Source organism: Pseudomonas sp. NPDC090755 (assembly GCF_044769005.1).
Lineage (GTDB): Bacteria > Pseudomonadota > Gammaproteobacteria > Pseudomonadales > Pseudomonadaceae > Aquipseudomonas.
Genome location: NZ_JBIVXC010000013.1, coordinates 1 through 113104, shown reverse-complemented (window position 1 = coordinate 113104; position 113104 = coordinate 1). Strand labels below are relative to the sequence as shown.

At 62.7% G+C, this 113104-nt stretch carries 101 protein-coding genes and 2 pseudogenes (1 of these 103 cut by a window edge); 39 read left to right on the top strand and 64 right to left on the bottom strand.

The features are described from left to right. Positions 1 to 556, bottom strand: the 5' portion of a protein-coding gene (locus tag ACIQUS_RS19045) for a PadR family transcriptional regulator (protein WP_403049734.1). Its footprint begins 14 nt before the window's first position; only the first 556 of its 570 coding nucleotides appear in the window; its start codon is at positions 554 to 556; the stop codon falls past the left edge of the window. Positions 557 to 780: 224 nt separating this feature from the next. Here ACIQUS_RS19045 and ACIQUS_RS19040 point away from each other — a divergent pair, with 224 nt between their 5' ends. Continuing rightward, on the top strand, positions 781 to 1275 hold the full coding sequence (locus tag ACIQUS_RS19040) for a C40 family peptidase (RefSeq protein ID WP_403049731.1): 495 nt from the start codon (positions 781 to 783) through the stop codon (positions 1273 to 1275). On the opposite strand, the gene ACIQUS_RS19035 is transcribed toward ACIQUS_RS19040, so the two are convergent. Continuing rightward, positions 1272 to 4406, bottom strand: coding sequence for a transglycosylase domain-containing protein (locus ACIQUS_RS19035; protein WP_403049728.1), 3135 nt, complete (start codon positions 4404 to 4406; stop codon positions 1272 to 1274). The genes ACIQUS_RS19040 and ACIQUS_RS19035 overlap by 4 nt on opposite strands. Before the next feature lie 439 nt (positions 4407 to 4845). On the opposite strand from ACIQUS_RS19035, the gene ACIQUS_RS19030 reads away from it, so the two are divergent. Further along, the gene (locus ACIQUS_RS19030) at positions 4846 to 6267 is read left to right on the top strand and encodes an amino acid permease (RefSeq protein ID WP_403049725.1); all 1422 of its coding nucleotides are present in this window, start codon (positions 4846 to 4848) and stop codon (positions 6265 to 6267) included. Between the two features lie 272 nt (positions 6268 to 6539). Next, positions 6540 to 6893: a hypothetical protein gene (locus tag ACIQUS_RS19025; protein WP_403049722.1), complete on the top strand. Its 354-nt coding sequence runs from the start codon at positions 6540 to 6542 to the stop codon at positions 6891 to 6893. A 66-nt stretch (positions 6894 to 6959) separates the two neighbouring features. On the opposite strand, the gene ACIQUS_RS19020 is transcribed toward ACIQUS_RS19025, so the two are convergent. The 4 genes from ACIQUS_RS19020 to ACIQUS_RS19005 form a co-directional block, all read right to left on the bottom strand. After that, complete coding sequence (locus tag ACIQUS_RS19020) at positions 6960 to 7136, bottom strand: hypothetical protein (RefSeq protein ID WP_403049719.1); 177 nt, start codon at positions 7134 to 7136, stop codon at positions 6960 to 6962. A 346-nt stretch (positions 7137 to 7482) separates the two neighbouring features. Further along, positions 7483 to 8610 (bottom strand): OpgC domain-containing protein, encoded by a 1128-nt coding sequence (locus ACIQUS_RS19015; RefSeq protein WP_403049716.1) that lies wholly within the window; start codon positions 8608 to 8610, stop codon positions 7483 to 7485. A gap of 148 nt (positions 8611 to 8758) precedes the next feature. Then, positions 8759 to 10378, bottom strand: coding sequence for an FMN-binding glutamate synthase family protein (locus ACIQUS_RS19010; protein ID WP_403049713.1), 1620 nt, complete (start codon positions 10376 to 10378; stop codon positions 8759 to 8761). A 144-nt stretch (positions 10379 to 10522) separates the two neighbouring features. Further along, positions 10523 to 14815, bottom strand: a complete 4293-nt coding sequence (locus tag ACIQUS_RS19005) for a DEAD/DEAH box helicase (protein ID WP_403049710.1) — start codon at positions 14813 to 14815, stop codon at positions 10523 to 10525. A gap of 197 nt (positions 14816 to 15012) precedes the next feature. Between ACIQUS_RS19005 and ACIQUS_RS19000 the strand changes: the two genes are divergently transcribed. Then, positions 15013 to 15414, top strand: coding sequence for an NUDIX domain-containing protein (locus ACIQUS_RS19000; RefSeq protein WP_403049708.1), 402 nt, complete (start codon positions 15013 to 15015; stop codon positions 15412 to 15414). Between the two features lie 34 nt (positions 15415 to 15448). After that, positions 15449 to 16087 (top strand): LysE family translocator, encoded by a 639-nt coding sequence (locus tag ACIQUS_RS18995; RefSeq protein WP_403049705.1) that lies wholly within the window; start codon positions 15449 to 15451, stop codon positions 16085 to 16087. 3 nt (positions 16088 to 16090) lie between these two features. Here ACIQUS_RS18995 and metR read toward each other — a convergent pair whose 3' ends face one another. Beyond that, positions 16091 to 17008, bottom strand: a complete 918-nt coding sequence (metR, locus tag ACIQUS_RS18990; protein WP_285864880.1) for a transcriptional regulator MetR — start codon at positions 17006 to 17008, stop codon at positions 16091 to 16093. A gap of 108 nt (positions 17009 to 17116) precedes the next feature. Between metR and metE the strand changes: the two genes are divergently transcribed. After that, positions 17117 to 19426: a 5-methyltetrahydropteroyltriglutamate--homocysteine S-methyltransferase gene (metE, locus tag ACIQUS_RS18985; RefSeq protein WP_403049702.1), complete on the top strand. Its 2310-nt coding sequence runs from the start codon at positions 17117 to 17119 to the stop codon at positions 19424 to 19426. 142 nt (positions 19427 to 19568) lie between these two features. Then, positions 19569 to 20561: an alpha/beta fold hydrolase gene (locus tag ACIQUS_RS18980; protein ID WP_403049699.1), complete on the top strand. Its 993-nt coding sequence runs from the start codon at positions 19569 to 19571 to the stop codon at positions 20559 to 20561. Positions 20562 to 21026: 465 nt separating this feature from the next. On the opposite strand, the gene ACIQUS_RS18975 is transcribed toward ACIQUS_RS18980, so the two are convergent. From ACIQUS_RS18975 to ACIQUS_RS18925, 11 genes are all read right to left on the bottom strand, one after another. After that, positions 21027 to 21353, bottom strand: a complete 327-nt coding sequence (locus tag ACIQUS_RS18975) for a GlpM family protein (RefSeq protein ID WP_403049852.1) — start codon at positions 21351 to 21353, stop codon at positions 21027 to 21029. Positions 21354 to 21386: 33 nt separating this feature from the next. Then, complete coding sequence (locus ACIQUS_RS18970; RefSeq protein WP_403049696.1) at positions 21387 to 22712, bottom strand: sigma-54-dependent transcriptional regulator; 1326 nt, start codon at positions 22710 to 22712, stop codon at positions 21387 to 21389. Continuing rightward, positions 22709 to 24616 carry an ATP-binding protein gene (locus tag ACIQUS_RS18965; protein ID WP_403049693.1) on the bottom strand — a complete coding sequence of 636 codons (1908 nt, stop codon included), beginning with the start codon at positions 24614 to 24616 and terminating at the stop codon, positions 22709 to 22711. Before ACIQUS_RS18965 ends, ACIQUS_RS18970 begins: the two co-directional genes overlap by 4 nt. Positions 24617 to 24726: 110 nt before the next feature. Beyond that, positions 24727 to 25461, bottom strand: a complete 735-nt coding sequence (locus ACIQUS_RS18960; protein WP_403049690.1) for an amino acid ABC transporter ATP-binding protein — start codon at positions 25459 to 25461, stop codon at positions 24727 to 24729. Then, positions 25458 to 26126, bottom strand: a complete 669-nt coding sequence (locus ACIQUS_RS18955; protein ID WP_403049849.1) for an amino acid ABC transporter permease — start codon at positions 26124 to 26126, stop codon at positions 25458 to 25460. Before ACIQUS_RS18955 ends, ACIQUS_RS18960 begins: the two co-directional genes overlap by 4 nt. Next, positions 26123 to 26869: an amino acid ABC transporter permease gene (locus ACIQUS_RS18950; protein ID WP_403049687.1), complete on the bottom strand. Its 747-nt coding sequence runs from the start codon at positions 26867 to 26869 to the stop codon at positions 26123 to 26125. Before ACIQUS_RS18950 ends, ACIQUS_RS18955 begins: the two co-directional genes overlap by 4 nt. Before the next feature lie 99 nt (positions 26870 to 26968). Then, positions 26969 to 27901 (bottom strand): glutamate/aspartate ABC transporter substrate-binding protein, encoded by a 933-nt coding sequence (locus ACIQUS_RS18945; RefSeq protein WP_403049684.1) that lies wholly within the window; start codon positions 27899 to 27901, stop codon positions 26969 to 26971. A 438-nt stretch (positions 27902 to 28339) separates the two neighbouring features. Next, positions 28340 to 29887, bottom strand: coding sequence for a glycerol-3-phosphate dehydrogenase (glpD, locus tag ACIQUS_RS18940; RefSeq protein ID WP_403049681.1), 1548 nt, complete (start codon positions 29885 to 29887; stop codon positions 28340 to 28342). A 174-nt stretch (positions 29888 to 30061) separates the two neighbouring features. Beyond that, complete coding sequence (locus tag ACIQUS_RS18935) at positions 30062 to 30817, bottom strand: DeoR/GlpR family transcriptional regulator (RefSeq protein ID WP_285864855.1); 756 nt, start codon at positions 30815 to 30817, stop codon at positions 30062 to 30064. Positions 30818 to 30943: 126 nt separating this feature from the next. Beyond that, positions 30944 to 32443: a glycerol kinase GlpK gene (glpK, locus tag ACIQUS_RS18930; RefSeq protein ID WP_403049677.1), complete on the bottom strand. Its 1500-nt coding sequence runs from the start codon at positions 32441 to 32443 to the stop codon at positions 30944 to 30946. Between the two features lie 66 nt (positions 32444 to 32509). Then, positions 32510 to 33361: an MIP/aquaporin family protein gene (locus ACIQUS_RS18925; RefSeq protein ID WP_403049674.1), complete on the bottom strand. Its 852-nt coding sequence runs from the start codon at positions 33359 to 33361 to the stop codon at positions 32510 to 32512. 327 nt (positions 33362 to 33688) lie between these two features. Here ACIQUS_RS18925 and ybaK point away from each other — a divergent pair, with 327 nt between their 5' ends. Beyond that, positions 33689 to 34159, top strand: coding sequence for a Cys-tRNA(Pro) deacylase (gene ybaK / locus ACIQUS_RS18920; protein ID WP_403049671.1), 471 nt, complete (start codon positions 33689 to 33691; stop codon positions 34157 to 34159). A gap of 158 nt (positions 34160 to 34317) precedes the next feature. On the opposite strand, the gene ACIQUS_RS18915 is transcribed toward ybaK, so the two are convergent. After that, the gene (locus tag ACIQUS_RS18915) at positions 34318 to 35427 is read right to left on the bottom strand and encodes an ABC transporter ATP-binding protein (RefSeq protein WP_403049668.1); all 1110 of its coding nucleotides are present in this window, start codon (positions 35425 to 35427) and stop codon (positions 34318 to 34320) included. Continuing rightward, a complete protein-coding gene (argF, locus tag ACIQUS_RS18910; protein WP_403049665.1) occupies positions 35424 to 36344 on the bottom strand; it encodes an ornithine carbamoyltransferase in 921 nt (306 codons plus the stop codon). Before argF ends, ACIQUS_RS18915 begins: the two co-directional genes overlap by 4 nt. 363 nt (positions 36345 to 36707) lie before the next feature. On the opposite strand from argF, the gene ACIQUS_RS18905 reads away from it, so the two are divergent. After that, positions 36708 to 38816 carry a molybdopterin oxidoreductase family protein gene (locus tag ACIQUS_RS18905; RefSeq protein ID WP_403049662.1) on the top strand — a complete coding sequence of 703 codons (2109 nt, stop codon included), beginning with the start codon at positions 36708 to 36710 and terminating at the stop codon, positions 38814 to 38816. 92 nt (positions 38817 to 38908) lie between these two features. Further along, complete coding sequence (grxD, locus tag ACIQUS_RS18900) at positions 38909 to 39244, top strand: Grx4 family monothiol glutaredoxin (protein ID WP_403049659.1); 336 nt, start codon at positions 38909 to 38911, stop codon at positions 39242 to 39244. A gap of 206 nt (positions 39245 to 39450) precedes the next feature. On the opposite strand, the gene bfr is transcribed toward grxD, so the two are convergent. Together bfr and ACIQUS_RS18890 are read right to left on the bottom strand one after the other, a co-directional pair. Next, on the bottom strand, positions 39451 to 39921 hold the full coding sequence (gene bfr, locus ACIQUS_RS18895) for a bacterioferritin (protein WP_045185735.1): 471 nt from the start codon (positions 39919 to 39921) through the stop codon (positions 39451 to 39453). A gap of 199 nt (positions 39922 to 40120) precedes the next feature. Beyond that, entirely contained in the window at positions 40121 to 40339 is a 219-nt protein-coding gene (locus ACIQUS_RS18890) for a bacterioferritin-associated ferredoxin (protein WP_285864882.1), read from the bottom strand. Between the two features lie 235 nt (positions 40340 to 40574). Between ACIQUS_RS18890 and ACIQUS_RS18885 the strand changes: the two genes are divergently transcribed. Beyond that, on the top strand, positions 40575 to 41177 hold the full coding sequence (locus ACIQUS_RS18885) for a peroxiredoxin (RefSeq protein ID WP_285864865.1): 603 nt from the start codon (positions 40575 to 40577) through the stop codon (positions 41175 to 41177). 54 nt (positions 41178 to 41231) lie between these two features. Here the strand turns inward: ACIQUS_RS18885 and rnt are convergent, their stop codons facing one another. Next, a complete protein-coding gene (gene rnt, locus ACIQUS_RS18880; protein WP_285864866.1) occupies positions 41232 to 41900 on the bottom strand; it encodes a ribonuclease T in 669 nt (222 codons plus the stop codon). Then, the gene (gene pyrC, locus ACIQUS_RS18875) at positions 41897 to 42943 is read right to left on the bottom strand and encodes a dihydroorotase (RefSeq protein WP_403049654.1); all 1047 of its coding nucleotides are present in this window, start codon (positions 42941 to 42943) and stop codon (positions 41897 to 41899) included. The genes rnt and pyrC overlap by 4 nt, the downstream gene beginning before the upstream one ends. Positions 42944 to 43071: 128 nt before the next feature. Here pyrC and ACIQUS_RS18870 point away from each other — a divergent pair, with 128 nt between their 5' ends. Both ACIQUS_RS18870 and ACIQUS_RS18865 read left to right on the top strand, forming a co-directional pair. Beyond that, entirely contained in the window at positions 43072 to 44028 is a 957-nt protein-coding gene (locus ACIQUS_RS18870; RefSeq protein WP_403049651.1) for an OmpA family protein, read from the top strand. A gap of 129 nt (positions 44029 to 44157) precedes the next feature. Next, positions 44158 to 45375 (top strand): argininosuccinate synthase, encoded by a 1218-nt coding sequence (locus ACIQUS_RS18865; RefSeq protein WP_191830869.1) that lies wholly within the window; start codon positions 44158 to 44160, stop codon positions 45373 to 45375. A 43-nt stretch (positions 45376 to 45418) separates the two neighbouring features. Here ACIQUS_RS18865 and ACIQUS_RS18860 read toward each other — a convergent pair whose 3' ends face one another. Then, positions 45419 to 45940 (bottom strand): hypothetical protein, encoded by a 522-nt coding sequence (locus tag ACIQUS_RS18860; protein ID WP_403049846.1) that lies wholly within the window; start codon positions 45938 to 45940, stop codon positions 45419 to 45421. A gap of 421 nt (positions 45941 to 46361) precedes the next feature. Here ACIQUS_RS18860 and ACIQUS_RS18855 point away from each other — a divergent pair, with 421 nt between their 5' ends. After that, positions 46362 to 46988, top strand: a complete 627-nt coding sequence (locus ACIQUS_RS18855) for a response regulator (RefSeq protein WP_403049647.1) — start codon at positions 46362 to 46364, stop codon at positions 46986 to 46988. 98 nt (positions 46989 to 47086) lie between these two features. On the opposite strand, the gene ACIQUS_RS18850 is transcribed toward ACIQUS_RS18855, so the two are convergent. The 8 genes and pseudogenes from ACIQUS_RS18850 to metG form a co-directional block, all read right to left on the bottom strand. After that, positions 47087 to 47266, bottom strand: coding sequence for a PA3496 family putative envelope integrity protein (locus ACIQUS_RS18850; protein WP_403049644.1), 180 nt, complete (start codon positions 47264 to 47266; stop codon positions 47087 to 47089). 105 nt (positions 47267 to 47371) lie between these two features. Beyond that, positions 47372 to 48010, bottom strand: coding sequence for an endonuclease III (gene nth / locus ACIQUS_RS18845; RefSeq protein ID WP_403049641.1), 639 nt, complete (start codon positions 48008 to 48010; stop codon positions 47372 to 47374). Between the two features lie 4 nt (positions 48011 to 48014). Then, positions 48015 to 48539 carry an Rnf-Nqr domain containing protein gene (locus tag ACIQUS_RS18840; protein ID WP_403049638.1) on the bottom strand — a complete coding sequence of 175 codons (525 nt, stop codon included), beginning with the start codon at positions 48537 to 48539 and terminating at the stop codon, positions 48015 to 48017. Continuing rightward, positions 48532 to 49149 carry an RnfABCDGE type electron transport complex subunit G gene (locus ACIQUS_RS18835; RefSeq protein WP_403049636.1) on the bottom strand — a complete coding sequence of 206 codons (618 nt, stop codon included), beginning with the start codon at positions 49147 to 49149 and terminating at the stop codon, positions 48532 to 48534. Before ACIQUS_RS18835 ends, ACIQUS_RS18840 begins: the two co-directional genes overlap by 8 nt. Beyond that, complete coding sequence (locus ACIQUS_RS18830; RefSeq protein WP_403049633.1) at positions 49146 to 50132, bottom strand: RnfABCDGE type electron transport complex subunit D; 987 nt, start codon at positions 50130 to 50132, stop codon at positions 49146 to 49148. Before ACIQUS_RS18830 ends, ACIQUS_RS18835 begins: the two co-directional genes overlap by 4 nt. A 1-nt stretch (position 50133) precedes the next feature. Further along, a pseudogene (gene rsxB, locus ACIQUS_RS18825) lies at positions 50134 to 50973 on the bottom strand (electron transport complex subunit RsxB); the annotation flags it as partial. Then, complete coding sequence (locus ACIQUS_RS18820) at positions 50970 to 51551, bottom strand: Rnf-Nqr domain containing protein (protein ID WP_403049630.1); 582 nt, start codon at positions 51549 to 51551, stop codon at positions 50970 to 50972. The pseudogene rsxB and the gene ACIQUS_RS18820, both read right to left, overlap by 4 nt. A gap of 90 nt (positions 51552 to 51641) precedes the next feature. Beyond that, entirely contained in the window at positions 51642 to 53693 is a 2052-nt protein-coding gene (gene metG, locus ACIQUS_RS18815; protein WP_403049627.1) for a methionine--tRNA ligase, read from the bottom strand. A gap of 153 nt (positions 53694 to 53846) precedes the next feature. Here metG and apbC point away from each other — a divergent pair, with 153 nt between their 5' ends. Further along, positions 53847 to 54941 (top strand): iron-sulfur cluster carrier protein ApbC, encoded by a 1095-nt coding sequence (apbC, locus tag ACIQUS_RS18810; RefSeq protein WP_403049624.1) that lies wholly within the window; start codon positions 53847 to 53849, stop codon positions 54939 to 54941. 136 nt (positions 54942 to 55077) lie between these two features. On the opposite strand, the gene ACIQUS_RS18805 is transcribed toward apbC, so the two are convergent. Then, positions 55078 to 55287, bottom strand: coding sequence for a cold-shock protein (locus ACIQUS_RS18805; protein WP_028943495.1), 210 nt, complete (start codon positions 55285 to 55287; stop codon positions 55078 to 55080). A 348-nt stretch (positions 55288 to 55635) separates the two neighbouring features. Here ACIQUS_RS18805 and dcd point away from each other — a divergent pair, with 348 nt between their 5' ends. Together dcd and ACIQUS_RS18795 are read left to right on the top strand one after the other, a co-directional pair. Next, entirely contained in the window at positions 55636 to 56202 is a 567-nt protein-coding gene (gene dcd / locus ACIQUS_RS18800; RefSeq protein WP_028943496.1) for a dCTP deaminase, read from the top strand. A gap of 98 nt (positions 56203 to 56300) precedes the next feature. Continuing rightward, positions 56301 to 56534 (top strand): hypothetical protein, encoded by a 234-nt coding sequence (locus ACIQUS_RS18795; protein ID WP_403049619.1) that lies wholly within the window; start codon positions 56301 to 56303, stop codon positions 56532 to 56534. Between the two features lie 3 nt (positions 56535 to 56537). On the opposite strand, the gene ACIQUS_RS18790 is transcribed toward ACIQUS_RS18795, so the two are convergent. The 11 genes from ACIQUS_RS18790 to ACIQUS_RS18740 all read right to left on the bottom strand — a co-directional run bounded on the left by ACIQUS_RS18790 (position 56538) and on the right by ACIQUS_RS18740 (position 67359). Next, the gene (locus tag ACIQUS_RS18790; protein WP_403049616.1) at positions 56538 to 57302 is read right to left on the bottom strand and encodes an ABC transporter ATP-binding protein; all 765 of its coding nucleotides are present in this window, start codon (positions 57300 to 57302) and stop codon (positions 56538 to 56540) included. A 9-nt stretch (positions 57303 to 57311) separates the two neighbouring features. Further along, positions 57312 to 58427: a succinylglutamate desuccinylase/aspartoacylase family protein gene (locus ACIQUS_RS18785; protein ID WP_403049613.1), complete on the bottom strand. Its 1116-nt coding sequence runs from the start codon at positions 58425 to 58427 to the stop codon at positions 57312 to 57314. A 7-nt stretch (positions 58428 to 58434) separates the two neighbouring features. Beyond that, positions 58435 to 59145, bottom strand: a complete 711-nt coding sequence (locus ACIQUS_RS18780; protein ID WP_403049610.1) for an ABC transporter permease — start codon at positions 59143 to 59145, stop codon at positions 58435 to 58437. After that, positions 59142 to 59870, bottom strand: coding sequence for an ABC transporter permease (locus ACIQUS_RS18775; protein WP_403049607.1), 729 nt, complete (start codon positions 59868 to 59870; stop codon positions 59142 to 59144). Before ACIQUS_RS18775 ends, ACIQUS_RS18780 begins: the two co-directional genes overlap by 4 nt. Positions 59871 to 59995: 125 nt before the next feature. Beyond that, positions 59996 to 60778 (bottom strand): transporter substrate-binding domain-containing protein, encoded by a 783-nt coding sequence (locus tag ACIQUS_RS18770; RefSeq protein WP_403049604.1) that lies wholly within the window; start codon positions 60776 to 60778, stop codon positions 59996 to 59998. A gap of 147 nt (positions 60779 to 60925) precedes the next feature. After that, positions 60926 to 62953: a c-type cytochrome gene (locus ACIQUS_RS18765; RefSeq protein WP_403049601.1), complete on the bottom strand. Its 2028-nt coding sequence runs from the start codon at positions 62951 to 62953 to the stop codon at positions 60926 to 60928. Between the two features lie 187 nt (positions 62954 to 63140). After that, complete coding sequence (locus ACIQUS_RS18760; RefSeq protein ID WP_403049598.1) at positions 63141 to 65582, bottom strand: penicillin acylase family protein; 2442 nt, start codon at positions 65580 to 65582, stop codon at positions 63141 to 63143. Between the two features lie 116 nt (positions 65583 to 65698). Next, entirely contained in the window at positions 65699 to 65902 is a 204-nt protein-coding gene (locus ACIQUS_RS18755; protein WP_285864892.1) for an SEC-C metal-binding domain-containing protein, read from the bottom strand. A gap of 6 nt (positions 65903 to 65908) precedes the next feature. After that, complete coding sequence (locus ACIQUS_RS18750) at positions 65909 to 66379, bottom strand: LEA type 2 family protein (RefSeq protein WP_403049593.1); 471 nt, start codon at positions 66377 to 66379, stop codon at positions 65909 to 65911. A 4-nt stretch (positions 66380 to 66383) separates the two neighbouring features. After that, positions 66384 to 66860 carry a YchJ family protein gene (locus ACIQUS_RS18745; RefSeq protein ID WP_403049590.1) on the bottom strand — a complete coding sequence of 159 codons (477 nt, stop codon included), beginning with the start codon at positions 66858 to 66860 and terminating at the stop codon, positions 66384 to 66386. Between the two features lie 4 nt (positions 66861 to 66864). Continuing rightward, positions 66865 to 67359 carry a DUF6231 family protein gene (locus ACIQUS_RS18740; protein ID WP_403049587.1) on the bottom strand — a complete coding sequence of 165 codons (495 nt, stop codon included), beginning with the start codon at positions 67357 to 67359 and terminating at the stop codon, positions 66865 to 66867. A 160-nt stretch (positions 67360 to 67519) separates the two neighbouring features. Here ACIQUS_RS18740 and ACIQUS_RS18735 point away from each other — a divergent pair, with 160 nt between their 5' ends. From ACIQUS_RS18735 to ACIQUS_RS18720, 4 genes are all read left to right on the top strand, one after another. Beyond that, on the top strand, positions 67520 to 68212 hold the full coding sequence (locus tag ACIQUS_RS18735) for an OmpA family protein (RefSeq protein WP_403049584.1): 693 nt from the start codon (positions 67520 to 67522) through the stop codon (positions 68210 to 68212). 87 nt (positions 68213 to 68299) lie between these two features. Next, positions 68300 to 69013: an OmpA family protein gene (locus ACIQUS_RS18730; protein WP_403049581.1), complete on the top strand. Its 714-nt coding sequence runs from the start codon at positions 68300 to 68302 to the stop codon at positions 69011 to 69013. A gap of 97 nt (positions 69014 to 69110) precedes the next feature. Then, entirely contained in the window at positions 69111 to 69386 is a 276-nt protein-coding gene (locus tag ACIQUS_RS18725; RefSeq protein ID WP_403049578.1) for a DUF1145 domain-containing protein, read from the top strand. Further along, positions 69379 to 70137: a collagen-like protein gene (locus ACIQUS_RS18720; protein WP_403049575.1), complete on the top strand. Its 759-nt coding sequence runs from the start codon at positions 69379 to 69381 to the stop codon at positions 70135 to 70137. The genes ACIQUS_RS18725 and ACIQUS_RS18720 overlap by 8 nt, the downstream gene beginning before the upstream one ends. Positions 70138 to 70432: 295 nt before the next feature. Here the strand turns inward: ACIQUS_RS18720 and ACIQUS_RS18715 are convergent. Continuing rightward, a pseudogene (locus tag ACIQUS_RS18715) lies at positions 70433 to 70896 on the bottom strand (CopD family protein). A 97-nt stretch (positions 70897 to 70993) separates the two neighbouring features. On the opposite strand from ACIQUS_RS18715, the gene dinG reads away from it, so the two are divergent. From dinG to pdxH, 5 genes are all read left to right on the top strand, one after another. After that, positions 70994 to 73138: an ATP-dependent DNA helicase DinG gene (gene dinG / locus ACIQUS_RS18710; protein WP_403049572.1), complete on the top strand. Its 2145-nt coding sequence runs from the start codon at positions 70994 to 70996 to the stop codon at positions 73136 to 73138. A gap of 81 nt (positions 73139 to 73219) precedes the next feature. Then, entirely contained in the window at positions 73220 to 75463 is a 2244-nt protein-coding gene (locus ACIQUS_RS18705; RefSeq protein WP_403049569.1) for a beta-agarase, read from the top strand. 138 nt (positions 75464 to 75601) lie between these two features. Further along, complete coding sequence (locus ACIQUS_RS18700; protein WP_403049566.1) at positions 75602 to 76747, top strand: serine hydrolase domain-containing protein; 1146 nt, start codon at positions 75602 to 75604, stop codon at positions 76745 to 76747. A gap of 97 nt (positions 76748 to 76844) precedes the next feature. Continuing rightward, positions 76845 to 77819, top strand: coding sequence for an OmpA family protein (locus ACIQUS_RS18695; protein WP_403049563.1), 975 nt, complete (start codon positions 76845 to 76847; stop codon positions 77817 to 77819). Between the two features lie 18 nt (positions 77820 to 77837). After that, a complete protein-coding gene (gene pdxH, locus ACIQUS_RS18690) occupies positions 77838 to 78485 on the top strand; it encodes a pyridoxamine 5'-phosphate oxidase (protein ID WP_403049560.1) in 648 nt (215 codons plus the stop codon). On the opposite strand, the gene ACIQUS_RS18685 is transcribed toward pdxH, so the two are convergent. After that, the gene (locus tag ACIQUS_RS18685; RefSeq protein ID WP_403049557.1) at positions 78482 to 78718 is read right to left on the bottom strand and encodes a hypothetical protein; all 237 of its coding nucleotides are present in this window, start codon (positions 78716 to 78718) and stop codon (positions 78482 to 78484) included. The genes pdxH and ACIQUS_RS18685 overlap by 4 nt on opposite strands. A gap of 147 nt (positions 78719 to 78865) precedes the next feature. On the opposite strand from ACIQUS_RS18685, the gene ACIQUS_RS18680 reads away from it, so the two are divergent. After that, on the top strand, positions 78866 to 79330 hold the full coding sequence (locus ACIQUS_RS18680) for a glycine zipper 2TM domain-containing protein (RefSeq protein ID WP_403049554.1): 465 nt from the start codon (positions 78866 to 78868) through the stop codon (positions 79328 to 79330). Between the two features lie 73 nt (positions 79331 to 79403). Here ACIQUS_RS18680 and nhaA read toward each other — a convergent pair whose 3' ends face one another. The 4 genes from nhaA to ACIQUS_RS18660 form a co-directional block, all read right to left on the bottom strand. Continuing rightward, a complete protein-coding gene (nhaA, locus tag ACIQUS_RS18675) occupies positions 79404 to 80582 on the bottom strand; it encodes a Na+/H+ antiporter NhaA (RefSeq protein WP_403049551.1) in 1179 nt (392 codons plus the stop codon). Positions 80583 to 81091: 509 nt separating this feature from the next. Beyond that, the gene (locus ACIQUS_RS18670) at positions 81092 to 82717 is read right to left on the bottom strand and encodes an NAD(P)/FAD-dependent oxidoreductase (protein ID WP_403049548.1); all 1626 of its coding nucleotides are present in this window, start codon (positions 82715 to 82717) and stop codon (positions 81092 to 81094) included. A gap of 106 nt (positions 82718 to 82823) precedes the next feature. After that, the gene (locus ACIQUS_RS18665; protein WP_403049544.1) at positions 82824 to 83495 is read right to left on the bottom strand and encodes a COG3650 family protein; all 672 of its coding nucleotides are present in this window, start codon (positions 83493 to 83495) and stop codon (positions 82824 to 82826) included. A gap of 70 nt (positions 83496 to 83565) precedes the next feature. Next, on the bottom strand, positions 83566 to 84165 hold the full coding sequence (locus tag ACIQUS_RS18660) for a short chain dehydrogenase (protein WP_403049541.1): 600 nt from the start codon (positions 84163 to 84165) through the stop codon (positions 83566 to 83568). A gap of 108 nt (positions 84166 to 84273) precedes the next feature. Between ACIQUS_RS18660 and ACIQUS_RS18655 the strand changes: the two genes are divergently transcribed. Beyond that, positions 84274 to 85182 (top strand): LysR family transcriptional regulator, encoded by a 909-nt coding sequence (locus tag ACIQUS_RS18655; protein ID WP_403049538.1) that lies wholly within the window; start codon positions 84274 to 84276, stop codon positions 85180 to 85182. A gap of 3 nt (positions 85183 to 85185) precedes the next feature. Here ACIQUS_RS18655 and ACIQUS_RS18650 read toward each other — a convergent pair whose 3' ends face one another. The 6 genes from ACIQUS_RS18650 to ACIQUS_RS18625 all read right to left on the bottom strand — a co-directional run bounded on the left by ACIQUS_RS18650 (position 85186) and on the right by ACIQUS_RS18625 (position 90557). Then, a complete protein-coding gene (locus ACIQUS_RS18650) occupies positions 85186 to 85416 on the bottom strand; it encodes a hypothetical protein (protein ID WP_403049535.1) in 231 nt (76 codons plus the stop codon). A gap of 144 nt (positions 85417 to 85560) precedes the next feature. Next, a complete protein-coding gene (locus ACIQUS_RS18645) occupies positions 85561 to 86262 on the bottom strand; it encodes an ABC transporter ATP-binding protein (protein ID WP_403049532.1) in 702 nt (233 codons plus the stop codon). Next, positions 86263 to 87030 carry a high-affinity branched-chain amino acid ABC transporter ATP-binding protein LivG gene (gene livG, locus ACIQUS_RS18640; RefSeq protein WP_403049529.1) on the bottom strand — a complete coding sequence of 256 codons (768 nt, stop codon included), beginning with the start codon at positions 87028 to 87030 and terminating at the stop codon, positions 86263 to 86265. Beyond that, entirely contained in the window at positions 87027 to 88283 is a 1257-nt protein-coding gene (locus tag ACIQUS_RS18635; protein WP_403049526.1) for a high-affinity branched-chain amino acid ABC transporter permease LivM, read from the bottom strand. The genes livG and ACIQUS_RS18635 overlap by 4 nt, the downstream gene beginning before the upstream one ends. After that, a complete protein-coding gene (livH, locus tag ACIQUS_RS18630) occupies positions 88280 to 89203 on the bottom strand; it encodes a high-affinity branched-chain amino acid ABC transporter permease LivH (RefSeq protein ID WP_285864917.1) in 924 nt (307 codons plus the stop codon). The genes ACIQUS_RS18635 and livH overlap by 4 nt, the downstream gene beginning before the upstream one ends. 226 nt (positions 89204 to 89429) lie before the next feature. Continuing rightward, positions 89430 to 90557 (bottom strand): branched-chain amino acid ABC transporter substrate-binding protein, encoded by a 1128-nt coding sequence (locus tag ACIQUS_RS18625; protein WP_403049523.1) that lies wholly within the window; start codon positions 90555 to 90557, stop codon positions 89430 to 89432. Between the two features lie 363 nt (positions 90558 to 90920). Here ACIQUS_RS18625 and ACIQUS_RS18620 point away from each other — a divergent pair, with 363 nt between their 5' ends. Next, positions 90921 to 91226 carry a DUF2288 domain-containing protein gene (locus ACIQUS_RS18620; protein WP_403049520.1) on the top strand — a complete coding sequence of 102 codons (306 nt, stop codon included), beginning with the start codon at positions 90921 to 90923 and terminating at the stop codon, positions 91224 to 91226. 209 nt (positions 91227 to 91435) lie between these two features. Here the strand turns inward: ACIQUS_RS18620 and ACIQUS_RS18615 are convergent, their stop codons facing one another. Next, on the bottom strand, positions 91436 to 93619 hold the full coding sequence (locus ACIQUS_RS18615) for a hypothetical protein (RefSeq protein WP_403049517.1): 2184 nt from the start codon (positions 93617 to 93619) through the stop codon (positions 91436 to 91438). A 200-nt stretch (positions 93620 to 93819) separates the two neighbouring features. Here ACIQUS_RS18615 and ACIQUS_RS18610 point away from each other — a divergent pair, with 200 nt between their 5' ends. Continuing rightward, the gene (locus ACIQUS_RS18610) at positions 93820 to 94707 is read left to right on the top strand and encodes an NAD(P)-dependent oxidoreductase (protein WP_403049514.1); all 888 of its coding nucleotides are present in this window, start codon (positions 93820 to 93822) and stop codon (positions 94705 to 94707) included. Here the strand turns inward: ACIQUS_RS18610 and ACIQUS_RS18605 are convergent. Together ACIQUS_RS18605 and rapA are read right to left on the bottom strand one after the other, a co-directional pair. Then, positions 94607 to 96880: a putative bifunctional diguanylate cyclase/phosphodiesterase gene (locus tag ACIQUS_RS18605; protein ID WP_403049511.1), complete on the bottom strand. Its 2274-nt coding sequence runs from the start codon at positions 96878 to 96880 to the stop codon at positions 94607 to 94609. The two genes, ACIQUS_RS18610 and ACIQUS_RS18605, sit on opposite strands and share 101 nt — an antisense overlap. 303 nt (positions 96881 to 97183) lie before the next feature. Next, positions 97184 to 100030, bottom strand: coding sequence for an RNA polymerase-associated protein RapA (rapA, locus tag ACIQUS_RS18600; RefSeq protein WP_403049508.1), 2847 nt, complete (start codon positions 100028 to 100030; stop codon positions 97184 to 97186). Positions 100031 to 100212: 182 nt separating this feature from the next. Here rapA and ACIQUS_RS18595 point away from each other — a divergent pair, with 182 nt between their 5' ends. The 6 genes from ACIQUS_RS18595 (at position 100213) to ACIQUS_RS18570 (ending at position 104275) form a co-directional block, all read left to right on the top strand. Then, entirely contained in the window at positions 100213 to 100542 is a 330-nt protein-coding gene (locus ACIQUS_RS18595) for an aspartate-semialdehyde dehydrogenase (RefSeq protein WP_403049505.1), read from the top strand. Between the two features lie 77 nt (positions 100543 to 100619). Further along, complete coding sequence (locus ACIQUS_RS18590) at positions 100620 to 100781, top strand: hypothetical protein (protein ID WP_403049502.1); 162 nt, start codon at positions 100620 to 100622, stop codon at positions 100779 to 100781. Positions 100782 to 100916: 135 nt separating this feature from the next. Then, on the top strand, positions 100917 to 101033 hold the full coding sequence (gene ccoM / locus ACIQUS_RS18585; protein WP_285864926.1) for a cytochrome c oxidase subunit CcoM: 117 nt from the start codon (positions 100917 to 100919) through the stop codon (positions 101031 to 101033). A gap of 179 nt (positions 101034 to 101212) precedes the next feature. After that, positions 101213 to 103201 carry an FUSC family protein gene (locus tag ACIQUS_RS18580; RefSeq protein WP_403049498.1) on the top strand — a complete coding sequence of 663 codons (1989 nt, stop codon included), beginning with the start codon at positions 101213 to 101215 and terminating at the stop codon, positions 103199 to 103201. Then, positions 103188 to 103394: a DUF1656 domain-containing protein gene (locus tag ACIQUS_RS18575; protein WP_403049495.1), complete on the top strand. Its 207-nt coding sequence runs from the start codon at positions 103188 to 103190 to the stop codon at positions 103392 to 103394. The genes ACIQUS_RS18580 and ACIQUS_RS18575 overlap by 14 nt, the downstream gene beginning before the upstream one ends. Positions 103395 to 103405: 11 nt before the next feature. Continuing rightward, positions 103406 to 104275: an efflux RND transporter periplasmic adaptor subunit gene (locus tag ACIQUS_RS18570; protein ID WP_403049492.1), complete on the top strand. Its 870-nt coding sequence runs from the start codon at positions 103406 to 103408 to the stop codon at positions 104273 to 104275. Here the strand turns inward: ACIQUS_RS18570 and ACIQUS_RS18565 are convergent, their stop codons facing one another. Beyond that, positions 104276 to 105034, bottom strand: a complete 759-nt coding sequence (locus ACIQUS_RS18565) for an SDR family NAD(P)-dependent oxidoreductase (protein WP_403049489.1) — start codon at positions 105032 to 105034, stop codon at positions 104276 to 104278. 117 nt (positions 105035 to 105151) lie between these two features. Between ACIQUS_RS18565 and ACIQUS_RS18560 the strand changes: the two genes are divergently transcribed. After that, positions 105152 to 106057 carry a LysR family transcriptional regulator gene (locus ACIQUS_RS18560; RefSeq protein WP_403049486.1) on the top strand — a complete coding sequence of 302 codons (906 nt, stop codon included), beginning with the start codon at positions 105152 to 105154 and terminating at the stop codon, positions 106055 to 106057. A 118-nt stretch (positions 106058 to 106175) separates the two neighbouring features. Continuing rightward, a complete protein-coding gene (locus ACIQUS_RS18555; protein WP_403049483.1) occupies positions 106176 to 106499 on the top strand; it encodes a DUF2025 family protein in 324 nt (107 codons plus the stop codon). A gap of 201 nt (positions 106500 to 106700) precedes the next feature. On the opposite strand, the gene ACIQUS_RS18550 is transcribed toward ACIQUS_RS18555, so the two are convergent. Together ACIQUS_RS18550 and ACIQUS_RS18545 are read right to left on the bottom strand one after the other, a co-directional pair. Continuing rightward, positions 106701 to 109283, bottom strand: coding sequence for an EAL domain-containing protein (locus ACIQUS_RS18550; protein ID WP_403049480.1), 2583 nt, complete (start codon positions 109281 to 109283; stop codon positions 106701 to 106703). A gap of 56 nt (positions 109284 to 109339) precedes the next feature. Beyond that, positions 109340 to 110416 (bottom strand): diguanylate cyclase, encoded by a 1077-nt coding sequence (locus ACIQUS_RS18545; protein ID WP_403049477.1) that lies wholly within the window; start codon positions 110414 to 110416, stop codon positions 109340 to 109342. A gap of 126 nt (positions 110417 to 110542) precedes the next feature. On the opposite strand from ACIQUS_RS18545, the gene ACIQUS_RS18540 reads away from it, so the two are divergent. Beyond that, positions 110543 to 111643, top strand: a complete 1101-nt coding sequence (locus ACIQUS_RS18540; RefSeq protein WP_403049474.1) for an MBL fold metallo-hydrolase — start codon at positions 110543 to 110545, stop codon at positions 111641 to 111643. A 3-nt stretch (positions 111644 to 111646) separates the two neighbouring features. On the opposite strand, the gene ACIQUS_RS18535 is transcribed toward ACIQUS_RS18540, so the two are convergent. Beyond that, positions 111647 to 112537, bottom strand: coding sequence for a formate/nitrite transporter family protein (locus ACIQUS_RS18535; protein ID WP_403049471.1), 891 nt, complete (start codon positions 112535 to 112537; stop codon positions 111647 to 111649). Positions 112538 to 113104 lie beyond the last annotated feature (567 nt).

Sequence of the window (113104 nt, the reverse complement as noted above, 5' to 3'; positions counted from 1 at the left end):
CCGTAGGGGCCGCAGCCGGTCCTGCAACGATGGCCTTGGCGGTGGTGTTGAGCAGGTTGCGCACCCGCTCGATTTCTTCCGGGGTCCAGCGGCCGCTGTGCATCTGCAGGGCATGACGCAGGTTGTGCACCGCTTCGTGGATTTCCTGCGGACGGTCGTGCCCGCGCAGGGAGCGTTTGCTGACCTCGATGCGCATGCGCACGCCATCCAGGGCAATGGCCTGTTCACTCAGGGTCTCAAGCCCTGCCGGGGTGACGCTGTAGCGCTTCTTGCTGCCGTGGGCCTGGCCGATGATCAGTTCGCTTTCTTCAAGGAAGGTCAGGGTCGGGTAGATGACGCCGGGGCTTGGGCTGTAGCTGCCATCGAACAGGGTTTCGATCTGGCGGATCAGGTCGTAGCCGTGGCAGGGCTGCTCGGCGAGCATCGACAACAGCAGCAGTTTCAGGTCGCCGGGGGCGAACACTCGTGGGCCGCGGTCACCGCGTTCGCGGTTGTGGCGACGCTCGAAGCCGTCGTGGCGATCGCCGTGGTCACGGTGGGGGTGGTGTTCACGCATGGGGAATCTCCGTTTGCGTAAGATGTATCTTTAGATATTACTCAAGATATATCGTAAGGCAAGCGTGAGAATAGGAATATTTCTCATGAAGTGCGTGGGAATTGATGAGCTTGTGTAGGAATTCTTAAGGATTTTCCTACAAACACCTCGGATTGCCTTGATCCACACACCCGAAAAACGCTCCTAAGATTTGCCACGTTTTTTTCATCTGTGAGTATTTCACCGTGGCACGTTCCATTTTTCTCATCGGGCTGCTCTGGGGCCTGTCATTTTTTGCCCAGGCCACACTCCCGGTTACCAAGAGCGCTCGCGAGCACAGCGTGCGACAAGAGCTGGAAGCCAACCTCGATCGCTTGGTCGAGCGCGCTCACCAATTGATCGGCGTGCCTTACCGTTGGGGGGGCATGTCGGTGAAGGGCGGCTTCGATTGCAGTGGCCTGCTGGTCTACCTGTTCCGTAACGAGGCCGATATCAAGATCCCACGCACCACGTCGGCGATGCTCAAGTCCGGTGCCCGCACTATCAAGCAGAGTCAGCTCAAGCGCGGTGATGCGGTATTTTTCAATCGCAATGGGCAGGGCCGGATCGGCCATGTCGGCCTGTACATCGGCGAAGGGCGTTTTATCCACGCTCCCCGTACCGGCAAGCACATCCGTATTGATTCACTGAAGAACAGCTACTGGAGCAAAAGCTATACGACTGCCAAGCGCTTCCACTAGCGCTGCACCACCTGCGGCGATTTGCACAGGGTGTGGCTGCCCGGCTGCAGGTAGGGCATCAGGATCGGCGCCATGCCCTTGAGCACCTGCACCGGCAAGGCCGAGGTGAACTTGAAGGATTCGGCGGCCTGGCCCGGCACGAAGGCGGTGAGGGTGCCGAAGTGGTTGTCGCCGAGGAAAAACACGAACGTGGCGGTACGGTTGATCGCCTTCGAACCGATCAGGCGCCCGCCGGCGCCGAAGCTTTCGATACGGTTGTCGCCGGTGCCGGTCTTGCCGCCCATCACCATCGGGGTGCCGTCGTTGAATTTGAAGCTGCCCGACACCCGCCGCGCGGTACCGGCATCGACCACTTGCGACAGCGCGCCACGCAGGGCCCGGGCGACCTCCACCGAGAGCACCCGCTGACCCAGGTCCGGATCGCCGGTCAGGCGTGTCTCGTACGGGGTGTCTGCGGCAAAGTGCAGGGTGTCGATGCGCAGGGTCGGCAGCTTGATGCCATCGTTCTGAATGATCCCGACCAGCTCGGCGAGGGCCGCCGGCCGGTCGCCGGAGCTGCCGATGGCGGTGGCCAGGGACGGTACCAGGTGATCGAAGGGGTAGCCGACGCGCTTCCAGCGCTGGTGGATGTCGAGAAACGCCTCGATCTCCACCAGGGTGCGGATGCGGCTGTCGCGGGCGCCCTTGTGCTTGCTCTTGAACAGCCAGCTGTAGACCTCCTGGCGCTCGAACTGGCTGGCCTGGGCGGCGTCCTGGAAGCTGGCGCTGGGATGCTTGAGCAGATAGCCCAGCAGCCACAGGTCCAGCGGGTGGACCTTGGCGACGAAGCCCTGGTCGGGCAGGTCGAATTTGCCGGGTCCATAGGCATAGTACATGTCGTCCAGGCGCCCGTCGGTCACCGTGTCCTGCTTGGTGGGCTTGCGCTTGGTTTCCTCCAGGTTCTTTTTCAGGTGGGCGCGGACGAACGCGTTGAAGGTGGCCTGGTCGGCTTCGGGGAACAGGTAGCGGTGGACGGCCGCCAGACGGATCGGGGTCACCCGCAGGCTGTCCATGAAGGTGTCCAGGCGTTGTTGCGAGGTCTTGTTGCGGTACTTTTTCCAGAACCTGCGCAAGTAATCGGTGCCTTCCTTGTCGGCGAAGCGGGCCAGGTACTCCTGGCGGCGCGGCTCGCTATCGTCCCTGAGCAGCTTGGCGCTGTTGCCCGGGGCCTGGTAGGTGCTGTAGCGCACCAGGTCGCGCATCAGGCGGATGAACGGCAGGTTGATCGATTCGCGCAGCGCGTCCTTGAGGGTCGGGATGCGGTTGTTGTCCTCTTTGCGGAAGTTGGCGAACACGTGCATGCCACCGCCGGTGAAGAAGGCTTCGCCGGGGCCGGCCGAGTACTTGCGGTTGAGCGCCGCATCCAGCATGGCGGTGATGTTGCGGTCCTTGTTCTGGATCAGGTAGTCGATGGCCCAGCGGGTGATGAAGTCCAGTTCCGCGACCTCGACTTTCTTGAGGTCCGCAGCCGGGGTATCGGCGTACTTGTCGTGCAGTTCGGCGATGATTTCCAGGTAGGTGGTCAATACCCGCAGCTTGGCGGTGGAGCCCAGTTCCAGCTTGCTGCCTTCGTTGATGTCGAACGGCTGGTCGGTGCTGTCGGTCTGCACCCGTACCCGCGAGCCATTGGCGGTGCGTTCGAGCAGGGTGAAGCTGTAGCGCACCTGGGTGGTGGTGGTGGGTGTCAGCAGGCGCTCGCCGAACAGGCCGATCTTCGCGGCAAATTCCGGGTTGGCAAGGTCCTTGAGGTACTGGCTGACCTGCCCTTGCAGGTCGGACTGCAGGGTGCTGGTGGCTGACAGGTCGAGGCGGTCGAGGTCGTACAGCGGCCGGGCCAGGGCCAGTGACAGGCGGCTGCGGGCGACGCTGATGCCCTTGTTGGTGACGATCGGCACGATGGTGGGCTGGGCGACCCAGTCGCGGAAGGTGGCCTTGCTGGCCAGTGCGGCATCGGCCGTCGGGCGATCGACGATGTTGGCGGCGGCCAGGATGCGGATGTGGCTGTCGGTCAGCTCGGCCAGCTCGTTGCGCCCCCTGGACAGGAAGTGCGACGGCCGGCGCTGGGCGATCATCAACGACAGCACCTGGCGCAGGGCCAGGCCGCGTGCAGCCATGCTCTCGGGGTCGGTGGCGGTCGAAGTCAGGGCCTGGTTGACCTGGGCGAAGTCGGCGCCGTACCAGACCCGCAGGCCCTCGGCCATGCCATGCACCTCACCGTGGCCGGGCACTGCCGACAGCGGCACACTGTTGAGGTAGTCGCGCACGATGCGCTGGCGTGCCTCGAGGGTTTGCGGCCCGCCCTGGTAGGCGCGCACGCTGGCGGAAATCATCTGGCGGATTTTCTCGCTGCCCGAGACGGTCAGGCCGTCGGGGGAGTGGCGGTATTTCTCCAACTGGGTGGCCAGGGTGCTGCCACCGGCCGACTGGCCGGGCAATGCCAGGTACTTGGCCACCTGGCTGTAGGCGGCCTTGGCGAATCGCGGCCAGTCCACGGCGGGGTTGGCATAGGGGTCGTTGGGGTCGAGCAGGTCGCGGTTCTCGATGAACAGCAGGCTGTTGACGATGACCGGCGGGATGGCATCGAAGTCCGGGTACAGGTATTGCGGGTAGTGGTACTGGTAGAGCACATCGCCCTTGCAATCGGTGATCGACAGACCGGTCTGGATCTTCTCCTTATAGGGCACGAACAGGCCATGTTCGGTGTAGTCCATCAACGCCGGCGAAAAACGCACCTGGTCGCTGATCACATAGTCGCGCTTGAGCAGGCGCGGCAGGAACTCCCCCAGAGCGCTGTAGCCCAGGCGTTGGTCGAAGGGACCGTCGCCAGGGTAGATGATTGCATCGCTGGGGCCCGGTTGCAGGGAATAGGTCAAGGTCGAGGCGAGCTGACTGAGCTCACGTGACTGCAGGCGCGATGTCTGCAATTCCTTGGCGACAGCAAGACCCAGCGCGATCAGGGCGAGCAGTAGCACCAGCCACACGAGCCGCCACCACAGATGACGTTGGCGGGGGCTTTTTGGCGTAGGCGATTCTTCGAAAGATTCAGGGGGAGCTTCCTTGCTGGTTGGTTCCGATTGCCACAATGCGCCCATATTCTTCAGCCCGGCTACGTATTTTCGTCTTGCTTGCCTGAAGCTTAGACCGTGCCCGGGGACGGTGAAAAATTTGTGCTGATTGTCAGGCACTTCCTGAAAAAGGCGTAGGACATGCGTCTTTGGTTGAGCTTGTAATGCCCTGTTTTGGTGCTATGTTAGCCGCCCTGTTGACTGCAGTGGAGAAAACACGGGGAATGCCCCTCCGTGAATAGGTTTTTTGCCGAGACTTCTCGCCAAATATCCTGCTCTTTATAGTGAAATGCCCTACAGAGGCCTTCCTATACTGCTCGGCCCTTTCGCTCTGCCTGCGCCCCGGCGCGCCGGCAGGCGGGCCCGCTCACAAGGCGGTGCCCGGCAAGGCAGCGTATTCGCCTATCGGCGGTGCCTGGCCTGCACGAACGGTTTATATCCAATAACAAAATGAGGTTGTATTTCTATGCCAGTCGGCAACCATCCTTCTCACGGTGAGACCGTCCAGGGCGGCCCACTCAAGCGAGAACTCGGCGAGCGACACATTCGCCTGATGGCGCTGGGCGCCTGTATCGGAGTCGGCCTGTTCCTCGGCTCGGCCAAGGCCATCGAAATGGCCGGTCCGGCCATCATGCTGTCCTACATCATTGGCGGCCTGGCGATCCTGGTGATCATGCGTGCCCTCGGTGAAATGGCGGTGCATAACCCCGTTGCAGGCTCTTTCAGCCGTTACGCCCAGGATTACCTCGGCCCGCTGGCGGGCTTCCTCACCGGCTGGAACTACTGGTTCCTGTGGCTGGTTACCTGCGTTGCGGAAATCACCGCGGTGGCCATCTACATGGGCATCTGGTTCCCTGACGTACCGCGCTGGATCTGGGCCCTGGCGGCCCTGGGCAGCATGGGCGCGATCAACCTGATCGCGGTCAAGGCCTTTGGTGAGTTCGAATTCTGGTTCGCCCTGATCAAGATCGTCACCATCATTGCCATGGTCCTGGGTGGTATCGGCATCATCGCCTTCGGTTTCGGCAACGACGGTGTGGCGATGGGCATTTCCAACCTGTGGAGCAACGGCGGCTTCATGCCCAACGGCGTGACCGGCGTGCTGATGTCGCTGCAGATGGTGATGTTCGCCTACCTGGGCGTAGAAATGATCGGCTTGACCGCCGGTGAAGCGCGCAACCCGCAAAAAACCATTCCTCAGGCCATCGGATCGGTGTTCTGGCGCATCCTGCTGTTCTATGTGGGTGCGCTGTTCGTGATCCTGTCGATCTACCCATGGAACGAAATCGGCAGCCAGGGCAGCCCGTTCGTGATGACTTTCGAGCGTCTGGGCATCAAGACCGCCGCCGGCATCATCAACTTCGTGGTGATCACCGCTGCGCTGTCGTCCTGCAACGGCGGCATCTTCAGCACCGGGCGCATGCTCTACAGCCTGGCGCAGAACGGCCAGGCCCCGGCCACCTTCGCCCGTACCTCGAGCAACGGCGTGCCACGCAATGCACTGCTGCTGTCCATCGCGGCCCTGCTGCTGGGCGTGCTGGCCAACTACCTGGTGCCGGAGAAAGTCTTCGTCTGGGTGACCGCCATCGCCACCTTCGGTGCGATCTGGACCTGGGTGATGATCCTGCTGGCCCAGCTCAAGTTCCGTGCCGGCCTGTCCACCGCCGAGCGCCAGGCGCTCAAGTACCGCATGTGGCTGTGGCCGCTGAGCTCCTACCTGGCGCTGGCGTTCCTGATCCTGGTGGTCGGTCTGATGGCCTACTTCGAGGAAACCCGCGTGGCCCTGTACATCGGCCCTGCGTTCCTGGTCATGCTGACGGTGCTGTACTTCGTGTTCAAACTGTCGCCAAAGCCTGACAACGTGCAGCTGGCGCGTTCCGCGTCCTGATGTAGAGACATCGCAGGCAAACCTGCTCCCGTAGGAGCGGGCTTGCCCCGCGATGAAGCCCGACCGGGCCATTCTTCTGACGAGTGCTGCGCACTCGATCGCGGGGCAAGCCCGCTCCTACCAGTCAGGTCAGACTGGCGAGCATGGCGACCGCTGTTTCGTCATTCCGCGCATCATGAAATAGTTCAAGAAACTATCATTTTTGTCAGTTTCACTCCCTGTGCCCTGGACGCATGCTACCTACTCCGTACCTTGTAAGGGAGTACCGTCACATGCAAAAAACTATCATCGCAATGTTGCTCGGCGTACTGAGTGCAACATCGGTCCAGGCCCAGACTTGTCCTGCTGTATCCAGTATCAGCCAGACTCCGAAGGACGTTGGCTTCTTGTACAAGGCTCCTGGAGGCTGGGAGGGCGAAAGCCCTAATGCAGACGAAGGCGACGTGAAGACCTTTAACTTTGCCAATGCCTTGATCAAGCCAAATGCTGTGGTGTGTGGGTATAACGGCGATAATAAATCAGTCGTCGAGTTGACCCTGGAAAAAGCCGTAACCGCCGCTGAAGACTTCCATTGGCAAGACGGTACTTGTGAAGGCTCCGATCCAGCCAAATGTGCATTCAACTGACCGGCATCGGTGTTACGCAGCACGTAATGCCTCTGTACATTACGTGTTGCGGTGCAAAGTATGCTGTCAAAGCGGGTTCAATTCCCGGTTCTCCAGAGCATCGAGCAAGGCCTCGACCAGCCCCCTGGCCATCTCCACCGAATGCAGGGTAGACCAGAGAAAACCCTTGGCCGATTCGTCGACACCGTCGAACGATTTGTACGCCTTGTCGTAGGCACAACGCAGGTACAGCGAGGTATGCACCAGCGCGTTATGGGGAGCGATGCCAGCAAAGTTGTGGGTGGGGCGGCGCAGTCGCCGAAGGGTTTGCCGAGGAGATGCTCCGTCCGTTTCCACACCTAAGGTGGCAGCTGTACGCGGGGTGGAAAACCGAGGCATACAGGAAACTCGGCAGCCAATGGCCTCCCGCACACAGCCGCCATAACGGCAAATCCTGAATGACTTTCGGGTTTCCTCACCCGATCGCTGAACAGACGCGGTAGGGTATTTCCTAGGATCAAAATTGACCAGCCAACAGGTCCCTGTAGGAGCGGGCTTGCCCCGCGATGCGATGCGCCAGACAGACCGTTATCGCGGGGCAAGCCCGCTCCTACGGGGTGACCTGTACCGGCATTGGCTTGTTCAAGCGCTTGTTCAGGTCCAGCCAGACAGCCAGCAACACCATCAACCCCACCCCGGCCAACGCCGTCAGCAACTGCATCGACCAGTGCTCATCGGCCAGGGCATTGGCCATGTCCGCCAGTGGCGCGAGAAGCACGCCAAAACAGAACACTTCCAGCGAATAGCGCCCCATCCGGCAGCTTTGTTGTGCCAGCCAGCCCTCTACCCAGGCGCCGCGCGGCAACAGCTTGGCCGTGCAATAGGCGAGGGCAAGAAAATGCAGCAACCGCGCCGGTGAGAGGTTGGTCTTGCTGATCGGGTACAACCACTCGGCCAATTGCCGGGGCATCAGCGCATCGTGCACTGCCGGCCAGCGCCAGGACAGGGCGATGGCGGCACATACCAGCAAGTAGACGCCAGCGCCGATGAACAGTGGCTGGCGCCAGGCCGGACGCGTCCTGGCGCTCTGCTCGCGCTGTGAGTGGATCGCCGCCGCGCCACCGAGGATGAACAGCAGTTGCCAGGCCAGCGGGTTGAAGAACCACACCCCGCCTTCCTGGGCGGCCAGGTTCCACTGGAACATCGGCGCCAGCAGGTACAGCGCCACCGACAGGCCGACCACGTACTCGACCTTGCGCAACATCGCCGGCAACACCAGCGGCAGGCCGAGCAGCAGCAGGATGTACAGCGGCAACGGGTCCATCAGGTTGGGCTTGAAGCGCAGCAGCAGTTCGTCCACCAGCGCCTGTTGCGGGTTGCTGAGGAAGTAGTAGAGGCCCATCTCCTGGATCATGTCGCGGGTTTCGACATGATTGTTGGCGACGAAAACGATGCCCATCAACAGCACCAGCAGGAAGATGTGCACCACGTACAACACCCAGGCCCGGCGCAGGATGCGCACACTGGCCACCAGCCAGCCGTCGCGCAGGGCGATCTTGCCGTACGCGAGCACGGCAGCATAACCGGCCAGGAACACGAAGATCTCCGCCGCGTCGCTGAAACCGATGTTGCGCACGGTGAGGTTGGCCAGCGGGTTGCCGGGGATGTGGTCCCAGAAGATGAAGATCAGCGCCAGTCCGCGAAAGAAGTCGATGCGATGGTCGCGACCGTTGTTCATGATCAAAGCCTTGGCGAGGGTGTTTCAGTAGAGGATAGGTGCCCGCAGGCAAGGGTTGCGCGCCGATGGACCAGGCCGATCGGCGGCGGGGAGGGTTACAAGTTTTGTCAGCGAATGCAAAGTCAGGGTATTACCGAATGTCTCTACCTCAGGCCGCCACATCCGTGTTGGGCTCGAAGCTGTCCGCCCGGGCCATCTGCCACATCCGCGAATAGAACTCGCCGCTGATATTGCCGCTGAGCAGTTCGCCGGGCTTGAGGAACACATGCATCTGCGAGAACAGTTTGATCTCCGTGGCCGAGACCCGGCGCACCAGGTGTTTGGCCTCCAGCTGCGAGGGATGGTCGAGACCGGCGGCGGCGAGCATCTCGGCCAGGGCCTTGAGGGTGCTGTGGTGGAAGTTGAATACCCGCTGGGCCTTGTCCGGCACCACCAGGGCGCGCTGGCGCAGGGCGTCCTGGGTGGCGACGCCGGTCGGGCATTTGTTGGTGTGACAGCTCTGCGACTGGATGCAGCCAATGGCAAACATGAAGCCGCGCGCGGCGTTGGCCCAGTCGGCACCGATGGCCAGCACGCTGGCGATGTCGAAGGCACTGACGATCTTGCCGCTGGCGCCCAGTTTGATCTTGTCGCGCAGGTTCAAGCCCACCAGGGTGTTGTGGACGAACAACAGGCCTTCGCGCAGGGGCACGCCGATATGGTCGGTGAACTCCACCGGGGCGGCGCCGGTGCCGCCTTCCTTGCCGTCGATGACGATGAAGTCCGGCAGGATCCCGGTTTCCAGCATGGCCTTGGCGATGCCCATGAACTCCCAGGGATGACCCAGGCAGAATTTGAAGCCCACCGGCTTGCCGCCGGACAGTTCACGCAACCGGGCAATGAACTGCATCATTTCGATCGGCGTGGAGAAGGCGCTGTGGCGCGAGGGTGAAATGCAGTCTTCACCCATGTTCACCCCACGGGTTTCGGCGATTTCGCGGGTGACCTTGTGCTTGGGCAGGATGCCGCCATGGCCCGGCTTGGCGCCCTGGCTCATCTTGATTTCGATCATCCGCACCTGTGGATCGCGGGCCTGTTCGGCAAAGCGATCGGGGTCGAAGCGACCGTCGGCGGTGCGGCAGCCGAAGTATCCGCTGCCCAGCTCCCAGGTCAGGTCGCCGCCATGCTCGCGGTGGTAGGGGCTGATGCTGCCTTCGCCGGTGTCATGGGCAAAGTTGCCCAGTTTGGCGCCCTGGTTGAGGGCGCGGATGGCGTTGGCGCTGAGCGAGCCGAAGCTCATGGCCGAGATGTTGAACACCGACGCCGAATAGGGCTGGCTGCACTGCGGCCCGCCGACGGTGACGCGAAACGACGCCGGGTCGCTCAGGGGCGCCGGGCGCATGGAGTGGCCGATGAATTCGAAGCCCGACTGGTAGACATCGATCAGGGTGCCGAACGGCTTGTCGGAGGCTTCGTTCTTGGCCCGGGCATAGACCAGCGAGCGCTGTGCCCGGGAGAAGGGCAAGGCGTCGCTGTCGGCTTCGAGCAGGTATTGGCGGATTTCCGGGCGGATGCCTTCGACCAGGTAGCGGATGTTGCCCAGGATCGGGTAGTTGCGCCGCACGGCGTGGCGGCTTTGCAGCAGGTCGAACACGCCGATCAGGCTGAGGATGGCGGTGGTCAGGGTGAACGGCCACAGCCATTCATGGTGAAGAAAAGGCAGGCTCACCAGGGTGAACAGCACACAGGCGGCAAAAAAGGCGTAGCGGCTGAGAAGTGACAGGCTCATGCGGGCTCCTTGCGATGGCGCGGTCAGGCTCAGGGCCTGGGCAATCCTTGACCTTAGCCCGGTTGGGCGCGCTTGCGCCAGTGCAGGGAGATGAAGCTTTGCGCCCGGTCAGCTGAAGAATGATTCATTCGTAATGCTGAGGGTTCACGAAAGCCCCGGCTCGCGGATCAGCCGGTCACGCACTTCACCCTGTTGCTGCGGTTCGACCTGGGGTTCGTAGTGCACCTTGCCGGCCACCAGGCTCGCGACCGGCACGCCATCGCGGTAGAGCAGGCGATTGCCGCTCAGGGCCGGCACCTTGGTGCCTGGCAGCAAGGTGCCGACCAGGTTCAACGGGTCGCTGGCGCTGAGGGTGACCAGGCCGCCGTCCGGCGCTCGCCGGCGTACTTCACGCAGCAACGCCACGGCTTCGGGCAAGGCAAACTGTTCGCCGGCCAGGCCGCTGATGAAGCGCCCGCCACGAATTTCGCCACGGGCTTCCAGGCGATGGTAGCAGCGCAGCAGTTCACGCCAGCCGGGCAGCCAGTCGGCCTCACGCTCCAGCAGCCGCCAGCAGATCACGCCATAGCGGCGCAGCAAGGTGCGGGCGATGTGCTCCAGGTGCTCATCGCGGTTGTCGACGACGCTGGCCTTGCGCAGCAGGGCCCAGCGCCCGGCGTCCTCCATGCCGCCGAACAGCGGCCCACGTCCACGGCGATGGCTGCGGCCCTGGCGCTTGCTGGCCGGGGTGATCAAGGCGCGCAGGCCGGCGAAGCTGTCGGCACTGACCAGACCGGCGGCCACCAGCTCCTGCAGGGCCGTTTCCAGTTCGCTGGGCAGCAGGTGGGCGTCTTGCACCAGCTCGTCGAAGAACAAGGCGCCGTGTTCGCCCAGGGCCGTGTGCACGCGCTGCGCCCGGGGGCTCAGTTGTTCACTGTCCAGGGCCGGGCCGAAGGCGCGCCACAGGTTCAGGCGCGAACGCGGCAACAGCACCAGCGGCGTGCTGCGCAGGGTGCTGCTGGCCGAGACGGGGGCCAGGCGCGCCCAGACGTGCTTGCCGGCACGGCAGCTCTCATCCAGCCAGCGCGGGCTGTAGTCCTTGATCCGGCTGGGCAGCAGATCGCTTTCCCAGGCGCTGGCTGCCGCCGGATAGCCCTCGAACTTCTCCAGCACTTCGCTGACCGCTGCCGGCCCTTGCAGGCGTGTGGCGGGCGAAAGGTGCTGCCAGTCGAACAGGAAACGCATGAAGTCCTGCAGGCTGACCGGCTCGATCTCCCGGCGCAGGCGCTTGACCGTGTAGCGGTGGATGCGTGCCAGCAGGTGCCGTTCGCACCATTGCAGCACCTGCTGGCCCGGGCTGAAGTAGCCGCGCATCACGTAGCCTTCCGTCTCCAGGCGAACCAGGGCCTGCTCCACGGCATTGACCGGCAAGCACAAGGGCGCGGCGATCTGCGCCAGGGTCAGGGGACCGAAGCCACTCAGGCGCGCCCGCAGTACTTCGACCAGCGCAGTGTCACTTTCCACGGCTTGGTCGAACCCCGGTAGCGCTGGAACATCCGGGGTCAGGTCAGCCTGCGGATACACCGCACGCAGCAGCATCAGGCGCTCGCGGGCCAGCCACAGGCTGGGCTGCGCATCAAGGTGCAGGCAAACCGCCCGCCCGGCCGTGGCCAGTTGTGCCAGCCAGGCTTGCCAGTCGGGATGGGCCTGCACTTCTTCCCGGCTGATACAGGCCAGGCTCATCAGTGCCTCATGCATCTCGTCACAGCGGCTGGGTGCAGGCCAGGCTTCGGTACGCACTGCACTGATGGCCTCGGGATCCAGGGCGCCCAGGTCATCGCTGCTCTGCACCTCGCTCCAGCGCCGGTTGAGCACGGCCTGGGTGCGGCGTTCTTCCAGCGGCGCATCGTCGAGAAAGGTGTAGGGCCGTGCATTGAGTATGGCCGCAGCCAAGGGGGAAGGGGCTGGCAGGTCGCGGCTGATCAGGCTGACCTGGCCTTGCTCGATACGTCGCAGCAAGGCCAGCCAGCCGTCGCAGTCCATGGCCTGGTGCAGGCAGTCGTCGAGGGTTTGCTCCACCAGTGGATGGTCGGGAATCTGCCGCTCGCCGACGAGGTTTTCCAGGCAGGCGATCTGGTCGGGGAACACCGCGGCGATCAGGTCTTCGCTTTTCATGCGCTGGATCTGTGGCGCCACCTTGCGCCCGCCGACATAGCGCGGCAAGGCCAGCGCGGTGCCGGCATTCCAGCGCCAGCGCACGCCGAACAGGGGGGCATCGAGCAGGGCCTGGACCAGGATCGATTCGGCCGTGTTGCTGTGCAGGTAGCGCCACACCTCGTCCAGCGCAAAGCTGTGGCTGGCCGACAGCGACAGGACGATGGCATCTTCGCTGGCCGCCGCCTGCAACTCGAAATTGAAGGTGCGGCAGAAGCGCTTGCGCAGGGCCAGGCCCCAGGCGCGGTTGATGCGGCTGCCGAAGGGGGCGTGGATGATCAGCTGGGTGCCGCCGGAGGCGTCGAAGAAGCGCTCCATGATCAGGGTCGACTGCGAGGGCAGGGCGCCGAGCACCTGGCGGGTACGGCTCAGGTAGTCGAGCAACTGTTCGGCGCTGTCCGGGTCCAGGCCGATCTCTTCTTGCAGCCAGTCGAGCGTTGGCTGCAACGCGCCTGCCGATTCAGCCAGGCGCCGGTCGATCTCGCCTTGCAGGCGGGCCACGCCGAAGGACAGTTCATCGCTGCGCCCCGGGGCCTCGCCCAGCCAGAACGGAATGCTCGGCGGCAGGCCCCGGGCGTCCTCGACCCGGACCTTGCCGCTTTCCACCCGCAGGATGCGGTAGGAGGTGTTGCCCAGCTGGAAGATATCGCCGGCGATGCTCTCCACGGCGAAGTCTTCGTTGACGCTGCCAATGTTCAGGCCCTGGGGTTCGAGCAGCACGGCGTAGTCGGCGTTGTCGGGGATGGTACCGCCGCTGGTCAGTGCGGTCAGCTGGCTGCCACGCCGTCCGCGCAGGCTGGCGTTGACCGCATCGCGGTGCAAGTAGGCGCTGCGCACACCCTGGCGGCCGTTGAAGCCTTCGGCGAGCATGCGCAGCAGGGCCTGGTAGTGCGCCTGGTCGAGGTCGGCGTAGGGCATGGCCTGGCGCAGGCACTCGAACAATGCCTGCTCCTGCCAGGGCTGGCAGCTGACTTCGGCGACGATCTGCTGGGCCAGCACATCCAGGGGCGCTTTGGGCACGTGCAGCAGGTCCAGCTCGCCACGGCGCACGCAGTCGAGCAGGGCTGCACATTCGATCAGGTCATCCCGCGACAGGGGAAACAGGCGACCCTTGGGCGTGCCCTCGACCTGGTGGCCGGCACGGCCGACCCGCTGCAGGAAGGCGGCGATGGAGCCGGGTGTGCCGATCTGGCAGACCAGCTCGACCTCGCCGATGTCGATGCCCAGCTCCAGCGAGGCGGTGGCCACCAGTACCTGCAGCTCACCGCGCTTGAGGCGCTGCTCGGCATCCAGGCGATGCTCCTTGGCCAGGCTGCCATGGTGCGCGGCGACCGCCTGCTGGCCCAGGCGCTCGCTCAGGTGGCGGGTCAGGCGCTCGGCCAGGCGCCGGGTGTTGACGAACACCAGGGTGGTGCGGTGCTCGCGGGCCAGCGCCGCCAGGCGGTCGTAGAGCAGATCCCAGACATCCGTGGCCATTACCGCACCCAGCGGCACCGGCGGTACCTCCAGGGCCAGGTCGCGGGTGCGGGCGTGGCCGATATCGACAATGGCGCAGGTGCGTCCGCTGCCCATCAGGAAGTCCGCCACACGCTCCACCGGGCGCTGGGTCGCCGACAGGCCGATGCGCCGCAGCGGGCGGCCACACAGGGCCTGCAAGCGCTCCAGGCTCAGCGCCAGGTGGCTGCCGCGCTTGTTGCCGGCCAGGGCATGGATCTCGTCGACGATCACCGTGTGCACGCTGGCCAGGCCTTGGCGCCCGGATGCCGAGCCCAGCAGCACATACAGCGACTCCGGCGTGGTCACCAGGATATGCGGCGCCTTGCGGCGCATGGCCGTGCGTTGCTGTTGCGTGGTGTCGCCGCTGCGCACTGCGGTACGGATGTCCAGCGCCTCGGCGCCTTGCTCGATCAGGGCCTCATTGATACCGGCCAACGGTGCCTGCAGGTTGATCTGAATGTCGTTGGACAGCGCCTTGAGGGGCGAGACATAGACCACCTGGGTCTGGTCCGGCAGCTCGCCGCCGGCCAGGCCCTGCTCGAACAGCTCATCGAGAATCGCCAGAAAGGCGGTGAGGGTCTTGCCTGAACCGGTCGGCGCGGCCACCAACAGCGACTGGCCACGGCGAATCAACGGCCAGGCCCGGGCCTGGGCGGCGGTCACGGTGGCAAAGCGGCGCTGGAACCAGGCGCGTACGGCGGGGTGGAAGGCGTCCAGTGCCGGGTGGTTCAGGGCGGGCAGGTTCATGGGCTGTTTATGCGACCAACGGCGCGGGGTTGCAAGGGGCGTTCGTCAGGCCGTGGTGGCCTTGTCGCAGGCTTCGCCAGCTCCCACAGGGATGGGGGCAGGTTGCACCATTGTGGGAGCTGGCGGAGCCTGCGATGCGATTGAACGGACTTCGACAACATGTGATCCTTGCCCGCTTTCCCTGTCACGAGCCTCCCATGAGCAAAACCATCCGCATCGCCGCCGCCCTGCTGATCGACCCGCAGGGCCGCACCCTGCTGGTGCGCAAGCGCGGCACCAAGGCCTTCATGCAGCCTGGCGGCAAGATCGAGGCCGATGAACAACCGGTCAGCGCCCTGGCCCGTGAACTGTTCGAAGAGCTGGGCCTGGTGATCGATCCGCAGGACGCACGGCACTTGGGCCAGTTCAGCGCCCCGGCCGCCAACGAGCCGGGTTTCGAAGTCCAGGCCGAGCTGTTCCAGGTGCACACGGTGATGCCGGTCGAGCCCGCCGCGGAAATCGAAGAAGCGGTCTGGGTCTCGGCACGCAAGCCGCTGAACCTGGAGTTGGCGCCCTTGACCCGGGACTTGATTCTGCCCCTGTTTCGGACGTTAACTTAAGCCCCTATCCGATCGCTCTCGCAAAGGAATGCTGATGATCCCTGTTCATGAATGGCTGTTGTTTATCGGTGCAGCGCTGCTGATGGTCCTGACCCCGGGGCCGAACATGATCTACCTGATCTCCCGATCGATCTGCCAGGGACGCCTGGCAGGCATCACCTCGTTATTGGGGGTAGTGGGGGGATTTCTGGTGCACATGACCGCCGCCGCCGTCGGTCTGACCGCGCTGTTCATGGCCGTGCCCCTGGCCTACGACCTGCTCAAGTGGGCGGGCGCCGCCTATCTGTTGTGGCTGGCCTGGCAAGCGGTCAAACCCGGCGCACGCTCGCCGTTCGAACCCCGTGAACTGGCCCCGGATTCACCGTCCCGGCTGGTGCTGATGGGGTTTCTGACCAGCCTGTTGAACCCCAAGGTCGCGGTGTTCTACCTGTCGGTGCTGCCGCAGTTCATCTCCCCGGAAAACGGCTCGGTGCTGATGCAGAGCCTGGCCCTGGGCCTGACCCAGATCGCCGTGAGTTTCTCCGTCAACCTGCTGATCGCCCTGTTCGCCGCAGGCATCGCCGGCTGGTTCGTGCGCTACCCACTGTGGATGGTGCTGCAGCGCTATGTGATGGGCTTCGTGCTCGCCGGCCTGGCAGTGCGCCTGGTCCAGGAGCAACGCCGGGTCATCTGAGGTTCAACGTACTGCGCTGACGCCGTCGAGGGTGGAGAAGGACGTATCCTTGGCGGTCAGCAGGAAGTCGCGCATGTAAGGCGCATCGAGCATATCGGTGCGCACCGCCGCATACAGGGTGGCGAACAGACCTTTCTCGCCCAGCCGCTTGCCCTTCACATAGCCGCGCGAGCTGTATTCGTGCAGGGCCCAGTGGGGCATGCCGCAGACACCGCGGCCGCTGGCCACCAGTTGCATCATCATCACCGTCAGCTCCGCCGTGCGCACTTGCGCAGGCTCGACGTCGGCCGGCTCCAGGAAGCGGGTGAAGATGTCCAGGCGATCGCGTTCCACCGGGTAGGTGATCAAGGTTTCGCTGGCCAGGTCGTCGGGCACGATGTAGGGCTTGCTGGCCAGGGGGTGCTGGTTGGCCACCGCCAGCATGGCTTCGTAGGTGAACAGCGGCACATAGGTCAGGCCGGGCAGTTCCAGCGGGTCGGAGGTGACCACCAGGTCCAGGTCGCCACGGGCCAGTGCCGGCAGCGGGGCGAAGGCAAAGCCCGAGGCCAGGTCCAGTTCGACCTCAGGCCAGGCGTCGCGGAACTGGTCGATGGTCGGCATCAGCCACTGGAAGCAGCTGTGGCATTCGATCGCCATGTGCAGGCGCCCGGCCGTGCCGCCGGCAAGACGGGCAATATCGCGCTCGGCCGTACGCAGCAGGGGAAGGGTAGCGTCAGCCAGTTGCAGCAGACGCAGGCCGGCGCTGGTGAAGCGGATCGGCTTGGTCTTGCGCATGAACAACTGCATCCCCAGGCGCTCTTCCAGCTCCTTGAACTGATGGGACAACGCCGACTGGGTCAGGTGCAGGCGCTCGGCGGCCTCCACCAGGCTGTCGGCTTCGCGCAGGGCATGCAGGGTTTTGAGGTGGCGGATTTCCAGCACTGTGGACTCCATGAGAAATTCTAAAGACGAACACGAATTTATTGAGTTTGTCTCAAGTTGCCCTGGCTGTCGACAATAGTGTCATCTTTTACAAGGAGCACAATTGTCATGGCACTGGCCCACAACCTCGGTTTCCCGCGCATCGGCGCCGACCGCGAACTGAAGAAAGCCCTGGAGGCCTACTGGAAAGGCGACCTCGATCAGGCCGGTCTGCAGGCCGTGGGTCGTGAACTGCGAGCCCGCCATTGGCAACTGCAAAAAGACGCCGGTATCGACCTGCTGCCGGTGGGTGACTTTGCCTGGTACGACCAGGTCTTGACCCACTCGCTGACCTTCGGCGCAATCCCTGAGCGCTTTGCCAAGGCCCTGGATGCCAACGGCCTGCCGACCCTCGACACCCTGTTCGCCATGGCCCGCGGCGCCACCACCTGTTGTGGGGCAGAGCACGGCCAGGCGCAGTACGCACAGGAGCTGACCAAGTGGTTCGATACCAACTACCACTACCTGGTCCCTGAATTTTCCGCCGACCAGCGCTTCCTGCTCAGCTGGGAGCAACTGTTCGAGGAAGTCGCCGAAGCCCGGGCCCTCGGCCACGCGGTCAAGCCGGTGCTGATCGGCCCGCTGACCTACCTGTGGCTGGGCAAGACCAAGGGCGGCGAGTTCGACAAGCTCGACCTGCTGGAGCGTTTGCTGCCGGTCTACGGTGAAATCCTCAGTCGCCTTTCCCGCCAGGGCGTGGAGTGGGTGCAGATCGACGAGCCGATCCTCGCCCTGGACCTGCCGCAGGACTGGAAGAACGCCTTCGAGCGCGCCTACCACATCCTCCAGTATTCGCCCTTGAAGAAGTTGGTGGCGACCTACTTCGGTGGCCTGGAAGACAACCTCGGCCTGGCCGTGGGCCTGCCGGTGGATGGTCTGCACATCGACCTGGTGCGTGCGCCCGAGCAGTTGCCGACGGTGCTCGATCGCCTGCCGACCTACAAGGTGCTGTCCCTGGGCGTGGTCAACGGCCGTAACGTCTGGCGCTGCGACCTAGACCACGCGCTGGAGCAGCTGCAACAGGCCCGCCAGCGTTTCGGGGCCAACCTGTGGGTGGCCGGTTCCTGCTCGCTGCTGCATAGCCCCGTGGACCTGGCGCGCGAAGACAAGCTCGATGCCGAGCTGAAAAGCTGGCTGGCCTTCGCCGTGCAGAAATGCGAAGAGATCGCCGTGCTGGGCAAGGCCGTTGATTCCCCGCACCTGCCCGTGGTGCAAAACGCCCTGGCCGCAAGCCGCGCCGTGCAGCGCAGCCGCAGTGAGTCGCCGCGTATCCACAAGCCCGAGGTGCAGGCCCGCCTGGCCGCAGTGACCGCCGCCGACCGCCAGCGCCATTCGGCCTTTGCCCAGCGCATCGAGGCGCAGCGCCAGCGCCTGCAACTGCCTGCGTTCCCGACCACCACCATCGGCTCGTTCCCGCAGACCTCGGCCATCCGCCTGGCGCGCCAGGCCTACAAGCAAGGCAAGCTGTCGGCCAATGACTATACCGATGCCATGCACAGCGAGATCCGCCACGCCGTTCAGGTGCAGGAGCGCCTGGGCCTGGATGTGCTGGTGCATGGCGAAGCCGAGCGCAATGACATGGTCGAGTACTTCGCCGAGCAACTGGACGGCTACCTGTTCACCCGTTTCGGCTGGGTGCAGAGCTACGGCTCGCGTTGCGTGAAGCCTGCGATCATCTACGGCGACCTGAGCCGTCCGCACCCCATGACCGTGGCCTGGATCGAATACGCCCAGCGCCAGACCCGCAAGGTCATCAAAGGCATGCTCACGGGCCCGGTGACCATGCTCATGTGGTCCTTCCCGCGCGAGGATGTGTCGCGCCAGACCCAGGCCGAGCAACTGGCGCTGGCCATTCGCGACGAAGTGCAGGACCTGGAAGCGGCCGGGATCAAGATCGTGCAGATCGACGAAGCGGCCTTCCGCGAAGGCCTGCCGCTGCGCCGGGCGCAGTGGCAGTGTTACCTGGACTGGGCCGTGCAGGCCTTCCGCCTGTGCGCCAGCGGCGTGCGCGATGAAACCCAGATCCATACCCACATGTGCTACAGCGAGTTCAACGACGTGATCCAGGCCATCGCTGCCATGGACGCCGATGTGATCACCATCGAAACCTCACGCTCGGACATGGAGCTGCTGGAGGCCTTCGAAGCCTTCGACTACCCCAACGACATCGGCCCGGGTGTCTACGACATCCACTCGCCGCGGGTGCCGGATACCGCCGAGATGGTCAAGCTGATGAGCAAGGCGATCAAGCGCATTCCGGCCGAGCGCCTGTGGGTCAACCCCGACTGCGGCCTGAAGACCCGCGCCTGGCCCGAGACCGAGGCGGCCCTGGTGAACATGGTGGCGGCGGCGCGGCAGTTGCGCAGCAAGCTGGCCTGAAGCCAACGGCGCGGTGATTGAAACGCACCGCGTCGACCGTTCGGCCAGTGTCATCAAACGGTCACGGTTTTGTGGCAGCGCGCCCGCATGAAAGTCATCAGACTGCCGTTCCAATGGGGATTTGCATTCTGGTGTTTCGCTCATGCGGGCTTTTCTGTTTTTCCTGGCGCTGGTCAGTGCCATGCCTTCCTTTGCAGCTTCACGCTGCAACGTCAATGTGCCTACCGAACGGGTCGAACTGGCGCAGGTCAGCCTGGCGTACCAGAGTATCGGCCGGCGCTCCGATCCTGCACTGCTGTTGGTGATGGGCCTGGGCGGGCAGTTGATCCACTGGCCCGATGAGGTGGTGGTCGCCCTGTGCCAGCAGGGCTTTCGGGTGATCCGTTACGACAACCGTGATGTCGGCCTGTCGGCCTGGAACCAGGCACCGGCCGGTGCCAGCCTGGGCTTCGAGCTTTTGCGCTACAAGCTGGGCTTGCAGGTGGCAGCACCCTATACCCTGACGGACATGGCTGAAGATGGCCTGGGCCTGATGGATGCCCTGCAGGTTCAACGCTTTCATGTGCTGGGCGTGAGCATGGGCGGGATGATTGCCCAGCACCTGGCGGCGCTGGCACCGCAGCGGGTCGAGAGCCTGACCTTGATCATGTCCAGCTCTGGCGCGCAGGGCCTGCCGATGCCGAGCGCGGCACTGCTGCAGCTGTTGGCCAGGCGCGAGGCGCCAAACCGCGAAGCGGCCCTCGAACAACAGGCCGATCTGCTGGCGGCGTTGGGTAGCCCGCAGGTCAAGGACGATCGTCAGGAACTGCTTGAGCAGGCCGCGATTGCCTATGACCGCGCGTTCAATCCGCAAGGGGTGGAGCGCCAGATCTTGGCCATCCTGGCCGAACCGAGCCGGGTCGAGCTGCTCGACAAGCTGCGCCTGCCGACCCTGGTGGTGCATGGCACCGCCGACCCGTTGTTGCCGGTGATGCACGGGGTGCACCTGGCCGCGCACCTGCAGGACAGCCAGTTGAAGTTGATCCCGGGCCTGGCCCATCGCTTCCAGGAACAGTTCAAGGGGGCGTTGCTGGGCGCGGTGCTGCCGTACCTGGAAACGCAACGGCTGGCCGATACCCACCTGGCGGTGTACTGACTTGCGCATGTAGCCGCTGCCGAGGAACGAGGCTGCGATCGACTGCGCAGCAGTCGTAATGCGGTCACCTCGTTGGACCTGGAGGAGAGGGTTGCCAGGATTACGGCCGTTTCACGGCCGATCGCAGCCTGGCGGCAGCGGCTACAGTGGTGTCGATGTAGCCGCTGCCGAGGCACGAGGTGCGATCGACTGCGCAGCAGTCGTAATGCGGTCACCTCGTTGGACCTGGAGGAGAGGGTTGCCAGGATTACGGCCGTTTCACGACCGATCGCAGCCTGGCGGCAGCGGCTACAGTGGTGTCGATGTAGCCGCTGCCGAGGCACGAGGCTGCGATCGACTGCGCAGCAGTCGTAATGCGGCCACCTGGTTGGACCTGGAGGAGAGGGTTGCCAGGATTACGGCCGTTTCACGGCCGATCGCAGCCTGGCGGCAGCGGCTACAGGAGGCAGCTGCAACCGAGCAACCTTAGTGCAACCTCACCCACACACTGACCAGCACCGTCGCCGCCATCAGCCAGGCCACTGCCGCCAGGGCCAATGACAGCTCCAGGCGCAGGCGGTCCACCAGCACATACAGCGCCGCCAGGTAGACGAAGTAGGGGATGATCGACCACATGCCGAACAGGATGGTGGTCTTCAAATCGTCCAGCGAGCGACCCTTGCCGACGATGTAGTGGGCAATCAGGGCAAAGGTCGGGAACAACGGCACCAGGCCGGCAATGTAATAGTTGCGGGTCTTGGCCAGGGCGGCGAGGATCACCACCACGGCGGCGCCCAGGCAGGCTTTGAGTATCAGGTCCACGTACTTTTCCGTTGTCTCGGCGGGTTATCCCAGGCCGTACTTCTTCACTTTGTCGAACAGGGTAGTCTTGGCCATGCCCAGCTCCTGGCTGGCCTGGCTCAAGTTGCCGCCGGTGCGTTGCAGGGCATCGCTGAGCAGGTTGCGCTCGAAGGCTTCCACCGCCTCGGCAAAGCCCAGGCCCTGGTTGGCGTTGGCGCCGGTCTTCTTGAAGGCGGGCAGGCCCAGGGCGTAGCGCTCGGCGACGTTGCGCAGCTCGCGCACGTTGCCCGGCCAGTCGTGGGCCATCAGCCGCGACAGGGTCTGGCTGTCCAGCTGCGGGGTTTCGCGGTCGAAGCGCAGTGCCGACAACTGCAGGAAGTGTTCGAACAGTTGCAGGATGTCCTCGCGGCGTTCGCGCAACGGCGGCAGCTCCAGGGTCACCACATTGAGTCGGTAGTACAGGTCGCTGCGGAACTGGCCGCTCTGGCCCAGGGCGTCGAGGTCGGACTTGGTCGCGGCAATCACCCGGCAGTCGACCGGAATGCTCTGGTTCGAGCCCAGGCGCTCCAGGGTGCGCTCCTGCAGGACCCGCAGCAGTTTGATCTGCAGGTTGATCGGCATGCTCTCGACTTCATCGAGGAACAGCGTGCCACCGTTGGCGTGTTCGATCTTGCCGATGCGGCGTTTACCCGCACCGGTAAAGGCATTGGCTTCGTGGCCGAAAATCTCGCTTTCGAACAGGTTCTCCGGCAGGCCGCCACAGTTCAAGGCCACGAACGGCTGGCCCTGGCGGCGACTGAAGTCGTGCAGGCAGCGGGCGACCAGTTCCTTGCCGGTGCCGGTCTCGCCTTCGATCAGGACGTTGGCCGAGGTATCGGCAACGTTGGCGATCAGTTCGCGCAGGTTCTGCATGGCGGGCGAACGGCCGATGATCCGGCCCTCCAGAGTGCTTTGCCCGGCCAGCTGGCGGCGCAGGGCGAACACTTCCCGCGCCAGGCCGCGTTGCTCCAGGGCGCGGCGCACCACTTCGACCAGGCGCTCCGGGGCGAAGGGTTTTTCCATGAAGTCGTAGGCGCCGTTGCGCATGGCGCCCACGGCCATGTCGATATCGCCATGGCCGGTGATCAGCACCACCGGCAGGCTGCTGTCGCGGGCCTTGAGGCGGCTGAGCAGCTCCAGGCCATCGATGCCGGGCAGGCGGATGTCGCTGACCACGATGCCGGCGAAATCATCACCGACGCGTTGCAAGGCTTCCTCGGCGCTGCCGACACCTTCGCAAGCGATGTCTTCCAGGGCCAGGGCCTGCTGGCAACCGAGCAGCACATGCGGGTCGTCTTCGACGATCAGGACAGTAAGGGGTGCTTGGTTCATAGGGACTCGGCAGATTCGGTGGGGGCATTGACCAGGGGCAGGGCGAGGACGAACGCGGTACCGCCACTGGCGGGGTGTTCGACACTCAGGCTGCCCTTGGCGGCGGCGGCGAGGCTGGCGGACAGGGTCAGGCCCAGGCCCAGGCCGTGCTCTCCCGGTTTGGTGGTGAAAAAGGGTTCGAACAGGTGCTTGCGCGCTTCGTCGTCGATACCGTGGCCGTTGTCGCGCACCCGCAGGCGGTACTTGTCGCCCTGCAGCTCGCCTTCGAGCCACAACTGCGGCGCGGGTTGCGCGGCCATGGCGTCCAGGGCGTTGCCGATCAGGTTGACCAGGATCTGTTCCAGGCGGGTCTGGTCGATGGCCAGTTGTTGATCGTCGTAGTTGCTGTGCAGTTTCAGGTGGCAGCCGGCGATCCGGTTGCCCAGCACCTGCAGGCTGGCCTCTATGGCCTTGGTCAGCGACGCCTGGCCGCTGTCGTCACCGCGCCGGGCAAAGGAGCGCAGGCTGGCGGTGATCCGGCCCATGCGGTCGATCAGGTCGTTCATGGTGCTCAGGTTGGTGCTGGCGGTCTCCAGGGCCCCGCGCTCGAGGAAGCGCACGGTGTTGCCCGACAGGGTACGCAGGGCCGCCAGTGGCTGGTTCAGTTCGTGGGCGATGCTGGTCGACATCTGGCCGATGGCTGCCAGCTTGCCGGCCTGCACCAGCTCGTCCTGGGCGTGGCGCAAGGTCTGCTCGGCGTGCCGGCGTTCGCGGATCTGGCCCTTGAGGCGGTCGTTGCTGGCGCGCAGGTCCGCGGTGCGCTCGGCGATCTTGCGCTCAAGCTGGCTGTTGGCTTCTTCCAGGGCCTCACGGGCGGCCAGGCGGGTGGCGATCACCTTGCGCCGCTCGTTCCAGGCGATCAGCAAGATGGCCAGCAAGGCGAAGGCGATGGCGACCAGCACGCCCTGGACCACCGACTCGCGGCGCAGGTCCTGCAGGGGCGTGAGCAGGGTGAAGTGCCAGGGGGTGTCGCTCAGGCGCCGGGTCTGGGCCAGGTAGGCGACTTCGTGGCGACCATCGCCCAGCTCGGCATTGGCCGGAAAGCTCAGTTTCTCGACGCTGTCGGCGAGTTTTTCCCGTGACAGCGGCTGCAATTCGTTCAGCGGCCACCAGTAGTACTGCAGGCTGCGGGCCAGGCGCTCCTTGATTTCCGGGGTCAGCGGGCGCACCGACTTGAGGCGCCGGGCCGGGTCGCTGGAGAGGATGATGATGCCGTTCTCGTCACTGACGAAGGCTTCCAGGCGCGCCCGTTGCCAGCGTTCTTCCATGGCCTCCAGGCGGACCTTGATCACCGCCACGCCGATGATCTTGCCGTGTTCTTCCAGGCCGTGGGCCAGGTAGTAGCCCGGCTCGCCGGTGGTGCTGCCGATGCCGTAGAAACGGCCCGGTTGCCCACGCACGGCGTCCTGGAAATAGGCACGGAAGGACAGGTCTTCACCGAGGAAACTGTCGGCATCGCGCCAGTTGCTGGTGGCCTGGACCCGGCCGGTGGTGTCGAGGACGAAGATGGCCCGGCTGCGGCTGCGCCGGTTCAGGCCTTCGAGGTATTCATTGACCGTCTGGCGGTTTTCGCCGTTGGCGTCGGTCAGCAGGTGGGAGACGCTGTCTTCCAGTTCCAGCAGGCTGGGCAGGTAGGTGTACTTGCTGATTTCACTTTCGACCGCGCGCGCATGCAGCTCGAGCTGGCGCTCGCCGTTCTCGCTCAAGCTGCGGATGCCGTTGTGTTCGCTGATCATGAAACCGGCCACTCCCAGGCCGATCATCAGCAGGACGATCAGAGGAGGTAGCAACAACTGGCGGATCAGACGGGGTTTCACGGCTAGGGCAGGCTTGGCTGGGCGAAAAAGCGAAGGGTCGCATTTCATCACAGTAACCTTGTAACGAACAGCACCGCCTGCCCGGCGTACGCCGGGCAAGCAGTGACAATTAACAGCACTGCCGGTCCGGTGTACGCCGAAGCAACAGTGTTGTGTCCTCAGTGTTGCAGGATCTTGCTGAGGAAGTGCTGGGTACGCTCGTGGCGCGCGCTCGGGTCACCGAAGAAGTCTTCCTTCTGGCAATCCTCGATGATCCGGCCCTGGTCCATGAAGATCACCCGGTTGGCCACCTTGCGGGCAAAGCCCATCTCGTGGGTCACGCACATCATGGTCATGCCTTCATGGGCCAGTTCGACCATGACGTCCAGAACCTCGTTGACCATTTCCGGGTCCAGGGCCGAGGTCGGTTCGTCGAACAGCATGACGATCGGGTCCATCGACAGGGCGCGGGCGATGGCCACACGCTGCTGCTGGCCACCGGAGAGTTGCCCCGGGTGCTTCTTGGCATGGGCGCTGAGGCCGACGCGGTCGAGCAGGGCCAGGCCCTTCTTGGTCGCTTCGGCTTCGCTGCGGCCCAGGACCTTGCGCTGGGCGATGGTCAGGTTCTCGGTGATGGTCAGGTGCGGGAACAGCTCGAAATGCTGGAACACCATGCCGACCCGCGAGCGCAGCTTGGGCAGGTTGGTCTTGGGATCGGCGATCGAGGTGCCGTCGACCACGATGTCACCCTTCTGGAAAGGCTCCAGAGCGTTGACGCACTTGATCAGGGTCGACTTGCCGGAACCGGAAGGGCCGCAGACCACCACCACTTCACCTTTTTTGACTTCGGTGTTGCAGTCGGTCAGAACCTGGAAGTCGCCGTACCACTTGTTGACGTTCTTGATGGAAATCATACGGTTATCCTTTTCTGCAGACGCTTGACCAGCCAGGAAGCGGAGAAGCTGACGACGAAGTACACGATGCCGGCGAAGACCAGGAACTCGTTGGAGCGCCCGATGATGTCGCCGCTGGCACGTGCGGAGTTGAGGAAGTCCACCAGGCCGACGGTGTAGACCAGCGAGGTGTCCTGGAACAGGATGATGCTCTGCTGCAGCAGCAGCGGGGTCATCTTGCGAAACGCCTGGGGCAGGATGATCAGGCGCATGGTCTGGCCGTAGGTCATGCCCAGGGCCTGGGCGGCGCCCATCTGGCCCTTGGAGATCGATTGCACACCGGCACGGACGATTTCACAGAAGTACGCCGCCTCGAACATCATGAACGCCACGACGCAGGAGGTGAAGGCACCGACCGGGGTGTCTTCGCCAGTGATCCAGCGCAGCACGAACGGCACCGCCAGGTAGAACCAGGTGATCACCAGCAGCAGCGGGATGGAGCGGAAGTAGTTGACGTAGACACCGGCGAAGTTCGACAGCAGCTTGCTCGACGACAGGCGCATCAGCGCCAGGATGGTGCCCAGCACGATACCGCCGACAACCCCCATGATCATCAGCTGCAGGGTCATCAGCATGCCGTTCCACAGGCCCGGCAGGGCGGGGATGATTCCACTGAAGTCCATTATTTGCCCCCCACGGAGATCAGGCCGGGTACCGCGACCTTCTTCTCGACCATGCGCATCAGCAGCATCAGGCCCATGTTCAGGGTGAAGTAGATCAGGGTTGCCAGGGTGAAGGCCTCAAACAGGTTGGCCGAGAATTCGGCGGTCTGCTTGGTCTGTGCCAACAGTTCCATCAGGCCGATCAACGAGGCCACGGAGGAGTTCTTGAACACGTTCAGGAATTCCGAGGTGAGTGGCGGAATGATGATCCGGTAGGCCTGTGGCAGCAGCACGTTCCAGTAGATTTGCGGCAGGCTGAAGCCCATGGCGCGGGCGGCCGCTTCCTGGCCACGCGGCAGCGCCTGGATACCGGTGCGCACCTGTTCGCAGACGCGGGCAGCGGTGAACAGGCCCAGGCAGATGACCACGCTGATCAGTGCCGAGGTGGTCGGATTGAGGTCCTGCTTGAACCATTCCTGCAGGTTTTCCGGCAGCAGGTCGGGCACCAGGAAGTACCAGATGAACAGCTGCACCAGCAGCGGTACGTTACGAAAGAGTTCCACGTAAGCCGTGGCGATGCCCGATACCAGACGGTTCGGCACAGTGCGCATGACGCCGAGGATCGAGCCCAGGATCAATGCAATGACCCAGGCCGCAATGGCAATGGCGATGGTCCAGCCCAGCCCGGTGATGTACCAGTCAAGGTAGATCTCGCTGCCAATGCCGGTGGACTTGAAGAATACGCCCCAGTCCCAGTTGTAATTCATCGGGATTTCCCCTCAGATCAGTTGTTTCACGGGCACCTTCGAGCATCCGAGGGCGGCGTACGCCCTCGGATGAAAGGTTAGACACTAACTAGCTGGGGATCAGGACTTCTTTTCGTCTGCAGCTTTGTCGGTAGGATTGGCGATCAGCGCCTTGAGCTCGTCGCTCATCGGGAAGCCCAGGTTCAGGCCTTTTGGTGGGACTGGCTGCTGGAACCACTTGTCGTAGATCTTGTTGATCTCGCCCGACTTGTAGAGGGCCACGATGGCCTTGTCGACGGCGGCCTTGAACGGTGCGTCGTCCTTGCGGACCATGCAGCCGTAGATTTCATAGGACTGCGGGGTGCCGACGATGGCCCAGCCTTTTGGATTCTTGGCCTTGGCCATTTCACCGGCCAGCAGCGCGTCGTCCATCATGAAGGCAACGGCACGGCCAGACTCGAGCATCTGGAACGATTCGCCATGGTCCTTGGCGGAGATGACGTTCATCTTCATCTGCTTGTCGGCGTTCATGGCCTTGAGGATGCGCTCGGAGGTAGTACCGGCGGTGGTCACCACGTTCTTGCCGGCCAGGTCAGGGAAGTCCTTGTACTTGGCGTTTTCCGGCTTGCCCTCATCGGCCTTGGTCAGCAGGCGGGTGCCCACTTCGAAGATACCGACCGAGAAGGCCACTTGCTGCTGGCGCTCGACGTTGTTGGTGGTCGAGCCGCACTCGACGTCAACGGTGCCGTTCTGAACCAGCGGGATACGGGTCTGGGAGGTGACCAGGTTGTACTTGACGTTCAGGTTTGGCAGCTCGAGGTCTTTTTTCAGCGACTCGACGATTGCCAGCTGGATGTCATGGGAGTAACCGACGGGTTTGCCCGAAGCGTCGGCGATGTAGGAGAACGGAATGGAAGCGTCGCGGTGCCCCAGGGTAATGGTGCCCGAGTCCTTGATTTTCTTCAGGGTGCCGGTGAGCTCCTCGGCGATGGCCGGCGAGCTGATCACAGCAGCGGCGATGGCTGCACCCAACAGATGACGAACGATACGCATCAAAATTTCCTCGACGTTGTTTTTTTTATGGAGCCGTTGGCGGGCTCGTCGTTCAGCGAACACTGCAATGAAGCGTTGCGCATTCGGGTACTGAGTGTAGAGCATGACTCGTGCCAAGCCCTGACTTCGATCACAAGAGCCCGGAAAACCGGGCTGTTAATCTTTTTTGAAGTTTTGGTGGCGGGGTGATTCGTCCGGTGGGCCGAATACGCAGGGTCCTGTCGTTCGGAAAACCGAATAGCTTTTGTGGGGGGCTGTCTTGATCGCCGCGCTTTGTAGCCGCTGCCGCCAGGCTGCGATCGGCCGCGAAGCGGTCGTAGAAATGGACCAGCCCATTGGGTCTGGTCCATCGAGGGGCCCGGGTTTACGGCCGTTTCACGGCCGATCGCAGCCTGGCGGCAGCGGCTACAGAAGCCGTTGCTCGCGCAGGGAGCCGTATCAGGCCGCCTGGACGCGGGCGCGGTTCAGTTCCAGGCGCTGAAGGTAGTCCTTGAGTGCCTGCTGTTCAGCCGCCGTGGTGAACAACCCCAGCTTGCTGCGACGCCAGAGGATGTCGTCGGCGCTGCTGGCCCATTCTTCGCTGCACAGGTAGTCCACCTCGCGGGTGAACAGGCCGCCACCGATCGCCTCGCCCAGGTCTTCAGGGCCCTGCACGCCTTCAAGCAGGCGCCAGACGCGGCTGCCATAGGTGCGTGCCCAGCGCTTGGCAATCTCCGTCGGCAGCCAGCCACAGCGGGCCAGGATCGCATCGACCAGCGCTTGCGGGGTGGTCATGTCTTCGCCACCTGGCAGCGGCGCAGTGGCGGTCCAGCTGCCGCGCATCTGGGTGAAGAACGGCGCCAGCTCGCCCATGGCCGACTCGGCCAGCTTGCGGTAGGTGGTCAGCTTGCCGCCGAACACCGACAGCAAGGGTGCTTCACCGCTGCTGGCCGAGAGCGCCAGGGTATAGTCGCGGGTCACGGCCGAAGGGTTGTCGGATTCGTCGTTGCACAGCGGTCGCACGCCGGCGAAGGTGTGGAGGATGTCGTCGCGGCTGAGCTGGTGATTGAAGTGCTCGTTGACGATCTTGAGCAGGTAGTCGGTCTCGCCTTCGGTGATCGCCACCTTGGCCGGGTCGCCGGTGTATTCACGGTCGGTGGTGCCGATCAGGGTGAAGCGCTCCAGGTACGGAATGGCGAAGACGATCCGCTGGTCTTCGTTCTGCAGGATGTAGGCATGCTCACCTTCATACAGCTTCGGCACGATCAGGTGGCTGCCCTGGATCAGGCGAATGCCGTAGGGGGCCTTGAGCTGCAGGTCGTCCTCGATGAATTTGGCGACCCACGGACCAGCCGCGTTGACCAGGGCCCGGGCCTTGATCGACTGCTGGCTGCCGTCGGCATGCTCCAGTTGGACATTCCACAGGCCATCGACCCGGCTGGCGCTCAGGCAGCGGGTGCGGGTGCGGATATCGGCGCCGTGCTCGCGGGCAGCCATGGCGTTGAGTACTACCAGGCGGGCGTCATCCACGGCGCAGTCGGCGTATTCGAAACCGCGGCTGATCGCCGGCTTGAGCGGGTTGCCCGGGCCAAAGCGCAGGCTGCGCGAAGCACCCAGCTGCTTGCGCTTGCCCAGGTGATCGTAGAGGAACAGGCCGGCGCGGATCATCCAGGCCGGACGCAGGTGCGGGCGGTGTGGCAGTACGAAGCGCATCGGCTTGACGATGTGCGGCGCCTTGGCCAGCAGCACTTCGCGCTCGGCCAGGGCTTCGCGCACCAGGCGGAATTCGTAATGTTCCAGGTAGCGCAGGCCACCGTGGATCAGCTTGCTGCTGGCCGAGGAGGTATGGCTGGCCAGGTCGTCCTTTTCGCAAAGGAACACCGACAGGCCGCGTCCGGCTGCATCGGCGGCGATGCCGACGCCATTGATACCGCCGCCGATCACGGCGAGGTCATAGATATCGGCCGGGGCGGGCGATGACAGGCTGGAGTGCGACACGGAGGGCATCCTCAAAGGCGTTCTAATAGCGAAATTGAACATCAATGTTCATTTTCGAAAATACTAGCGCAAGAGAATGCCTGCTGCCAGTCACTTTCCATAGAAAATACTGATCAGATGACAATTAAATGAAAAATAACGAACATGGCCGCTGCCACCCTTGCAGTGGCAGCGGTGCTGGCTTCAGACCACTTCCAGGCGAATCTTGAACTGGTTGAGCAGCTGGGTGAGGGCGGGTACCGGCGCCTGGTCGGTGACCAGGCAATCGATCAGGCTGATCGAGCCCAGGCGCACCATGGCGTTGCGCCCGAACTTGCTGGAGTCGGCAGCGAGGATCACCTGGCGGGCATTGGCGATGATCGCCTGGGAAACCCGCACCTCCTGATAGTCGAAGTCCAGCAGGCTGCCGTCTTCGTCGATGCCGCTGATGCCGACCAGGGCGAAGTCGACCTTGAACTGGTTGATGAAGTCGACACTGGCCTGGCCGACCACGCCGCCGTCGCGACGCACATTGCCGCCGGCCAGCAGCACTTCGAAGTCATCCTTGGCACTGAGGATCGAGGCCACGTGCAGGTTGTTGGTGATGATCTTCAGGTGGTTGTGGTTGAGCAGGGCGCGGGCGATGGATTCGGTGGTGGTGCCGATGTTGATGAACAGCGAGGCATGGTCGGGGATCTGCGAGGCGATGGCCTCGGCGATACGCTGCTTTTCATCGCGCATCTGATCGGCGCGCATGGCGTAGGCGGTGTTCTCGATGCTGGAGTCGTAGGCTGCGCCGCCATGGTAGCGACGCAGCAGATTCACTTCCGCAAGCTGGTTGATGTCGCGGCGGATGGTCTGCGGTGTAACGACGAACAACTGCGCCATTTCTTCGATACTGACGTAGCCACGTTCACGGACCAGTTCGAGGATTTGTTGTTGGCGAGGGGGCAGATTCATGGGCGGTCCTTCTGGGCTGCCGGGCAAATTGCGCCATGAAAGCAGCTCAAGCTACAAGCTGCAAGCCACAAGATGATTTGCGCCCTACACGCTTGCAGCCTGTGGCTTACAGCTTGCTTCTACTGCTTACTCCTCGTGCGGTTCCCAATCACGGGTGCGGTCCACCGCTTTCAGCCAGCCGGCATACAGCTTCTCTTTCTCCGCGTCATCCAGTTGCGGGCTGAACTCGCGTTCGATCACTGCCTTGCCACGCAGCTCGTCCAGGCCACTCCAGAAACCGCAGGCAAGGCCCGCCAGGTAAGCGGCGCCCAGGGCAGTCGTCTCGCGCATTTGCGGGCGCTCGACACAGGTGCCGAGGATGTCGGCCTGGAACTGCATGAGGAAGTTGTTGGCTACCGCACCGCCGTCCACGCGCAGTTCGCTCAGGCGCTGGCCACAGTCCTGCTGCATGGCGTCGAGTACGTCGCGGGTCTGGTAGGCGATCGACTCCAGGGCGGCGCGAATGATGTGATCGACTTTCACCCCGCGGGTCAGGCCGAACAGTGCGCCACGGGCGTAAGGGTCCCAATAGGGTGCACCCAGGCCGGTGAAGGCCGGCACCAGGTAGACACCATTGCTGTCCTTGACCTTGCTGGCGAAGTACTCGGTGTCGTGGGCGTCGTTGACGATCTTCAGTTCGTCGCGCAGCCACTGCACGGTGGAGCCACCGTTGAACACCGCGCCTTCCAGGGCGTAGGCCACTTCGCCACGGGGGCCGCAGGCAATGGTGGTGAGCAAGCCGTGGGACGATTTCACCGCCTTGTCGCCGGTGTTCATCAGCAGGAAGCAGCCGGTGCCGTAGGTGTTCTTGGCCTGGCCGGGCTCGACGCACATCTGGCCGAACAGCGCGGCCTGCTGGTCGCCGGCGATACCGGCGATGGCGATGCCGCTCTTGCTGTGGCCATAGACTTCCGAGGAGCTGCGCACCTGGGGCAGCATCGCCCGGGGGATGTCCAGCACCTGGAGCATCTTCTCGTCCCACTGCAGGGTGTGGATGTTGAAGAGCATGGTGCGCGAGGCGTTGGTGTAGTCGGTGACGTGCACCTTGCCGCCGGAGAATTTCCAGATCAGCCAGCTGTCGACGGTGCCGAACAGCAACTCGCCGCGCTCGGCGCGCTCGCGGGCACCTTCGACGTTGTCCAGGATCCACTTGAGCTTGGTGCCGGAGAAGTACGGGTCGGTGACCAGGCCCGTGGTCTCGCGGATGTAGTCCTGCAAACCGTCACGCTTGAGCTGTTCGCAGATCTCGGTGCTGCGCCGGCACTGCCAGACGATGGCGTTGTACACCGGGCGGCCGGTTTCCTTGTCCCAGACCACGGTGGTTTCGCGCTGGTTGGTGATACCGATGGCCGCGACCTGGTCGTGGCTGATGCCGGCCTGGGCCAGGGCCTCGACCATGGTCGCGCTCTGGGTGGCGAAGATTTCCATCGGGTCGTGTTCGACCCAACCCGCTTGTGGGTAGTGCTGTGCGAACTCACGCTGCGAGGTGCCAACCACGTTGGCATCGCGGTCGAAAATGATGGCCCGCGAACTGGTCGTGCCCTGGTCCAGGGCAATGATGTAGTTCTTGTGCTGGGTGTCTGTCATGTCGTTGGCCTTGCACTCAATAGGGTGGTTGTCAGGGCAGGGCGAGCCTGGCTCGCCGACCAGGCATCAGGAAGCCTGGGTCTTGCCCTGAGGATTGGCGTCGGTCTGGGCGGTCTCGCTCTGGGCAACCGGCAGGTTGCGGGCGATCACGCCGCGATACAGGGCGGCACCAAGGCTCGCTCCTATGATCGGCGCAAAAATCGGAATCAGGAAATAGGGAACATCACGACCGCCAGTAAAGGCGACTTCGCCCCATCCGGCGAGGAATGTCATCAACTTGGGCCCGAAGTCGCGGGCCGGGTTCATGGCAAAGCCGGTCAGCGGGCCCATGGCACTACCGATCACGGCGATCAACAGGCCGATAAGCAGGGGCGCCATGGCGCCCCGGGGCAGGCCGTTGTTGTCGTCGGTCAGGGCCATGATCACCGCCATCAGTACGGCAGTAATGATCACTTCGACCAGAAAGGCCTGGCCGGTGGACAGGGCAGGGTGCGGGTAGGTGGAGAACACCGAGGCCAGTTCCAGGCTGGCCTGGCTGCCACGAATCATGCCGTGGGCCTGTTCGTAATCGAAGAACAGGTTGCTGTACAGCGTGTAGACCAGGGCCGCCGCGCAGAAGGCGCCAGCGACCTGGGCAACGATGTAGAACGGCAGCTTGTGCTTTTCGAATCCGGCGAACAGGCACAGGGCGATGCTCACGGCCGGGTTCAGGTGCGCGCCGGACACCCCGGCGGTGAGGTAGATCGCCATGCTCACGCCGACGCCCCAGATGATGCTGATTTCCCACAGGCCGAAGCTGGCGCCCGCGACCTTGAGCGCCGCCACACAACCGGTGCCGAAGAAGATCAGCAGCGCGGTGCCGAGAAACTCGGCCATGCATTGGCTTGAAAGTGTTGGTTGTCGTAGAGCCGTCGTCATTCGTTACCTCGGTTCTTGTTGTTGTGAGGCGCAGTGAGCGCTCGACAAACGCCCGACGGAAATCCCCATTTCGGTCGGGCAGGCTGCAGGAAATGCACCGTTACGGGGCATGATGATATTCAGAATCGAAAAAATATAGACAAGAAACGCTTATGTCAAAGGTCGAAAGTGAACCATCATTCACAAACTGACTGTTGGTAATCCTGTCGATACTGAAATTTCCCACATCGAAGTGACGGGCTCGTCTGTGACGGCTGTGGCTGGCGCAGGGGTTTTGTCCTAAAGTACCGGGCGAAAATGGCATTCATCTTCTGTCTGGAGTTCTGCATGACCCCCGCACTGGATCTGCTGAAAAAGGTTCGCGCCGAACATCGTGTCCACAGTTACGAACATGACCCCAAGACGGCTTCCTATGGGCTGGAAGCTGCCGAAAAACTGGGGTTGGAACCGGTGCGGGTATTCAAGACCTTGCTCGCCAGCACTGAAAAGGGCGAACTGCTGGTGGCGGTGGTGCCGGTGGTCGGTAGCCTGGACCTGAAGGGGCTTGCCCATGCCGCCGGGGTGAAGAAGTGCGAAATGGCCGATCCTGCGGCGGCCCAGCGTTCGACGGGCTACCTGCTGGGTGGAATCAGCCCACTGGGGCAGAAGAAGCGTCTGCGCACGTTTATCGATCAGTCTGCCCAGTCATTTGAAACCATTCACGTCAGCGCTGGACGGCGTGGGCTGGAAGTGGAGTTGTCGGCGGCGGTGCTGGCTGAGCACACCCAGGCGAAATTTGCCGAGATTGCTCGCGATTGATTAAACACTGCCTGTAGCCGCTGCCGAGGAACGAGGCTGCGATCGACTGCAGAGCAGTCGCATGCCAGACACCTCGGTGGAGGGTTTTGTGCGACCGCTTCGCGGTCGATCACAGCCTCGTTCCTCGGCAGCGGCTACAGGATTCGTAAAACTGCCGGTCACACCGCCGAACTGTAGCGCCGAACCCCGTTCTCCGGCACTGGCAACTGCGCGGCCACACTACCCGGCACGGCAAACAGCACCAGGTGATCGGCCGCCACTTCGATCCCCACCTCGGCCCCGACCTGATGGTCGATATGGCTGGGGAAGATCGCTTCGAGCTGGCTGCCGGTCGGCAGTTGCAGGCGATACAGGGTCGAGGCGCCGAGGAAGCTCTTGCCGACGATCTGTACCTTCAGTGCGCTGTGCGGCGCATGGATGATGTCGTCCGGACGCAGCAGGACGTCGACCGCACAGCCCGGGGTGAAGGTGTAGGCGCGATTGCCGCGCAGCTCACCCAGTTCGGTACGCACGGATTCCGGACTGGTCAGCTGGCCACGAATGAAATAACCCTGGCCGATGAAGCTGGCCACGAAGGGGGTCAGGGGTTCGTGGTAGAGGTTGTAGGGGGTGTCCCACTGCTCCAGTCGACCTTCCTTGAAGACGCCGACATGGTCGCTGACCGCGAACGCTTCTTCCTGGTCGTGGGTGACCAGGATGGCGCTGGTGCCGCGGCTTTTGAGAATGTCGCGAACCTCATGGCTGAGGCGGCGGCGCAGTTCCACGTCGAGGTTGGAGAAGGGTTCGTCGAGCAGCAGCAATTGCGGCTCGGGAGCCAGCGCACGGGCCAGCGCCACGCGTTGCTGCTGACCGCCGGAAAGCTCGTGCGGGTAGCGTTTGCCGAGTCCGTCGAGCTTCACCAGCTCCAGCATGTCCTTGACCACCTGCTGCACGTTCGGGTGCTTGCCGATACCGAAGGCGATGTTCTCGGCCACTGTCAGGTGCGGGAACAGCGCGTAGTCCTGGAACACCATGCCGATCCGGCGTTTCTCCGGGGCCAGGGTGAAGCCGGCCTTGGAGATGACTTCACCGGCCAGCTGGATCTCACCCTCATGCACCGGCTCGAAGCCGGCGATGGCTCGCAGGGTCGTGGTCTTGCCACAGCCCGAGGAGCCGAGCAGGCAACCGATGTCGCCGGCGTTGAGGTGCAGGTTGAGGTTCTGGACGATGCGCTGCTCGCCATAGCCGCAGGCGAGGTTGCGCAGGTTAAGCAGTAAAGGTTGACTCATGCGTGGTGATAGGCCGGTTCAACAAGAAATTCGAGAAGCGCCTTCTGTGCATGCAAGCGGTTTTCGGCTTGGTCCCAGGCGACCGAACGTGGGTCGTCGAGCAGGTCCAGGCTGATTTCCTCGCCACGGTGGGCGGGCAGGCAGTGCATGAACAGGGCATCGGGTGCTGCCAGGTCGAGCAGTTCGCGGGTTACCTGGTAAGGCGCGAACAAGGCCAGGCGCCGTGCAGTTTCCTCTTCCTGACCCATGGAAGTCCAGACATCGGTGCTCACCAGGTGTGCACCCTGCACGGCATCCTTGGGTTCGCGGAAGATCTGCACACGGTCGCCGGCCTTGGCCAGGAACTCGGCATTGGGCTCGTATTCGGCCGGGCAGGCGATGCGCAGCTGGAAGTCGAACTGGATGGCCGCCTCGATGTAGCTGTTGCACATGTTGTTGCCGTCGCCGATCCAGGCAACGGTCTTGCCCTGGATGGCGCCGCGGTGTTCGAGGAAGGTCTGCATGTCGGCCAGCAGCTGGCAAGGGTGCAGGTCGTCGGACAGGCCATTGATCACCGGTACCCGGGAGTTGGCGGCGAACTCGGTCAGGGTGCTGTGGGCGAAGGTACGGATCATCACCGCATCGAGCATGCGCGACATGACGATGGCGCAGTCGCCGATCGGCTCGCCACGGCCCAGCTGGGTGTCGCGCGGGGACAGGAAGATGGCCTGGCCGCCGAGCTGGATCATGCCGGCTTCGAACGACAGCCGGGTACGGGTCGAGGACTTCTCGAAGATCATCCCCAGCACGCGGTTCTTCAGGGGTTCGAACAGTACGCCGCGGTTACGCAGGTCCTTCAGCTCGATGCCTCGACGGATCACACTCAGCAGTTCGTCGGGTGTGAAGTCCATCAGGGAGAGAAAGTGCCTAGCGCTCATGTTTGACTACCTTATTTGCAACAGACCGCAGGTCAACAGTGCCGGTTTTTCGAAACAACGGAGGTGACCTGCGGCGAAAGCCGCACGGGGCGACGAAATAGGGGAAGACGCAATACTATAATTAAATGTCGCGTCATACCAAGTGGGGCGTGCATGGCCTGTTTGCAGGCAATGTCGCAACCCATTGGGCGGATGCTTTTTTTATGGCTGCACAAGGGTTTTACACTGCCCGCTGGCGGCTTGGCAAACCCTGGCGCATCGCCGTGCCTGATGCTGCAAGATTCACGGGGCGAAACTCGCTGGTGGCACTGCAGGTCCGGGCTCATAGTCAGGTGCATCACCAGACACCCGAAAGAGGTGGCCATGAACAAGACGTTGCATCACCGTGCCTGTCACCTGTGCGAGGCCATCTGTGGCCTGACCATCGAAGTCACCGAAGCGTCCGGCGCCGCGCCGCGCATCAGCTCGATCAAGGGCGACGCCCAGGACAGTTTCAGCCGTGGTCATATCTGCCCAAAAGCGGTGGCCCTGCAGGACATCCAGAATGACCCTGACCGCCTGCGCGTCCCGCATCAGCGAGTGGGTGACAGCTGGGAACCGATTGGCTGGGACGAAGCCTTCGCGTTCGCCGCGCAGAAGCTCTGGGCCATCCAGCAAGCCCATGGCCAGAACGCCGTGGCGGTCTATCAGGGCAACCCCAGCGTGCACAACTACGGGCTGATGACCCACAGCAATTACTTCCTCGGCTTGCTCAAGACCCGCAACCGTTTCTCCGCCACCTCGGTCGACCAGTTGCCGCAGCACCTGACCAGCTACCTGATGTACGGCCATGGCTTGTTGTTGCCGATCCCGGACATCGACCACACCGGTTTCATGCTGATCCTGGGCGCCAACCCGCTGGCCTCCAACGGCAGCATCATGACCGTGCCGGATGTGGAGAAGCGCCTCAAGGCGATCCAGGCCCGAGGCGGCAAGCTGGTGGTGGTCGATCCACGGCGCAGCGAAACCGCAGCCATGGCCGACCAGCATGTGTTCGTTCGCCCCGGTGGCGATGCGGCGCTGCTTTGTGGCTTGCTCAATACCCTGTTCGGCGAGGGGCTGGAGCGGCCGTCGAGCTTGCCGGTCGATGGTCTGGACGAAGTGCGTCGGGCCATTGCCCCGTTCAGCGCCGAGGCGATGGCGCCGCTCTGTGGCGTCGACGCCGGGGTCATCCGCCAGTTGGCGCGCGACTTCGCCGCTGCCGACAAAGCGGTGTGCTACGGCCGCATGGGCGTTTCGACCCAGGCGTTCGGCACCCTGTGCCATTGGCTGGTGCAGTTGATCAACCTGGTCAGCGGCAACCTGGATCGGGAAGGTGGCGCCTTGTGTACCCAGCCGGCGGTGGACCTGGTCGCCAGCACCTCGGGTGGGCATTTCAATGCATGGCAAAGCCGGGTGTCCGGTTTGCCAGAGTACGGTGGCGAGCTGCCGGTGGTGGCGCTGGCCGAGGAAATGCTCAGCGAAGGGGAAGGGCAGGTGCGCGCACTGGTGACGGTGGCGGGCAACCCGGTGCTGTCCACGCCCAACGGCAGGCAACTGGAGCGTGCGCTGGACGGCCTGGAGTTCATGCTCAGCATCGACCTATATATCAACGAGACCACCCGCTATGCCGACCTGATCCTGCCGTCCACCTCGGCGCTGGAGAACGATCACTACGACACGACCTTCAACCTTTTGGCCGTACGCAACGTCAGCCGCTTCAACCGGGCGATCCTGCCCAAGCCGCCAGGGGCGCTGCATGACTGGGAGATTTTCGTTGGTCTGGCCAGGGCCTTTGCCGCGCTTGCCGACAAGCCGTTGAAACCGACCTTGCCGCCGGCGCAGATGATCGATATCGGCTTGCGACAAGGGCGCTACGGCGAAGGCTCGCCGTTCAATCTGTCGATCGCGACGCTGGACCAGTACCCCCACGGCATCGACCTGGGGGCGTTGCAACCGAACCTTGCCGGGCGGCTGAAGACCGCCAATCAACGCATCCAGGCCGCGCCAGCGGAAATCCTCATCGACCTGCAGCGATTTGCCGGGCAGCAACCGACCGGGCCGGATCAATTGTTGCTGATCGGACGCCGGCATGTGCGCAGCAACAACTCCTGGATGCACAACTACCATCGGCTGGTGAAGGGCAAGCCGCGCCATCAATTGCTCATGCACCCGGACGATCTGGCAGAACGCCACTTGAGCGACGGGCAACGGGTGCGGGTCAGCTCCCGGGTAGGCAGCATCGAGGTCGAGGTGCAGGCGTGCAGCGACATGATGCCGGGGGTGGTCAGCCTGCCCCATGGCTTTGGCCATGCCCGCGCCGGGGTGCAGATGGAGATCGCCCGCAGCCAGCCCGGCGCCAGTGCCAATGACCTCACCGATGAGCGCTGGCGCGATGCGGTTTCAGGCAATGCAGCATTGAACGGTGTGCCGGTGCAGGTGGTTGCGGCCTGATATCGGCAAGGCCGAGCGTCGCGCTCGGCTTTCCGATACAATGCGTCACCGTGCCGACAAACAGGTCGGAAAGTTCAGCCGCGAGGTGCTTCATGGATATCATTGAAACAATCAAAGAGCAGATTGCCAACAACACCATTCTGCTTTACATGAAAGGCTCGCCGAATGCACCGCAGTGCGGTTTTTCGGCCAAGGCGGCGCAAGCCGTTATGGGTTGTGGTGAGAAGTTCGCTTATGTGGATATCCTGCAGAACCCGGAAATCCGCGCCAACCTGCCAAAGTACGCCAACTGGCCGACTTTCCCGCAACTGTGGGTGGCGGGTGAGCTGGTTGGCGGTTCCGACATCATGGCTGAGATGTTCGCCAACGGCGAACTGCAGACCCTGATCAAGGAAGCTGCGGCCAAGGCCAAGGCAGCCGAGGCCTGATACCAGGCCCGCTGATGAAAAGCCCCGCATTGCGGGGCTTTTTTATGCCTGTAGGAGCGGGCTTGCCCCGCGATACGATGTGACTGATTCACCGCAATCGCGGGGCAAGCCCGCTCCCACCGATCGCAGCCGCGTGCCGCGGTGGGGTACCAGACACAAAAAAGCCCGCATCGCTGCGGGCTTTTTGCTGCTCGAAACAGGCGGGATCACTCGCCCATCTGCGACTGCAGGTAGTTTTCCAGGCCGACCTTGTCGATCAGGCTCAGCTGGGTTTCCAGCCAGTCGATGTGTTCTTCCTCGGACTCGAGGATGTCTTCAAGCATTTCACGGCTGCCGAAGTCGCCAACGGTTTCACAGTGGGCGATGGCGGCCTTGAGGTCGACCAGGCCTTTTTGCTCGATCTTGAGGTCGCACTCGAGCATTTCCTTGGTGTGTTCACCAATCAGCAACTTGCCCAGGTCCTGGACGTTAGGGATGCCTTCGAGGAACAGAATACGCTTGATCAATTTGTCAGCGTGCTTCATTTCATCGATGGATTCCTTGTACTCGTGCTTGCCGAGCTTATCCAGACCCCAGTCTTCGTACATGCGCGCATGCAGGAAGTATTGGTTGATTGCGACCAGCTCGTTTCCGAGGATCTTGTTGAGATGCTGGATGACGCTAACGTCGCCTTTCATGATGGGGTCCTGCCCTGTAAGTGTGCCTATAGGGACAAGTTTGAGCTTGCTAACTTCGACTGTCAAACCTAAGTTATTGAATATTAAGTAAAAATTAATCGGAATAAGAATGTTTGTGTTCCGCGTTTTAACCCTAACTTATTGAATTACAGGCATAAAAAAACCGGACACGAGGTCCGGTTCTTCGAATGGGCTGTTTTTACGCTGCGGTAAATTCCACAGGGTAGGGCAGGATGGCCTGGCTGACCTGCAGTTCGGTCAGGGTTTCGCGCACCACCTGTTTGGCCAGGCAGGCACACTTGCCACACTGGCTCGCCACGTTGGTAGCGGCTCTGACTTCCTTGTAGCTGCAGCATCCTTCATAGATCGCATCGCGGATCTGTCCGTCGGTTACACCAACACAAAGACACACATACATAGGGCAGACCATCGCTGGTAAAGGCTCAATGCGAAGAAGCTTAATGTTAATGAGAATGCTTGTCAAAGCACATCAACCTGACACCCTGGCCAGGGCGACCGGCGGTCGTTTCGAGGATCGGGGCTGCTGAAATTCGGCGAGCGGCGTCTGGCGGTGTATCATGGCCGGCCTTTTGTCTGCCAGGCCGGCCCATGCCTGCCTGTGCAGTCTCACTCAATCCATCAGGAGATAGCGAATGAGCGTACTCGTTGGCAAACAAGCCCCGGACTTCACCGTTCCAGCCGTGCTGGGCAATGGCGAAATCGTAGACAGCTTCAACCTGGCTTCGGCCATCAAGGGCAAGTACGGCCTGGTGTTCTTCTACCCGCTGGACTTCACCTTCGTCTGCCCGTCCGAGCTGATCGCCCTGGACCACCGCATGTCCGAGTTCCGCGACCGCAACGTTGAAGTGATCGCTGTTTCGATCGACTCGCACTTCACCCACAACGCCTGGCGCAACACCCCGATCAATGCCGGTGGCATTGGTCACGTCTCGTACATCATGGCTGCCGACATGAAGCACGATATCGCCAAGGCCTACGACGTCGAGTCCGAAGGCGGCGTTGCTTTCCGTGGCGCGTTCCTGATCGACGACAAGGGCGTTGTCCGCTCGCAGATCGTCAACGACCTGCCACTGGGCCGCAACATGGACGAGCTGCTGCGTCTGGTCGATGCCCTGCAATTCCATGAAGAGCACGGCGAAGTCTGCCCTGCCAACTGGAAAAAAGGCGACAAGGGCATGACCGCTTCGCCAGAAGGCGTTGCTGCCTACCTGAGCGAGAACGCTGGCAAGTTGTAAGCGCCACGCATAAAAAAACCGGCCCTGGTGGCCGGTTTTTTTATGCCTGCGACTTCAGTCGTTGAAGTCGTGCCAGCCGCCCATTTCCTTCCAGCGGTTGACGATGCCGCAGAACAGCTCGGCGGTCTTCTCGGTGTCGTAGCGTGCCGAGTGGGCCTCGCGACCGTCGAAGTCGATGTCGGCGCTCTGGCAGGCGCGAGCCAGCACGGTCTGGCCGTAGGCAAGTCCGGCCAGGGTCGCGGTGTCGAAGCTGGAGAACGGATGAAACGGGTTGCGTTTCATGTCATTGCGCGCCACGGCCGCATTGAGGAAACCCAGGTCGAAGCTGCTGTTGTGGCCGACCAGGATGGCCCGCTTGCAGCCATTGGCCTTGAGCGACTTGCGCACGCCACGGAAGATGTCGGTCAGCGCCGACTCTTCGCTGACGGCCATGCGCAGCGGGTGATCCAGCTTGATCCCGGTGAATTCCAGGGCCGCCTGCTCGATGTTGGCCCCTTCGAACGGCTCGACGCGGAAGAAATAGGTATGTTCCGGGAACAGGAAGCCTTTTTCGTCCATGCCGATAGTGACGGCGGCGATCTCCAGCAAGGCATCGGTGGCGCTGTTGAAGCCACCGGTTTCCACATCCACTACAACCGGCAGGTAGCCGCGAAAACGTTCAGCCATCGGGTGGCGTGGGCCACCGCTTGGACCGTCCTGGTCGTCGTACAGGTCTTCACTCACGCGTTTTCCTCCAGCAGGCGCCAGCGCAGTTGTTCACCGGCGCGCAGCGGGACGACGGTTTGCTCGCCGAACGGCAGGCTGCTTGGGGCGGTCCAGCTTTCACGCACCAGGGTGATGGTGTCGGTGTTGCGCGGCAGGCCGTAGAAGTCCGGGCCGTGCTTGCTGGCAAAGCCTTCGAGCTTGTCCAGGGCGTTGCGTTGCTCGAACGCTTCGGCATACAGCTCGATGGCGGCATAGGCGGTGTAGCAGCCGGCGCAGCCACAGGCCGCTTCCTTGGCGTGACGGGCGTGAGGCGCCGAGTCGGTGCCCAGGAAGAACTTGCTGCTGCCGCTGGTGGCGGCGTCCAGCAAGGCCACCTGGTGGGTGTTGCGCTTGAGGATCGGCAGGCAATAGTAGTGCGGACGGATACCGCCAACCAGCATGTGGTTGCGGTTGTACAGCAGGTGCTGAGCGGTAATGGTCGCGCCGACGTTGGCCGGGGCCTCGTTGACGAACTGCACGGCATCGCTGGTGGTGATGTGTTCGAAGACTACCTTCAGGGTCGGGAAACGCTCGACCACACGGCGCAGGTGCTCGTCGATGAACAGCTTCTCGCGGTCGAACACGTCGATCTCGCTGCGGGTCACTTCACCGTGTACCAAAAGCGGCATGCCGACTTCGGCCATGGCTTCGAGCACCGGGAAGATATTGTCGATGCTGGTGACGCCGGAATCGGAGTTGGTGGTCGCGCCGGCCGGGTAGAGCTTGGCGGCATGCACGAAACCGGTGGCCTTGGCCGCGCGGATTTCCTCGGGCTGGGTGCGGTCGGTGAGGTACAGCACCATCAGCGGTTCAAAGCGGCTACCGGCCGGGCGTGCGGCCAGGATGCGCTCGCGATAGGCGCCGGCCTCGGCCGCGTCGCGCACCGGAGGTACCAGGTTGGGCATGATGATTGCGCGGGCAAAGGTGCGCGCAACGTCGCCGACGGTATGGGGCAGTACGGCACCATCACGAAGATGGATGTGCCAGTCATCGGGACGCAGGAGGGTCAGGCGGTCGGACATTGGGGATTCCAGGCGGGTCGAACTCAATATGAATGCTACCGGAAAAGCCGGTTCCGAGCACTCGCTATCAAGTTTTGCCCCGACCGACCGATAGCCTGCGGGTATACCGAAAATCTGTGGAGCCGCCCGTGCGCCAGCGTTATCTAGCCCTGCTCAGTGTGTTTGCCAGCCTGCCCGCCATGGCGCTCACGTTCCAGACACGTCTGGAGAATATCGAGTGGAAGGTCGAGGGCGATCAGTTCGAGTGCCGCCTGGTCCAGCCGGTCACTGACTTCGGCAGCGGCGTGTTCGTGCGCCGCGCGGGCGAGCAGGCCACGTTCCAGTTGCGTTCGAGCGTCAATGTGCTGGGCACGGGCTCCGCGTCCTTGCTGGCGGCGGCTGCACCCTGGCAGCCCGGTCGTGGCGACATCAACCTGGGGTCGGTGCGCATGGCGCGCAGCGGCGTACTTTTTACCAGCACCCAGGGCCAGGCCAGCCGCCTGATCAACGGCCTGCTCGACGGCCGCAGCACGGTCGTGCGCAACTATGCCGGTGAGGCGGGGCGGGCCATGGAAGTGCGCCTGCTGCCGGTCAAGTTCAGCCAGGCCTATGGTGAGTACCAGCTTTGTGCGGCCAAGCTGCTGCCGATGAACTTCGACCAGATTCGCCAGGCGCGGGTCGGTTTCCCCGGGGGCGGTATCGACCTGGATGCCGACGCCAGGGCGCGCCTGGACGTGATCCTGGACTTCATCAAGGCCGACCCCACGGTCAACCACATCGACATCGACGGTCACTCCGACAACAGCGGCAACCGCCTGACCAACCGAGACCTGTCCAGGCGCCGGGCCCTGGCGGTCATGGACTACTTCAAGGCTCACGGTATTGCTCAAGACCAGATCACCGTGCGCTTTCACGGCGAGCGCTATCCGCTGGCGGCCAACAACTCGGCGGCCAACCGCGCCCGCAATCGCCGGGTCAATATCCAGCTGGACCGTGTGACACCCGTGGAGAAGCCGGTAGAGCAAGCCGCCGATTCGGCACCGGCGGCCCCTGCCGCCGCGCCCGCTGCGCAAACCGAAGCCGGCAAGGCGGCGGTCAAGTCCTGAGCTGCGACCGTCCGTCGCGCTCTCGACAGTTCCTGTCGCTTTGTCGTCACAAGCTGTCGCCCCACTGTAATTTTTGCCGCAAGGTCGGTAGAATCTACGGCTTTCCGTACAACCCCGTGGAGTGATGGCATGGCGGACGTAAAAAAGGTCGTACTGGCGTATTCCGGCGGCCTTGATACTTCGGTGATTCTCAAGTGGCTGCAGGATACCTACAACTGTGAAGTGGTGACGTTCACCGCCGATCTGGGTCAGGGCGAGGAGGTCGAGCCGGCCCGCGCCAAGGCACAGGCCATGGGCGTGAAGGAAATCTACATCGATGACCTGCGCGAAGAATTCGTCCGAGACTTCGTGTTCCCGATGTTCCGCGCCAACACCGTCTACGAAGGCGAGTACCTGCTGGGTACTTCCATCGCCCGTCCGCTGATCGCCAAACGCCTGATCGAAATCGCCAACGAAACCGGCGCCGACGCCATTTCCCATGGCGCTACCGGCAAGGGTAACGACCAGGTGCGTTTCGAGCTGGGTGCCTATGCACTCAAGCCAGGGGTCAAGGTCATCGCGCCATGGCGTGAGTGGGACCTGCTGTCCCGCGAGAAGCTCATGGACTATGCCGAGAAGCACGGTATCCCGATCGAGCGTCATGGCAAGAAGAAATCGCCTTATTCGATGGACGCCAACCTGCTGCACATCTCCTACGAGGGTGGCGTGCTGGAGGATACCTGGACCGAACACGAAGAAGACATGTGGAAGTGGACCAAGTCGCCAGAAGCTGCGCCGGACGTTCCTACCTACCTGGAACTGACCTACCGCAACGGTGATATCGTCGCCCTGGACGGCGTGGAAATGTCGCCTGCCACCGTACTGGCCACCCTCAACCGCATCGGCGGCGAGAACGGCATCGGTCGCCTGGACATCGTCGAGAACCGTTACGTCGGCATGAAGTCCCGTGGCTGCTACGAGACTCCGGGCGGCACCATCATGCTGCGCGCCCACCGCGCCATCGAGTCGATCACCCTGGACCGCGAAGTCGCTCACCTGAAGGATGAGCTGATGGCCAAGTACGCCAGCCTGATCTACACCGGCTACTGGTGGAGTCCGGAGCGTCTGATGCTGCAACAGATGATCGACGCCTCGCAGGTCAACGTGAACGGTGTGGTTCGCCTGAAACTGTACAAGGGCAACGTGATCGTCACCGGTCGCAAGTCCGATGACTCGCTGTTCGATGCCAATATCGCAACCTTCGAAGAAGACGGCGGCGCCTACAACCAGGCCGACGCGGCGGGCTTCATCAAGCTCAATGCCCTGCGCATGCGTATTGCTGCCAACAAGGGCCGTTCGCTGATCTGAGCGACGCGCTGAACGAAAAACCCCGGCCTGGTCCGGGGTTTTTTTATTTCGCGAGCGGTCGGGTGACCAGTGTGGTCCGGGTGCCTGCGTCCAGATTGCAAAGTACCCAAATGGTGTAGGGCGGTTGTGTCTGATTCAACGCCTGGGTGGCAAATCGTTCGATGAGCCGGGGTGTTTGGGCGCCACGCATGCAGATGGTGATGGTCGTCCGTTCATGGTGCAGGTGCGTGGCAGGATCGCAGGCCGGTTGCATGTCCTGAAACATGCCGGGTTCGACGGTTTCACGGTCTGCCTCATCCATAACTCCTGGGTGACGGGGTGAAGTGCCGGTGCCGTGTATTGCACTGAGATCGACCTCCTGCGGTGAGAACAGGGACATGTAGTTGAAGTTCAGGGTAAGAAAGAACAGTACCGTCAGAAAGAACGGAAAACCGACGAGGAACCAAGTATAGATTTCTTGGCTACGCTCGCTCAGGAATGGCAAAGATGCCAGGGCTGAGGCTTCGATAATGCCGGCAAATGTTGCGATGAGCGTCAGCGGGCTTTTCAGGCCTGTGCTATTCATGCCTTCCACCTCGCATCGGTCGCTCAAGTTGACCTTCATTTACGCTCGATAAAAGCACCGCTGGCACGGGGTGGTGTTTCTTGATCAGAAAGTTATTGCTACGTAATTTCGAAAAGTCAGTTGTTTTTTAATTTCGAGTACTTATCAACCAAGAGTCTAGGACTTTTCCTGCGTCGCCTAGGGCCTTGTTAACTAGGTCGTCCAGACGATGCGATGCTACCTTAGCATCAGAGTGATGGCTGTTGTTGTGGCCGCACAGGCATGGGATAACCTGCAAATACGTTATTTGTAGGAATAGTCCTTTAGGTGTGTAGGTTCTGTCTTTATACATATTTGTTCGTCAATGGCGTAATACATTATGTTGTGTGACTAGGCTATTGTGCGGGCTTTAAATTCGAACAGCGAACTATTGGATTTGCCCATGAATAAAGTGCTGATCGTGGATGATCATCCGGTCATTCGCCTGGCTGTACGCATGCTGATGGAGCGGCATGGATATGAAGTCATCGCGGAAACGGACAACGGTGTGGATGCGTTGCAGTTGGCACGGGAACACAGTCCGGACATTGTCATCCTGGATATCGGCATCCCCAAACTCGATGGTCTCGAGGTCATCGCGCGGCTCACCACAAGCTGCCAGGGTACCAAGGTGCTGGTCCTGACTTCCCAGGCGCCCGGGCACTTCTCGATGCGTTGCATGCAGGCAGGGGCGGCGGGTTATGTGTGCAAGCAGCAGGATCTCACCGAACTGCTCAGTGCCATCAAGGCGGTGCTCTCCGGCTACAGCTACTTTCCCAACCAGGCGTTGCATTCGGTTCGTTCCAACCTGGGGGGTGCCAGCGAGGCGGATATGGTCGAGCGTTTGTCCGGGCGTGAAATGATGGTGTTGCAGCAACTGGCGCGCGGCAAGACCAACAAGGAAATCGCCGATGGCATGTTCCTGAGCAACAAGACCGTCAGCACCTACAAGACACGCCTGCTCCTCAAGCTCAACGCCCGGTCGCTGGTCGACCTGATCGAACTGGCCCAACGCAACGGCCTGGTCTGATATGCGCAAAAACAGCAAAGCCTCCGTACAGGAGGCTTTTGCGTCAGGGGTGAAGCTGGGGCTTGGGCTTGTTGCCCGATCAGGCTCGATTCGGGGCGTTACAGGTCGTAGTCAAAATCGGCCAACTCTTTCTGCAGGCGACGCTCTTCCAGCATGTTGTCGATGGTGCGGCGTTTGCTCAGGTTGGTCTTTGCCGTTTCAGGAGGCGCTGGCTCGTCTGCCTCGCCAGCTTCGAATTCGTCATCCACTACTTCCAGGTCTTCTTTATCGGTGCTCATAAGTCACTCCAAGCCAAGAGGGCCATTGGCGCACCTTATAGCGAGAATCCTTGAGCGGGTAAAAAAGATTTTTTCAATCGACAGGTCAAGTATTTCACTGTCTTCTCAATCGTCCGAGGTTTTGTGCTTGTATTCGCACAGGTCTTCGATCCGGCAACTTCCGCAACGGGGTTTGCGGGCCTGGCACACATAACGGCCGTGCAGGATTAGCCAGTGGTGGGCATCGAGCAAGTAGGCCTTGGGAACGAACTTCATCAGCGCCTTTTCGACTTCAAGCACCGTCTTGCCGGGTGCGATGCCGGTACGGTTGCTGACCCGGAAAATATGCGTATCGACTGCCATGGCCATTTGCCGAAATGCGGTGTTGAGCACCACATTGGCGGTCTTGCGGCCGACACCCGGCAGGGCTTCGAGGGCTTCACGGGTCTCTGGTACCTGGCTGCCATGCTGCTCGATCAGCAAGCGGCAGGTTTCGATCACGTTGCGGGCCTTGCTGTTGTACAGGCCAATGGTCTTGATGTACTCCGACAACCCGTCGACGCCCAGTGCATAAATGGCTTCGGGGGTGTTGGCGACCGGATACAGCCTGGCGGTTGCCTTGTTCACGCTGACATCGGTGGCCTGGGCAGAGAGGATCACCGCGATCAGCAATTCGAAGGGCGTGGTGTAGGCCAGCTCGGTCTTGGGGTCAGGATTGTCTTCATGCAGCCTGCGAAAGATTTCCAGGCGTTTTGCGGCATTCATGGGGTCAACGCTTTCCTTGACGGCGTGAGGGGGCTCGCTGCAGGCAAACCCGGTTGTAAAGGGCGAGCAACAGGCCCAGCAGGAACAGACCACCTGGTAGCAACGCGGCCAGGCGCACATCCGCCCAGTTTGCCAGCACTTCGCGGCAGGCGCCCAGGGCGATGCATAGGGCGGCAAATCCAAAGAGCACACTGCCTTTTTCGCGCCATCCACGGCTGTGCCCCAGCGCGTGTTCGAACACCAGGCATTGTACGGCGATCAACGCCGGGTAGGGGCTGAGCGCCTGATACAGGGGAAGGGCCCAGGCGCGAAGGCTCAACTCAAGACAGCTGGCCAGTGCGGCGGCCAGCAACACGCTGGCGGTCATCTGGCCGGCAGCAGAGAGCCCCCGGTGCAGGGGCTTCATGGCCAGGTGGTGGACGGTGATCAGCACCAGACTACAGCCGGCAATGACGCTGGCGTCGACCAGCGTGTTGGTCGCGCCGAGCAGCGGGGCAAGGGATACGGCGGACAGCCATTGTCTACTCATGGGGGGCGCCCTCGAGCAGGGACTGTCGGTGTTCGTCGAAGTAGCGCAGTGCATCGTGCACGGCCTGGATCACCGCGCGCGACGTCACGGTGGCGCCGACCAACTGATCGAACTGACCGTTGTCGCGTTTCAGGGCCCAGGCCGAATCGGGAAGCGCCTGGCGACTGGTACCGGTGAAGGCTTGCAGCCAGTGGTTGTCCGGCTCCACCAGCTTGCCACCGAGCCCTGGCGTTTCCTGTTGTCGCAGGACCTTGGTGCCGAGCAGGCGGCCCTGGCTGTCGACGGCGATCAGCAGTTCGAGCGGCCCGCCATAGCCCTGTGTCCGACTGTGCAGCACCACTGCGCTGGGCTTGCCGACCAGGGTGGCGCGGTAGCCGGCCAGTAGTTGGCTGTGATCGAGTGTAGGGGCATCCAGCACCAGGGAGGTTTGCAGGGGCTGGTTGTCGTAGCTCGATGGCGGCAGCACGCTGAGCCAGATTTGCGCCTTGAGCTGCTGTTGTGCCCGGGCGATGTCCCCGGCAATGAAGTGCTGCCAGGCCACGACGCTACCCAGGCTCAGCAGGCCGATGAGCAACAGCAGCGACGCACTGCGTAGCGCTGCACGGTTCATGATGACACCGCCTGCCGACGCTCGGCCCAGCGCTCCAGGGCCGGCACGCCGAGGTTCATCAGCAGCACGGCGAAGGCGGCGCCGTCGGGATAGTTGCCCCAGGTGCGGATCAGGTAGATCAGCAGGCCCACGCCTGCGCCGAACAGTAACCGGGCCCAGGGTGACCTGGGGCCGGAGACGGGCTCTGTGGCGATGAAGAACGCCGCCAGCATGGTCGAACCACTGAGCAGATGCAGCAGCGGCGAGCCATTGGAGTCCGATCCCGAACCGTTCCAGAACAGCAGGCTGATCACGAACAGGCTTGCCAGCAGACCGACCGGGGTGTGCCAGCTGATGACCTTGCGTTGCAGCAGCAACAGGCCGCCCGCGAGGAAAGCCAGGTTGGCCCATTCGCTGCCCTTGCCACCGTAATGACCGAAACCCGGGTGGCTGGCGAACAGTTCGTCAATGGTCAGGCTGCGGTTGTTGCGCAAGCCATCGAGGATCGTGGCCTGTGCCCAGGCATCAGGCTGTTCGCCGATGCTCAGGCCGAACACGTGCTGCAGGCTGGTGCCGAGGTCCAGCAGTTGTGCGCCCGGCCATAGGGTCATGTGCTGCGGGAAGGTCAGCAAGACCACGGCATAGCCCAGCATGGCCGGGTTGAACGGGTTCTTGCCGACGCCCCCATACAGGTGCTTGCCCAGCAGCATGGCGCTTGCCGTGGCGGTCACCGGCACCCACCAGGGGGCGTAGGCGGGCAGGGCGACGGCCAGCAGCGTCGCGCTGACCAGGGCACTGCCGTCATTGAGCGATGGCAAGACCGGCCGTCGCTGCAGCTTCAGCGCGATCGCCTCGCTGGCCAGGGCCGCGCCGGCACACAGCAACAGATTGAACAGCATTCCCCAGCCGTGCTGCCAGAGCAGCACCAGGGCGCCTGGCAGGCAGGCCAGCAGCACCAGCAACATGCTGCTGCGCAAGCGTTCGCTGAAGTCAGCGGGCGGCATGGTCGGTGGCCGGTTGCAAGGCTTGCAGGCGGGTTTGTGCCTGTTCGGCTTCCCGTTCCAGCTCGGCCAGCTGGGCTTGTTGCGCCTCGCCGGGGTTCGCGCCGAAGGCTGTCCTGGCCTTGCTCAGTTGTGCCCGGCTCATGGCGGCGGCGATCTTGGCCTGTTTCAGGGCTGTATCGGCGGCCGCGGCCTTCTGCGCCTTGACCCGCTCGATGGCGGCCTTGACAGGGTCGTCGGCTGCGGTGGACAGGTCGCTGCTGCCGGTTTGGGCGCTACGCTGGCTACGTGCGGCGCGTTCAGCCTGTTTGCGCGCCTCTTCGCGCTGCAGGCGGCTGTTGCGCAGCTCGAAACGGCGCCGCGCGTGGTTGCGCTTGCTGTTGCGTGCCGCCAAAGCCTGGGCATCATGGGCAAACCCGCCGACGATCGGCACGATTGTGCTGTCGGCGGTCAGGGGTAGCAGGTCGATGCAGTCCACCGGGCAGGGGGCCACGCACAGGTCACAGCCGGTGCATTCGGCGCTGATCACTGTGTGCATCAGCTTGGCTGCGCCGACGATGGCATCCACCGGGCAGGCCTGGATGCACTTGGTGCAGCCGATACACTCCGCTTCGCGAATGTAGGCCACCTGGGCGGGCGCGCTGCCGCGTTCGGCGTCCAGGGCAATGACCGGAACCTGCAGCAGGCTGGCCAGGGCCGCGATGGTTTCGCTGCCGCCCGGTGGACATTTGTTGATCGCCTCGCCCTTGGCCAGCCCCTCGGCGTAGGGCTTGCAGCCCGCGTGGCCGCACTTGCCACACTGGGTCTGCGGCAGCAGGGCGTCGATGCGTTGAATCAGACTCATGATGTAAATAATCCGTTGAAGCCGAGAAACGCCAGGGCCATGACGCCTGCCCCGATCAGATCGGAAGGCAGGCCGCGAAAGGCCTGGGGTACAGCGTCGTTGTCAGTGCGCTGGCGCAAATCGGCAAACAGCGCCATGGCCAGCCAGAACCCCAGCCCGCCACCCAGGCTCCAGGCCAGGGTCTTGAAGACACCATAGTCGCCCTCGCTGACCTGCAGGCTCAGGCCCAGCAGCGCCACATTGCCCAGCAACAAGGGCATCAGCCCGGCAAACGGCAGGCTGGGTAGCGCTCGTGACAGCAATCCGAGCATGGGTTCGATCAGCAGCACCGCCAAAGGCAGGAAGACGAACAAGCGCAGGTAGTCAAGTTGCAAGGGCAGCAACAGGTAGCGATACAGCAGCTGTCCCAGGTTGGTCGCCAGCACCAGCAACACCAGTGTCGCCAGGCCCAGTGCGTGCAGCCGACGGCGTTCCCGGTCGACCGGGTAGTGCAGGGCAGGGTCGATGGCCAGCCCCTGATGCAGGATCAGGTTGTTGACCAGCGCGGCGCTGATCAGGGCCAGGATGAGTTCGCTCATGGGGGTGCACATTGCCAGGGCTGTTCGCCATTATCCGGCAATGACGCAAGGATGAGAACGCCCCGGACGCAATCGTCCGGGGCGTGGGACTTACTTGATGCGTTGGCCTGGCTTGGCGCCGCTGTCGGGGCTGAGCAGGTAGATTTCTTCACCGCCAGGGCCTGCAGCCATGACCATGCCCTCGGAGATGCCGAAGCGCATTTTGCGCGGCTTGAGGTTGGCGATCATCATGGTCAGGCGACCTTCAAGCTTGGCCGGGTCCGGGTAGGCCGACTTGATGCCGGAGAACACGTTGCGCTGCTCGTCGCCGATGTCCAGGGTCAGGCGCAGCAGCTTGTCGGCGCCCTCGACGGCTTCGGCCTTGAGGATCAGGGCCACGCGCAGGTCGACGGCGGCGAAGGTGTCGAATTCGATCTCAGCCGACAGAGGATCCTTGACCAGCTCGCCATTACCGGTGACGACGGATGTCTGGCTGGCAGCCAGGTCTTCCTTGCTGGCGGTGGTCATGGCTTCGACCTTGGCCGGATCGATACGGTTCATCAGCGCCTTGAACGGGTTCAGCTTGTGGTTGGTCAGGCGCGTCTGGTGATCCGCCCAGGTCAGCGGCGCAACATTGAGGAAGGCCTCGGCATCGGCGGCCAGCACCGGCAGCACCGGCTTGAGGAAGATCACCAGCTGGCGGAACAGGTTGACGCCCTGGGCGCAGATCGCCTGGACTTCGTCCTGCTTGCCTTCCTGCTTGCCTTCCTGCTTGGCCAGCGACCAGGGCGCCTTGTCAGCGATCCAGGCGTTGGCGCGGTCGGCCAGCGCCATGATCTCGCGCATGGCGCGGGCAAAATCACGGCCTTCGTAGGCTTCGGCAATGGCCGGGGCGGCGTTGAGGAAGGCCTCGGTCAGTTCCGGCGCGGCATCGCCGTCGACCATCACGCCGTCGTTGCCCTTGTGGATGAAGCCGGCGCAACGGCTGGCAATGTTGACCACCTTGCCGACCAGGTCGGAGTTGACCTTCTGCACGAAGTCCTCGAGGTTCAGGTCGAGGTCGTCGACGCCGCGACCGAGCTTGGAGGCGTAGTAGTAGCGCAGGTATTCCGGCGACAGGTGGTCCAGGTAGGTGCGCGCCTTGATGAAGGTGCCACGGGACTTGGACATCTTCGAGCCGTTGACGGTCAGGTAGCCGTGCACGTTGATGCCGGTCGGCTTGCGGTAGCCGGCGCCTTCGAGCATGGCAGGCCAGAACAGGGCGTGGAAGTTGACGATGTCCTTGCCGATGAAGTGGTACAGCTCGGCCTTGGAGTCCTTGTTCCAGTAGGCGTCGAAGTCAAGCTCCGGACGACGGGCACAGAGGTTCTTGAAGCTGGCCATGTAGCCGATCGGTGCGTCCAGCCAGACGTAGAAGTACTTGCCCGGCTCGTCGGGGATCTCGAAGCCGAAGTACGGGGCATCACGGGAGATGTCCCACTCCTGCAGGCCGGCGTCCAGCCACTCGGCGATCTTGTTGGCCACGGCGTCCTGCAGGGTGCCGCTGCGGGTCCACTGCTGGAGCATGGCCTGGAAGTCCGGCAGCTTGAAGAAGAAGTGCTGGGAATCCTTGAGCACCGGGGTGGCGCCGGAAATCGCCGATTTCGGGTTCTTCAGCTCGGTGGGCGCGTAGGTGGCGCCGCATTTTTCGCAGTTGTCGCCGTACTGGTCCTCGGCGGCACACTTGGGGCAGGTGCCCTTGATGAAGCGGTCGGCCAGGAACATTTTCTTGTCCGGGTCGAAGTACTGGGTGATGGAGCGGGTGGCAATGTGCCCGGCTTCACGCAGTTTGAGGTAGATCTGGCTCGACAGCTCGCGGTTTTCTTCGGCGTGGGTCGAGTGGAAGTTGTCGAAATCCACCAGGAAATCGGCGAAGTCCTTGCTGTGCTCGGCCTGGACGTCGGCGATCAGCTGCTCGGGGGTGATGCCTTCCTTTTCGGCGCGCAGCATGATGGCCGAGCCATGGGCGTCGTCCGCGCAGACATACACGCACTGGTTGCCGCGCAGTTTCTGGAAGCGCACCCACATGTCTGTCTGGACGTACTCGAGCATATGGCCAAGGTGGATGGAACCATTGGCATAGGGCAGGGCGCTGGTGACGAGAATCTGACGTGGCTCGGACATGGGGGCTCGGCTATTTTTCGGCTACTTGAGATGAAACGGTGATCGGCCACTATAAAACGCCGGGAAATTTATTTCACCCCATGGGCGTATCCGTAGATGTTTCACGGGTTAGCATAGTGGCCTGTTTTGCTCAGTCTTATCACGGGAGTCTCCATGAGTGCCGTCACTCGCGCAGCCGTCGAAGCCGTTCTTCGCCAGTACACCGACCCTTACCTGAACCAGGACCCGGTCAGCGCCGGCTGTGTGCAGGCCATCGATATCCAGGGCGGGCAGGTCAATGTCCAGCTGCAGCTCGGTTATGCCGCTGGCCTGTTCAAGAACGGCTGGGCGCAGGTCCTGCAAACGGCGATCGCGGGTATCGACGGTGTCGCTTCGGCGCGGGTCGAGATCAACTGCGTGATCACCGCGCACAAGGCTCAGGCCCAGATCCCGGGGCTTGCCAACGTCAAGAACATCGTTGCCGTGGCCTCGGGCAAGGGGGGCGTGGGCAAGTCCACCACCGCGGCCAACCTGGCCCTGGCCCTGGCCCGTGAAGGTGCCCGGGTGGGGATTCTCGATGCCGACATCTATGGCCCGAGCCAGGGCGTGATGTTCGGGATTCCCGAGCGCACCCGGCCCCAGGTTCGCGATCAGAAGTGGTTCGTGCCGCTCAAGGCCCATGGCGTCGAAGTGATGTCCATGGCCTTCCTGACCGATGACAACACGCCGATGGTCTGGCGCGGGCCGATGGTCTCCGGCGCATTGCTGCAACTGGTGACCCAGACCGCCTGGGACGACCTCGACTACCTGGTGATCGACATGCCGCCAGGTACCGGCGACATCCAGCTGACCCTGGCACAGAAAGTCCCGGTGGCAGGCTCGGTGATCGTCACCACGCCGCAGGACCTGGCCTTGCTCGACGCGAAAAAGGGTGTGGAGATGTTCCGCAAGGTCAACATCCCGGTGCTGGGTGTGGTCGAGAACATGGCCGTGCACATCTGCTCCAACTGCGGGCATGCCGAGCATCTGTTCGGTGAGGGTGGGGGCGAGAAGCTGGCGGCGCAGTACGGTGTGGAACTGCTGGCTTCGCTGCCGCTGTCGATGCTGATCCGCGAGCAGGCCGACAGTGGCAAGCCGACCGCCATCGCCGAGCCGGAAAGCCAGATCGCCATGGTCTATCAGGAGCTGGCCCGTCAGGTGGGGGCGCGGATCGTGTTGCAGGAGGCTGCGGCGCCGGCGATGCCGAACATCACCATCAGCGAAGATTGAAGCTAGCCCCATCGCCGGCTCTGCCGGCTCCCACAAGGGTGGCAGGACTGTGGGAGCCGGCGATGGGTCGAAACGCGGGCATAAAAAAAGCCCCGCCTGTTAAGGGCGGGGCTTTTTTCAAGCTGTAAAGCGGAAGTTAGATAACTTCTACTTCTTCAGCCTGCATGCCTTTCTGACCGCGGGTAGCGATGAAAGAAACCTGCTGGCCTTCTTTCAGGCTCTTGAAGCCGTCAGCCTTGATGGCTTTGAAGTGTACGAACAGGTCGTCACCGGATTGTGGGGTGATGAAGCCGAAGCCTTTCTCATCGTTGAACCACTTAACGGTACCGGTTTGGCGATTGGACATGGTCTGTCTCCTTGGACAAAGTTAACTGCGGCTCAGGAACGCCCTGGCCGAGACTGAGTGCAAAGAGGCAGAAAATTCATGAAGATGGGTTGATCGAAATCTTGCATCAGGTAGAGATTCTCAGTGACACGTGCAGCACAGTGGCGCCACCATAACCCTTTTTCCAGAACGTGCCAATAATCTTGTTGAGCTTTCGCGCAAATCAAGACTGACGGTGCAGTCGCCAGCCCCGCAGGCCCCGTCCGGCGCGGATTTGACACCCGCAGGCGGATGGAACTTTGAACCGGGCGCCGGGCCCGGTAAGATGCGCCACAGAAATTTTCACCTCGTTACTTCAGGACACCCGCCATGAGCATCAAATCGGACAAGTGGATTCGCCGCATGGCGCAGGAACACGGCATGATCGAGCCGTTCGTCGAGCGCCAGGTGCGCGGCGAGAGCGACAACCGGCTGATCTCCTTCGGTGTCTCCAGCTATGGCTACGACGTGCGCTGCGCCGATGAATTCAAGGTGTTCACCAACATCAATTCGGCAACCGTCGATCCGAAAAACTTCGACGCCGGCAGCTTCGTCGACGTCAAGAGCGACGTCTGCATCATCCCGCCGAACTCCTTCGCCCTGGCCCGTACCGTCGAGTACTTCCGGATTCCACGCAACGTCCTGACCATCTGCCTGGGCAAGAGCACTTATGCCCGCTGCGGCATCATCGTCAACGTCACGCCGCTGGAACCGGAGTGGGAAGGCCACGTGACCCTGGAATTCTCCAACACCACCACCTTGCCGGCGAAGATCTACGCCAACGAAGGTGTGGCGCAAATGCTGTTCCTCGAATCCGATGAAGAGTGCGAAGTGTCGTACAAGGATCGTGGCGGCAAGTACCAGGGCCAGCGCGGCGTCACCCTGCCTCGCACCTGAGCCGACGAAGCGCGGGAATTTCCCGCGCCTTGCGCACTCTAATGCGATGAGCCGTTCGCCAGGCACCAGGCCTGGCGGGCATCGCCAAGGAGTCGCTCATGAAACTCGACCCGAGCATCAGTGCCAAGCTGGCCGTGTTGCAGCCCAACCAGGTTGGGGTGCTGGCCTGGACGCTGCTGGCTCACCCGCACCCACACACCGCCCATGCCGGCGGTGTGCCCGGTCAGCCTGACCCAGATACGCCACAACCGGCAGAACCGGGTGAACACCCACCCATGGAACCGGGCGAGCCGACCTTGCCGGACGAACCACCCCCTGCGCCCGTGGCCTGAGGCTTACTTCAGGTTGCCACTGAGAAACTGGCGCAGGCGTTCGCTTTTCGGACTTCCGAGGACGTCGGCGGCTGGCCCCTGCTCCTCGACCAGGCCCTGGTGCAGGAACATCACCTGACTCGCCACCTTGCGGGCAAAGGCCATCTCGTGGGTCACCATGATCATGGTCCGCCCTTCTTCAGCCAATCCCTGGATCACTTTCAACACCTCGCCGACCAGTTCCGGGTCGAGCGCCGAGGTGGGCTCGTCGAACAGCATGACCTCCGGCTCCATGGCCAGCGCCCGGGCAATGGCCACGCGCTGCTGCTGGCCTCCGGAAAGAAAGGCCGGGTACTGGTCGGCAACCCGCGCCGCCAGGCCGACCTTGTCCAGGTACTTGCGCGCCCGGGCTTCGGCTTCCTGTTTGCTGACCCCAAGCACCCGCCGCGGTGCCAGGCTGATGTTCTCCAGCACGCTCAGGTGGCTCCACAGGTTGAAGTGCTGGAAGACCATGGCCAGGCGCGTGCGCAGGCGTTGCAGCTCGTCGGGATCGGTCACCCGCAGGCCGAGATGGTCATGGCTCATGTGCACCGGGTTGCCATCGAGGGTCATGCGCCCCTCGTTGGGTTGTTCGAGAAAGTTGATGCAGCGCAGGAAGGTGCTCTTGCCTGAACCGCTGGCGCCGATCAGGCAGATCACGTCACCGGTCCTGGCCTTGAGCGAAACCCCCTTGAGCACATGGTGCTCGCCGTAGCGCTTGTGCAGGTCTTCGATGGTCAGTTTGTACATGGCAGGCCCTCAAGGCGATAACAGGTAACCGCTGCGGTAGGCCTGGCGGCCGGCCACATGGGCGATGGCCATGCCGGCGGTGGCCATGCGCCGCAGCGAGCGGGCATACATCAGGCCGGGCTGGACGTTGCGCACCGGTGTCACCCGGTCACTGAGCGGGTCGATGACCTCTGCGATCAGCTGGCCGCTCTCCAGGTACTGGCCAGGCTTGGCGTGAAACACCAGCAACCCGCCCAGGGGCGTGGTCACCGGCTCCACGCCGGCCAGCGGCGTAGCCGGGTAGAGCAGCTCCGGCAGGGCGGGGGGCTGGCCGTCGATGGCGCCGTAGTGGGTCAGGTAGGCCAGGAGCGCGGCGCAGTCCTGCTCGGCCAGTGGGTGACTGACGTCGCCCTGGCCACGCAATTCGACGGTGACCGAAAAGCTGCCTTGGGGGATCGGGAACTGCTTGCCAAAGCGTTGTTGCAACTGCCACCAGACCAGGGTGAAGCACTCGTCGAAGGACTGCCCGCCGGAATCGGTGGCCAGCAGGCTGGCCTGGGTGCCGAGGTAGCGTGACAGTGGCTCGACCTGCGGCCAGGCCTCAGGGGTGGTGTACAGGTGGGCCACGGCCTCGAAGTCGCAATGCAGGTCCAGCACCATCTCGGCATCGCAGGCCAGCCGTTGCAGGGTCAGGCGCTGCGACTGCAGTGGCGTGTGCGCCGGGTGGGCGTCCAGGGCGCGGCGCAGGCATTCGCGGATCAGGGCCACATTGTGCGCCGGGTCCTGGCTCAGGTGCCCCTCGATCTGGTCGCCGATCTTGTCGCTCAGGTCGACGAAGTTGCGGTTGAAGTTTTCGCCGCTCTGCATTTCGTAGCGGCCCAGGGGGACATCCATCAGCACCTGTTCCAGACCGACCGGGTTGGCGACCGGCACCAGTACGATCTCGCGACGCAACAGGCCCTGGGTTTCGAGCTCGGCCAGGCGTTGCTTGAGGTGCCAGGCCACCAGCATGCCGGGCAGTTCATCGGCGTGCAGGGAGGCCTGGATGTAGATCTTGCCAGTGCCCCGGGGGCCGAAGTGGAAGCTGTGGATCTGGCGGTCGATGCCGGGCACCGGAGCCAGAATATCGTGGGTCGAGTGATGCATATCAGTCCTAGTGAGTCGGTCCTAGAAAGGCCAGCCAGCGCCGTTCGGCGAGGCGGAACAGGCCAACCAGTGTGAAGGTCACGCACAGGTAGATCAGTGCGGCGATACCGAATGACTGGAAGGTCAGAAACGTGGCCGAGTTGGCGTCGCGCGCGACCTTGAGCACATCCGGCACAGTGGCGGTGAAGGCGACCGTGGTGGAGTGCAGCATCAGGATCACCTCGTTGCTGTAGTAGGGCAACGAGCGGCGCAGCGCCGACGGCATGATGATGTAAGCATAAAGTTTCCAGCCGCGCAGGCCATAGGCCTTGGCCGCTTCCACTTCACCATGGTTCATGCTGCGGATGGCTCCGGCGAAAATCTCCGTGGTGTAGGCGCAGGTGTTCAGGGCGAAGGCCAGGATGGTGCAGTTCATCGCGTCGCGAAAGAAGCTGTCGAGCATCGGCTGTTCGCGTACTGCGGCCAGGCTGTAGATCCCGGTGTAACAGATCAGCAACTGGATATACAGCGGCGTGCCACGGAACAGGTAGGTGTAGAACTGCACCGGCCAGCGGATCCAGAAACGCGGCGAGACGCGGGCGATGGACAAGGGTATCGAGGCCACGAAACCAATGGCCAGCGAGGCGGTGAGCAGCCACATCGTCATGGCCAGGCCCGTGATGTGGGTGCCGTCGGTGTAGAGGAAGGCTCGCCAGTATTCCTGCAGGAGTTCGATCATCGGATGGCCTCCCGGGTGCCGACGTTATAGCGTCGTTCCAGCCAACGCAGACAGATGTTAGAGGCACTGGTGATCAGCAGGTAGATGAAGGCGGCGACCATCAGGAAGTAGAACAACTGATAGCTGCTCTTGCCGGCGTCCTGGGCTGCCTTGACCAGGTCGGCCAGGCCGATGATCGACACCAGGGCGGTGGCCTTGAGCATTACCATCCAGTTGTTGCCGATACCGGGCAGGGCGAAGCGCATCATCTGCGGGAAGACCACGAAGCGAAAGCGTTGCAGGCGCTTGAGGCCGTAGGCGGTGGCCGCTTCGACCTGGCCACGGGGCACGGCGAGGATGGCGCCACGGAAGGTCTCGGTGAAGTAGGCACCATAGATGAAACCCAGGGTGATGACGCCGGCCGCGAACGGGTCGATCTCGATGTATTCCCATTCCATGTAGTCGGTCAGGCTGGTCAGCCAGGTTTGCAGGCTGTAGAAAATCAGCAGCATCAGTACCAGGTCCGGCACGCCGCGGATCAGGGTGGTGTAGAGCTGCGCCGGGACACGCAGCATGCGCACCGGTGAGAGCTTGGCGCTGGCGCCGAGCAGGCCCAGCCCGACGCTGACCAGCAGCGACATGGCCGAGAGTTTGATGGTCATCCAGGTGCCCTGCAACAGCAAGGGGCCGAAGCCCTTCAAGCTGAATGCCGAGAGCCCCAGGTACTGCAGCAGGTCTTCGAACATGAACTCAACCTATGCCGGATATATGCGGTCGCGGTAGGAGCGGCGGTTCGACGCCTCGACTTGCCCCGCGATGAAGTCGCTGCGTTTCGAGCGGCCTCATCGCGGGGCAAGCCCGCTCCTACTCATCACTTACCGCTGTAGAGGTTCAGGTCACCGAAGTGCTTTTTCTGGATCTGTGCATAGGTACCGTCATCGTGTAACGCTTTGATACCTTTATCGAGAAGCGCCTTGAGCTCAGTGTTACCTTTTTTGATACCAACCGCGGTCTTGGACGGCAGCAACTCGCTTTCGACCGGTTGGCTGACTTCGTAATCGGCGCCTTGTGGCGATTTCAGGAAGCCCAGTTCGGCCTGGAGCATGTCCTGGATCGAGGCGTCGAGGCGGCCGGACACAAGGTCTGCATAGACCTGGTCCTGGTTCTGGTAGGCCTGGGTCTTGACCCCGGCCTTGTCCAGCACGGCCTTGGCGTAGGCTTCCTGGATGGTGCCCTGCTCGTAGCCGACCGTCTTGCCCTTGAGCGAAGCGGTGTCGGCGCTCAACCCCGAGCCTTTCTTGAATACGAACGAGGTCGGGCCGGAGAACAGCTCGCTGGAGAAGTCGATGACTTTCTCGCGCGCCGGGGTCACCGTCATCGACGAAATCACTCCGTCGAACTTGTTGGCCTTGAGCCCCGGGATCATGCCGTCGAAATCGCTTTCGACCCACTTGCACTTGACCTTGAGCTCGGCGCAGATGGCATTGCCCAGGTCGATATCGAAGCCCACCAGGCTGCCATCGGCAGCTTTGGATTCAAAGGGTGCATACGACGGATCGACGCCAAAACGCAGCTCCTTGTATTCCTTGGCCAGGGCATTGCCCGCAGCCAGACACAACGCGAGTGCGGAAACCGTCAGCCATGCGTTTTTCATTGTGTGTCCTTGGATTCGCAAAGTGTTGGGGTGGCAATAGGCCGTTACCGACCCATGCCAGACATCACTGGGAAAGCAAGTTTCACACCATGTGCTCAAGACTGCCTTTTGCAATGGGCCGCAACGCGGCCCTGATGCACACGCAGCTCAGTAACGCGCATCCACCGGCTTGCCGCCGTTGGGCCAGTCCTTGACCTTGTCGGCAAAGTCCGGGCGTGGCTGTTGCGAGAACCAGGCGGCAACATCCACCGCCTCCTGATCACTCAGTCCGCCCTGGCCCAGGGGGAAGCCCTCGTGAAAGCCGATCGGCATGTTGCGTTTGACGAACGCAGCCGCCGTGTAGGTGCGCGCCATGCCGGCGCCGATGTTGAACGACTGCTCGCCCCACAGCGGCGGGAACACCGGGCTGCCGTCGGCACGGGCGAGGCCTTCGCCGTTGGCACCATGGCACACCGCACACTGTTTGACGTATACCTGCTGGCCGTTGGCCGGGTCGGGCTTGATCGACGGGTCGATCTTGCCGACCCCGCGCCCGGCCACCTTGTCGCCGGGCTGGGTGTTGTTCTTCATCCACTCGAAGTAGGCGACCATGGCTTGCATATCCGCCGATTGCGGCGGGATCGGCTTGCCGTTCATGGAACGACGGAAACAGCCGTTGATGCGCTCCTCCAGGCTGATGACCTTGCCGGCCCGTGGCGCGTAGCCGGGGAAAAATGCCGACACACCGACGAAGGGTGAACCATCGGCCACCGTGCCGGCATTCAGGTGGCAACTGGTGCAATTGAGGGCGTTGCCGACATTATCCGGCAGCAGTGCCTTGGTCTGCAGGTGCAGGCGCATGCCGCGGATCACCTGGTCGGCGTTGGGGGCTGCAAGCAGGTCGGCCAGGCGCGGGGTCTGGAAGGCGGTCGAATCAATGGTCTGCGGGTTGAGCTGGCCGCGAAGCTTTTTCACCTGGTCGGGCGTGACCGCCGGGCTATCGTTGCCCCAGCGCCCGCGCACGAAACTGAGGATTTCGGCGATTTCCTGGTCCGAGAGGCGGGCGAACCCGGGCATGGTGTACACCCGCGAATGGGTGGCGGTCTGTGCGGTGGCCCAACCGGTGAGGGTGATATGCAGCAAGGAGGTCGGGTCTTTCGAGGCAATGCTCGGGTTACCGGCCAATGGCGGGAACATCCCCTCCACGCCGGCGCCGTCGGTACGGTGGCAGTCGCTGCAAAATTGCGTGTAGCCGAGGCCCCCGCGGCTGCTGAACAGATCGTCCGGGGGCGCGGCAGGGGCCAGCGTCACGGCCGGCATGGGCAGGTCGTCTTCACCCGGAGGCAGGGACTTGAGGTAGCTGGCGATGGCCGTGAGGTCGGCATCGCTGAAGTGCTGGGTGCTGTGGTGAATGACCTCGGCCATGTTGCCCGAGACCGTGGCGAAACGGTTCTGGCCGGTCTTGAGCAGTTGCACGGTGTCCGGCACCGTCCACAGGTTGCGCAGGCTCAGGGCTCGCCAGTGCTCAACGGTTTCACCGGCAAGAAAGTGCTTGCCGCTGCTGCCGGCATCGTTCATGGCCTTTTCCTGGAAGGCCAGGCCCCGTGGCGTGTGGCAGGCACCACAATGCCCCAGGCCCTGCACCAGATAGGCTCCGCGGTTGATTAGCGGGTCGCGGTTGGGGTCGGCTTCGAAGGGCTGGTTGTCGACGAACGCCCAGTTCCACAAGGCCAGGCCCCAGCGCATGTTGAACGGCCAGACCATGTCGGCGGCCTGGTTGGAGCGGCTGATGGGCGTCACGCCTTGCATCAGGTAGGCGTAGAGCGCGCGCATGTCGGCTTCGCTCATTTTTGCGTAGGACGGGTAGGGCATGGCCGGATAGAGGTAAGTACCGTCCGCGCTCACGCCTTCACGCATGGCCTTGTCGAACTGTTCGAAGCTGTAGCGGCCGATGCCGGTGTCCGGGTCCGGGGTGATGTTGCTCGAATAGAGGGTGCCCATGGGCGTCTTCAGTTGCAGGCCCCCAGCCATCAGCGGGCCCTGGGGGGCGGTGTGGCACGCGACGCAGTCACCCAGTTGGGCAACGTATTGGCCACGTTCAAGCACATCGTCCTCGACAGCTTCGCTGGCCTGCAGGGTCGGGATCGAAAACAACGCTGCGGCGCACAAGGCCAGGCGTGAAAAGGCGGTGTCCATTGCATTAGTCCTTTAATCACCTGGCCCGGCGTAATCCCGCCGGTCAAGGTGTGCAATTGCTTTTATGGTTCATCAGGCAGTACGGGCGAGCGCGCCCTACGGTGTCGTTGTAGAGCAATTGCAGACGGAGGCCGTTGATATGGATCAGCGCAGCCGGCATTGCACCGGCTGCGCGCAGGCGGGGTGATTACTTGCCCGGTACCAGGGTCAGGCGTTGGCTGCCGTAGACGCGGTCGAAGTTCTGCGGCTGCAGCGGCAGACCCATGTAGCGGCCCTTGAACCAGGCATCCAGGCCATCGGCAAAGTGCTTGCTGGCCGGGTTGCCGGACTGGCCGCTGCTGCTCTGCAGTTGCAGCGGTTCGACCTGGCCGAAGTCCACCACCATGCGCAGCGACGGTGCCAGTTGGGCGTTGAAGTCCTTGCCCCAGGCATAAGGCGCGAGGTTGAGGGTGCTGTGATCGCCCCCTGTGGCCTGCGGGCTGCGGCTGATGGCATCGCCCAGGCCATGGAAGGTCGGCGCCGGCCAGCGGTACTGGTGCAGTTTGCCCCACTGCCAGGCGCGGCGGTCGCTGCCCAGTTGCGCTTCGCCGGCGCTGACCGCGGCGGCCAGGCTGCGGGCGAGGATCGCGGGCTTGTCTTCTTTCTGCGTGGTGCGCTGGTCGTCCCAGAACGGGCTGTCTTCACGGCCCAGCAGGTGGTCGGCCTGGGCCGAATAGGACAGGCGCGCATTACCGACCAGGGCCTGCCAGGCAGGCGAGGATTCCGGGCCCAGCTCGTCGAGGAAGGTGAGTCTGGCGCTTTCCTGCAGGAACAGTTCATACAGGGCGGCGTCGGCCGAAGTGGTCGTCAGCCGGCCATCGAAGGCCATCAGCCGGGTATAGGCCTCCCGCGCCCGGGTGCGCTGCTCGGCGGGCAAGGCATCGATGGCCTGCTTGAGCGGCTGGGCCATGCCGGGCGCTTCGAACATCTGCTTGAGCTTGTCGGCGAACAGCGTGGTCTGGTCGTTCTGCAGGGTCATCAGGCTGCGGCTGTCATGCTTGCCATTGCCGGCCAGTTGCCCCAGGCGCTCGGCGCGCTCGGGGTAGTACCAGCTGTTGGAAAGCTGCATGCCGTAGCCCTTGGGTACGCTGCGCTGGTTGGCATTGGCCAGCCAGCCCTGGAGCGGATCCTGGTCGTAGGGGTGCAGCATCGGATCGGCATAGCCGTCCCAGTCGTAGCGCCCGTCCCAGCCCGGCGAGGGCAGCAGGCCCTGGCCTTCGCGACGGTTGGGGAAGCGGCCGCTGACCTGCCAGCCAATGTTGCTGGCATCGGCGAAGACAAAGTTGAGTGCCGCCGCGCCGATCTCCCGGGTGTTGTCGAAGGCACGTTCGACGGTCTGTGCCCGCGACAGGTTGAAGAATGCATCCATGCTCATGTCGCCCTTGAGCTGCGGCACTTGCAGGGCCAGGCCAAGGCTGGCGTTGCGGGTGTCGCCCAGCAGGGGGCCGTGGCGGGTGTCGTAGAGGGTTTCGCGTTGTGGGCGCTGGCCCTTGATAAAGAAGGTCTCGTTACGCGCCAGGGCCGGCAGCCATTTGCCGTCGGCCTGGTACATCAGGCGGCTGCCTTCGTTTTTGAGCCGTTCCAGGTACAGGTCCTGGTTGTCGGCCATGACGGCACTGGCGCTCCAGGCCAGTTTGCCGTTGTAGCCGGACAACAGCAGTGGCAGGCCGGCAATGGTGACACCGGCAGCCTGGTATTTGGGCGCGCGGATCTGCACCGGGCTCATGGCCCAGGCACCGAGTGTGTCGCTGGCCAGCAGGCTCTTGGCGCTGCGACTGCGCTGCGGGGCGATCGCCAGGTTGCTGGAACCGGCCACGCCCAGCAGGTTGAGCGACGCCAGTTGTTCGCTGGCGGCGGCCAGGGGGGCCAGCCCGGTCAGCTGGCTACCCAGGTTCAGGCCCTTGAGCTTGTCGGCCTCGTCCAATGGCAGGGGTTCGTCCGGATAGCTGGGCAGCAGCCAGGCCAGCTTGTCGCTGCCGACTTTCTGCGCCAGGGTCAGGGCGGCCAGTTCTTCCTGCAGGTTGACCGACTGGCTGAAGTTGTACAGGCAGAAAATCAGCGCCGAGTCTTCCGGTTTCCAGTATTCCGGGCGATAGCCGCTCTGCGCCAGCGGTGCCGGCAGTCGATCGCGGTAACGGAACAGGTAGGCATTGACGCCACGGGCGTAGACCTCGAAGAAGCGCTTGAGGCGCGGCGAGGCATCGGCGTAGAGCTGGTTGGCGGTCTTTTTCAGGTTGGCCGCACGCATCAGGCGATCGACCTCCAGCACATCGTCACCGGCCAGTTCCGCCAGGCGACCCTGGGCCAGCAAACGCATGCCGACCATTTGCCCGATGCGATCGCCCGCATGGACATAGCCCAGGGCGAAGAGGGCGTCATGGAAATTGCTGCTTTCGATCAGCGGCATGCCTTGGGGGTTACGCCGTACCGATACGTTCTGGGCCAGGCCCTTGAGGGGTTGTACGCCGGTGCTCGGTGGCACGCTGTCGCGCTGGCCGCCCATCTGGCAGCCGCCCAGGGCAAGCAAGCCGAACATCGCTGCGGCTACGCCGAACCGGGGGAGGAAAGGGGGGAAGGCTGGCGCGGCCATGGTCGGGCTCCTGCAGGGCGTGGCGTCTAAAAGGCGCTACGTTAGTGAGCTCGACCATGCCATGCAAGCGGGGGCGAGGCCTTTATTTGCAAAGCCTCGCCGTTACCTTGCCGGTATCAGGCGCCGTGGCACTTCTTGAACTTCTTGTTGCTGCCGCACGGGCACGGATCGTTGCGGCCAACGTCCTTCAGGGCGTTGCGCACCGGCTCCTGGTGCCCGTGGTTGCAGTGGGGGCCGTGAACATGGCCGTGGTCATGATGATGGTGATGATCATGATCGTGGTTGCAGTCAGGGCCATGGACATGGGGTTGCTGGGTCATTGCGGGTTACTCCGGTAAAAGATCGCCGGGAATTATCTCACCACTGCGCGACAAGTGCAGTTCGCGGGTGAAGATTAATCCGCTGTTGAGCTCGCCATCCAGGCGATAGCGCAGCGGTTGGTCGGCATTGCGCAGCAGCTTGGCCAGGGGTTTGATCTGTTGCCACAGGTTGGTGCGCACCGGGATCTTGAAGGTGCGCCGGGCGTGGCCGCCAACGCTACGCCACAGGCTCGACTCGCCTTCGGCCAGCAGCAGGTCGTTCAAATGCACCGAATAGTGCAGGTTGCGAATGAACAGGCGGCTGTCATTGGGGTTGTCGACGCGCACATGCAGGACGAACTCCTGTTGCAGCAGACGTGCCTTGACCATTTCGACCTTGACCAGCTGTACCTCGGGGTCGCGGTAGTCGCTGGTAAACCAGCTGGCACAGCCCGTCAGTTGCAGTATCAGGAGGCTGAACAGCAACAGGCGGGCCATGGGGTCAGCTACCCAGGTAACTGGCGCAGCACTTCTTGAATTTCTGCCCGCTGGCGCAGGGGCAGGCGTCGTTACGGCCAGCCTTGAGACCCACGGTCGGGTCGATGAAGTACCAGCGTCCGCCATGCTGCACGAAGGCCGAGCGCTCACGGTGGCTGTGCTCACTGTCGTTGTCGTGCCAGCGGGCGGTGAAGGTGACGAAGGCATGTTCGGGCTGACCACCGAACACCTCGGCGCTTTCCACCTCCAGGCCCAGCCAGGTGCTTTGTGCGCTCCAGGCCTTGATGGCGTCGAGGTCCAGGCCCGCCTGCTGCACCGGCAGGGTGGTCTGCACCAGGTAGTCGACCAGGCCCAGCACATAGGCGCTGTAGCGCGAACGCATCAGCGCCTGGGCATCGGGGGCCGGATGCCCTGCATGGAAGTGTCCGCAACAGGCGTCGAGCAGATTACCGCTGCCGCAGGGACAAACCGAGACACTCATTGCTTCACCACCAGTACTTGCCAAAATTTTGCGGGTTGGCCCAGAACTTGGCGTTGAGCCAGTCCGGGACCTGCTTGTATTCACGTAGATCATAGGTGAACAGGCTCAGCACCTGCTCATCACGCTGAAATTTTTCGCTGGCCTGCAGGGCCAGGGCGAAAAACTCGGTGTCGTGCCAGCCGCAGGCGGCAAGGTCGGCCAGCACTGCCACGCGGCTGGCGTTGAGGTTGCGGATACCCCCCAGCAATTGCAGGCCATCGCGCTTGGGCAAATGCTCCAGGCAGTCGACCAGCAGGGCCAGATCGAAGCGTTTGGCCGCCAGATCCGCAGGCAACGGACCGGGTTTGGCCTGGGCGATCTCGACCTGTGGGTGGGCCTGGACGAAGGCCTCCAGGGCCGGGAAGCGTGTGCCCACCAGCAACAGGCTTTTCGGTGTATAGCGCTCGAGCAGAGCGGCCAGGGCCTGCTGCGGCGTGCGTTGGGAAAAACCGTGAATCATCGAGAATCCTCGCTCAGATGCGTCAAGACTAACGGCCCCGGGCCGTCAGGCATAGAGGCTGACAGCCGCATCATGGCTTATTGCTGGCGGAGATGGTTCGCGCGGTCTTTACTCCCATAGATCGGTGTTGCACCGAATCCCCCCTAGGAGACGCAACAAAATGAGCATAGTACGCACAGCATTACCCCTGGTTCTGCTAACCAGCGTGTTGACTGGTTGTGCAGGTTTGCAAAAAACCGACTGGCCGAAGTGCGCTGCCGTCGGGGGTGTAGGCGGCGCTGCCCTGGGCGCTATCGAAAGCTCGACCTGGGCTGGTTGGGGCGCGTTGCTCGGCGCGGGCATGGCGGCGGGTTACTGCTGGGCCCACGGCGATGGTGACGAGGATGGCGATGGCGTGCCGGACAGCCGTGACAAGTGCCCTGGCACGCCTCGCGGCGTTCAGGTCGATGCCAACGGCTGCCCACCTGAGCCTGCACCGGTTGTCGAAGAAGCGGTCGTGGTCAAGGAAGAAGTCATCGTCATTCGCGACGTGCACTTCGAGTTCGATTCGGCCAAACTCACCGCCGCCGACAAGGAACGCCTCAATACCATTGCCACCCGCCTGAAACAGGAAGCGCCAAGCGCCAGGCTGAGCGTCACCGGGCATACCGACAGTGTCGGCCGTGATGCCTACAACCAGAAACTCTCGGAGCGTCGCGCCCAGTCGGTCACCGAATACCTGATCAGCAGCGGCGTACCACGCGCCAGTTTCGTCTCGGTACAAGGCGCCGGTGAGAGCCAGCCTGAAGCCGACAACGCGACGGCCGAAGGACGGGCACAGAACCGTCGTACGGAAATTCGTATCCAGCGTTGAAGCAGGCGGCCTGCGGCTTGAGAAGTGCCGCAGGCCCGTCTTTACTCCTGTGTGACCGGTATAGGCCGGTGACACAGGAGCAATTTCATGAGTGTTCTCTCCAAAGCCGCTGTCCCCCTGTTGGTGGCTGCAAGCCTGCTTTCCGGTTGTGCCACCCACAGTGATGGCAGCGCACCACTCAATCAAAGGACCTGGCCTATCTGCAGTGTGATTGGCGGCCTGGTCGGCGGCGGCCTGGGGGCTATCGAAAGCTCGGCCTGGGCGGCCGGTGCCGGTGCTGCCGGTGCAATCGCCGGCGGCCTGATCTGCTATGCCCAGGATGGCGACAAGGACGAAGACGGCGTGTTCGACCGTCGAGACAACTGCCCGGACACCCCGGCCAATACACCGGTCAGCCACACCGGCTGCCCGTTGCCGCAATACCCCGAAAAAACGGTAGAAGCTGCCGCCAGCCCGGAAGTCATCACCCTCGATGACAAGGGCGCGGTGATGTTCGCCTTCGACTCGGCCGAGCTGACCGAGGGCGCCCGCGGCCAGTTGCAGGGGCTGATGGGCAAACTCAATGACGCCAGCGTGCGCAGTGTCAAAGTGATCGGCCATACCGACAGTGAAGGTGCCGATGCCTATAACCAGGCGCTCTCCGAACGGCGCGCCGCCAGTGTCGCCGAATACCTGATCAGCCAGGGCCTGGCGCCCTCGAAAGTCACCAGCCAGGGCCGCGGCGAAAGCCAGCCGGTGGCCGATAACGGCACGGAAGAAGGACGTGCGCAGAACCGCAGGGTGGAATTGCACCTGAACTGATCGCGTGCTCTGGCGCAAGCACAGCGCGGCCGTTACTGTTGCAGGTGGTGCCGGGACATTGGCATCGCCTGCCGAAAAACAACAACAGGGGGCGCGTATGAAGGTTCTGCTGGCTTTGGGCAAGGCCCTGACGGTGGTGTTCTGGTGGGTGGTCCTGGTCAATCTGCTGATGCCCCAGGTGCTGCCGTTCAACCTGCTGATCAACGCGGCGGGTGCTGCGCTGCTCGGCCTGCACCTGCTGGAGGTGCTGGGCTTCAATGGTCGCCTGCGCGGGCGTAGCCATCGCTGGTTCGATCGCCTGCAGATCCTGCTGGTCGGAATCTTTCATGTGCTGTCGATTCCGGCGCCCCGTCAGGAGATTGCTCATGCGTAAATTGATTCTGCTGGCGGCGCTGTTCAGCCCGCTGGCCCTTGCCGATGCCATCAGTGTGACGGCCAATTCGGTGCTGCGCCTGCCCAACAAATCCAGCGTCGTGCACCTGCAGCGACTGGAGGTGGCCGATTCGGCCACCTTGTTGCTGCCTGGCAGCCTGGTCGAGCTGAAAATCGATGAACTGCACATGGGGCGCGAGGCGCGAATTGCCATCGTGCCGGCGGACGCCCCATTGAAGATCGAAGTCGGGCGGGCCCGACTGGACGAAGCCAGCCAGATCAGCGCCCGTGGCGCGCCCGGCACCTATGAGCGTGCGGCCAGGGCGGGGCGCAACCTTGATCTGCAACTGCATGCTTTGCAAACGCCGGTGCTGGTCATCGATGCGCGTGGCGGTGCCGGTGCGCCGGGGTACGTCGGGCTGGATGGCGCCAACGGCAAGGCAGGAGGATGTACCTGGGGCCAGGCCAGTCGTGGCGCCGATGGCGACAATGGCGGAAATGGGCACGATGGTGCCGCCGGTGGGCGGGTGTTGCTGGCGGTGCCGTCGGACTTTCCGGTCGAGCGGATCAAGGTGCAGCTCGATGGTGGTGCGCCAGGAATTGCCGGCGCTGCGGGCAAACCGGGAGCGGGCGGGGCGAGCAAGGGGTGCCTGGTCTATCGCACGGCGCCCGGCGCCGCCGGCAAGCCGGGTATCGCCGGCCAGCCCGGCCTGGCCGGGGCTGAGGGCGAGCTGATTCTGCAGCGGTTGTAATCGCTGTGGACACCGTCTTGCTCGTCACCGGGCCAGTATCTTGCGCATCACCACGTAGTCGATCGCAGGCTTCGCCAGCTCCCACAGGGGGCGGCGCATACCGAACCCTTGTGGGAGCCGGCAGCGCCGGCGATGGCCACTAACGCCAATTCCCTGTAGCCGCTGCCGTCAGGCTGCGATCGGCCGTGAAACGGCCGTAAAACCTGGCTGCGCGGTACATCTGACTCTGCGAGGTGACAGGTTTGCGACTGCTGCGCAGTCGATCGCAGCCTGGCGGCAGCGGCTACGGGGTGTATCAGATCAACCAGCGGGTGCTGGCCACCAGCACCACGGCGATCCCCAGCAGCAGGTTGATCCCTACCAGGCGGCGAATCCGGCCCAGCACACCGGCGCCAGCTGGCCAGTCCTCAGGTGCACCGCCTTGCGCAACTCCGGCAGCAGCAATGCCTGGATACGAAAAAACAGCGCGAACATGGCAATACCACCGCCAATCATCACCTGGACATAGCGGGGTGCCGTCTCGAAACCGCTGAATCGCAGATGGATCATGCCGATACCGCTGATCGCCAGCACCAGGATCGCCACCCAGACCCACACGAAAAAACGCTGAAACACTTCCACCCACAGGCGCAGGCGAGCAGGGCCGTCCAGGGCTGCAACCGCCGCCGGCCGCAGGATCAGCCAGGCGAAGAACATCCCGCCGACCCACACCAGGGCGGCCAGGACATGCAGGCTATAAGGAAGGGCAAAGGCGGCCATCGGGATCTCCATGCGGCGCAAAGGGCAATAGCGGGGTATGATAGCGACCCGATCGAAACACTGAAAATTTATCCAGCCCTCCGGGCGCCCCGACACCATGATCAGCAACGAACTCAAAACCACGATTCAGGGCGCCTATTCGCGTTTTCTCGAAGCCAAGAGCCTCAAGCCACGCTACGGCCAGCGCCTGATGATCGCCGAAGTGGCCAAGGTACTGGGCGATATCGCCTGCGACGATGAAGGTCGACGTGCCGGTGAGCCTGCCGTGGTGGCGGTTGAGGCCGGCACCGGTACCGGCAAGACGGTGGCCTACAGCCTGGCCTCGATCCCTGCCGCCAAGGCCGCCGGCAAGCGCCTGGTGATTGCCACTGCCACGGTGGCCCTGCAGGAGCAGATCGTCTTCAAGGACCTGCCCGACCTGATGCGCAACAGCGGCCTGAACTTCAGCTTCGCCCTGGCCAAGGGTCGTGGCCGTTACCTGTGCCTGTCCAAGCTCGACCTGTTGCTGCAGGAAGGCCATGCGCAATCAGCCACGGCCCAGTTGTTCGAAGAGGAAGGTTTCAGGATCGAGGTCGACGAAGCCAGCCAGAAGCTGTTCACCAGCATGATCGAGAAACTGGCCGGCAACCGCTGGGACGGCGACCGTGACAGCTGGCCGCAAGCCCTGGAAGATCAGGACTGGGCGCGCCTGACCACCGACCACAGCCAGTGTACCGGCCGCCATTGCCCCAACTTCGGCCAGTGCACCTTCTACAAGGCCCGTGAGGGCATGGGCAAGGTCGATGTGATTGTCACCAACCACGACATGGTCCTGGCCGACCTGGCCCTGGGCGGAGGGGCGGTGCTGCCCGACCCACGTGACACCATCTATGTGTTCGACGAAGGCCACCACCTGCCAGACAAGGCCATCGGCCATTTCGCCCATTACACCCGGCTGCGCTCCACCGCCGACTGGCTGGAGCAGACCGCCAAGAACCTGACCAAGCTGCTGGCCCAACACCCCTTGCCGGGCGACCTGGGCAAGCTGATCGAACAGGTGCCGGAGCTGGCCCGGGAAATCAAGGCCCAGCAGCAGTTCATGTTCACCGCCTGCGAGCAGGTGGCCGATTTCCGTCCCGGCGAAGACATGGAAGGCCGCGAGCGGCCCCGCCATCGTTTCGAAGGCGGCGTGGTGCCCGAGCACATGCGTGAAATGGGCATCGAGTTGAAAAAGGGCTTCTCGCGCCTGACCGACCTGTTCACCCGCCTGACCGAACTGCTCAAGGAAGGTATGGACGCCGAGGTCAACATCGGCATCGCCAGCCATCAGGCCGAAGAATGGTACCCGCTGTTCGGCAGCCTGCTGATGCGCGCCCAGGGTAACTGGGAGCTGTGGACCGCCTTCACCGCCGAAGACCCGGAAGACAGCCCGCCCATGGCGCGCTGGCTGACCCTGGCCGAGAGCGGCGCGCTGTTCGATATCGAGGTCAATGCCAGCCCCATCCTCGCGGCCGAGATGCTGCGCCGCAATTTGTGGAACGTCGCCCATGGCGCCCTGGTGACGTCGGCGACCTTGACCGCGCTGGGCAAGTTCGATCGTTTCCGCATGCGTGCCGGCCTGCCCAAGGACGCCGTCACCGCCGTGGTACCGAGTCCCTTCCACCATACCGATGCCGGTGTGTTGCGGGTACCGGACCTGCGTGCCGACCCCCGGGATGCCGCTGCCCATACGGCCGCGATCATTCGCGACCTCCCGGAGCTGGTCGAGGGCTCGCGGGGCTCGTTGGTGCTGTTCTCCTCGCGCAAGCAGATGCAGGACGTGTTCGACGGCCTGGACCGCGACTGGCGCAAGCAGGTATTCATCCAGGGCAACCTGTCCAAGCAGGAAACCCTGAACAAGCACAAGGCGCGGGTCGATGGCGGTGATTCCAGCGTGTTGTTCGGCCTCGCCAGTTTTGCCGAGGGCGTGGATCTGCCGGGTGCGTACTGCGAGCATGTGGTCATCGCCAAGATTCCCTTCGCCGTGCCGGACGATCCGGTCGAGGCGGCCCTGGCCGAGTGGATCGAGGCCCGCGGCGGCAATCCGTTCATGGAAATCGCCGTGCCGGACGCCTCCTTGCGCCTGATCCAGGCGTGCGGTCGGCTGCTGCGTACCGAGCAGGATCGCGGCACCATCACCTTGCTGGATCGACGTGTAGTCACCCAGCGCTACGGCAAGGCTATCCTCAACGCGCTGCCGCCGTTTCGACGGGAAATTTCCTGAGCCCCGGGGATCATTGCTCCGGGGCGTTGTCTATGACTCAGTTCAAGGCCCGCCCGGGCCCTCAAGGAGAGCTCCAGCCCTATGATTCGCCGTACCTTGCCAGCTGTCTTCGCACTGATGTTCAGCACACCGCTGCTGGCCGGACAACAGACGCTGTTCAGCTTCGTGCGCCCGGCCGCCGTGGTCACTGTGCAGACCACGGATGCCAGTTTGCCGCAGTACAACGCAGAGCAGACAGCCGAGGGTGAGGTATTGCGTCGCGTGGTGTTCAACCCGGCGCAACAGCCCAGTTTGCGCTTGAGCCCGCAGGCCGGTACTTGGGACTGGTCCATGGCCACGGCCATGACCTTGCGCCTGCAAAGCGGCATGGACTGGCCGCTGACCGTGGATGTCACGGTGCTCGGCAGTGATGGCAGGACCCTCACCAGCCGCATCGACCTGCCGGCTGGTCCAGCCCAGACCGTGGTGGTACCGCTCAAGGCCAGCTCGCCGCTGAGCCAGGGCATGCGCGCCGGCCCGCCGATGCCCTGGACCCATGAAGGCCAGCGCTGGTTGCTGACCAGCAGTGCCGGTGAAGTGGACCTCAAGCAGGTGGTGTCGGTGACCTTGTCGATGAACAAGCCCGATGTCGCCCAGAGCCTGATGATCGAGCGTTTCGGCATCCAGGATGACGATGGGCTGCAGAAGGCCGTTTACAGCGGTTTGATCGATGCTTATGGGCAGTCCACCCGCGGCCGCTGGCCGGAGAAAATCGCCAGCGATGACCAGCTCAAGGCCGCCTCGGCCCGTGAGCAGCAGCAGCTCAAGGGCTGGCTGGCCGAACGCAGCCAGCTCAAGCGTGACAAGTTCGGCGGCCTGACCACGGGCCTGCAGTTCGAGGCCAAGGGATTCTTCCGCACCGAAAAGCGGGACGGGCGCTGGTACCTGGTTACCCCGCAAGGCAATCCGTTCTACTCCCTGGGCGTCAACGCGGTTGCACCCGAGGGCGGGCGGACCTATGTGGCCGGGCGTGAATCGATGTTCACGGCCTTGCCGCAAGCAGGCGAGCCGTTGGCGCAGTTCTATGGCGAAGGCAACAACAACGATGGCAACGGTTCGGCCAGCGGGCGCAGTTTCAACCAGGGGCGCTGGTTCGACTTCTATGCCGCCAACCTCGCACGCAGCTACGACAAGCCCTGCACGCCGGTCGCCGCGACCGACAGCACGGCGGCGGTGCCGTGCCCTGTGCCGGCTTTCGACCCGCAGCGATGGCGGGGCCATACCCTGGACCGTCTGCAGGCCTGGGGTTTCAATACGCTGGGTAACTGGAGCGAGCCGGCCCTGGGTCAGACCGATCGCGTGGCATACACCTTGCCGCTGTCGATCGTCGGTGATTACACCAGCATCAGCACCGGCATGGACTGGTGGGGGCGCATGCCCGACCCGTTCGACCCACGCTTTGCCATGGCCACCGAGCGTGCCGTGGCCATCGCCGCCCGTGACCACCGTGACGATCCCTGGCTGATCGGCTTTTTCGCCGACAACGAGCTCGCCTGGGCCGCGCCGGGCAACGACCCCAAGGCCCGTTACGCCCTGGCCTACGGCACCCTGCGCCTGACCACCGACGTACCGGCCAAGCGTGCGTTCCTCAAGCAGCTGCGCGACAAGTACCGCAACCAGGCTGGCCTGTCCAAGGCCTGGGGCATAGAACTGGCCGCCTGGGAACTGATGGAAGACCCGGGGTTCGAGCCGCCCCTGCCCAGCCCGGAATACCCGGAGATCGAGGCCGACTTCAAGTACTTCCAGAAGGTCTTCGCCGAGACCTACTTCAAGACCATTGCCGATGCCTTGAAGTGGCACGCGCCCAATCATCTGCTGCTGGGTGGCCGCTATGCCGTCAGCACACCGGAAGCGGTGCAGGCCTGCGCCGAGTTCTGTGATGTCCTGAGCTTCAACTTCTACACGCCCAAACCCCAGGACGGCTACGACTTCAGCCAGCTCAACGCCCTGGACAAGCCGGTACTGGTCTCCGAATTCCAGTTCGGTTCGCGTGATCGCGGCCCGTTCTGGCCGGGGCCGATGGAAGTGGCCAGGGAAGAGGCAAGGGGGCCGGCGTATGCCGCTTTCTTGAAAGCGGCACTGGCCGAGCCCTCCATCGTTGGCGTGCACTGGTTCCAGTACCTCGATCAACCGGCCAGCGGTCGTTTGCTGGATGGTGAGAATGGCCACTTCGGCCTTGTAGGCATCACTGACGTACCGTTCCAGGGATTCGTCGACAGCGTGCGTAAGAGCAACCTGCAAGCGCAGGAGCAAATCGGCACCGTGAAAGCGACAAAGGCCCCGTAGTCCAGGCCGGGCAGCCTGGTGCGCACTGATGCATCGGGCTGACCCCAAAACTGCCTGACCACTGTCTGTTCCCAAATCCTTCGTAGGCTGAAACAATGCACGCCATTTTCCAGATTGGCGTGTGCCAGGAGCGGCTGGGTGCAGATTCAGGGTCATTACGAGCTTAAGTTCGAAGCAGTGCGCGAAGCCTTTGCGGCATTGTTCGACGATCCCCAGGAGCGTGGCGCGGCGCTGTGCATCCAGGTCGCAGGGGAGACGGTCGTTGACCTGTGGTCCGGTACCGCCGACAAGGACGGCGCCGAAGCCTGGCACAGTGACACTATTGCCAACCTGTTTTCCTGCACCAAGGCCTTCACCGCGGTCACTGCCCTGCAACTGGTAGGCGAGGGCAAGCTGTCGCTGGACGCTCCCGTCGCTCGGTATTGGCCGGAGTTCGCCCAGGCCGACAAGCAATCGATCACCCTGCGCCAGCTGCTCTGCCACCAGGCTGGCTTGCCGGCCATTCGTCAACTGATGAGCGCCGAGGCCTTCTATGACTGGCAGACCATGGTTAACACCCTGGCCGCTGAAGCCCCCTGGTGGACACCCGGAACAGGCCACGGTTATGCGGCAATCACCTTTGGCTGGCTGATCGGCGAGTTGATCCGCCGCGCCGATGGGCGTGCGCCGGGTGATTCCATCGTCGCCCGTACCGCGCGCCCGCTGGGCCTGGATTTTCATATCGGCCTGGCTGACGATCAGTTCCATCGGGTCGCGCATATCGCCAGGGGCAAGGGCAACATGGGTGATGAAGCGGCGCAGCGCCTGCTCCAGGTCACCCTGCGCGAGCCGGAGGCGTTGTCCACCCGCGCCTTCACCAACCCGCCGGGCATGCTGACCAGCACCAACAAGCCCGAGTGGCGCCGGATGCAGCAACCTGCTGCCAATGGTCACGGCAATGCGCGCAGCCTGGCCGGGTTCTACGCCGGCCTGCTTGACGGCAGCCTGCTGGAGTCCGAGTTGCTCGACGAGTTGACCCGGGAACACAGCCTGGGCGACGACAAGACTCTGTTGACCTCGACCCGTTTCGGCCTGGGCTGCATGCTCGACCAACCGACCGTGGCCAACGCCACCTTCGGCCTGGGCAGCAAAGCCTTCGGTCACCCAGGGGCCGGTGGATCGGTCGGCTTTGCCGACCCCGAACATGATGTGGCCTTCGGTTTTGTCACCAATACCCTGGGCCCTTATGTATTGATGGACCCGCGTGCACAAAAACTGGTTCGGGTGCTGGCTGGCTGCCTTTGATCGGCTAACGCGAATAGGCCTGAACCCTTTGGGTATTCTGAATTCCAATGGCTCATGCAGTTGGGCCAAATCTCTTTCTCTTCATGGTGTATCCCAGATGTCTTCCCCTAAATCCTTAGCTCTTGTCTTGTGCCTGGCCATGACCGGTTGCGCACAGCATTCCCAGAAAGGCGCTGCCGATGGCGGTATCGATTGGTGGCCCTTCGGCTCGGACAAAGTGGCCGACAAGGAAGTGAAGGCAGTCGTCAGCGAAAAAGTGGCCAAGACCGACGCCAAGGCACAAGCCAAGTCGGGCAGCGGCGGCTCCTGGTGGTGGCCGTTTGGTGCCAGCGACAAGGCCAAGACCGCAGCGGTGCCGAAGATCGACTACAAAGCGACCAAGGCCTGGCTGGACAGCTACGAGCCGCGCCTGCGTGAAGCGATCAAGGACAGCGCGTTCGAACTTGAGCGCCGTGAAGACGTACTGGTAGTCACCGTGCCGGTAGACAGCTCGTACAACCCGGATCGCCCATCCATGCTCCTGCCTGTCACCCTCGGGCCGATCACCCGGGTGGCCAAGGCCATCGAAACCGACAAGCAGACCGCTGTGCTGGTCCTGGGCCATGCCGATACCAGTGGCGCGTCTGCAGCCAACCAGAAACTGAGCCAGGAGCGCGCCCAGTCGGTGGCCGCGATCTTCCGTCTCAGTGGCCTGGAACGCGACCGCCTGATGCTGCGCGGCATGGGCTCGGAAATGCCGCGCGCCGCCAACGACAGCCAGCAGGGTCGTGCCCTGAACCGTCGGGTGGAGATGGTCCTGACGCCGCAGAACACCATGGTTGCGCTGCTTGCCAAATACAAGCAACCTACCCCGAGCCCAGCCTCGCTGGTGGCGGTGCAGGATGCCAAGGCGCCGCTCAAGGACGCCGTGAAACCGGCCGCCAAGGCGCCGGCGAAAAAAACCAGCACTGCCAAGAAAGCCGCCCCGACCAAGACCGCGGCCGCCAAGAAGGCTGCCGCCAAACCCGCAGCCAAGCCTGCGTCGACGGCGAAGAAGGCGGCCACCAGCACCAGCCCTGCGAAGACCAACTGATCGTCAAGGAACGCAGCAATGACCAAGACCCTGGCCGATATGCGCCGCGACTACACCCGTGATGGCCTGGCGGAAGACCAGGCCCCGGTGGAACCCTTCGCGTTGTTTCGCCATTGGTTCGATGACGCGGTGAAAACCGAGAAACCGCCGGTAGAAGCCAACTCCATGACCCTGGCCACGGTGGATGCCGATGGTCGCCCGCACTGCCGGATTCTCCTGCTCAAGGGACTGGATGACGAAGGTTTCACCTTCTTCACCAACTACGACAGCGCCAAGGGCCAGCAGCTTCTGGTCAACCCCTGCGCGGCCATGACCTTCTTCTGGCCGGCACTTGAGCGCCAGGTCCGGATCGAAGGCAAGGTGGTCAAGGTAACCGCCCAGGAGTCGGACGCGTATTACCAGGTGCGGCCACTGGGCAGCCGCCTGGGCGCCTGGGCGTCGCCGCAGAGCCAGGTGATCGCCGACCGCGCCGAACTCGAAGGCCTGGTCAAGGCCACGGAGCAACGCTTCAGCGACAACCAGCCCCATTGCCCCGAACATTGGGGCGGCTACCGCCTGGTGCCGGAGCGTATCGAGTTCTGGCAAGGGCGGGCCAGCCGCCTGCATGACCGTCTCAATTACCGCCTGCAGCAAGGCGGCTGGCTGCGCGAGCGGCTGGCGCCTTAATCGACCGGAAACGCGGCGGCCTCGCGTTCCAGCCAGGCCGCCAGTTCCGAGCGCTTGATCTTTTGTGCCCGGGCGTTGTTCAGGCATTCAAGCATATAGGCCTTCTTGTGCTCATCGGTTCCGGCGAATGACAGCGCCAGGTCACGGTCCATCCAGCGCCGGATGCGGACGTACAGCCACCAGTGAAAGTACAGGCCTGCCAGAGTCGTGACGACGACGATAAAGTAATCCATGACTATCCTTGCGCTAGATGTTTCGACAGGCTGCATCGAGGGTACAGACTGTACAGAAGCTGAATGGAAGCAATATTACTCCGCATGAGTCGTGACAGCCGTCAATGTGCGGAGTCTAATGAACACCTGTCTTACGGAGATCATCCAATGCGTAAATCTGCTTTGCTGGCGGCCAGCTTCGCCACCATGACGCTGCTGCTGGGCGGCTGTGCCTCGAGTCTGACCGGTGACAGCTATTCGCGCGACGAAGCGCGCCGCGTCCAGACCGTACGCATGGGCGTTATCGAGGCCCTGCGTCCAGTGAAAATCGAAGGCACCAAGACCCCGATCGGTGGTGGTGCCGGCGCCGTTGTCGGCGGTGTGGCGGGCAGTGCCATCGGCGGTGGGCGCGGCAGCATCGTGGCGGCGGTCATCGGTGCCGTGGCCGGTGGCCTGGCAGGTTCTGCCGCAGAAGAAGGCCTGACCCGCACCCAGGGCGTTGAAATCACTGTACGCGAAGACGACGGCAGCATGCGCGCCTATGTGCAGGCGGTGCAGGAAAACGAGATTTTCCGGGTTGGCGATCGCGTGCGCATCCTGACGGTTGATGGTACCAGCCGCGTTACCCGCTGATACCTGGCTGCAATGAATGAAAAAGCCCCGATCCGGCAATGCTGGTCGGGGCTTTTTCAGGTCTGGCAGGTTGTCAGGCCACGGGTGCCTTGCGGCTGGCCAGGGCGGTGATGCTGTAGCCGATGATGGCGGCGAGGATGGAACCTGTGAGGATCCCCATGCGGTCCATGCCGGCGTACTCGCTGCTGCCCGGCACGAAGGCCAGGGAGCCGACGAACAAGCTCATGGTGAAGCCGATGCCACACAGGATCGCCACACCCAGCACCTGGCCCCAGTTGGCGCCGGCGGGCAGGGCGGCCAAGCCCAGTTTGACCGAGATCCAGGTGAAGCCGAACACGCCCACGGTCTTGCCCAGCAACAGGCCGATGGCGATCCCCATCGGTACATAGTGGGTGAAGCTTTCCAGGGTGACACCGGCCAGCGAAACCCCGGCGTTGGCGAAGGCGAACAACGGCAGGATGCCGTAGGCCACCCAAGGATGCAGTGCATGTTCCAGGGTCAGCAGCGGCGACGGTTCGGCGTTGCGGGTTCGCAGCGGAATGCACAGGGCCAGGGTGACGCCAGCGAGGGTGGCATGGACGCCGCTCTTGAGTACGCAGACCCAGAGAATCAGGCCGACCACCATGTACGGGCCCAGCTTGACCACGCCCAACCGGTTCATCCCGATCAGGGCCAGCAGGCAGGCGCCGGCCAGCATCAACGACAGGCTCGACAGTTCACCGGAGTAGAACAGGGCAATGACGATGATCGCTCCCAGGTCATCGATGATGGCCAGGGTCATCAGGAACAGCTTGAGCGACACCGGCACGCGCTTGCCCAGCAACGCCAGGACGCCCAGGGCGAAGGCGATGTCGGTGGCGGTGGGGATGGCCCAGCCGGCAACGGCTGCTGGATTGTCCTTGTTAAGGAACCAGTAGATCAGGGCCGGGATGACCATGCCGCCAATCGCCGCCGCACCGGGCAGGACGATCTGCGAGGGTTTGGACAGGTGGCCGTCGACCACCTCGCGCTTGACCTCCAGGCCAATCAGCAGGAAGAACAGCGCCATCAGGCCGTCGTTGATCCACAGCAGCAAGGGCTTGGCAATCTTCAGGGCGCCGATCTGGGCAACCACCGGCACATCCAGCAGGCCGTTGTACAGGTAGGACAAGGGCGAGTTGTTGATGATCAGGGCCAGGGCGGCTGCAGCAATCAGCAATAGACCGCTGGCAGCTTCCAATTGAAAGAAACGTGTGAAAGTGCTACGCAGCAAAGGTGCTCTCCATCCTGAGGTTTGCGTTAGGGGCACACCCTACCTTGAGGGGATATGCATTAAAACAAAAATTATATTCTTTTTTGTTATAAGCTGTTGCCAGTAAGCTCAGTGCAGCCTAGCAGTTGTATCTGGATATTTTGTGCAGCGGTATCTGCTGAAGTTGTAGGGATTTTCTTCACATGATCCCCTGCATATCGATTCTTTTCCGGTATCGGACCATGAACGATCACCGTCTGGCCTGCTCGCTGCTATGCGCAGCAGATGAAGGCACAGGGAGAGACGGGGCGATGGCGGCGAGTGTTATGCGACCACCTAATAGAATCAGGACTGGCTGGCAGGGCAGGGGTATCAGTTGCAGGGCCTGATCGAGGGGGGGGCGGGCTGTGTGGAGCGCGGCGAGGCGTGCTGGGGTTTGATAGCACGGCGCTTATCGCAGGCTTCGCCAGCTCCTACAGGGTCCGGGACAGACCGGATCAGGGTGGGAGCTGGCAACGCTTGCGATGGTTTTAGCGGCTGGAAGCTGCCTGCAGTCCCAGCATGCTGCGCGCCACGGCTTCAGCAATACGAATCCCGTCGACACCCGCCGACAGAATCCCGCCCGCATAACCGGCACCTTCACCTGCCGGGAACAAGCCCTTCAGGTTCAGGCTCTGCATATCCGCGCCACGGGTGATCCGCAGCGGCGAAGAAGTGCGGGTCTCGATTCCGGTCAACACCGCGTCATGCAGGTTGTAGCCCTTGATCTGCCGATCGAAGGCCGGCAGGGCCTCACGGATCGCCTCGATGGCAAAATCCGGCAGGCTCGGGGCCAGGTCGCCGAGGTTGACCCCTGGCTTGTACGACGGCTCGACACTGCCCAGGACGGTGGACGGCCTGCCGGCAACGAAGTCACCCACCAGTTGCGCCGGTGCCTGATAGTTGCTGCCGCCCAGTACATAGGCATGGGCTTCGAGTTTTTCCTGCAGCTCGATACCCGCCAGCGGACCGCCGGGGTAATCCTGTTCCGGTGTAATGCCGACGACAATGCCGGAGTTGGCGTTGCGCTCGTTGCGCGAGTACTGGCTCATGCCGTTGGTGACCACCCGGCCCGGCTCGCTGGTGGCTGCGACCACAGTGCCGCCGGGGCACATGCAGAAGCTGTAGACCGAACGACCGTTCTTGGCGTGGTGTACCAGTTTGTAGTCGGCCGCGCCCAGTTTCGGGTGTCCGGCGTACTTGCCCAGGCGAGCCTGGTCGATCAACGATTGTGGGTGTTCGATACGGAAGCCGATGGAGAACGGCTTGGCCTCCATGAACACGCCACGAGCGTGCAGCATGCGGAAGGTATCGCGAGCACTGTGGCCCAAGGCCAGGACTACATGCCGCGATTGCAGCTGCTCGCCGCTTTCCAGGACCACGCCATTGAGCTGGCTGTCGTCCATCAGCAGGTCGGTGACTTTCTGCTCGAACCGCACCTCGCCGCCCAGGCTGATGATCTCTTCACGCATCTTCTCGACCATGCTGGTCAGGCGGAAGGTACCGATGTGCGGCTTGTTGATGTAAAGGATTTCGTCCGGGGCGCCGGCCTTGACGAACTCGTGCAGGACCTTGCGGCCGTGATGGTGCGGGTCCTTGATCTGGCTGTAGAGCTTGCCGTCGGAGAAGGTACCGGCACCGCCTTCGCCGAACTGCACGTTCGACTCGGGGTTCAGAACGCTCTTGCGCCACAGACCCCAGGTGTCCTTGGTGCGCTGGCGCACTTCCTTGCCGCGCTCGAGGATGATCGGCTTGAAGCCCATCTGCGCCAGCAGCAGGCCGGCGAAGATCCCGCACGGACCGAAGCCGACCACGATCGGTCGCTCCTGCACGTCGGCAGGGGCCTGGCCGACCATCTTGTAGCTGACGTCCGGGGCGACATTGACGTTGTGGTCGTCGGCGAACTTGCGCAGCAGTTCGGCTTCATTGCTGACGTTCAGGTCGATGGTGTAGATGAACAGTAGTTCGCTGTTCTTCTTGCGGGCGTCGTAGCTGCGCTTGAACAGGGTGAAGTCCAGCAACTGCTCGTCGCTGATTCCCAGGCGTTGCACGATGGCCTCGCGCAGGGCTTCATCAGGATGATCCAGCGGCAGCTTCAGTTCGGTGATTCGTAACATGGCAGGGTCCAGTATCCCGGCCATGGACGGCCGGCGGCTTTACACAAACCGCCAAGTATAAGCTGTTAGCCGCCCTTGCAGGCAGGATTAACGCAGACGCCGATGATCAGTCGTTGCGCGAACCGCCATAGTAGGCGCAGCCGCGCATGAGCTGGCCATTGAGCCGCAGCTCGGCGCTCAGGTGCTGCACGCCGCCGGTGGCGACGTCGACACAGCGTTGCGGCGCCACCCACAGCTCCACGCGCTGGCCGTTGGCTTCGGTGTTGATGCTGAACCGCCCGTCAGGCAGTTGCTCTTCCAGGTACGGTACCGCCAGCGAGGGTTGGCCGGGGCGGTCCAGGATCATGCCCTTGCCGCTGGCCTTGAGGCTCCAGTCCGGCTCGTGGCCATAGGCGCGCAGGGTCAGACGCTTGAAGTTGGGATCGCTGCAGGCACTGTCGGAGTGCTCGACCCGGTACAGCCGCTGCACATTGAGCTGGCCGTCGTTGCCGGCCTTCTGGCTGGCGGAAAGATTGCCGCTGACATCGGCGAACAAAGTGCCTGGTTCAGCGGCCAGGGCGGCGGCTTCCTGCAACAGGCCCGTGTTGCCGGCATCGAAGATGGCAAAGTGGCGACTCTCGCCGCAGGGCTTGAACAGCAGCTGGCCGTCCTTGGCGCTCAATTCGCCTTGCATGCGTGTCGTGCCGGCCACGGCGGCCTGCGGTTTTTCCGCCAGCACCTGGCAACCGGCGAACAGCGGCAACAGGGCGACAAGCAATAACGAAGGGGCGGCACGCATCGAGCAAACTCCAGGGTCTCTACCAAAAGGTGCCGCCACGTTACGCAGGCTGAACGCCGATCACAAGGCCCTAGCCGACATGATAGGTCTGGCCGGTCTGCAGGCCCTCGACGCTCTTGGCGTAGGCCAGGGCCACGTCAGCGGCCGGTACCGGCTTGAACCCACGAAAATACGGCGCGTAGGCCGGCATGGCTTCGACCAGCACGTTGGGGCTGATCGAATTGACCCGCAAGCCGCGCGGCAGTTCGATGGCCGCCGCCTTGACGAAGGCATCGAGGGCGCCGTTGACCAGGCTGGCCGAGGCACCGGTGCGGATCGGGTCATGGCTGGTGACGCCGGTGGTGAAGGTGAAAGAGCCGCCATCGTTGATGAACTCGCGACCGATCAGCAGCAGGTTGACCTGGCCCATGAGCTTGTCGTTCAGGCCGAGGGCGAAATGCTCTTCGCTCATCTCTGCCAGCGGTGCGAAGGTCACGTTGCCCGCTGCGCACACCAGGGCATCGAATCGACCGGTTTTCTCAAACAGGCGGCGAATCGATGCGCTGTCGCTGATATCCACCTGATAGTCGCCACTGCTGCGGCCGATACGCAGCACTTCATGGCGTTGTTCCAGTTCCTTGGCGACTGCCGAACCGATGGTGCCGTTGGCGCCGATCAACAGAATTTTCATGGAGCCGTTCCTCGCAAGTCAGGGGAGAGAAGGCTCAAGTCTAGGGTGGATTTTCCTGGTGATAAGCGTAGTAATAAGCAACCTTTGGTTTTCATATGGAAACAATCCGTGAGCGACCTCGACGACCTTGCTGCCTTTGCCGTGTTGATGGATATCGGCAGTTTCACCTTGGCCGCGCAGCAATTGGGGTGGAGCAAGGGGCAGTTGTCCAAGCGCATCAGTGCTCTGGAATCCAGCCATGGTGTGAAACTGCTGCATCGCACCACGCGCCGGCTGAGCCTGACCGCGGCCGGCGCGATGCTGTTGCCGCAGGCCCAGGCTCTGGTAAGACAGATGGAGGGGGCGCGCCAGACCTTGGCCATGCTCAAGGATGAACTGGCCGGCCCGGTGCGGATCACCGTGCCCGTGTCACTCGGCGAGACGTTTTTCGAAGGCCTGTTGCTGGAGTTCGCCGCCACCTATCCGCAGTTGCAGGTCGAACTGGAGCTGAATAATGGCTATCGCGATCTGCTGGGCGATGGCTTCGACCTGGCCATTCGTACCGAGGTCCGGGACGATGCGCGTCTGGTTGCCCGACCCTTGCTGGCCATGCAGGAACTGACCTGTGCCAGCCCGGCGTATTTGCAGCAGCATGATGAACCGCGCACACCGGCGCAGTTGAGTGGACATCGCTGTTTGCTCAACAGCCATTACAGTGGTCGGGAAGAGTGGTTGTATCACCAGCAGCATGAACTGTTGCGGGTGCAGGTCAGTGGCAGTTTCGCCAGTAACCATTACAGCCTGCTGAAGAAGGCGGCACTGCTGGGAGCCGGCATCGCCAGGCTGCCTTCGTACATGGTGCATGCAGAGTTGGCCGAGGGGCGGCTGCAGTGGTTGCTGCGCGACTATCAGACGCGCAGCGTGCCGTTGTTCCTGGTTCACCCCTACCAGGGCGGGATGCCCAGGCGGGTCCAGGTGCTCGCCGACTACCTGATGCACTGGTTCAAGCGCAGCAGCCAGGCGTTGCAGACCCTCTAGGCGTTACATCTTGTCCTTTTTTTCGTCTTTCATCCTGTTGTCGCCCTTGTCCATTTTCTTGTCGTGGCTCATGTCCATCTTCATGTCGTCGGCCATTTTCTGGTCCGTCTTCATGTCCTTTTCCATGCTGGCTTCCTTGCCCGTTTTCATGTCGTCGGCATGAGCAGCAGGCAGGATGGCCAGGGTCGAGCCGAGGGCCAGGATGAGGGCGGCAGCGCTGAGGGTTTTGTTCATGGTGCGACTCCTAGTCAGTAGAGGGCGGTGAGCGACTGGTGTGTTCGGCTCACCTGCTGCACTAGAGTCCATTGCCCGGGAGGCGTTACAGCGGGCAAGAAAAAAGGCCCGAAGGCCTTTTTCCATTTGTTGCCGTGAAGCGGATCAACCGCCCAGGTAGGCGTCGCGCACCTTGGGATCGGTCAGCAGCGCTTCACCGGTGCCCTGCATCACCACCCGGCCGTTTTCCAGCACGTAGGCACGGTCGGCGATCTTCAGGGCCTGGTTGGCGTTTTGCTCGACCAGGAACACCGTCACGCCATCACGACGCAGTTGCTCGATGATGTCGAAGATCTGCTGGATGATGATCGGCGCCAGGCCCAGCGACGGCTCGTCGAGCAACAGCAGCTTGGGCTTGCTCATCAGCGCCCGGCCGATGGCCAGCATCTGCTGCTCGCCACCGGACATGGTGCCGCCACGCTGGGTAAAGCGCTCCTTCAGGCGCGGGAACAGTTGCAGGACCTTGTCCATCTGCGCCTGGTAGTCGCCCTTGTCGGTGAAGAAGCCACCCATGGCCAGGTTCTCTTCCACGGTCAGGCGGGCGAATACCCGGCGGCCTTCCGGCACCACGGCAATGCTCTTGCGCATGATGTGCGAGGAGGGCTGGCCGACCAGTTCCTCACCCAGGTACTTGATGCTGCCGCTGTGGGCCTGGGGTGAACCGCAGAGGGTCATCAGCAGGGTCGACTTACCCGCGCCGTTGGCACCGATCAGGGTGACGATCTCGCCCTGGCGGATCTCGACGTTGACGCTGTGCAGCGCCTGGATCTTGCCGTAGAAGGTGGAAACGTTTTCGAATTGCAGCATTTACGCTTCCCCCAGGTAGGCTTTGATCACTTCAGGGTTGTCACGGATCTGTTCCGGCGAACCGTCGGCCAGGGGCGTACCCTGGTTGATCACCACGATATGGTCGGAAATGCTCATGACCAGTTTCATGTCGTGCTCGATCAGCAGCACGGTGACGTTGTGCTCCTCGCGCAACAGGGTGATCAACGCCTTGAGGTCTTCGGTCTCTTTCGGGTTCAGGCCGGCAGCAGGTTCGTCGAGCATGATGATCCGTGGACGGGTCATCATGCAGCGGGCGATTTCCAGGCGACGTTGCTGGCCGTAGGCCAACGTGCCGGCGGGGCGGTTGGCGAACTCGAGCAGGTTGACCTTCTCCAGCCAATAGCGTGCGTACTCTTTCGCTTCGTGCTCGCTGCGACGGAAGGACGGGGTCTTGAGCAGACCGGAGAGGAAGTTGGTGTTCAGGTGCCGGTGCTGGGCGATCAGCAGGTTTTCCAGCGCGGTCATTTCCTTGAACAGGCGCACGTTCTGGAAGGTCCGCACCACGCCCTTGCGGGCGATCTCATGACCGGCCAGGCCCTGGATCGGTTGACCATCGAGCAGGATGGTGCCGCCACTGGGCTTGTAGAAGCCGGTCAGGCAGTTGAACACCGTGGTCTTGCCGGCACCGTTGGGGCCGATCAACGCCACCACCTGTTTTTCCTTGACGGTCAGGGCCACGCCGTTGACCGCCAACAAGCCGCCGAAGCGCATGCTCAGGCCGCTGACTTGCAGAATTTCGCGGCTCATCGACGCAGCTCCATATGGGGACGTTGCATAGGCAGCAGGCCTTGCGGACGCCAGATCATCATCAACACCATCAGGGCACCGAACATCAGCATGCGGTACTCGCTGAATTCACGCATCAGCTCAGGCAGCAGGATCATCACGATGGCCGCGAGGATCACGCCCAGCTGAGAACCCATGCCACCCAGCACGACGATGGCGAGGATGATCGCCGACTCGATGAAGGTGAACGACTCCGGCGTCACCAGGCCCTGGCGAGCGGCGAAGAAGCTACCAGCGAAACCGGCGAAGCAGGCACCGAGGGTGAAGGCCGACAGTTTGATCACGGTCGGGTTCAGGCCCAGGGCGCGGCAGGCGATCTCGTCTTCGCGCAGGGCTTCCCAGGCACGGCCGATCGGCATGCGCAGCAGGCGGTTGATCACGAACAACGCGAACAGCGCCAGCAGCAACGCCACCAGGTAGAGGAAGATCACCTTGTTGATCGAGTTGTACTGCAGGCCGAAGAACTCGTGGAAGGTCTGCATGCCCTCGGCGGCCTTGCGTTCGAAGGTCAGGCCGAAGAAGGTCGGTTTCTCGATGTTGCTGATCCCGTTCGGACCGCCGGTAAGCCCGGTGAGGTTACGCAGGAACAGACGGATGATTTCACCGAAGCCCAGGGTCACGATGGCCAGGTAGTCACCGCGCAGACGCAGTACCGGGAAGCCCAGCAGGAAGCCGAAGGTGGCCGCCATCAGGCCGGCAAGCGGCAGGCAGATCCAGAAACTCAGGCCGAAGTAGTGCGAGAGCAAGGCATACGTGTAGGCACCGACGGCGTAGAAGCCGACATAACCCAGGTCGAGCAGGCCGGCCAGACCGACCACGATGTTCAGGCCAAGCCCGAGCAGCACGTAGATCAGGATCAGGGTGGCGATGTCGACTGCGCCGCGCGAACCGAAGAACGGCCAGACCAGGGCAACCACGATCAGCCCCATGACCACCCAGCGCTGGGTCTTGGGCAGGGTCAGGAAGTTGCTCATGGCCGGCGAGATCAGCTTGCGGTCCGAGCGCGAGCGCATCACTGCGCTCCACTGTTTGTCGAACAGCACGCGCAGGAACATCAGCACCGAACACAGGGCGATGATCCACAGGGTCATGGCCCCTTGGCTATGGACGATCAGGCGGATGCCATCGATGCTGAGTTTCAGGCCCAGAACCGGGAAGGCCACGGCCCAGACCAGCAAGGCGCTGAAGAACGCCTGTTTGAGATTTCTGTTCATACTTTTTCAACCTCCGGACGGCCGAGAATGCCGGTCGGACGGAACAACAGCACCAGAACCAAAAGACCGAAGGCCACCACGTCCTTGTACTGGTCGCCGAAGATGTCGGCGCCAAAGGCTTCAGCCACCCCGAGCACCAGGCCACCGAGCATGGCGCCCGGAATACTGCCGATGCCGCCCAGCACCGCGGCGGTGAAGGCCTTCAGGCCCACCAGGAAGCCGGCGTTGGGGTTGATCACCCCGTACTGCATGCTCAGCAGCACGGCCGCCACGGCCGCCAGGGCGGCACCGATGACGAAGGTCAGGGCGATGATGTTGTTGGTGTTGATACCCAGCAGGTTGGCCATCTTGATGTCTTCGGCGCAGGCGCGGCAGGCGCGGCCCAGGCGAGAACGGGAGATGAACAGGGTCAGGCCGGTCATGGCCACCAGGGTGACGACGAAGACCAGGATCTGCATGTACGAGAGCAGCACTTCCTCTGCGCCGCCTGGGCCGAAGGAGATGCTCCCCGGGATCAGGTTGGGGATGGACTTGTCCTTGGAGTCCTGGGACAGCAATACGGTGTTCTGCAGGAAAATCGACATACCGATGGCAGAAATCAGCGGGATCAACCGGTTGCTGTTACGCAATGGGCGGTAGGCGACCCGTTCGATACTGTAGCCATAGGCACTGGTTACGAAGATCGTCGCGACAAAGGCGACGGTCATCAATACCGGCAGTGAATCGATGCCCATCATGGCAAGCCCCGCAAGGGCGATGAAGGCCACGTAGGAACCGATCATGTACACCTCGCCATGGGCGAAGTTGATCATTCCAATGATGCCGTAAACCATTGTGTAGCCAATGGCTATCAAGGCATAGGTGCTGCCAATGGTCAGGCCATTAACCAGCTGTTGGAAGAAGTGATAGATCTCAGGCATTACAGCGCTCCTAAAAACCTGATACGCATTTCACTGGTGGGGTTGCCCCGGCCCGGTCGGGTGGTCTTTAGCCACGTTTCCCAAGCAACTGCCAGCGAACCGCTGGTGACGGTTTTAAGATTTTCAGGTGAACCTGCTTCCGGATCGCGGAAACCAGGCCCATGAACCTCGTAAAACAAAGCCCACTGCTCGCACAGTGGGCTTGTAGTCATGTAGTCAGACGGTATTACTGAGGGGAAACTTCGGTTTTAGGTTTGCCGAAATGCCATTCGTAGACCACGAATTTGAAGTCTTTCAGGTCGCCCTTTTCGTCGTACGACAGGTCGCCGGTCGGGGTCTTGAAGGTGCCGGCGTGGATGGCTGCAGCCACCTTGTCGGTGTCTTCGGACTTGGCGGCCTTGATGCCCTCGGCGATCAGCTCGACAGCAGAGTAGGCCGGGAACACGAACGGACCGCTCGGGTCTTTGCCGTCGGCTTTGATGGCATCAACGATCGCCTTGTTCGCAGGGTCGGCATCGAAGGACTTGGGCAGGGTAACCAGCAGGCCTTCGGAGGCGTTCTGGGCGATCTGCGAGATCGAGTCGTTACCGACACCTTCTGGGCCCATGAACTTGGCCTTCAGGCCTTTTTCCTGAGCCTGGCGCAGGATCAGGCCCAGCTCTGGGTGGTAGCCGCCGTAGTAGACGAAGTCGACGTTGTTCTGCTTGAGTTTCTGGATGATGGACGAGAAGTCCTTGTCACCGGCGTTCAGGCCTTCGAACACGGCAACCTTGGTGCCTTTGCCTTCCAGGGTGGACTTGACCGCGGTGGCAATGCCTTCACCGTATTGCTGCTTGTCGTGCAGTACGGCAACGACCTTCGGCTTGACGTGGTCGGCGATGTAGTTGCCGGCTGCCGGGCCCTGGGCGCTGTCCAGGCCAATGGTGCGGAAGACCAGTTTGTAGCCGCGAGCGGTGATTTCCGGGCTGGTGGCAGCCGGGGTGATCATGATTACGCCTTCGTCTTCGTAGATATCCGAAGCAGGCTGGGTGGAGCTGGAGCAGAGGTGGCCGATCACGAACTTGACGCCATCGTTGACCACTTTGTTGGCTACGGCTACGGCCTGTTTAGGGTCGCACGCGTCGTCGTATTCCTTGGCTTCGAGCATCTTGCCGTCGACGCCGCCCTTGGCGTTGATGTCCTTGATAGCCTGTTTGGCGCCAACGAACTGCATGTCGCCGTACTGAGTGACCGGACCGGTTTTCGGGCCGGCGATGCCGATCTTGATGGTATCGGCTGCAAACGAATGGCTGGCAACCCCGGCCAGTACCATTGCGGCAAACAGCTTGGAAATCTGCTTAGTAGCCTTACTCATAGTGCTCCACTCATTCTGTTGTAATTTTTATAGTCCTGGCGGCCAGAGCTTGAGGACCGGATCAGGTTCCATGGGAGGCCACGCCTCGCCATCGGTCCCGGATTGCTCCGAAATTGCCCTGGCAACTGTACCGGTACAGTGTAGAGCGCGGCTTTATCGCTTGAAAAGCAGGCCAGCCTGGGCAAATTCGGCGCGTGTCGCTTAATTGACAGAAACTTACAGGAAAGCGGCCTGGTCTTGCCCGGTTACGCGCAGCAATCCTTGGCTTTCAAGTCCTTTTCGATCAATTACTTATTTGAAACCGGGTTTTTCTGCAAAAATACCGACCTCTTACAGTAGTCGAATTATTTCTGGCAGGAACCCATGACTGATCAAGCAAGCACCCTCTATGCCAAACTGCTCGGTGAGACGGCAACAATCGAGTGGAAAGCCTTGGAGCGTTTCTGGGCCAAGGGTGACCTGATTTGGGTCGACCCGACCCTGGACCTGATCGAAGTTGCACAGGCAATGGCCGAGAATCGCAGTGAAATCGTGGCTGCATGGCGTAATGCTGGCACTGTCGGCCCGACCACCGCGGAGCAGGCACTAGACCTCCAGAGCCGCGATCCAGAGATCTGGGCGGTGGTGGTTTCGCCGTTCATCGTGATTCAGGAAAAGAAAAAAAGCTGAGCGCGCCCTGAATTGGTGCGCGAAAACGCACAGGCAGGCGGTTCTGGTGCGTGAGAGTGTTCAGGCAGGGTGACTGTTGGTAACAGTCACCTTGAGTTGAAAGGGGGCGGTAACAGTCGGTGCTGCCCTCATCGCCAGCTACGCTGGCTCCCACAGGGGATCGTGGGAGCCAGCGTAGCTGGCGAAAGGCCGTAAGGCTGCCCGCTTAGTTAATAGTCCACCTTCCCGGTGTGACTATTGAGCGAGATCACCCGCGTCTTGCCAATACGGTGACGGTAAATTTCCCGCAGATACTTCACCGCTTTCTTCACGCATTCCCTCGACAGGCGAATGTCGTTGATCGACACGAACTTGCTCTTGTCGTTGATCAGCTCACGGTACTTCTTCTCGTACATCGGTTTGATCGCGTACCAGTTGGTGTCGAGGATTTTCGCCGGGTTCTCGAATTCGTTGAGCAGGTCGTCGATGCGATCCTCATCGAAGGTGTCGCTGGTGATGAACTCCAGCACCGCGTTGTCCAGGGTGTCGTCGAAACGGTACGGGTTGCGGGCGAAGCAGCGTTTGATGAACGCCACGATCAGGGTCAGGAAGTCATCCGACAGGCACGGGCTCTTGGCGATCAGGGTCGTCAGCGAAAGGTTGGCCGAGGCGCCGATCACCAGCGCATAGCGCTTGAGCGTGGTGTTGGGGAACAGGCTGTTGAGGTGGGTCTTGAGCCGGTTCAGGTCCATGTAGGACAGCTTGTAGTCCTTGGGCAGGGAGACGATCGACACCACCGACGAGCAATTCTTGAAGAAATGCAGGTCGTGCAAGGCCGCTGCGTCGTAACCGGAGGCCTTGTACTGCTCCAGGGCCGCCCGATAGCGCTTGGACTCGATCGGCAACAGGCTGATGCCCTCGATCGCCTGGGTCACCTTGTTGAAGTGCGGCAGGTCGATGGAGCGGAAGAACAGGTCGTCGATGTCCAGGCGCGGCTGATCCTTCTCGAACACCTTGAACTTGTCCGAACCCGGGATCGGCTGTTCCGGTACCACCGACTCGGCATAGGCAATGGCCACGGGGCCGGCCAGGCTCATGAACAGGTCGTTGGCATCCAGGCGGATGGTTTCGCCGATGTCGATGCCGGCGCGACGGAAGTAGTTCTGGTCGTAGTCGGTGGTGACCGCCTGGGCGGTGAGGATGTTGAAGATCTGCTGGGAGATGTACTGGTTGGCGTGCTTCTCCATGGCATTGACATCGATGTTCTGGATGTTGCCGTCATCGTTCTCTTCGGCATAGCGCATGATGTCGTTGGAGATCAGCATCATCGCGTTCCAAGGGCGGATGCGACCCATGACGCTGGCTTCGCTGCTGTCTTCGTTGTCGAAGTTATAGGAAAAGTCCCACTCCTCGGACAGGTACTTGCACAACAGGCGCCCGGCGTTGATATGCAGCGCCTCCGACATTTCACTGCGGTGATCGGAAATGTTCGGCAGCACGCAAATGCCGCTGGTGAAGATCGGCTCGAAGACGAACGAGTGCCCGCTCTTGCCGTCATTCTCGTCGGCCGGCTTGGTGTCGAAGGTCTTGTTCATGTAGGAGTACTGCTGGGCCAGGCCGAACTCCGAGGCCATGCCCGAACCGGTGCCGCCCCCAGCACTGAAGATATAGAAGTACAACCGTGACTGGTTGGCCTTGATCCCGCAGGAGTCGATCAGGTAGGAGTGGATCAGCTTCCAGTCGGTGCTGGAGAAGCGATGGGTCTCCTTGTTGAGGATGATCTTGGCCAGGTACTGGCCCAGGATCGGCGCGTTGCCTGCACCGCCGGCATGGACTTCCGACAGGTCCATGATCTTCATCTTGCTGTAGTCGCGAATGAAGCCGCTTTTTTCGCCCTTGCGCGAGAAGCGGATGCGGCCGGCAATGTCTTTGTCCAGGTCACCGAGCATGACCAATGGTTCGACCAGGAACACCGGCTTGCTGCCCTTGTTCTGCACCAGACGCAGGTTGTTGCGGATCCAGCGTGCCGGGCTGTAGGACGGCTCGTTGGCAACCCGGTCATCATTATTGAATTCGTTGAGGTAGAAGGTGCGGGCGTTGTATACAAGTTCCGCAACATCCAGGGCAATATTCGACCCGCAGCGACCCAGGCCGATCAGGCAAACGGAAGGAAACTGCTGGTCCAGGCGCAGCTGGCTTTCTCCCTCGACGTGGACACTGGGTGGAAACACCAGGTCGCGCAGGCCGTCGAGGTTGTCGAGGATGCGCTGGATATCGCCCTCGGTGAAGTACAGGTACTGCTGCGGGTTGAGTGCCCGCGGGCTGTAGAATTCCCTCGCCCCTGAGAGGCTGGACGCGGGAGTTGATGACGTCAGCTCGGAAACTGCGTTGGCAGAAGTAGTCTTGGAGGTCATTTTGCGCCATTTGCCTGGGGGTGGATGGCTGTTCTAGTAGATATCATAGGGCCATCACTGGATAAGTTTCGCGACTGTATCAGTGCGCATCTGGCGTGAGCGATAGGGGTTACCCTAGTGCCGAACAGGAGTTTTCCTAGTCACGCCTGACAACTGAATCGTCCAATCAATCAACTTCTTTAATCTGCCTGGAGCTGTACATGAGCACTGCACGTCCTTCGCTGGGGTTTGCCGGAATCGGTTTGATGGGGTTGCCGATGTGCCGGCGGTTGCTGGCGGCGGGGTACCCGCTGACGGTCTGGAACCGTTCGCCGGACAAATGTTCGGAACTGGTCGAGGCCGGTGCCCGCCAGGTGGCGACGCCTGCCGAGCTGTGTCAGTCCGCTGACGTGGTGATGCTGTGCCTGGCTGACACCGCCGTGGTACGCGAGGTGGTGTTCGGTGCCGACGGTGTGGCCAAGGGCGCCAGGGCCGGGCAGTTGCTGGTGGACTTTTCCAGCCTGGAGCCGACCGCCACCCGGGAAATGGCGGCGCAGTTGAAGGCACTCAGTGGCATGGCCTGGCTCGATGCGCCGGTGTCAGGCGGCACGCCCGGGGCCGAGTCAGGCAGCCTGGCGATCATGGTCGGTGGCGACGCGGCTGATCTTGAGCGGGTGCGCCCGGCCTTGTCGACCCTGGGCCAGCGGGTAACCCATATGGGGCCGGTGGGGGCAGGGCAGGTGACCAAGGCCTGCAACCAGATGATCGTCGCCTGCAATGCCCTGGTGATTGCCGAAGTGGTGGCGCTGGCCGAACAGTCCGGCGTCGATGCCAGCCTGATCGCCGAAGCCCTGGCCGGTGGCTTTGCCGATTCGAAACCCTTGCAGATCCTCGCACCGCAAATGGCCGAAAGCCGCTTCGAACCGGTCAAGTGGCATGTGCGGACCTTGCTCAAGGACCTGGACACGGCCGTGAAGTTTTCCCGCGAGCAGGGATCGGCGACGCCCCTCAGCGGCCTGGCCGCACAGCTGATGCGCCTGCACGGTAGTCAGGGCTATCTGCAAAAAGATCCGGCAACCTTGATTGATCTGTACCGGCGTAAGGATTGAAGTCGCTCACCCGCGGCTCGCGCTGGTCCAGTTCCTTGAGCAATGGGCGCAGATCTCCCAGCGGCAGGGGACGGCTGAGCAGGTAGCCCTGGGCGAAATCGCAGCCTTGCTGGGCAAGGAACTGGTACTGGTCCAGGGTTTCCACCCCTTCGGTGATCACCTGCAAGTGCAGGGTGTGAGCCATGATGATGATTGCCTGGACAATTTCCATGTCCTGGGGGCTGCGGGGCACATCCTGGATGAACGAGCGATCGATCTTCAGGGTGTCCAGGGGCAAGCGCTTGAGGTAGGCCAACGACGAGTAGCCGGTGCCGAAGTCATCGATCGACAGCGAAACGCCCAGGGCACGAATGTCCTTGAGCAGGGCGATGGTACTGTGGATATTGCCCATCAGGGCGTTTTCGGTGACCTCCAGCTCGAGTTGCTGAGGGCTCAGGCCTGCCTGTTGCAAGGCATCTTCAACTTCCCTGGCCAGTTCCTCGCGGCCCAGGGTCAGCGCCGAGCAGTTGACCGTGACCCTGAGCCCGTCATGACCATGGCGACTGAGCTGGGCCAGGTCCTGGCAGGCATGGCGCAGCACCCAGAGATCGAGGTCGGTGATCAGGCCGTTGGCTTCGGCGATGCCGATGAAGCGATCCGGACTGAGCAGGCCGTGTTGCGGGTGTTCCCAGCGGACCAGGGCTTCGAGCTTGGCCACCTGGCCGGTATGCAGGTCGAAAATCGGCTGGTAGTGAATCCGTAGTCCGCGCTCTTCGAGCAGGGCGATGCGCAGCTCTTCTTCAAGTTGCAGTTCCAGGGTGGCGCGGGTCTTCAAGGTGGTGTTGAAGAAGTTCAGGCTATTGCGCCCGCACCCTTTGGATTGATACAGCGCCAGGTCGGCATTCTTGAGCAGCTCTTCACAGCTGCGACCGTCGTCGGGAAAGATACTGATGCCAATGCTGGTGGTCATGACCATTCGCCGCCCGGCCAGGTCGATCGGCTCCTTCATTTTCTGCATGATGCGCTGGGCCAGGTGCCGGGCCTCCTCACGGCTGTGCAGGGCGGTCAGGATGCAGAACTCGTCGCCACCGAAGCGCGCCACCACATCCTGGCTGCGGGTTGCGGCCTTGATATAGCCGGCGATGACCTTGAGCAGTTCGTCGCCGGCGTCATGACCGAGGCTGTCGTTGATGCGCTTGAAATGATCGATGTCGAGGAACATCACGGCCAGCATGCCCTCGTTGCTCGACTGCTCGACCAGGCGTTCGGCAAACACCTGGTTGAAGCCGCGGCGATTGATCAGGTTGGTCAGGGCGTCGTAGTGCGCGGCTTGCTGCAGGGACACCCGGGCCTGGTCCAGCTGGCTGAGCAGCACATTGACCCGGCGCAGGTCGTGTTCCTTGCTTTGCAGTTTCTGGTCGGAGAGGGCGGCGCTGATGCTGCTGGCGCTGATCAGCAAGGTGATCAGGGCGATGGTCAGGCTCAGTTGCAGGCTGTTGTCGGCGGTGGGCAGGGTGACGCTGGCACCGGAAGGAATGACCAGGGTCAAGGCCCACATGCCGGTGAAATGGGTGGCGAAGATGCCGCCGGCCATCAACAGGCTGGCGCCGTATTTGAGCAACTGGTGGAGGGTGCCGCTGCCATAGCGGAAATAGCGAGCCAGCAGCAGGGCCATGAGACTGGTGCTGATGGCAACGGCAATGGACGCCAGGAACCTGTCCGGTTGATAGAACTGCTGGGCGTTCGATTGAATGGCCGTCATGCCGATGTAGTGCATGGCGACGATGCCCAGGCCGATGCAGGTGGCGGCCTGGAGGAAGTGACGTGCTTGCAGCTCGCGGTTGCCCAGGGTGTTCATCGCCAGCCAGCCGGCGAGCAGCATGATGATCAGCGACACCCCTGTGAGGGTGAAGTCGTAATGCACCTCGATCGGCGCCTGGAACGCCAGCATGCAGATGAAATGCAGGGCCCAGACGCCCCCGGCCAGGCAGCAGGCGCCGAGCAGGCGCCATTGTCGCTGGGCAGCCGGTTGGTCAACGTGGTTCAGGCGCTCGGCCATGCTCAGGGTGGCGAAACTGCCGGCACCCGCCACCAGAAGGGCAAGCATCACCAGATAAGGGTTGTACTTGCACTCAAGAATGATCTGGCCGGTAGACGGCAAGTCGGCGAGCATTTCCAGGCCCAGCCACTCCATAGCATGCCTCTTATTCGAGTGTTCACTCGTCCCCCAGAAGCCTGTCTGGAGACTGTTCAGCAGCAGTATAGAAACGGAGGATTAACCCATCCTGATTAATGGCACATTGACTTCTACGATTTGGTCATTGAGCCAATAGCGAAGGGTTCTAAAACAGTGAATGGTTACAATTTCCCGGCATCGCTGGGTAAAGAGAAGGGCACGGGGAGGGGGTAAAAGCAATAGGTGCGGGAGTTGGGGAGTTCATCGCCGGCGATGTCGGCTCCCAGGGGGAGCTGGCATCGCCGGCGATGAAGGCAACGCTTAACCGGCGACCAGCACCCGGATCGCTTCCAGACGCAAGGCGGCCTTTTCCAGCATCGCCAGGCCTTGTTCGCGCTGCTTGCGCAGGGCTTCGATCTCGCTGTCGCGCACGGTCGGGTTGACCGCTTGCAAGGCGGTCAGGCGCGCCAGTTCTTCGTCGGTTTCGGCGGCCAGGCGGCTTTGGGCCTGGGCTACCCGTTCGGCATGACGGGGCATGACCTTGGCTTCACCGCTGTTGATCCGTGGCGTCAGCACGTCGCGCTGGGCCTGGATGAACTTGTTGGCACTGGCCTTTGGCACGCTTTCGAGCTGGTCGTTGAGGGTCTCGAAGGACACCCGGCCGGCCAGGTCGTTGCCATTGACGTCGAGCAGGCAGCGCAGCGCGGCCGGCGGCAGGTAGCGGCCCAGTTGCAGGGAACGCGGAGCCACGACTTCGCTGACATACAGCAGTTCGAGCAGCACGGTGCCTGGTTTGAGGGCCTTGTTCTTGATCAGCGCAACCGCAGTGTTGCCCATGGAACCGGACAGCACCAGGTCCATGCCGCCCTGGACCATCGGGTGCTCCCAGGTGATGAACTGCATGTCTTCACGGGACAGCGCCTGGTTGCGGTCGTAGGTGATGGTGACGCCTTCGTCGTCGCCCAGCGGGAAGCTGGCGTCGAGCATTTTTTCGCTCGGTTTGAGGATCAGGGCGTTTTCCGAATGGTCTTCGCTGTCGATGCCGAAGGCGTCGAACAGGGTTTCCATGTAGATCGGCAGGGTGAACTGGTCATCCTGTTCGAGGATCGCCTCGACCAGTTCCTGGCCTTCACCGGCACCACCGGAGTTGAGTTCGAGCAGGCGGTCGCGGCCGCTGTGCAGTTCGGCCTCCAGGCGCTCGCGCTCGGCGCGGGCCTCGTCGACCAGGGTCTGCCACTCGCCGTCATCTCCGCTTTCAAGCAGCGGCAGCAGGCGCGGACCGAACTGGTGCTGCAGGGCGTTGCCGGTCGGGCAGGTGGCCAGGAAGGCATTCAGGGCCTGGTCGTACCATTGGAACAGGCGCTCTTGCGGGCTGTTCTGCAGGTACGGCACATGCAGTTCGATGGTGTGCTTCTGGCCGATCCGGTCCAGCCGGCCGATACGCTGCTCGAGCAGGTCGGGGTGGGACGGCAGGTCGAACAGCACCAGGTGATGGGAGAACTGGAAGTTGCGGCCTTCGCTACCGATTTCCGAGCAGATCAGCACCTGGGCGCCGAACTCTTCGTCGGCGAAGTAGGCGGCGGCGCGGTCGCGTTCGAGGATGCTCATGCCCTCGTGGAACACCGTGGCCGGGATGCCGGAACGCACCCGCAGGGCGTCTTCCAGGTCCATGGCGGTTTCGGCATGGGCGCAGATCACCAGGACCTTGACCCGCTTGAGCATCTTCAGGGTGTCGATCAGCCAGTCGACCCGCGGGTCGAAGCGCCACCAGCGCTCCTCTTCGCTGGCATCGCCCTGGGACTGGAAGGCCACCTCGGGATACAGCTCGGCGTGCTCGCCCAGCGGCAGCTCCATGTACTGATCGGGGTTGGCCAGCGGATAGGGGTGCAGCTTGCGCTCAGGGAAGCCCTGAACGGCGGCGCGGGTATTGCGAAACAGCACGCGGCCAGTGCCGTGACGGTCGAGCAGTTCGCGAATCAGGCGCGCGCTGGCCTGGGTATCGCCATCGCTGATGGCCGCCAGCAGGGCTTCGCCTTCGGCGCCGAGGAAACCTTCGATGGTGGCGTGGGCCTTGGTCGACAGGCGACCTTCGTCAAGCAGCTCCTGGACCGCTTCGGCCACCGGGCGATAGTTTTCGCTCTCGGCGCGGAAGGCGGCCAGGTCGTGGAAACGGTTCGGATCGAGCAGGCGCAGACGGGCGAAGTGGCTGTCCTGGCCGAGTTGCTCGGGGGTGGCGGTGAGCAGCAGCACGCCCGGGATGACCTGGGCCAGTTGCTCGACCAGGGCGTACTCGGGGCTGACCTGCTCCTCATGCCAGACCAGGTGGTGAGCCTCGTCGACGACCAGGAGGTCCCAGCCGGCGGCGAACAGCGCGTCCTGGGCCTTTTCGTCTTCGGTCAGCCATTCCAGGGCGACCAGGGCCAGTTGGGCATCCTCGAAGGGGTTGCTGGCATCGCTCTCGATGAAACGCTCGGCATCGAACAGGGCGACCTGCAGGTTGAAACGCCGGCGCATCTCTACCAGCCACTGGTGTTGCAGGTTTTCCGGGACCAGGATCAGTACGCGGCTGGCACGGCCCGAGAGCAGCTGGCGGTGGATCACCAGGCCCGCCTCGATGGTCTTGCCCAGGCCTACCTCGTCGGCCAGCAGTACCCGTGGCGCGATACGGTCGGCGACTTCCCGGGCAATGTGCAACTGGTGGGCGATCGGTTGCGCACGGGTGCCACCCAGGCCCCAGAGCGAGGATTGCAGCTGGCGGCTGGTGTGTTCCAGGGTGTTGTAGCGCAGCGAGAACCACGGCAGCGGGTCGATCTGGCCGGCGAACAGACGGTCGCTGGCCAGGCGGAACTGGATGAAGTTCGACAGCTGGGTTTCCGGCAGGGTGCAGGCCTGGTTCTGGCCATCGAGGCCGTGATAGACCAGCAAACCGTCGACATCGTCGACCTCGCGCACGGTCAGCTTCCAGCCCTCGAAATGGGTGATCTGGTCGCCAGGCGAGAAGCGCACCCGGGTGAGCGGCGCATTGCGCAGGGAGTACTGGCGGGTGTCGCCAGTGGCCGGGTAGAGCACGGTCAACAAGCGGCCATCCTGTGCCAGAATGGTCCCCAGACCCAGCTCGGCTTCGCTGTCGCTGATCCAGCGTTGCCCCGGTTGATACTGCTGCGCCATACTGCCTGACTCCCGCCATGAAAAAGCCGACTATCTTAACGGATAGGACTGTACAGACCAAAGAGTCTAGCAATATCAGCAAAGAAAACCGTCGAGCCCGGCCATACCCCCGACTTTTCGGTGGGCCTGGCTCAAGGTCGCAGCCCCATGGCCGAAACACTGGCGACAGGAGATCACCCCCCATGCTGCCGCCCATCATTCCGCTCAGTGCCGCCCCCGTGACCTCGCAACTGGACCCGGTCAAACCGACCCCGGACATCAAGCCGGTGGTACCTGCGCAACCGGCCTCCAGCGAAGGAGCCATCGACTTCAAGCAGCGTGACCCGGAAAAGTCGGCGCTGCTGTTGCGCGAAGAGCAGCGTCGCCAGCAAGGGCGGCGTCAGCCGGGCAAGGAAGAGGAGCGTTATCAGGCGCTGCCGGGGGATGAAGTCAATGCCGACAACACCGTGCCGGTCGCGCCTCTGATGGATGAACCGTCGCGCCAGGGCCTGCTGGTGGATATCGAAGTCTGAAGATAGGCCCTGTACTGGTCAGCATCGGCAACAGGCTTCATTATGAACGCATCGCAGCCCGCTTCCTGAGCCAGACCATGAGCCAAGATGACAACCTGATCGACCTCGGTGCCGAACGCGCCCGGCGAATCCATGACCTCAACGATAAACGCCTGAACGAAGTGCGCCAGGCGTTCGAGCAGGCCATGCCCCTGGGCAAGACCAAGAAGAAGTCCAAGGGCAAACCCAAGAAACGCTGAAAAACTTGATGCAGGTCAAGCCTGCACCCGCCTCGCGCGTCCGGTTCCGGGCGCCATTGACCTCGGTCAATTTCTTCACGCCAGCCATTCGATACCTTGAACCCATCAGACAGGTGCAGGCGAATGGAGGCCGACATGTTCTTCGATAATGTGGTTATCGCTGGAGTAATTACCGTCGGCCTGATGCTGTGTTTCTTTGTCGGTTTCGGAATTTTCATCTGGAAGGACTCGGTCAAGCGCAAACAGCGCTGATCCTTCCAGTACACGGGCACGCAAGGCATTTGGGGCGACTTCGGTCGCCCATTTTTTTTGCCCGCCAGAAACCTTTCAGCACGACTGGACTTTTAATAGTTAGCTAGCTAATAATCTAGCTTCGATCCTTTCCCGCCATCCTGACTATCTTTACAGCACAAGCTCCCAAGGTTCATTCCGTGCCCATCACTTTGCAGGCCCTGCTGGCGCCGAACAAACTCGCCGTGCAATTTGCCATCAAGACCTTGCTGGGTGGCGGCCTGGCCCTGTGGCTGGCGTTGCGCTGGGGGTTGGAACAACCGGCCTGGGCATTGATGACGGCGTTCATCGTCGCCCAGCCGCTGTCGGGGATGGTGCTGCAAAAGGGCCTGGCGCGACTGTTCGGCACTCTGGTCGGGACCTTCATGTCGGTGGTGTTCATCGGCCTGTTCGCCCAGACCCCCTGGTTGTTCCTGCTCGCCCTGGCGCTGTGGCTGGCCCTGTGTACCGCATGCTCGACCCTGCTGCGCAGTGCCTGGGCCTATTCATTCGTGCTGGCAGGCTACACCGTGGCGATCATCGCCTTGCCGGCGGTCGATCATCCGCTGCAGGTGTTCGACCAGGCGGTGGCGCGTTGCACCGAAATCTGCCTGGGGATTGTCTGCGCCACCGCAACCAGCGCCTTGCTCTGGCCCTTGCGGGTTGAACAGCAACTGGGCGGGCAGGCGCGCCAGGCCTGGGTGAGCGGCTTGCAGGCGGCCAGTGCGACCCTGACCGGCGAAGCCCAGGCGCGCAAGGGGTTGCTGGAAATCCTCGGACGGATCGTCGCGGTGGATGCCCAGCGTGAACATGCCTGGTTCGAAGGCCCCCTGGGACGCCAGCGTGCCCGGGCCGTTCGCGGGCTGAGCCAGAAACTGCTGATTCTCCTGCGTATCGCCCGTTCGGTGCGACGTCAGTGGCAGCAACTGGACGAAGCTCAGGCGCTGCACTTACAGGCCTGGCTGGATGGGGTCCATGATGCCCTGGCCGCCCCTGAGCAAGAGGCGCTGTTGTCACTGCGCCAGCGTGTGTGGGAGGCGGCGCACGACGACAGCATCAGCCAGGCCGAACACTACTGCCTGGCTCGCCTGACCTTGTTGCTGGACAACGCCGTGGCAGCCACCCTGGCCCTGCGAGCGGTGGAGGAGGGCACAGCGCCTGCGGATGTCCCCGACAGCCTTGCCGTGCACCGCGACGTGCCACTGGCATTGCTGTTCGGCTCGCGCAGCGCCCTGGCCTTCCTGGCCATGGCCGGCTTCTGGCTGGCCACCGCCTGGACCGCGGCCCCCGGTGGGCTGGTGCTGACCTGTGTGGTCTGCAGCCTGTTCGCCAGCCGCGAGAACGGCGCCCAGATCGGCATGAGCTTTTTGCGCGGCATACTCCTGGCGATTCCCGTGGCCTTTGTTGTCGGGCAGATCCTCCTGCCGCAATGGAGCAGCTTTGCCATGCTGTGCATGGGCATGGGGGTTCCGCTGTTCTTCGGGGCCCTGGGCATGGCCAACCCGAAAATCGGCGCCACGGCCACCTCTTACTGCTTGCACTTCATCGTCCTGGTGGCGCCGCTCAATACCATGCAGTTCGGTGTCGCTACTTTTCTCAACAGCGCCCAGGCCATGATGATCGGCGTGGGGGCGGCAGTGCTGGCGTTCAAACTGCTGGTGCTGCGCAACCCGGCCTGGCATGGCCGGCGCTTGCGTGCGGCAACCCAGGGCGACCTGGTACGCCTGACCCGTCGCGACCTGCGTGGCGCGGAAACCTGGTTCGGCGGGCGCATGGCCGATCGCTTGCTGCAACTGGCCCGGCATTACACTGCGCTGCCAGAGCAGGAACGCGGTCGCTGGGACGATGGCGTGCATGGCCTGGACATCGGCGACGAGTTGCTGCACTTGCGCCTGTGCCTGGCCGCGGCCCAGACGCGAGTGGTGACGGCTGAGCGTGAGTACCTGCAACAGCTGGAGACGGTATTGGCGCGCGGACCTGCGCCGGGCAGGGAACAGCGCCTGGACAGTGCCAGCGAAGCGTTTATCGAAGCCTTGCAACAGCAGCCCCCCAGCGATGCGCTGCGTTTGGCAGTAGGGGCGGTACTGCAGTTGCAACGCAGTTGGGGCAAGTGGTGCCGACGGTTGGAGGACATCCATGGGGTTGCGTGAGTGGGGGCTGGGCGGTGTGCTGCTCAGTCCGTTTCTGATCTATGTACTGCTGGCTCTGGCGTTGACCGGTGCGGTCCGCCTGCTGTTGCGCCTGACCCCATTGGGGCGCTGGATCTGGCATGAAGCCTTGTTCGACTGTGCGCTGTTCATTTGTGTATTGACCCTGGTGACCCTCGGCCTGGGGCCTTTGTAAGGAGTGTGATCATGCGTGCATTGGTGCGTATCGCGGTAACCCTGGGCCTGGTGGCGGTGGCGGTGTTTGCCGGCTGGAAACTCTGGCAGTACTACATGCTCACCCCCTGGACCCGCGATGCCAGAATCCGCGCCGACGTGGTGATCATCGCCCCCGACGTGTCAGGCTGGGTGCGCGAACTCAAGGTGCACGACAACCAGCAGGTCAAGGCGGGCGACCTGCTCATGTCGATCGACCGCGATCGTTTCGAAGCCGCCCTGGACAAGGCCAACGCCGTGGCCGAAACCCGCCAGCAGCAGCTGCGTCTGCGTGAACACGAGGCCTCCCGGCGTGCAGCCCTCGGCCCCCAGGCGATCAGCGCAGAATTGCGCGAGAATGCCCAGATCAATGCCGCCGTGGCCCGCGGCGAACTTCGCCAGGCCCAGGCCGAAGTCCAGTCGGCGACCATCAACCTGGCGCGCAGCCAGGTCAAGGCACCGCGTAGTGGTCATATCACCAACCTGCGCCTGGCCGAAGGCAACTACGTCAATGCCGGGCAGTCGGTGATGGCCCTGGTCGATGATTCGACGTTTTACGTCCAGGCCTATTTCGAAGAAACCAAGCTGCCGCGCATTCGTGTCGGCGACCCGGTCAAGGTCTGGCTGATGAGCGCCGGCGAGCCCATGCAAGGGCATGTCGAGAGCATCAGCCGCGGCATTACCGACCGTAACGCCAACCCCGACAGCCAGCTGCTGGCCGAAGTCGAGCCAACCTTCAACTGGGTGCGCCTGGCCCAGCGCATTCCGGTGCGGATCAAACTCGACGAGGTTCCTCAGGGCGTGACCCTGAGCGCCGGCATGACCGCCAGTGTGCAGGTGCGCGAAGACCAGGCCCGGCGCTGATCAGAGGAACATGCCCCCGGATACTTCCAGGCGCTGGCCGTTGATCCAGCCACCACCATCGCCCAGCAGCAGGGCCACGGCGGCGCCAATGTCGTCCGGCAGGCCGACGCGGCCCAAGGCGGTGTTGCTGGCGATAAAGTCATTGACCTCGGCATTGTCACGTACCACGCCACCGCCAAAATCGGTCTCGATGGCGCCGGGGGCCAGGATGTTTACGCGAATGCCGCGCGCGCCAAGCTCCTTGGCTTGATAGCGGGTCAGCACTTCCATGGCGCCTTTCATGGCCGCATAGGCGGCGTAGCCGGGCAGGGCGAAGCGGGTCAGACCGGTGGAGATGTTGACGATCCGCCCCTGGTCGGCGATCAGCGGCAGCAAGCGTTGGGTCAGGAAGAAGGGGCCCTTGAGCTGGATGTTGCACAACTGGTCGAACTGCGCCTCGCTGGTCTCGCTGAACGGCACATGGATACCGATGCCGGCATTGTTCACCAGAAAATCCAGCTGCTGGCGGCCGAAGGTCGAGGCCAGGGTCTGGCGCAGGCGTTCGGCGAAGTCGGTGAAGCTTTCGCTGTTACTCACGTCCAGTTGCAGCATGGCGGCGCGTACGCCAAGTCGTTCCAGCTCGGTCACCAGCGCCTGGGCTTCCTGCGCCTTGCTGTGGTAGGTGCCGATGATGTCGATACCCTGGCGCGCCAGGTGCAGTGCGGTGTTCTTGCCCAGGCCTCGGCTGGCGCCGGTGATCAATGCGATAGTGCGACTCATGGTCTGTACCTCGGGAGCGGTGGGAGTCGAGGAAAGTCTATTGGTCGGCCAAGTGCTGATAAATCCGAAAATTTCGGAAATACTGGTCGGTATCAGCGAACAATCGGGCCTGCCTTAATGAACAAGCTGGAGTTGTTGCGTACCTTTGTACGGGTCAGCGAGCTATCCAGTTTCACCCTGGCCGGAGAAAGCCTGGGCCTGCCACGCTCGACCGTGTCCGAACAGATCCGCGCGTTGGAGCACCTGCTCGGCACGCGCCTGCTCAATCGCACCACGCGGCGAGTGCAGGCGACCCAGGACGGCCTGCACCTGTACGAGCGTAGCAAAGACCTGCTGGCGCGCATGGACGAGATCGAAGGCTTGTTCCACAACGAATCGGCGGCGCTGAGCGGGCGCTTGCGCATCGATCTGCCGACTTTGATGGCGCGGCGCATCATCCTGCCGAACCTGCCGCAGTTCATCGCACGTCATCCGGGCGTGGAGCTGGAGATCAGCTGCACTGACCGACAGGTCGATCTGTTACGCGAGGGCTTCGACTGCGTGCTGCGCATCGGCGAACTGAGTGACCTGGACCTGGTGGCCCGGCCCCTGGGCAGCCTGACGCAGATCAATTGCGCAAGCCCCGGCTATTTGCAGCGCCATGGCGTTCCCACTGGCCTTGCCGACCTGCACCAGCACCAGTTGATCCACTATGTGAGGAACCTGGGCAACCGCAGCCCCGGCTTCGAGTACCTGCAAGCGGGCGAGTTGCAGGTCCAGCCCATGGCCGGGGCGATCACCGTCAACAGCACCGAAGCCTACGAGTGTGCCTGCCTGGCCGGACTTGGCCTGATCCAGGCCCCCGGTGCCGGACTGCAGGCCTACCTGGACAGCGGCGAACTGGTGCCGGTGTTGACCGATTTCGTGGCACCGTCCCTGCCGGTGTCGCTGCTCTACGCCCGGCAACAGCATGTGCCACACCGCGTGCGGGCGTTCATGGACTGGCTGCAGGCGCTGCTTGGGCCTCACCTGGCCAATCCGTGAAAAATCCATACCCGCGGCCTGCGTATTTCCTTTAACCTTGGTCCTTCGAGCCGCTCCACCAGAGAGTGGCCAACCTTGCCCCGCGTGCCAGATCCCTTCCGTTCACGTGAGGTTTGACATGCACATCACATCCCAGGACATCTGCGCCGCCGCCGACCAGCTCAAGGGCTTCGTCGGATTCCACCGCAAACTTGGCAAGCATATCGTGCGCTTCAGCGAAGACGCCTTCGGAATGGACGTCGCCGATGACAGCATCACCCCCAGCAGCGAATTCGTCTGGAAGGCCAGTGACGGCGAGGTCATGACCTTGAGCCGGGCACTGATCGAAATCCTCCTGGCACAGAACGTCGATGAACGCCTCAACGTCAGCGAACCGTTGCGGGTTTACCTGCGCCGCCGTGACCTGCCGGAAATCGCCGCGCATCGCCGCTTGCGGGCATAAGCCGGGTAGGAGCTGGCGAAGCCTGCGATCGACTGCGCAGCAGTCGCAATCCGGTCACCTCGCTGGACCAGGCATACCGGGGCGGTCCGTTGTTGTGGCCGTTTCACGGCCGATCGCAGCCTGTCGGCAGCTCCCACAGCACCCTGACAAAGCCAGCAATCTCAGTAGGAGCGGGCTTGTCCCGCGATGGCGTGTTGTCAGTCACATCGCATCGCGGGGCAAGCTCTTTCCAACATGCAGCAGTTGCTCGAAAGCCTGCTTGTCGACCGGTTTGCTCAGGTAGAAGCCCTGCACTTCATGGCAATGCTCCTTGCCCAGGGCCTTGAGCTGCTGCTCGGTTTCCACCCCTTCGGCGGTGACGGTCAGGCCCATGGCCTTGCCCAGGTTGATGATCGCCTGGACCACGGCCTTGTCGTTGCTATCACTGTTCAGGCCGGCGATGAAGCGCTTGTCGATCTTGATGCTGTCGAACGGGTAGGTGCGCAGGTAGCCCAGGGATGAATAGCCCGTGCCGAAGTCATCCATGTTCAGGCGCACGCCCAGTTCCTTGAGGGCGGTCATGGTGGCCAGGGCGCCTTCGATGTCGTTGAGCATTACGTTCTCGGTAATCTCCAGCTCCAGGCGCTGCGCCGGGAAGCCGGTGTCGACGAGAATCTTGTAGACGTCGCTGACCACGTCGCTACGCGAGAATTGCGCCGGTGACAGGTTGACCGAGACCAGCAGGCTGTCGGGCCAGCTGCGTGCGGTCTCGCAGGCTTCGCGCAACACCCAGCGGCCCAGGGGCACGATCAGGTCGGTCTGCTCGGCCAGCGGAATGAAAGTGTCCGGACCCAGCAGGCCTTCCACGGGATGCTGCCAACGCACCAGGGCTTCGACCGAGACGATTTCCAGGGTTTCGAGGCGATAGCGGGGCTGGTAGTGAAGGACGAACTCGTTGTTTTTCAGCGCCTTGCGCAAGTCGTTTTCCAACTGGCGGCGGTGCTGGATCTGCTCGTTCATTTCCGGCGAGAAGTAGCGCCAGGTGTTCTTGCCATCGGCTTTGGCCTGGTACAAGGCGATATCGGCACAGCGGATCAGTTCCCCGGCATCGAAGCCCTGCAGGCGGGTCTGGGCAACGCCAAGGCTGGCGCCGATATGCAGCATCTGTTCCTCGTAGTGGATCGTCTGGTGCAGGTTGTCGATCAGGCGGGCGCAGAAACGGTCGATCTCATTGCGGCTGTCCATGCCGTTGAGGACCAGGACAAATTCGTCGCCCCCCAGGCGCGCCACCAGGTCCTTGTCGCGGGTCGACTCGCGCAGGCGCGCGGCGACCTCCAGCAGGACCGCATCGCCGGCGGCATGGCCCAGGGAGTCGTTGATCGGCTTGAAGCTGTCCAGGTCCAGTAGCAGCAGGGTCAGGGGCGTGGCATCCGGACCCTTGAGCAGCGCCTGTTCAAGAAAGCGCGACAGCTTGTTGCGATTGGCCAGCCCCGTCAGCGCATCGTGCATGGACAGGTGCTGGATGCGGGCATGAGCGGCCACTTCATCGGTGATGTCGCTGGCCGTGCCACGAAAGCCGGCCAGTTTGCCGCCCAGGATGATCGAGCGCGCCGAGACCCGGCAGAAGCGCAACTGCTGGTTCTGGTCACGATAGGCGCAGCGCAGGTTGGCCATCTGTTGCGGATCCTGGTCGGCCTGGTTGTCCAGCCAGAGCGTCAAGGGCGTGGTTTCGCAGCTGAGCAACTGGTTGATCGGCTGGCCAAGCCAGTCTTCGGTCGTGTAACCGGTCACGGCAACGAAGCGCTGGGAAAGGTAGCTCAGGCGGTGGTGACGATCGGTTTCCCAGATCCAGTCCGAGGCGGCCTCGGCCACGGCGCGAAATCGTTGCTCGCTGGCTTCCAGGGCCTGGTTGCTGGCCTGCAGGCGTTGCAGGCTGCTGTCGATTTCCCGCGTGGTGCGCAGGGCATAGCGGAAGAAGTAAACCATCAACAGGCCCAGCACCAACATGGCGCCCAGTAGCGGCGGCAGCACGGCCCACAGCAACTGGTCACCCGGGCGCGGCGTGAGCCATTCCAGGCGATAGCCGGTGTCGCCCAGTGGGAGGCTCGAATCGTCTGCCGGCAGATCTCCGGTCTTTTCGATGCGCATGCCCTGCAAGCCGGCCCCGGCGCCCAGCCTGGCGAGCTTTTCCGGGGTCAGCTGGTCGACGAAGATCATCACCGAGGTGGTCTGCGGATCGATACCCAGTTGTTCGTCGTCGGGGCGGATCGCCGCGGCCACCAGCACCGCCGGCCAGCCGTTGAACAATACGTGGCGGGTGATCTGCTGGCGCTCGGCGGCAACCCCTCGGGCCTGGGCAATGATCGGCGGCAGCGGGTCCTCTATATAGGTGCTGGCCGGCGCTGTACTGAGCAGGCCTTTGAACAGGGCGTACTTGGTGGTTTGGTCATCCACCACGAACACCCCCTCGAAACCGCTGGCGGTGTACAACGAGCTGCCGACGTTTTCCTCTTCGTAGGCCCAGTTCAGGTCCGCAGGACCGTTCAGGTGCTCGTAGGCCGCATCCCACACGGCATAACTTGAGAGAAACTGCCGGGACGCCTCAAGTCGCTGCTCCAGCGCCTTGTGTGCATAGAAGCTGCTCTGATCACGCGCGTTGGTATTTAGGGTGGCGGCGATGTTGAACAAGGCCCCGAGGGCAATCAGGCACGCCAGGGCGAACAACGCCGCGATACTGGCGATGAGTTTGCGCGTCTGCAGGCGGGGGTGTGGGCGGGTAGGCGAAGCCTCGACAATCCTGTCCATACGCTTGCTGTCCTTGGTGAGTTGCGCCGCGACGGTCAAGCCGCGGGGGCGAACGTTCAGTCAGGATAGGCCAGCTTCAGCGTGGTGAGGTCCGAATGGGCGAAATTGACCTGATTGCGGCCACTGTTCTTGGCCGTGTACAGGGCCTTGTCGGCTGCGTTGAGCCAGGCCTCGGGGTCCGCCAAGGTCGGTTGGCAGCTGGCCAGGCCGATGCTCAGGCTGATGTGCAGCTCCGGCAATTGCGGATTGCGGTAGCTGCCAATCCGCTCACGCAGCCGCTCCATGGCCTGGCGAGCCTGCTCCAGGCTGGTGTCGGGCAGGATCAGGCAGAACTCGTCGCCACCGTAACGCCCCGCCAGATCGTCACTGCGCAGGCTGCGCTTGAGCTCGTTGCTCAACTGGGTCAGGACACAATCGCCGACCACGTGTCCATAGGTGTCGTTGATGGCTTTGAAGTGATCGATGTCGATCAGCGCGATCACTGCCTGGCAGCACTCCTGCTGGCAAGCCTGGAACCTGAGCTGCAACAGGTCTTTCCAGGCGCCGTGGTTGAACAGGCCGGTCAGGCTGTCGGTACGGCTCAGGGCACTCAGGCGGTGCTTGTGTTCGGCAAGCTTCATTGCCAGGCGGTAACAGACCCAGCCGACGGCCATGGGGTACAGCGTCAGCATCGGCAGGCAGGCATAGACCTGGAGGGCGGTTGCCTGCAATTGCAAGCCGGCGCCGAATAGTGCGATGGAAAGCCCCGCACCCAACGCCTGGGCCAGCAAGCCCTTGAAGAACAGGCGCTGGCCCCCGGCGGCGACATTGTTCATCGCCATCATTGCCAGGATGGTTACGCTGGGCAGGGGGTTGAACTGCATGGTGGCGGTCCAGAAACCACCCATCAGTGAATCGGCCAGCAAGTTACGGTGTTCAGCGTGATAGGGCACGTCGGCGCGGCGGGCCAGTTGATAGGCCAGGTGTGGCCAAAGCAGACCATTGAACAGCAGCAGGCCCCACGTCCACTGCGCCGGGGCCAGGGTGGAAATTCCGGCCGCGACACTGAACATGCCGATCCCCAGGCCAATGATGCGCGGCAGGTATATTCTCCTGACGAACGAAAGTCCTTTGCCGCTTCTATTATCCATCATGGCTGTTGGTCTGTTCCGGGGCGCCGTTTATCGCATAAAACCGGTGAATATTGTTGAACAATCGAGCGCAATTGAAAAATGGCCTTACAAGCCATTTCACAGTTGATGCAACCACCTTGGGATACTATGAAACTCGCCCTTGTCCTTGGAGTGCTCATCCTCATGGCCCCGTTGTCTCCCCAGGCCGGTACACCCGCGCAACGCCAGGACGGGCGCTACCTCAACCAGCGCCCGATGCCCCAGGACAGCGTGCTGAAAAAACTGCGCATCGGCTTGAAATTCCTGGTGCTTGGCAAGCCGTCGGGCACCCGGCCCGATGTGGAGATTGCCGTACAGCCCCTGAGTCGGCAGCAACTGCTGGAGGCCCCCGATCGCAGCTTGTGGCGCCTGGGGCATTCCACGGTATTGCTCAAACTGCACGAGCGCTTCTTCATTACCGACCCGGTGTTCGCCGAACGCGCCTCGCCGGTGCAGTGGGCGGGGCCCCAGCGTTTCCACCAGCCCCCGCTCAAGCTCGACGAACTGCCGCCCCTGACGGCGGTGATCCTGTCCCACGACCATTACGATCACCTCGACGAGCAGGCGATCCGGCAACTGGCCGATCGTGCCGAACATTTCCTTGCGCCGATGGGGGTCGGTGACCTGTTGATCGGCTGGGGGGTGCCGGCTGCCAAGGTGCGGCAACTGGACTGGTGGCAGGAAACCCGGGTAGACGGCATTCGCTTCATCGCAACGCCGGCCCAGCATTTTTCCGGGCGCGGCCTGTTCGACAGCAACAGCACCTTGTGGGCGTCCTGGGTGATCCTGGATGAAAACCTGCGCCTGTTCTTCAGCGGTGACACCGGCTATTTCGATGGCTTCAAAGAGATCGGCGAACAGTACGGGCCGTTCGATATCACCCTGATCGAAACCGGCGCCTACAACGTTGAATGGCCGAATGTTCACATGCAGCCAGAGCAGAGCCTGCAGGCTCACAAGGATCTGCGCGGGCGCTGGCTGCTACCGGTGCACAACGGCACCTTCGACCTCTCGACCCACAGCTGGCACGAGCCTTTCGACCGCATCCTGGCCCTGGCCAACGCTGCCCAGGTTCCGCTCAGTACGCCGCAGATGGGGGAGCGGGTCAGTCTCGACCAGCCCCATAGCGGACCGGCCTGGTGGTTGCCCAAGCCACTGCGCCAGCAGCAGACCTCCGGCGAGCGTTCCATGGCCGTGAGGGAGTTGTAGGCGTCAGGCTTGCGAGCGTACGCCTTCCTTCTTCTTCTCTGGCGCAGGTAGCCGGGCAGGGGGCTTGCCGCTGTCACTGCGCACCTGGGCATGGCTGATCAGGGCAAAGATGAAGCTGCCGCCAATGATGTTGCCGACCAGGGTAGGGGCGGCGAAATCCAGCCAGAACACCTGCCAGCTGACCTCGCCGGCCCAGACCAGGTAGGACACCTCCACCGAACCGACGACGATATGGGTGAAGTCACCCAGCGCCATGAGATAGGTGATCATCAGGATGATCCAGATCTTCGCCTGCTCCATGGAAGGGATCATCCAGACCATGGTGGCGATCATCCAGCCCGAGATGATGCCCTTGGCGAACATCTGGCCAAGGTCGTTCTCCATCACCTTGCGCCCGACATCGAGAAAGGCCACGTCGGTCGTGCTGTCGAAGATCGGCAGGTGCAGCATGATGTAGGACACCAGTAGCGTGCCCGCAAGATTACCTAGTAGTACGACAGTCCATAACCGCAGCAGGCGACCGAGGTTGTTCAGCGTCGGCTCGGTCATGACCGGCAGGACGGCGGTCAGGGTGTTTTCGGTGAACAACTGCTGGCGGGCCAGGATCACCGCCAGGAAACCGGCCGAGTAGCCCAGGCTTGCGATCACCTGGCTGCTGTCGCCTTCGGGCAGGCGCGCATAGAACAGTCCCATGGCCATCATCGACAGGCCCATGCTCAACCCGGCGGCCAGGGCTGACCACCACAGTGCAGCGATTGTGCGCTCCAGTTCCTGATCGCCCTGGTAGCGAATGATCTCGTGCAACACCGCCGCGCGCGGTGGCTGGTTCTGAGTGACTTCCTGCTCTTCATCCGCCGACAGGCCCGGGGTCTTGGTGCTTTCGGTTTCGTTCATGGCAGTGGCTCGCGTGGGGTGCCTTTTGTTCAGAGCCATAAGGAGGGCGATTAGTTGCCGGGTGAAACAAAGTTGAAAGAGATGCTTGACGCCCCGATTTATCTCTCTATAATTCGCCCCACTTCCGGCGCAGTCGAAACGGAAAACTCCTTGAGAATCAACGAGTTGAATGTTTCAGGTGGTGCCGGAAGGGCTTCGATCGAAAGATCGGCAGCGGTGAAAAAAGGCAGTTGACAGCGGTTTGAAACGCTGTATAATTCGCCTCCCGCTGACGAGAGATCGCAGCGAGTCAAGTGGTTGAAGTTAAACGAAAAACTTCAAAATAAACGCTTGACACACTCTGAGGAAGGCGTAGAATGCGCGCCTCGGCTGAAGCGAAAAGCTTCAGCCAACGCTCTTTAACAATCGAATCAAGCAATTCGTGTGGGTGCTTGTGAAATCAGACTGATAGTCACAAAGATTATCAGCATCGCAAGTGACTACATGAGCAATCATATAGTTCATTTTGAGATTGCTGAGCCAAGTTTAGGGTTTCTTAAAAACCCAAGCAGTATTGAACTGAAGAGT

Coding starts and splice junctions, on each gene's coding strand:
- ACIQUS_RS18945 (WP_403049684.1), bottom strand. CDS start 27,901: ATGCGTATCGTTCGTCATCTGTTGGGTGCAGCCATCGCCGCTGCTGTG.
- ACIQUS_RS18740 (WP_403049587.1), bottom strand. CDS start 67,359: ATGATTCACGGTTTTTCCCAACGCACGCCGCAGCAGGCCCTGGCCGCT.
- ACIQUS_RS19005 (WP_403049710.1), bottom strand. CDS start 14,815: ATGAACCTGCCCGCCCTGAACCACCCGGCACTGGACGCCTTCCACCCC.
- ACIQUS_RS18540 (WP_403049474.1), top strand. CDS start 110,543: ATGAAACTCGCCCTTGTCCTTGGAGTGCTCATCCTCATGGCCCCGTTG.
- ACIQUS_RS18830 (WP_403049633.1), bottom strand. CDS start 50,132: ATGCCGCCCGCTGACTTCAGCGAACGCTTGCGCAGCAGCATGTTGCTG.
- ACIQUS_RS18855 (WP_403049647.1), top strand. CDS start 46,362: ATGAATAAAGTGCTGATCGTGGATGATCATCCGGTCATTCGCCTGGCT.
- ACIQUS_RS18820 (WP_403049630.1), bottom strand. CDS start 51,551: ATGAGCGAACTCATCCTGGCCCTGATCAGCGCCGCGCTGGTCAACAAC.
- ACIQUS_RS18765 (WP_403049601.1), bottom strand. CDS start 62,953: ATGGACACCGCCTTTTCACGCCTGGCCTTGTGCGCCGCAGCGTTGTTT.
- ACIQUS_RS18535 (WP_403049471.1), bottom strand. CDS start 112,537: ATGAACGAAACCGAAAGCACCAAGACCCCGGGCCTGTCGGCGGATGAA.
- ACIQUS_RS18545 (WP_403049477.1), bottom strand. CDS start 110,416: ATGATGGATAATAGAAGCGGCAAAGGACTTTCGTTCGTCAGGAGAATA.
- ACIQUS_RS18625 (WP_403049523.1), bottom strand. CDS start 90,557: ATGAGTAAGGCTACTAAGCAGATTTCCAAGCTGTTTGCCGCAATGGTA.
- ACIQUS_RS18785 (WP_403049613.1), bottom strand. CDS start 58,427: ATGCATCACTCGACCCACGATATTCTGGCTCCGGTGCCCGGCATCGAC.
- ACIQUS_RS18685 (WP_403049557.1), bottom strand. CDS start 78,718: ATGGATTACTTTATCGTCGTCGTCACGACTCTGGCAGGCCTGTACTTT.
- ACIQUS_RS18670 (WP_403049548.1), bottom strand. CDS start 82,717: ATGTTACGAATCACCGAACTGAAGCTGCCGCTGGATCATCCTGATGAA.
- ACIQUS_RS18950 (WP_403049687.1), bottom strand. CDS start 26,869: ATGAATTACAACTGGGACTGGGGCGTATTCTTCAAGTCCACCGGCATT.
- glpD (WP_403049681.1), bottom strand. CDS start 29,887: ATGCCCTCCGTGTCGCACTCCAGCCTGTCATCGCCCGCCCCGGCCGAT.
- ACIQUS_RS18695 (WP_403049563.1), top strand. CDS start 76,845: ATGTCTTCCCCTAAATCCTTAGCTCTTGTCTTGTGCCTGGCCATGACC.
- ACIQUS_RS18905 (WP_403049662.1), top strand. CDS start 36,708: ATGAACAAGACGTTGCATCACCGTGCCTGTCACCTGTGCGAGGCCATC.
- ACIQUS_RS18620 (WP_403049520.1), top strand. CDS start 90,921: ATGACTGATCAAGCAAGCACCCTCTATGCCAAACTGCTCGGTGAGACG.
- ACIQUS_RS19025 (WP_403049722.1), top strand. CDS start 6,540: ATGCAAAAAACTATCATCGCAATGTTGCTCGGCGTACTGAGTGCAACA.
- ACIQUS_RS18610 (WP_403049514.1), top strand. CDS start 93,820: ATGAGCACTGCACGTCCTTCGCTGGGGTTTGCCGGAATCGGTTTGATG.
- ACIQUS_RS18775 (WP_403049607.1), bottom strand. CDS start 59,870: ATGTTCGAAGACCTGCTGCAGTACCTGGGGCTCTCGGCATTCAGCTTG.
- ACIQUS_RS18735 (WP_403049584.1), top strand. CDS start 67,520: ATGAGCATAGTACGCACAGCATTACCCCTGGTTCTGCTAACCAGCGTG.
- ACIQUS_RS18960 (WP_403049690.1), bottom strand. CDS start 25,461: ATGATTTCCATCAAGAACGTCAACAAGTGGTACGGCGACTTCCAGGTT.
- nth (WP_403049641.1), bottom strand. CDS start 48,010: ATGAATGCCGCAAAACGCCTGGAAATCTTTCGCAGGCTGCATGAAGAC.
- ACIQUS_RS18890 (WP_285864882.1), bottom strand. CDS start 40,339: ATGTATGTGTGTCTTTGTGTTGGTGTAACCGACGGACAGATCCGCGAT.
- ACIQUS_RS18575 (WP_403049495.1), top strand. CDS start 103,188: ATGGGGTTGCGTGAGTGGGGGCTGGGCGGTGTGCTGCTCAGTCCGTTT.
- ACIQUS_RS18915 (WP_403049668.1), bottom strand. CDS start 35,427: ATGAGTCAACCTTTACTGCTTAACCTGCGCAACCTCGCCTGCGGCTAT.
- ACIQUS_RS18970 (WP_403049696.1), bottom strand. CDS start 22,712: ATGAACCAAGCACCCCTTACTGTCCTGATCGTCGAAGACGACCCGCAT.
- ACIQUS_RS18660 (WP_403049541.1), bottom strand. CDS start 84,165: ATGAAAATTCTGTTGATCGGCGCCAACGGCACCATCGGTTCGGCAGTC.
- apbC (WP_403049624.1), top strand. CDS start 53,847: ATGAGTGCCGTCACTCGCGCAGCCGTCGAAGCCGTTCTTCGCCAGTAC.
- ACIQUS_RS19030 (WP_403049725.1), top strand. CDS start 4,846: ATGCCAGTCGGCAACCATCCTTCTCACGGTGAGACCGTCCAGGGCGGC.
- livG (WP_403049529.1), bottom strand. CDS start 87,030: ATGAGCCGCGAAATTCTGCAAGTCAGCGGCCTGAGCATGCGCTTCGGC.
- ACIQUS_RS18805 (WP_028943495.1), bottom strand. CDS start 55,287: ATGTCCAATCGCCAAACCGGTACCGTTAAGTGGTTCAACGATGAGAAA.
- ACIQUS_RS18770 (WP_403049604.1), bottom strand. CDS start 60,778: ATGAAAAACGCATGGCTGACGGTTTCCGCACTCGCGTTGTGTCTGGCT.
- ACIQUS_RS18780 (WP_403049610.1), bottom strand. CDS start 59,145: ATGATCGAACTCCTGCAGGAATACTGGCGAGCCTTCCTCTACACCGAC.
- ACIQUS_RS18745 (WP_403049590.1), bottom strand. CDS start 66,860: ATGAGTGTCTCGGTTTGTCCCTGCGGCAGCGGTAATCTGCTCGACGCC.
- ACIQUS_RS18850 (WP_403049644.1), bottom strand. CDS start 47,266: ATGAGCACCGATAAAGAAGACCTGGAAGTAGTGGATGACGAATTCGAA.
- ACIQUS_RS18755 (WP_285864892.1), bottom strand. CDS start 65,902: ATGACCCAGCAACCCCATGTCCATGGCCCTGACTGCAACCACGATCAT.
- ACIQUS_RS18980 (WP_403049699.1), top strand. CDS start 19,569: ATGCGGGCTTTTCTGTTTTTCCTGGCGCTGGTCAGTGCCATGCCTTCC.
- ACIQUS_RS18760 (WP_403049598.1), bottom strand. CDS start 65,582: ATGGCCGCGCCAGCCTTCCCCCCTTTCCTCCCCCGGTTCGGCGTAGCC.
- ACIQUS_RS18705 (WP_403049569.1), top strand. CDS start 73,220: ATGATTCGCCGTACCTTGCCAGCTGTCTTCGCACTGATGTTCAGCACA.
- livH (WP_285864917.1), bottom strand. CDS start 89,203: ATGCCTGAGATCTATCACTTCTTCCAACAGCTGGTTAATGGCCTGACC.
- ACIQUS_RS18750 (WP_403049593.1), bottom strand. CDS start 66,379: ATGGCCCGCCTGTTGCTGTTCAGCCTCCTGATACTGCAACTGACGGGC.
- pdxH (WP_403049560.1), top strand. CDS start 77,838: ATGACCAAGACCCTGGCCGATATGCGCCGCGACTACACCCGTGATGGC.
- ACIQUS_RS18590 (WP_403049502.1), top strand. CDS start 100,620: ATGAGCCAAGATGACAACCTGATCGACCTCGGTGCCGAACGCGCCCGG.
- ACIQUS_RS18565 (WP_403049489.1), bottom strand. CDS start 105,034: ATGAGTCGCACTATCGCATTGATCACCGGCGCCAGCCGAGGCCTGGGC.
- ACIQUS_RS18995 (WP_403049705.1), top strand. CDS start 15,449: ATGATCCCTGTTCATGAATGGCTGTTGTTTATCGGTGCAGCGCTGCTG.
- ACIQUS_RS18935 (WP_285864855.1), bottom strand. CDS start 30,817: ATGAATCTGCCCCCTCGCCAACAACAAATCCTCGAACTGGTCCGTGAA.
- ACIQUS_RS18560 (WP_403049486.1), top strand. CDS start 105,152: ATGAACAAGCTGGAGTTGTTGCGTACCTTTGTACGGGTCAGCGAGCTA.
- ACIQUS_RS18570 (WP_403049492.1), top strand. CDS start 103,406: ATGCGTGCATTGGTGCGTATCGCGGTAACCCTGGGCCTGGTGGCGGTG.
- glpK (WP_403049677.1), bottom strand. CDS start 32,443: ATGACAGACACCCAGCACAAGAACTACATCATTGCCCTGGACCAGGGC.
- dinG (WP_403049572.1), top strand. CDS start 70,994: ATGATCAGCAACGAACTCAAAACCACGATTCAGGGCGCCTATTCGCGT.
- ACIQUS_RS18650 (WP_403049535.1), bottom strand. CDS start 85,416: ATGAACAAAACCCTCAGCGCTGCCGCCCTCATCCTGGCCCTCGGCTCG.
- ACIQUS_RS18865 (WP_191830869.1), top strand. CDS start 44,158: ATGGCGGACGTAAAAAAGGTCGTACTGGCGTATTCCGGCGGCCTTGAT.
- ACIQUS_RS19035 (WP_403049728.1), bottom strand. CDS start 4,406: ATGGGCGCATTGTGGCAATCGGAACCAACCAGCAAGGAAGCTCCCCCT.
- ACIQUS_RS18965 (WP_403049693.1), bottom strand. CDS start 24,616: ATGAAATGCGACCCTTCGCTTTTTCGCCCAGCCAAGCCTGCCCTAGCC.
- ACIQUS_RS18550 (WP_403049480.1), bottom strand. CDS start 109,283: ATGGACAGGATTGTCGAGGCTTCGCCTACCCGCCCACACCCCCGCCTG.
- ACIQUS_RS18635 (WP_403049526.1), bottom strand. CDS start 88,283: ATGAACAGAAATCTCAAACAGGCGTTCTTCAGCGCCTTGCTGGTCTGG.
- metG (WP_403049627.1), bottom strand. CDS start 53,693: ATGTCCGAGCCACGTCAGATTCTCGTCACCAGCGCCCTGCCCTATGCC.
- ACIQUS_RS18605 (WP_403049511.1), bottom strand. CDS start 96,880: ATGGAGTGGCTGGGCCTGGAAATGCTCGCCGACTTGCCGTCTACCGGC.
- ACIQUS_RS18680 (WP_403049554.1), top strand. CDS start 78,866: ATGCGTAAATCTGCTTTGCTGGCGGCCAGCTTCGCCACCATGACGCTG.
- rapA (WP_403049508.1), bottom strand. CDS start 100,030: ATGGCGCAGCAGTATCAACCGGGGCAACGCTGGATCAGCGACAGCGAA.
- ACIQUS_RS18885 (WP_285864865.1), top strand. CDS start 40,575: ATGAGCGTACTCGTTGGCAAACAAGCCCCGGACTTCACCGTTCCAGCC.
- ccoM (WP_285864926.1), top strand. CDS start 100,917: ATGTTCTTCGATAATGTGGTTATCGCTGGAGTAATTACCGTCGGCCTG.
- dcd (WP_028943496.1), top strand. CDS start 55,636: ATGAGCATCAAATCGGACAAGTGGATTCGCCGCATGGCGCAGGAACAC.
- ACIQUS_RS18835 (WP_403049636.1), bottom strand. CDS start 49,149: ATGAACCGTGCAGCGCTACGCAGTGCGTCGCTGCTGTTGCTCATCGGC.
- ACIQUS_RS18645 (WP_403049532.1), bottom strand. CDS start 86,262: ATGCTGCAATTCGAAAACGTTTCCACCTTCTACGGCAAGATCCAGGCG.
- argF (WP_403049665.1), bottom strand. CDS start 36,344: ATGAGCGCTAGGCACTTTCTCTCCCTGATGGACTTCACACCCGACGAA.
- grxD (WP_403049659.1), top strand. CDS start 38,909: ATGGATATCATTGAAACAATCAAAGAGCAGATTGCCAACAACACCATT.
- ACIQUS_RS19015 (WP_403049716.1), bottom strand. CDS start 8,610: ATGAACAACGGTCGCGACCATCGCATCGACTTCTTTCGCGGACTGGCG.
- ACIQUS_RS18790 (WP_403049616.1), bottom strand. CDS start 57,302: ATGTACAAACTGACCATCGAAGACCTGCACAAGCGCTACGGCGAGCAC.
- ACIQUS_RS18595 (WP_403049505.1), top strand. CDS start 100,213: ATGCTGCCGCCCATCATTCCGCTCAGTGCCGCCCCCGTGACCTCGCAA.
- ACIQUS_RS18720 (WP_403049575.1), top strand. CDS start 69,379: ATGCGTAAATTGATTCTGCTGGCGGCGCTGTTCAGCCCGCTGGCCCTT.
- ACIQUS_RS18665 (WP_403049544.1), bottom strand. CDS start 83,495: ATGCGTGCCGCCCCTTCGTTATTGCTTGTCGCCCTGTTGCCGCTGTTC.
- bfr (WP_045185735.1), bottom strand. CDS start 39,921: ATGAAAGGCGACGTTAGCGTCATCCAGCATCTCAACAAGATCCTCGGA.
- ybaK (WP_403049671.1), top strand. CDS start 33,689: ATGACCCCCGCACTGGATCTGCTGAAAAAGGTTCGCGCCGAACATCGT.
- metE (WP_403049702.1), top strand. CDS start 17,117: ATGGCACTGGCCCACAACCTCGGTTTCCCGCGCATCGGCGCCGACCGC.
- ACIQUS_RS18555 (WP_403049483.1), top strand. CDS start 106,176: ATGCACATCACATCCCAGGACATCTGCGCCGCCGCCGACCAGCTCAAG.
- ACIQUS_RS18840 (WP_403049638.1), bottom strand. CDS start 48,539: ATGAGTAGACAATGGCTGTCCGCCGTATCCCTTGCCCCGCTGCTCGGC.
- ACIQUS_RS19010 (WP_403049713.1), bottom strand. CDS start 10,378: ATGAGCCTGTCACTTCTCAGCCGCTACGCCTTTTTTGCCGCCTGTGTG.
- ACIQUS_RS18925 (WP_403049674.1), bottom strand. CDS start 33,361: ATGACGACGGCTCTACGACAACCAACACTTTCAAGCCAATGCATGGCC.
- ACIQUS_RS19000 (WP_403049708.1), top strand. CDS start 15,013: ATGAGCAAAACCATCCGCATCGCCGCCGCCCTGCTGATCGACCCGCAG.
- ACIQUS_RS18860 (WP_403049846.1), bottom strand. CDS start 45,940: ATGAATAGCACAGGCCTGAAAAGCCCGCTGACGCTCATCGCAACATTT.
- ACIQUS_RS18730 (WP_403049581.1), top strand. CDS start 68,300: ATGAGTGTTCTCTCCAAAGCCGCTGTCCCCCTGTTGGTGGCTGCAAGC.
- ACIQUS_RS18725 (WP_403049578.1), top strand. CDS start 69,111: ATGAAGGTTCTGCTGGCTTTGGGCAAGGCCCTGACGGTGGTGTTCTGG.
- pyrC (WP_403049654.1), bottom strand. CDS start 42,943: ATGTCCGACCGCCTGACCCTCCTGCGTCCCGATGACTGGCACATCCAT.
- ACIQUS_RS18615 (WP_403049517.1), bottom strand. CDS start 93,619: ATGACCTCCAAGACTACTTCTGCCAACGCAGTTTCCGAGCTGACGTCA.
- ACIQUS_RS18795 (WP_403049619.1), top strand. CDS start 56,301: ATGAAACTCGACCCGAGCATCAGTGCCAAGCTGGCCGTGTTGCAGCCC.